The sequence below is a fragment of the Lentzea albida genome, assembly GCF_900111005.1.
GTDB lineage: Bacteria > Actinomycetota > Actinomycetes > Mycobacteriales > Pseudonocardiaceae > Lentzea > Lentzea albida.
Genome location: NZ_FOFV01000002.1, coordinates 285,402 through 396,922 on the forward strand (window position 1 = coordinate 285,402; position 111,521 = coordinate 396,922).

Sequence of the window (111,521 nt, forward strand, 5' to 3'; positions counted from 1 at the left end):
ACCCGGCCGCCCCGAGCCGTCCGCGGACGAGTTGCGCGACAGGGCCCGGCACTTCGTCGGCGAGGTCGAGTCGGTGGAGGTGCTGGACAGCAACGTCTACACCGTGCACCACCGGGTGGCGTCGTCGTGGCGCGACCGCCGTGTGTTCCTGCTGGGCGACGCGGCGCACCTGATCACACCCATGTGGGCACTGGGCCTGAACACCGGCGTGCTCGACGCGTCCAACCTGCCGTGGCGGCTGGCGTGGGTGCTGCGCGGGTGGGCCGCCGCCGGGTTGCTGGAAGGCTACGAGGCCGAGCAGAGGCCGGTGGCCGTGCACGGTTCGGGCGCGATGGCGGAGGCGGCCCGTGCGGTGATGTCGCGGCGTTCGGACTCCGTTGCGGGCTGGCGGGACGCGATGACGCGGACGTTGCTCGGCGTGCGGCTGGGCGCCGACTGGTCGATGACGCGCACCGGCCCGCCGCAGGTCGGCGACCGCGCCCCGGACCTGCGGGTCTTCGGTCCGCGCGGTCCCGTGCACCTGCACGAGTTGTGCCGCGACACGTTCCTGGCGCTGCACCTCACGGACGCGCGCCGCCGGCCGTTCCTGCCCGGCGACGACCCCGCCGGGCTGCGGCAGGTCGTCGTGAGCCGGTGGGACGCGCCGCGTGCCTACTTCGACCCCGGCGACGCGGTGCGCGAGCGCTTCGGCGAGGTCGTCGTGCTGCTGCGGCCGGACGCGCACATCGCCCACGTCGAACCGTGGACCGCCACGTCGTGGCAGTCCGTCCGAGCCCGCTACCTGCAGGAGGTGCGCCTTGAAGGGTGACGTCGTGCTCTCGCCGTCGGGTGAGGAGGTCGTGCTCGTCGACGTCGGGCAGCGCGTGCTGCACGACGACCCGGTGATCAGGGTGTGGGAGGTGGCGCTCGAACCGGGCGAGACGCACGCGTGGCACCTGCACCACAACCCGTACGTGGTGCTCAGCGTCGAGGGCTCGGAAGGCCGCATGGACTGGCTCGACGGCAGCGAGCCGAGGTTCGTCCACGAACACCGCGGCGGCCACGTCTACCGGCCCGTGTCGCCCGTGCACCGGCTCACGAACATCGGCACGACCTCCTACCGCAACCGGCTGGTCGAGCTGAAGGACCTCGGCGAGAACCTGCCCGAACCGCTCGACGTCCGGCACGACGACGTCGGCGTGCGCACCGTCGTCGACCGGTCCCTGGACCTGGAGGGGCCGCACGTCCTCGTCGCGCTGGACGCCGAGGACGTGCGGCTGCACCCCGGTGGACCGTGCCGGTTCGACGGCGAGTGGTTCGTCGTCGAGCTGGCCTACCTGTCGAGGTAGGGCTCGATGTCCTCGGCCTCGACGACCGGACGGACCTCGATCGAGATCTCCTCGACGCCCGCGAAGCAGGTGACGTACTCCTCGGCCACCGCCGTGGCCTCGGCGAGGTCCCTGGCGTTGATCAGCAGGAAGCCGCCGACGACCTCCTTGGCCTCGGCGAACGGCCCGTCGACCGACCTGATCGCCGTGCCGCGCCTGCGCACCACCGCACCGCGCTGGTGGACGCCCTCGGCGCCGAGCATGACGCCGTTCGCGGTCAGCTTCTCCACGAACGCGTTCATCCGCTCGATGAGCTCGGGGTTCGGCTCCCACGAGGCCGGGTCGTCCTCCGGGACGCGGTGCATGAGCATGAAACGCATGGTGTCTCCTCGTTGTCGACTGACGGCCGTCGGCCGCCACCCCTGCGTCGATCGACGTCACGGAGCTTTCGACATTCTGCGCGGAACTTCTTCAGCGGGCGCGTGACACCAGGTGGTCCGCGGTCCGCAACGCCAGTGCCGCCATCGTGAGCGACGGGTTCGACGTGCCGAGCGACGGCATGCTGCCGCACCCCACGGCGTACAGGTTGGGGTGGTCCCAGCAACGCTGCCACTGGTCCACCACGGAGTCGCGCGGCGAGGAGCCCATCACGTGCGTGCCGCCGCTGTGCCCGGCGCCCCAGTAGCGCAGCGGCTCGCCGTTGTGCTCGAAGTAGTGCCCGTCGTCCGGCTTGTAGGCGGTGTGGTCCTCGGCGCCGAGCATCTCGAAGAGGCGGTCCGAGACCCGTTTCGACGCCAGCAGGCCGTCCTTGGCGTACTCGGACAGCGCGTAGTGGACGGACGGCCGCGGGGTGCCGAGCGCGTCGCGTTCCGCGGCGAGCGTGACGCGGTTGGCCGGGTCGGCCTCCTGCTCGACCTCGATCTGCAGCGTGAACTGCCTGCCGACCCGCTCCGCCACGGCCTGCCTCAACGCGGTGCCGCGCAGGCCGGCCGCGACGAGTTCGGCGGTGTCCGAACCGGGGCTTCCTGCCGACCAGCCCCAGCCCCAGTTGCCGATCTCGATGCGGAACGGCGCCCGCTCCCGGCGCTCGGGTCCCGACCGGAAGGTCTCGATGCCGGTCGTCGAGCCGGGACCGCGGAACGGGCCGATCGGGTGCGGCATCAGACCCCACGTCAGCAGCACGGGGTGGCCCATGAGGTTGCGACCGACCTGGTCGCTGCTGTTCGCGAGCCCGGACAGGAGCAGCAGTTTGGCGTTCTCGATCGCGTGCGCGGCGAGGACGACGACGTCCGCCTCCACCGAGTGCCGGGTGTGCCGGCCGGACGTGTCGTCCTCGTAGCGCTGGTAGTCGACCTTCGTGATGCGGCCGAACTCGTCGGCGTGCAACCGGTTCACCGCACAACGCGTGCGCAGCTCCACAGTGGACGACCACCGCCTCTGCGTCCGGTGCGGCGTGTACTTGGCGCCCTCCGGGCAGACCGGCACACAGCTCGCGAAACCCGCACACAGCTGTCCGTCCGGGTGGTAGCCGTCGACCGGGACGCCGTTGCGCGCCTGGGGTGTGCCGACGACCAGGAGCTCGCGGCCGTCGATGCGCTGACCGTCCACAACGGACGCGATGGCGTCGTCGAGGAACGTGCGCGGCAGCGCGTGCATCGGGTAGCGGTAGCCCTCGGGGATGGGAACGTGCCGGCGTTGCTCGTCGGCGTCGGCCGCGATCCCGATCTCCCACTCCGCCGCGCGGTAGGAGGGCTCCAGGTCGTCGTAGGACAACGGCCAGTTGCGGCCGCGGCCGAGGTCGCCGGTGCGGAAGTCGTCGGGCCGCATGCGGGGTGTGATGCCGGTCCAGGCGGTGCCGGTACCGCCGTTCATGCGCAGGTAGGGGCTCGCGAGGGAGTGCGGCCCGGTGTCGACCACGTAGTCGCTCGACGGCGCCGCGGCGGTCCGGCGGAACGGCACGAGCGGCGACTTCACCAGGGCCGTGCGGTACCTGCTGACCGCGTCCTCGTTCGGCTCGGCACCCGCCTCCAGCACGAGCACGCGGAACCCGTTGTCCCCCAGCACCTTCGCGACGAGCGAGCCGGCGAACCCCGCGCCGACGACCACGGCCCTCACCGGGCGCTTCTTCGCGGTCTGCGCTCCCAGCTGCCGAACCCCGGCGCCGACGTGCCCGGCGCGGCGACCCCCACGGCCTTCCACGCCAGGCCCTCGGCGTAGGCGCGCTCGGTCGGGATGACACCGCGCCAGACCCCGGTGTACCAGAGCTCGATGATCTCGGCCTCGGACGCGCCGTCGGCCAGCGCGCGGTACTGCTCGACCAGTCCGGTCGACCTCAGCTCCTCCGCCGAGAACCCGGTCAGCTCGGCGGACAACTCCACGAAGGCGTCCATCGGGCCATCCTCTGGCGGAGGAACCACGTGCACCAAACGATCCGGGCGAGGCTCACCCGCGTGGCGCAACCTCCATCTCGCCGAGCCGCGACCAGTCGTCCTGGTCCACGTTCTGGCTGACGATCCGGGGCGTCTCCGCGAGGTACCGCGGCAGCTCCTTCTGGGCGTTCTTGAAGTGCTCCGAGTTCACGTGCACACCACCCGCGTCACCGTCGCGGAACGCCTCGACCAGCACGTACTCGTTCGGGTCGTCGAGGCTGCGCGACCAGTCGAACCACAGGCAGCCGGCCTCGGCGCGGGTGGCCTCGGTGAAGCTCCTGCTGATCTCGGGCCACGCCTCGGCGTGCTCGGGCAGGACGAGGAACTTGGCGGTGATGAAGATCAAGACGACCCCTCCTTCGGCTGAACGCACCCGACCCTAGTCTGTTTGCGCGGTCAACGACCGGCGGCCCGCCCGGCACCCCTCCGCGCCCCACCTCCCCCGCGCCCCCATCGGGTTCCTCCCCCTGCGAGGTCGTCCAACCTGCGCGATCATCCCCGAGTGCCCGAGATGATCGACACCCGCAGGCGGAACCTGGTCGTCGCGGCCGTCCTGCTCGCCATGCTGCTGGCCGCGCTCGACCAGACGATCGTGTCCACCGCGCTGCCCACGATGGTGGCCGACCTGGGTGGCGGCGCACACCTGTCGTGGGTGGTGACGTCGTACCTGCTCGCCGAGACGATCATGACGGTGCTGATCGGCAAGTTCGGCGACCTCTACGGGCGCAAGAAGACGTTCCTCGTCAGCGTCGCGCTGTTCCTGGTCGGGTCGTTCTTCGCGGGCTGGTCGGAGTCGATGGGCACGCTGATCGCGTTCCGCGCGGTGCAGGGGCTCGGCGCAGGCGGGTTGATGGTCACCTCGACGGCGATCATCGCGGACGTCGTGCCGTTGAAGGAACGCGGCAAGTTCCAGGGCCTGGCGGGCGCGGTGTTCGGTGTCGCGACGGTCGCCGGGCCGTTGCTCGGCGGGCTGTTCGTCGACCACCTGAGCTGGCGGTGGGCGTTCTACGTGAACATCCCGCTCGGCATCGCCGTCGTGCTGGTGGCGGTCGCGGCGCTGCCGGCGATCAGGGCCGAGGGCCGCCCGAGGATCGACTACGCGGGCATCGCGCTGATCGCCCTGGCGGCGACCGGACTGACGCTCGTCACGAGCTGGGGTGGCACGGAGTACGCCTGGACGTCGCCGACGATCCTGTGGATGGCGGCCGGGTCGGTGGTGCTGCTCGTCGCGTTCGTGTTCGTGGAGCAGCGCGCGGCCGAGCCGATGCTGCCCATGAGGTTGTTCCGCAGCAGGGTGTTCACGGTGTCGGGCATCCTGAGCTTCGTCGTCGGGTTCGCGATGCTCGGCGGCATCACGTACCTGCCGATCTACCTGCAGTACGTGCGCGGCGAGTCGGCCACGGCGTCCGGGCTGTGGATGCTGCCGCTGATCGCGGGCCTGATGTCCACGGCCCTGCTCACCGGCAACACGATCAGCCGCACCGGCCTCTACCGGCCGTTCCCGATCGTCGGCTCGGTCGTGCTCACCGTCGGCCTGTTCCTGCTGTCGCTGCTGGACGCCTCGACCAGCTACTGGGAGATGGGCGCGTTCATGGTGGTGCTGGGCGCGGGCATCGGCCTGGTGATGCAGGTGCCGGTGATCGTCGTGCAGAGCACCACGAACTACACCGACCTCGGCGTGGCGACGTCCGGCATCAGCTTCCTGCGCACGATGGGCAGCTCGTTCGGCGTCGCGATCTTCGGCACGATCTACGCGAACCAGCTACCGAAGCACCTCGTGGTGCCGCCGGGCGTCGACCCGCGCGCCATCGCGAGCCCCGCCGCCGTCCACGCGCTGCCGGAAGCGGTGCGGGCGCCGATCGTCGCCGGGTACGCGGAGACCGTGCAGATGATGTTCTTCATCGCCGCCCCGATCGGCCTGGTGGCGTTGCTGGTCGCGGTCTTCCTGCCGCAGGTGCAGCTGCGGGACACGTCCCGGGCGGCCGCGGCGGGCAACAGCGGTGTGGGCGAGAGCTTCGCCGCGCCGCCGTCGAACTCCTACGACGAGCTGCGCAAGCTGGTGTCCACGGTCGTCTCCAGGTCGTCGGAGGACCCCGGAATGGCGGTGCTGCGGCGTTCCGGCGTCGACCTGCCGCTGGAACAGGCCTGGATGCTCGGCCGCGTGTACCGGGCGTCGACCGACGACGGGGTGGCGACGCTGGACGAGATCGGCGAGATGACGAAGGTGCCCGGTGGCATCTTCGAACCGACCGCGCAGGCCCTCGTGCGGTCCGGGCACCTGGCGTTCGGCGACGACGGCTACCGGTTCACCGACCTCGGCGCGGACGTGTTCGCCCAGCTCGTCGTCGCCTGGCGGCGCTGGCTGCTCGACCAGCTGCAGGACTGGCACGAGCCGGACCAGCGCGACTTCGCCCACGCGCTCGACTCGTTCGCCGACGAGCTGATCGAGAGCGGCCGGCAGCTCAGCCGCGTCTAGATCCTCGCCTCCAGGGCCGCGGCCTCCGCGTCGCGGCCCTGCTCCCGGTACAGCTTCAGCGCCCTCCCCCACCTCTCGCGCGCCGGCTCGTCCTCCCCCGCCGCCGCGTGGACGTCCCCGAGGTGTTCGAGCACGGTGGCCTCCTCGGCGGAGTTGTCCAGCTCGCGGTAGAGCGCCAGCGCCTCGCCGTAGTGCGCGACGGCGTCGGCGTGGCGGCCGTCGTGGTGGGCGATGTGCGCGAGGCTGTCGAGCGTGGCCGCGGAACCCTCGGCGTGACCGAGCCTGGTGTTGAGCAGCATGGCTTCTTCGCAGAACGTGCGTGCTTCGGCGTAGCGGCCCAGGCACGCGTACCGCCAGCCGACCTCGTTCAGCGCCTCCGCCTCGCGGACCTCGTGCCCTGCCGCGCGGAACTGCTCCAGCCCGGCGAGCGAGTGCTCCAGCGCCTTCTCCAGGTCGCCCTCGAACTCCGCCGCCCACGCGATCGCCCGGTGCGCGCCGCCCTGCGCCTCGTGGTCGCCCTCGCACAGCTCCAGGCCGCGCTCCAGGTGCTCGTGCCCCAACGCCGACTGGCCCAGCTCGATGTAGTCGGCGCCGAGGCAGCGGTGCGCGGCGGACTGCTTGAGCCGGTCGTCCCACGCCTGCGCGGCGCGCAACGCCATCAGCCAGGCCTCGACGTCGTCGGTCGTGCGGCCTCGGCGGAGGTGGTAGTTGTTCAGCGCGCGGCCGATGAGCCAGACGACGTCGAACCCGTTGCATGCCAAGGCCTGGCGCTGTTCGGTCAGCAGGCAGGCGTGCTCCGCGTCGAACCACGCCATCGCCGCGGCGTTCGTGTCGAAGGTCAGCGCGTGGCTGCTTTGGTGCTCTGGCAACGGTTTGTGCGGTTCCAGCATGAGCGCGGCCGCCCGTGCCGTCGCCGCGTAGAAGTCGGCCAGCCGGGTGCCCGCGTCGGCGGCGAGGTCGGCCGCGTACAGCCCGACGAGGTCGTGCATGCGGTAGCGACCGGGCACGTGCTGCTGCACGAGGTGCGCGTTCTCCAGTTCCCGCAACACCATCCGGGTCCTCGCGGCCGGCCGGTCCACCACCGCGGCGGCCGCCGTCAAGCTGATGTCCGCCGTGCCGACGGTGCCGAGCAGGCCGAACGCGCGCGCCGCCTCGTCGGACAGCGCGGCCACGGACCACGAGAACACGGCGCGCAGGTTCGTGCCGATCTCGCCCGTGTCGAGGGCGTCGAGGGGTTGGTCGCGCAGTTCCGCGGCGAACGCGGCCAGCGGGAAGCCCGGTTCCATCGCGGCGCGCGCGGCGACGATCGACAACGCCAGCGGCAGGCCTCCGCACCAGCTCACCAGGTCCGCGACGACCTCGGGTTCGGCCGCCACGCGTGCGGGGCCCAGCCTCGCCACGAGGAACTCGCGCGCGTCGGCCGGATCCAGCACGTCGAGCGACACGGAGCGGGCGCCGTGCGCGGCCACCAGGCCCGCGAGCTTGAGCCTGCTCGTGACGAGCACCGTCGCGTCCGGGCCGGGCAGCAGCGGCACGACCTGTTCGGTGGAGCGGGCGTTGTCGAGCAGCACCAGCACCCGCCGGCCGGCGACGAGGCTCCGGTAGCGGGCGGCCCGTGCGTCGAGGCCGGCCGGGATCGTCTCCTCCCCCAACGCCTCCAGGAACTCGCGCAGCACCGCCTCGGGAGGCGTCGGCTCGGCGGACGGGTCGAAGCCGCGCAGGTTGACGTAGAGCTGGCCGTCCGGGAAGTCGGCCAGGTGCCGGTGGGCCCAGTGCAGCGCCAGCGCGGTCTTGCCGATGCCGCCCGTGCCGCCGAGCGCGGTGATCACGACGGTGCCGGGCCGGTCGAGCGCCGCGAGCTCGTCGGTGCGGCCGGTGAACCACGGGTGCGGCGCGGGCAACTGACGTGGTCCGGCGGGCCTCTCTTCCCCGCTTCCCACGAGGATCCGCTGGTGCACGTCCTGCAGCGGCCTGCTCGGGTCGACGCCGAGCTCGTCCGCGAGGCCGCGGCGCACGACCTCGTAGTGCCGCAACGCCTCCGCGTCGTTGCCCGAGCGGTGCAACGCCAGCATCAGTTGCGCGGCAAGGCGTTCGTCGTGCGGGTGTTCGCCGGCGAGCACGCGCAACGACGGCAGCAGCGCGGCGTGCCGGCCGTCCGCGAGCGCCGCGTCGTTGCGGTCCAGTTCGGCGGCGAGGCGTTCGGCGTGCAGGCTTTCGCGCAGCGCGTCGAACCACGGCGACTCGAGCCCGTCCACCGCCCGCCCGCGCCACAGCCCGAGCGCCGCGTCGAAGTCACGATCACGCACGAAAGCCCTGAAGCGGAACAGGTCCACCTGTGACGGGGCCACCGCGAGCCGGTACCCCGCGGGAGAACGCTCGATGTCCAGCCCGAGCAGCTTGCGCAGCCGCGACACGTAGCCGTAGAGCGTCTCGCGGGCCCGCAGCGGCGCCCGCTCACCCCAGACGCGGTCGAGCAGCCGGTCGACGGGCAGCGGCCTGCCCTCCTCCACCAGCAGCGCGGCCAGCACGGACCGTTGCCGGACGTGGCCGACGTCGACCAGCGCGCCCTCGTCGCGCACCTCCACGGCGCCGAGCAGCCCGAACTCCAAGATCACTCCTCAGCAGCGGGTTCAAGGTTCATCCTAGGTTCACCGGGCAGGGTCGTCACCGTGGGAAGGCCCCGCGTCCGACCGGACCCGGCAGCCCAGCCAGGGGTCTTCCCTCCACCACCGCCGCAGCGAAAGATCACCCGAGCGGACCAGGGCTGATCCGTTCCTCCACATGCGACCCTGAAACCGTGAGCACCACCCGGATCGGGTCGTTCAACGTGGAGAACATGTTCGAGCGCCCCAAAGTGATGGGCCGCAACGCCACCAAGCACGCGGCCCCGGTCCTGGCCGCCCACGCCCGTTTCAACGAACTCATCGCCTCCGAGACCTACCCGCCGGAAGTCAAGGAAGAGCTCAAAGAACACCTGGCGACGCTCGAGTTGCTCAGGAGCGACCGGAGCAGGTACGCGGTCCTGCGGCGCATCCGCGGCCGCTTCCTCGCCCGCCACCGCACCGGCGAGACCTCGGTCGTGGCGAGCGGTCGCGAGTCCTGGGTCGGCTGGGTCGAGCTCACCACCGAACCCATCAGCGAACTCGCCACCCGCCACACCGCCCAGGTGATGCGCGACGTGGGCGCGCACGTCCTCGGCGTCGTCGAGGCGGAATCACGCGAGCTGCTGCACATGTTCTCCGCGTCGATGCTCAAGCACGTCGGCTGGACCCCGTACGAGGAGGTCCACCTCGTCGACGGCAACGACGAGCGCGGCATCAACGTGGGCCTGCTGACCCGCGACGCCCACCAGGTCATCATGATGCGCACGCACGTCTACGCGCAGGACAGGTCGGGCTTCATCTTCTCCCGCGACTGCGCCGAGTACCACGTCCGCACCCCGGCGGGCCCCGAGGTCGTCGTGCTCGTGAACCACCTGAAGTCCAAGGGCTACAGCACCCCCGGCGACCCGCTGGGCGCCCGCCGCCGCTTCCGCCAGGCCGTCCGCATCGCCCGCATCGTCAACCGCCTGCGCGACGAGGGCCACGACCACATCGCCGTGGTCGGCGACCTCAACGACACGGCGGACAGCGAGTGCCTCCGCCCCCTGTTCCAGCGCACGGGCCTGCGAGACATCAGCGAGCACGAGAACTTCGACTGGAACCACCGCTTCGGCACGTACCGCGGTGTCAACGAGAAGGGCAAGATCGACTACGTCCTGCTCACCCCACCGCTGTTCGCCAAGGCCACCGGAGGCGGCGTCTTCCGCAAGGGCGTGTGGCGCGGCCCGCGCACCCGCAACCGTTGGGACGTCTACGAAACCATGACCGCTGAGGTGCACGCGGCCAGCGACCACGCCGCGATCTACGCCGACATCGACTGGACGCGTTAGATCAGTTCGACCGTTACCTCGATGACGTCGCCCGGGGCCACGTCGTTCTTCTTGCGCACGGCGGCTTTGACGGGCAGCACGTAGCAGCCGGACTGCTTGTCGGGGAACACCGACGTCGACCACGTGCTGGCGCCTACGCCGGCCCGCACCTTGACGGCGCCGAAGCCGGTGCCTGGGGCAGCTACGTCGCGGATCTGGTCCGAGACGTCCTCGGGGAGGGTGACGAAGGTCCACGTGTCCAGGCGGCGGGCGTCCCAGAGCCACAGTTCCGCGTCGAAGACGAACATCGCGTCATCCTTCCAGCAGTGAGCCAGTGGAGGTGGACGACGTGGTGGCGTCGGACCGGTCAAGGCCGGCGGACGGGCGACACCTCGCTCGTGCTTCCCAGGTCTTACGCCGTCACTCCGGGTATCCGAAGCCCACGAACCACCTCCACCACTCGCCCGATGGAGTGACGAAGGCCACCGACCATTTCGGTCGGTAAACCTACCGAATCGGTTGGTGAACGCCGTAAAGTCGACGACATGCCACGACAGCCCAGGACCGGGGTCGACGAGAAGATCCTCGACGCCGCCGCCGCGCTCTTCGCGCGGCACGGCTTCGAGCAGACCTCGTTGAAGTCCCTCGCGGACGCCGTCGGCCTGTCCAAGGCGGGCCTGCTGCACCACTTCCCGAGCAAGGACGCTCTCTTCGAAGCGGCGTGGGCGCAGAGCCGGATCATCACCCAGCACGTCCTCGACCTGGTCAAGGACCTCCCGGCCGGTCCCGAGAGGGACCGCCGGTCGCTCGAGTTGCTCACCGACTACGCGCTCGACCGGCCCGGCATGGTCGCGCTGCTGTTCCGGTCGATGACCGCACCCGGCGAGGACCCGCAGCAGGCGCAGGACGAGCTGTTGCTCAACGAGATGTTCGTGATCGACCCCGCCGCGGAACTGCCGCGCGCCATCCGGATCGTCGGCGCGCTGAGTGCCATGGCGGTGCTCACCCTTCTGGCCAACCAGGAGGGTGACAAGACGCTGTGGCGTCCCCTGATCCTCGCTACCTGTTACGACGCACTCGGGCACCAGGAGGCCTGACCATCATGGCGAAACTGCTCTACAAACTGGGAATGGGCGCTCACCGGCGCCGCCTCCCCGTCGTCCTGATCTGGCTGCTCGTGCTGATCGGCGCCGGTGCCGGCGCGTTCACGCTCGGCGGTGAGACGTCGAACTCGATGTCCATCCCCGGGCAGGAGTCGACGACGGCGCTGGAGCGCATCCAGGACACGTTCGGTTCCGGCGAGACCGCGCAGGCGCGGGTCGTCCTGCAGGCGCCGGACGGCCAGAAGCTGCCGCAGCACCTCAAGACCATCACCGACCTGGTGGCGGACGAGTCGGCGCTGCAGGGCGTGCGGTCGGCGACGAACCCGCTCGACCCGGCCGCGCCGAGCGTCAACCAGGACGTCAACGTCGGCTACAGCACCGTCACCTACGACGTGAAGCCCGGCGAGGTCACCGCCGAGCAGCGCGCCGACCTGCTCAAGGCCGTCGACAAGGCCCGCGCGGCCGGGTTGACCGTCGAGGTCAGCGGCACCGCGATGCAGGAGATCCCGCACATCGGCGGTGCCACCGAGGCCATCGGTGTCGTGCTGGCCCTGGTCGTGCTCGCGCTGACCTACGGCTCGCTCGTGACGGCCGGCATGAACCTGCTCAGCGCCGGCATCGGCGTGGGCATCGGCGCGCTCGGCATCACGATCGCCACCGGGTTCATGGACCTGCAGTCGACCACGCCGATCCTCGCCTCGATGCTGGGTCTCGCGGTCGGCATCGACTACGCGTTGTTCATCATCAACCGCTACCGCCAGGAGCTGCGCCGCGGCTCGGACGTCGGCCACGCCGTCGCGACCGCGGTCGGCACCGCCGGTTCCGCCGTCGTCACCGCCGGTCTGACCGTCGTGATCGCGCTGGTGGGCCTCGCGATCGCCGGCATCCCGTTCCTCACGCAGATGGGTGTCTCGGCCGCCGCCACGATCGTCGTCGCGGTCCTGATCGCCATCACGCTGGTGCCCGCGGTGCTGAGCATGCTCGGCCGCCGCGTGCTGACCCGCAAGGAACGCGCCGCCGAGGCCTCCGAGCCCAAGGACCGCGGTGTCGTCCGCGGCTGGGCGGGCGCCGTCACCCGCAACCGCGTCGCCGCGCTGCTGCTCTCGGTCGTGGCGCTCGGCATCGTGTCGATCCCGGTGGCGTCCATGGACACCACGCTCATCCAGAAGCCGCCGGCGAACTCCACCCAGGAGCGCGCCGACCAGATCCTCGCGAAGGGCTTCGGCGAGGGCTTCAACGGCCCGATCATCGTCCTGTTCGAGGGCGACGGCGCCGCGGCCACGGCCACCAGGGAGTCCGAGCCGCTCGCGAAGCTGTCCGACGTCGCCCTCGTCGCCCCGGCCCAGCCGAGCCAGGACGGCAAGTCCGCGCTCGTCACCGTGATCCCGAAGTCCGGCCCCGACACCGTCGAGACCGAGAAGCTCGTCGCCGATCTGCGAGCCGAACTGTCCGACGTGCAGGGCGGCAAGGCGTACGTCACCGGCGCCACCGCGGTGAGCGTCGACGTGGCCACGTCCCTCGACAGGGCCCTGCCGATCTACCTCGCGGTCGTCGTCGGCCTCGCTCTCGTGCTGCTGGTCCTGGTGTTCCGCTCGCTGCTCGTGCCGCTCGTCGGTGTCCTCGGCTTCCTGCTGACCATCGGCTCGTCGCTCGGCGCCACGGTCGCGGTGTTCCAATGGGGCTGGCTCGCCGACGCGGTCAACCTCGACGGCACCGGCCCGCTGATCAGCCTCACCCCGATCCTGGTGATCGGCATCCTGTTCGGCCTCGCCATGGACTACCAGATCTTCCTGGTGTCCCGGATGCACGAGGCGCACCACCGCGGCGCCAAGCCGATCGAGGCGATCACCACGGGCTTCCGCCAGGCGGCCCCGGTCGTCATCGCCGCGGCGCTGATCATGTTCTCGGTGTTCGCGGGCTTCGTCCCGGCCGGCGAGCCGACCGTGAAGTCGATCGCGTTCGCTCTGGCCGTCGGCATCTTCGTGGACGCGTTCGTGGTCCGCATGGTGCTCGTGCCCGCGGCGCTCGCCCTGCTCGGTGAGCGCGCCTGGTGGCTGCCGAAGTTCCTGCGCTGGCTGCCGGAGCTCGACGTCGAGGGCACCGCGCTCGACGAGATCGAGCAGAAGGACAAGAAGGAGCCGGTCGCGGTCGGCTGATCCCTCCGCTCAACGGTCCGTCATGCCCGTGATCTGATCACGGGCATGACGGACTTTTCTGTTCTGCACCACGCCTACGGCACCGCCGAGGACGTCCCCGCTCTCCTCGACCGGGCGGCCGCCAGCGACCAGGAGGCGTGGTCGGAGCTCTGGAGCCGCCTGTGCCACCAGGGCACCAGCTTCCCCGCCAGCTACGCGGCGCTCCCCCACCTCGCGGCGATGAACAACGCCGACGCGGTCCTGCTCGCGGCGGGCATCGTCGCCGACGGCGGTGACGACGAGGTCCGCGCCGAACACGCGGCCTCCATCACGGCGCTGACGGCCACCGCGAACGCGTTGCTGCCCGAAGCCGACGAAGGCGCCTACCCCTATCTGCTGGAGGGCCTTCTGGTGTTCGAAGGCGTCCTCGACGCGGCGGACGTCCTGTCGTGGGGCGTGGACAACGACGAGTACGAGGTCGAGTGCCCCGAGTGCGAGACCCCGATGTTCCTCGTCCTCGACGAAGGCGTCAGCCGGATCGACGAAGACGAGGAACGACCGCTGAAGCCCGCCGATCCCGCGAAGCTCGACGGCGTGGGCCGGCGAGTCTGCGACACGGCCGACGCGCACGGCCAGTCGAAGGCCGTGCGCGCCTTCCGGTTCTTCTTCGGCCAGGCGACCTGCCCGGCGTGCGACACCGAGTTCACGGTGTCGGAGGAACTGCTTTAGTTGTACTGACCCAAGAGGTTGGGAACGCGGGTGGCGGGTGGAGACCTGCGAGTGCGGCGTGGTCGCGGTGGTGATTGAGTGAGTCCCAACTCGTGCAACGACGCTGGTCAGCGTGCTCGCCCACCGCGGGCCGCGTCACTCCACCCCTCGATCCGCATTGATGATGTCCACAACATCGTCGACGTAGGCCAGAGCGAGCGCCGCGTGTTCTGCGAGAACGCGGGCCGTCTTGCGAGCCAGAGGCAACGCGGAGCGGCGTCCATCCGTCTCGAGCTCCGCTTCGATGGCCACGGACAGACTGACCGTGCCACCCGACGACAGGTGGCGGACGAGTTCATGGTGCAGCCGCTGACTCGTTTGCTGTGTCGGCCCGGGATTGCGGTAGTTGCCGACGCGGCGTCGGAGGTCATCGGTCTCACCGATGTAGATCCGAGGCCTTCCAGTCGAGGCCGCGAACGTCAAGCGGTAGATCGCGGCGACGCGGGGCAACCGCGGGAACACCGGCTTGTCGTCGGACAGTCCGACCTCGCCGGCGATCCGCCAGACACAACGCACGCGCACGTCCAGAGCGGGAGTGCCGTCATCGACGGGTAGCTCGATCGCCGCGGCGACCGGCTGGCTCTCACCTCCGACGTCCAGCGGAGCGTCAAGTCGAACGAACCGCACTCGACGACGCTCCAGGGAGACGAAGTCGACCCGCCAACCGGCGCGGTGCCACGCCGCCTGCTGGGACAGCAGGCCGTTGGCCCACCACGCCCGGTGCTCGTATGCCGACGCGGGCAGACCACCGACGAGGTCAGAGATCTCGGCAAACGACAGTTCAACACCCTGCCGACCGTCACGGGTCACGGCAGCGAGGCGTCCCGTCAGGGGTGCGTACTTGCCCGCCAATCGTGCTCCCATCACAGCGATCACGACTTGGATGCTTGGCAGTATCCCCGGAAAGACCGACAAATGTGTGCACTGAGCGCACCAACCCTGACGGCAGGCAAGGCGCGCCGGCAACCGCGGATGGAGGGCACCTGGACCTGCGTCATCAACAACGGCAGTGCGGCAGGGATGGAGGGAACCAGCCCTGCGCACAGCCGAATCGACCGGTGTCGACATTCCACACCAAATCCGGAGGCCTCAATTCCAAGATCATCCGACTACCTGTCGAACCGTTCGTAACCTCAGTGGTCAGTAGACGCTAGTCGCCGTTCTTCACGTACGTGCCGTGCAGCGCCACCGGCTGGGAGCGCTTCGCCCGCATCCGCAGGTTCAGGAACTCCACGAACACCGAGAACGCGATCGGCCCGTACACGTACCCCTTCGGAATGTGCTGGTCGAAGCCCTCGGCGATCAGGCTGGCGCCGATCAGCAGCAGGAACGACAGCGCGAGCATCTTCACCGTCGGATGGCGGTTCACGAACTCCGAGATCGCCTTGGCGGAGAACAGCATCACGACCATCGCGACCACCACGGCCGCGATCATGATGCCCAGTTCGTCGACCATGCCGACCGCGGTGATGACCGAGTCGAGCGAGAACACGACGTCGAGCACCAGGATCTGGGCGATCACGCTCGCGAACGAGACGGCCTTGCGCTCCTTGGCGTGGTCGGCGCCCTCCAGCTGCTCGTGGATCTCGAACGTCGCCTTGCCGAGCAGGAAGAGGCCGCCCAGCACCAGGATCAGGTCCCGGCCCGATATCTCCTGGCCCCACACCGTGAACAACGGCGCCGTCAGCCCGATCACCCACGCCAGCGAGGCGAGCAGCAGCAGGCGCGTGATCAGGGCCAGCGAGAGGCCCACGACCTGGGCCCGCCGCCTCTGCTCCTCCGGCAGGCGCCCGGCCAGGATCGAGATGAAGATGACGTTGTCGATGCCGAGCACGATCTCCAGCAGGAGCAAGGTGGCGAACGCGACCCACAGCTCAGGGCTCGTCATCCACTCCATCAACAGTTCCTTCCACCCGCACCAGATTGACCGATTTGACCGAATCATTGCAGAGGGTCCGATCGCGCCGAGGCAGACCCGACGATCACGGCCGGAATGATTCTCTTCGGTCAACACTGAAGCAATAGACCTGACTGGATGTCGCGTGGATCCCCATATGCTCGGGAGGACCGCTAGGAGGCGCGCAGTGGGGCTACGCAGCGAGCAGTGGTACGCCGGAGACGACCGGAACGCCTACATCCACCGTGCCTGGATGCGGCGCGGCACCCCGGACGACGCCTTCCGCCGGCCGCAGATCGCCATCGCCAACTCCGCCTCCGACCTCACGCCGTGCAACGCGCACCTCGACGACGTGGCGAAGTCCGTCTCCAACGGCGTGTACGAGGCCGGTGGCATCCCGCTCAACCTGCCCGTGGTGTCGCTCGGCGAGACGAACGTCCGCCCCACCGCCATGTTGTGGCGCAACATGGCCGCGATGGCCGCCGAGGAGATGCTGCGCGCCAACCCCGTGGACGGCGTGGTGCTGCTCGGCGGGTGCGACAAGACGATCCCGGCGCTGCTGATGGCCGCAGCCTCCGTCGACATCCCGGCGGTCGTGGTGCCGGGCGGGCCGATGCTGACCGGCACGTTCCGCGGGGTGCCGCTGGGGTGCGGGACGGACGTGTGGCGGCTGTCCGAGGAGGTGCGCGCGGGCACGTTGTCGCAGGAGCAGTTCCTGCGCAGCGAGTCGGCGATGATCCGCAGCCGCGGCCACTGCAACACCATGGGCACCGCCTCGACGATGGCGCTGGTCGCGGAGGCGCTCGGCACGGTCGTCCCGGGCGTCGCCGGCACCCCGGCGCCGGACAGCAGGCTCCTGGAAGCCTCGCACGGCACCGGACGGCTCATCGTCGAGCTGATCGAGAAGGACCGCCGGCCCAGCACGTTCCTCACCAAGGCCAGCTTCCACAACGCGATCGTGGCGCTGGCGGCGATCGGCGGTTCCACCAACGCCGTGGTGCACCTGCTCGCGATCGCCGGGCGGCTCGGCGTCGACCTGACGCTCGACGACTTCGACCGCGTCGGCTCCGGCGTGCCGCTGCTGGTCGACCTGCAGCCGGCGGGCCGGTTCCTGATGGAGGACTTCCACCGCGCGGGCGGACTCCTCGCCGTGCTGCGGGAGGTGCGGGACCTGCTCGACCCCGACGGGCTCACGGTCACGGGCAGGCCGCTCGTCGACCACCTCGACGACGCGCCGATCTGGGACCCCGAGGTCATCCGCGCGCGGACCGAGCCGATCATCGCCGAGGGCGGCATCGCGGTGCTGAGGGGCAACCTGGCGCCATCAGGAGCTTTGATCAAACCGGCGGCCGCGTCGGCGCACCTGTTGCAGCACCGCGGGAAGGCCGTCGTGTTCGACAGCATCGAGGACTTCCACGCCCGCGTGGACGATCCCGATCTGGACGTGGACGCGGACTCCGTGCTGGTGCTGCGCGGCTGCGGCCCGCGCGGCTATCCGGGCATGCCCGAGGTGTCGAACATGCCGCTGCCGAAGAAGCTGCTGGAACAGGGCGTCCGCGACATGGTGCGGATCTGCGACGGGCGCATGAGCGGCACCGCCTACGGCACGGTCGTCCTGCACGTGGCGCCGGAAGCGGCGGCGGGCGGGCCGCTCGGGCTGGTCCGCACGGGCGACGTCATCGTGCTCGACGTGGAGAACCGGCGGATCGACGTGGAGGCACCGGACTTCCTGCAGCGCACCCCGAGCGAAGCGATGTTCCGGGCGTTCGCGTCACCGAAACGCGGCTGGGAGCGGCTCTACGTCGACCACGTGCTCGGTGCCGACACCGGAGCCGACCTGGACTTCCTGGTCGGCTCCAGCGGCAGTGAGGTCACCCGCGAATCGCACTAGTGGGAGTGCGAGTGCTCTTCGACGTGGCCCGCGTCGTGCACGTGCGTGTGTGAGTGCGTCTCACCGTCGTGCGTGTGGGTGTGCTCGTGCTCGACGTGCTCGTGCGAATGCGCCCCGTGGGGGTGCGTATGAGTCGTGTCACCGTGGCTGTGCTCGTGAGTGTGCACTCCGTTGGTCATGCCCTGATGGTGGCATGAGTCCGGCTCGAGCGCGCTGATGCAAGGTCTTGCCTATTGCAAGATCTTTGCTGTTAGCTGCACCAGGCAACACGGACACCTGGGGAGGAACTGGATGCGGCGCGCGGCTCTGCTGGCCCTCGTTCTGCTGGCGGGGTGCACGTCCCCCGACGGCGAGACCACCGCACCGGCGACGTCGATCGTCATCGGCGCGGGCAGCGAACCCGAGAACCTCAACCCCGTGCTCGGCTACGCCCCCGACGGAGCCGCGAAGATCTTCGACGGGCTGGTCGCGCGGGACGCCTCACTGGCGCTCAAGCCCGCGCTGGCGACCGAGCTGCCCACGGCGTCCGCGGACGGCCTGACGTGGACGGCCAAGCTGCGCAAGGACATCACGTTCTCCGACGGCACCCCGCTCACCGCGGACGACGTCGTGTTCACCTACAGGTCCGTGCTGGACAAGAAGGTGAACTCCACGATCGCCTCCCGGTTCGACGCGCTGGCCGGGGTCACGGCGAAAGACCCGGCCACGGTGGAGTTCACGCTCTCCTACCCCTACGCGCCTTTCGCGCAGCAGCTCGCGCTCGGCATCGTGCCCGCCGCGAAGCTCAAGGACGCGGACATCAACAGCGCGCCGTTCAACACCGCGCCCGTCGGCACCGGCCCGTACACGGTCGAGACGTGGCGCAAGGGCGACCGGATGGTGTTGAAGGCCAACGAGAAGTACTGGGGCGGCGCTCCCGCGATCAAGTCCGTGACCGTGGTCTTCGTGCCGGACGACAACGCCCGCGCGATCCGCATGGCCGCCGGCGAGTTCGACGGCACGGTGCTGCCGCCCAAGCTCGCGCAGACGTACAAGGACAGGTCCGGCTACAAGATCGTGCAGAACCCGTCCGCCGACTACCGCGGTCTCGGCATCCCGTCCGAACTGCCGTTCACCTCGACGCCGGAGGTGCGCCGCGCGATCAACCTCGGCATCAACCGCCAGGCCATGATCGACGCCGTGCTGGCGGGCTCCGGCAAGCCCGCGTCCACGCCGATCTCGCCGTACCTGAAGGACTGGTACGACGAGGGTTCCGCGTTCCGCTACGACGTCGCCGAGGCCGAGCGGCTGCTCGACGCGGCCGGCTGGCGCAAGGGCGCGGACGGCAAGCGCGCCAAGGACGGCCAGCTCGCGAAGCTGCCCGTGCTCTACCCCGCTCCGGACGTGCTGCGCAAGGAACTGGCCCTCGCCACGGCGTCCGACATCGCGAAGCTCGGCGTCGACGCGCCCGTCGAGGCCACGACGTTCGACATCATGCTGCAGCGCCGCGAAGAGGCTGCGGCGGTGTGGGGCGGCGGCGACCCGTACGACCCGGACACGGCCGCCTACACGTTGCTGCACAGCAGGTACGCGGGCCAGGCGGGCTACGTGAACATGACGCTCTACAAGAACTCCACTGTGGACACGGCGCTCGACACCGCGCGCCGCAGCCTCGACCCGGCGGCCCGCAAGAAGGCCTACGACGAGTTCCAGAAGGCGTACTCGGCCGACCCCGGCTGGGCGTTCCTCGTCTTCCTCGACCACACCTACGTGCTGCGCGACAGGTGGAACGGCCAGGAGACGCAGGTCGAGCCGCACGACCACGGCCTCGTGCACGCCGTGTGGTGGAACCTCGAGCGCTGGACACCGAAGTCGTGACCAACGCCCACCCCGGACCCGCCACGCGCGGCACCGCACGCTCGATCGGCCGGATCGCCCTGCGGCGGCTGGCCTTCGCGGTCCCGGTGCTGCTCGTGGTCAGCTTCGCGCTGTTCGTGCTGGCGAAGGCCAGCCCGTTCGACCCCGTCGAGCGCTACTTCGGCGTCCGGATCATCGGCGCCTCGCCCGAACGCGTCGCCCAGCTGCGCGAGAACTGGGGTGTCGACGAACCGGTCGTCGCCCAGTACTGGGCCTGGCTGACGCACGCGGTCACCGGCGACCTCGGCGACTCGCTGTCGTTGCAGCAACCCGTGTCCGCGGTGATCGGCGACCGTCTCGGGTGGACGGTTCTGCTGGTGTCGGTCGGTTTCGCGCTGGCGCTGGTGCTCGGGCTGCTGCTGGGCACGCTGGCCGCGTGGCGGCAGGGTTCGTGGCTCGACCGGTCGATCACCGGCAGCTGCTACGCGCTGGAGGCCGCCCCCGTCTTCTGGCTCGGTCTCGCCGTGCTCTACGTCTTCGCGCTGCAACTGCGGTGGCTGCCCGGCGGTGGCGTGACGACCGGCTCCGAACCGCCGTCGGTCGGCGGGGTCGCGCTCCACATGGTGCTGCCGGTGACCGTGCTGGCCATATCGCAGGCGCCGTGGTTCGTGTTGTTCGTGCGGCAGAACCTGCTGGAGTCGTTCACGCAGGACCACGTGATCGGTGCGCGCTCCCGCGGATTGCCGGACCACCTCGTGGTGTCGGGGCACGCGCTGCGCACCTCGCTGCTGCCGTTCCTCACGTTGCTCGGCGCCCGGCTGCCGGAGCTGATCACCGGCGCGTTGCTGGTGGAGACGGTGTTCTCGTGGCCGGGCATCGCGCGGGCGACCGTGGAGGCCGCGCTGAACGTCGACTTCGCGCTGCTCGGCGCGCTGACCGTGATGGCGACGGGCGTGGTGCTGCTGGGCAACCTGCTGGCCGATGTCCTGTACGCGCTGGCCGACCCGAGGGTGGCGCTCGATGGCTGACCTGACCTGGCGTCCCGCTCCGCGCAGCCGCCTCACCGCGGCCAGTCCCCCGCGCTCGCCGAAGTGGCGTCTGCTGCCGTCCGCGGTCGTCCTCGGCGTCGTCGCGGTGACAGTCCTTGTCGTACCGCTGTTCGTGGAGCTGAACGAGCAGTACGTCGACCTCGCGATCGCCAACCGGCCGCCGTCCGCCGCGCACCTGTTCGGCACCGACGAACTGGGCCGCGACGTGCTGCTGCGCTGCGTCTACGCGCTGAGGGTGTCGCTCACGGTCGGTGTGGTCGCCGCGGTGATCTCGGCGGTCGCGGGCACGGCCGTCGGCGCGCTGGCCGGGTCGATCGGCGGCTGGTTCGACCGGATCGTGATGCGCGTGGTCGACGCGATCGCCTCGGTGCCGCACCTGCTGCTGGGCATCGTGATCGTCGCGATCCTGCGGCCGAGCCTGTCCGCCGTGATCATCTCGATCGCCCTGACGCACTGGCTCACCGCCGCCCGGATCGTGCGGTCGGAGGTGTTGTCGTTGCGCACCAGGCCGTTCATCGACGCGGCGATCATGGGCGGGGCGACGCGCCTGCAGGTCATGACCCGGCACCTGCTGCCGAACGTCGCCCCGCAGGTCCTGCTCGCCACCACGCTGATGGTCCCGCACGCGGTGTGGCACGAGACGGCGCTGTCGTTCCTGGGCCTCGGCCTTCCCCCGCACGCGGCCAGCATCGGCAACATGATCAACGACGCCCAGCGCTCGCTGCTGATCGGTGGCTGGTGGATGTCGCTGGCGCCCGGCCTGCTGCTGATCGTCACGACGCTCGCCGTGTCCGGCGTGAGCGGTGTGTGGCGGGACCGGCTGAACCCCAAGCGGCGCACGGAGTTGACGTGGTGAACCTGGAGATCGACCGGGTGTCGGTGCGGTTCGCGCTCAAGGGCGCGACCGTGCAGGCCGTGAACGACGTGTCGCTGCGCATCCGGCCCGGCGAGTGCGTGGCGCTGGTCGGCGAGAGCGGCTGCGGCAAGACCGTGCTGGCGAGCGCGCTGCTCGGGTTCCTGCCCGGCAACGCCGAGACCAGCGGCAGCGCGCGGCTCGGGGACGTCGACCTGCTCGCGGCAACCGACCACGAGCTCGCGACGACCGTGCGCGGCCGGAAGATCGGCCTCATCCCGCAGAGCCCGGCCAGCCACCTCACGCCCGTCCGCACCGCGCGGTCGCAGCTCGAAGAGACCGCGAAGGTCCTGGGCGGAGACGCGGGGAAAGCCGCCGAACGAGCGGGGCTCCTGCCCGAGCACCTCGACCGCTACCCGCACGAGCTGTCCGGCGGCATGGCGCAACGGGTCGCGAACGCCCTGGCGCTCGTCGGCAACCCGCCGTTGCTGATCGCCGACGAACCGACCACCGGCCTCGACCGCGATCTCGTTGACGGGCTGCTGGACGAGTTCCGCCGGCTCGTCGACGACGGGCACGCCGTCCTGCTGATCACGCACGACCTGGCGGCGGCGCACAGGGTCGCCGACCGGATCGCGGTGATGTACGCGGGCCGGATCGTCGAGGTCGGCCCGGCGCACGAGGTGCTCGACCGCGCGAAGCACCCCTACGCCCGAGGCCTCGCCAACGCCCTGCCGGAACGCGACTTCCTGCCGATCCCCGGCCAGCCGCCCCTGCTCACCGACCTGCCCGCGGGCTGCGCGTTCGCCCCGCGCTGCGAGCAGGCCACCGCGATCTGCGAGGACCGCCCCGTGCTGACCGACGACCCGCACGCCGTCGCGTGCCACCGCCCGTGCTGACCGCGAAGGACGTCACCGCCGGGTACAGCGCCCCGGTGATCACCGACGTCAGCCTCACCGTCGCACCGGGACAGACCGTCGGCCTCGCCGGGCCGAGCGGCTCCGGCAAGTCCACTTTGGCCCGCGTGCTCGCGTTGCTGCACAAGCCGTTCGCCGGAACGGTGGAGATCGACGGCGAGACGGTCACCGGGTTCCGGTTCCAGGCTCGGCAGCGCACGAAGATCGGCGTGCTGTTCCAGCAGCCGAGGCTGTCGGTCGACCCGCGCTTCACCCTGCGCCGGGCGATCGCCGAGCCGCTGAAGGACCAGGACCGCGTCGGCGAGCTGGCCGACCTGGTGATGCTGACCGACGACCTGCTGGGCCGCCGTCCGCACGAGGTGAGCGACGGCCAGTTGCAACGCGCCTGCCTCGCCCGCGCGCTCGCGCTGGACCCGCGCTACCTGATCTGCGACGAGATGACGACGATGCTCGACGCCTCCACGACGGCGGCGCTGGTCGGTGTGATCCGCGCCTACCAGGAGCGGACCGGCGCGGGCGTGCTCGCGATCTCGCACGACGCCACGCTGCTGAACCGGTGGGCGGACGAGACCGTCAGGCTTTGAGGACCGCGTCCACGATGATGTTGTCGCGGTAGCTGCCCGCGACCCGGTCGAACTCGCCGCCGCACGTCACGAGCCGCAGCTCCGACAACGGCGTCGGCCCGTACACGGCGGCGGTCGGGAACAGGGTCTTCTCGGTCGTGTGCGTGCCGCTCACGACGAACGTGAGCCTGCTGCCGTCCTCGCGCTCGACCAGCACCTCGGCGCCGGGCTGCAGCTCGGGCAGCCGGAAGAACACCCCGGGCCCGGTCTTCGAGTCGACGTGTCCCGCGATCACCGCCGGCCCCCGGTCCCCCGGCGCGACGCCCTTGGCGAACCACCCGGCCTTGTCGGCGCGGGTCGGCGGTTCCAACGCCCCCGAGGAGTCCACGTCCAGCGACTCCAGCTTCGTCTCGACGCCGATCGACGGGATCAGCACCGTCACCGGCTCCGGCGCCTCGTCACCACCGGGTCCCTTGACCACGTAGATCAGCGTGACCACGATCGCCGCTCCCATCAGGAGCTTGGCCTTGGCCATCAGCCGAACCGGAACAGCCGGCCGCGCACCGAGTACATGGCGACGCCCACGATGAGCGTGATCACCAGTGCGGTGAGCCAGTCCCAGCCGCCCGCCATGCCGCCGAACCCGGTCTCCTGACCGCCGCCGGGCACGACCTCGGCGCTCTTCGCGTCCGTGCGCAGCTCGATCCGCCGGGCGCTGACCAGCAACGAGTAGACGCCACCCGGTTCGATGGTCGCTTCGAGCCGCGTCGAGTCCTTACCGCGTTGCAGGATCTCCAGCGCGTCGGAGCCGGGCGCCAGTTCGAGGTAGCCGGTCGACGAGTTCGCCTGCACGGCGCGGTGCACGGACACACCGGCCCGCACCAGGTCCATCTCGGCGTCGCCGCCGTTGATCACGCGCAGCCGGGCCTGCCCGTTCGCGGGGAGGCTGACGTCGTCCTCCAGGACCTTCATCGTGGAGGCCAGGTCGACGACCGTGTACGCCTTGCCGGACCCCGCCTGCACCGTGAGCGAGCGCAGCAGCGGGCTGCCGGGCTCGGACATCCGGAACTCGACGACGTGCTCCCCCGGCTCGACCCGGCGGTAGGTGTCGAGGTCGGCGTAGTCGAGGGTGCCGAGCTTGACCCCGTCGAGCACCGCGTCGACCCGCGCCTGGTCCTTCGAGAAGTGCCCGAAGCGCAGGTACGTGCCGGTCGCGGCGTGCGCGGGCGTGGCGGATAGCAGCAGCAACAGCACGACGGCGATCACTCGCACGCGGACCCCTCCCCTCACCGGACGTGCACCAACGATAACTCGGCTGATCACCGTCCGGTGAGGTTCGGCCGGCCTCCCGGATGGCCCACGGTCGCCCCGGAGGCCTCCACCGCGAGCCTGGCCGCCGCCTCGGGGCCGTCTCCCCGCGTGAGGGCGAACGTCAGCGCCGCGACGAACGCGTCACCACCGCCGGTCGTGTCGACGACCTCGGCGTCTCCCAGGGGCAACACCAGCTCACCTGAGTCCCACACGAACACGTTGCCCACGTCGTTCACGGCGAACGCGACGAGTTCGAGGCCCTTCAGGTCGCGCGCCGCCTCCAGCGCGTCGTCCGCGCTCGTGATCTCCCGGCCGGTCAGCAGCTCGGCCTCCTGGTGGTCGGCGCGCACGACGTGGGCGCACGCCAGCAGTTCGTCTCGCAGCCGTTCGGGGGCGCCGTCGAGCACCACACGCCCGGAGGCCGCCCGCGCCGCCTTGAGAGCGACCTCGGGCCGTTGCTGGAGCTGCACCACCACGGACCCCGCACGCGCGATGAGGTCCATCGGCAGGTCGTCCTCGCGCAGCAGCACGCCCTCCGGCAGATCTTCGAGGTAACGCCAGCCGTCGGCGACGACGTCCACGATCAGCCCGGTCCGGCAGTCCGGCCGCACGACCACACCGCCGGTCGCGATGCCGTCCGCGCCGGCCCGCGCGAGCAGCCGCGCGCCCGTCTCGTCGTCGCCGACCACACCGACGAGCGCGACCGGCGCGCCCAGCTGGGCCAGGCCGACGGCGATGTTCGCGCCCTTGCCGCCGAGCACCTCCCGGCGCTCCCGCACGGCAGCCGTGCCACCGGGACCCGGCACCTCGTCCACGACGAGGACCAGGTCCCGCGCGATCTGTCCCACCACCACGACGTCGTCCACGGTCCTGGACTACCCGGCGGCGGCCCGATCAACTCGGCAGAAACCGATCGGTGACGTCGAGGCCGTCCGGCAGCACCCGGAAGAGGTCGACCGGTGTCCGCTGCGACACCATCTCGCCGCGGTGGGCGCGCTTGAGCTCGTCCCGCGCGACCACGACCCGCTCGCCCGGCGCGGACAGCACGAGGACCGGCACCGCGCCCTGGGCGACGTGGGCGCCCACCCTGCCCTCGGTGCCGCGCCCGAACGCGAGCACCTTGCCGTAGCGGACGAGGTAGAGCAGGGTCGCATCGCCGCGCACGCGCTTGAGCCGCTCCACTTCCCCCGTCTCGTCGTTGCGGCCCCACGTGCCGTGCGATTTCGTCAGCCACCGGTATCCGGTCCACGGCAACCCGTGCACGTCCGTCGCGAGCACGGTCCAGCCGGGCCGGAAGTACTTGGCCAGCCGGAGCTTCACGGTCGTCGCGGCGAGGAACTCCGAGTTCTCCCGCCACGTCCCGCCGAGCTCGAGCCGGTGCGCGTTCTCCTGCACCGCCGGGTCCGGCACGGACCGCTCGTCCAGGCACACCAGGCACCTCGTGCGCCAGCCGGTGCCGCACGAGCGCGCGGTACCGCACCAGCCGCACTGCCGGATCTGCACCTCCGCGGCACCGGGCCGGTCGTGGACGAGCTTCATCTGGTCCGCCACGAGCAGCAGACACGGCTCGCACAAAGCACACCACGCGACCTCGGTGACGTCCTTGCGCGACAACCGGGTCGTGCAGTTGATGCACTGCTTCACTGTTGCCCTCCCCTTGCGGGAAAGCCTATTCCAGCGCCCTTCTCAGGCGCGAGGAGACAAGAGCGTGACGGGGGTCGGTGACCGGGAGGAGCACCTGGAGGCGTTCGAGCACCTCGGCGTCGTCACCGCTGTCCGCGAACGACAGCAGCGCGTCGAGATCTCCCCGCTCCAGCACGCCCTTGCGGACGGCGGCGGCGAGGTCGACCCGCTCCTCGCGGACCACCGGCGCGTCCGACCGGGGCAGCAGGTCACCGCTGTAGTGCCGGGTGGCCCTGCCCGCGTCGCCGGACCGCAGAGCCGTCCGCACGTCCAGGAAGTCGCCGCGCACCACCGCGTCCAGCCGGTACGGCCTCGTCAGCAGGACACCACCGAGCTGCGCGCGCAGCCTGTGCAACTCCGCGCGGACCGTCGTCGGGTTCCCGCGCTCACCGTAGAGCAGCAACGCGAGCTGTTCGGCCGTCAGGCCCTTGGGGTGCAGGGCCAGCGCCGTCAGCACCTCCGCGTTGCGCAACGTCAGCGCCAGCGGCCGTCCGTCGAGGTCGGCGTGCGGCCCGCCGAGGAAGTTCAGCGTCAGCACGTGCTGCCGCGGCGCGAACCGCTGCAGGTGGTGCGTGGCGAGTTGGGCGGCGGCGGACACGAGCTGCGCGACGGCCGGGTGCATGGTCTTGAGCGGCCCGCTGACGTCGACGACTCCCAGCAGCACCCCGGTGTGGGGATCGTGGATCGGGCTCGCCGCGCACGTCCAGCCGTGGTAGGTGCGCACGAGGTGTTCGCGGGAGTGGACGGTGACGGACCTGCCGGTCGCGAGCGCGGTGCCCATCGCGTTCGTGCCGATCACGTCCTCGCTCCACCGCGAGCCCTCGGTGAGGTGGACGCGCTCCGCCTTGTGCCGGACCTGGTTGTCGCCCTCGCACCAGAGGATGTGGCCGCGGGTGTCGGTGACGATCATGATCGTGTCGTCCATCGACAGCGTGGTCTTCAGCAGCGGCACGGTGGCGGCCAGCGGGTGCGTGCCGCGCAGGTCGGCGACCTCGTCGCGCGCGTAGACGACCGGCGCCTCGTGCCGGTCCGGGTCGACGCGCGCGGCGAGGGAGCGCCGCCACGACTCGAAGATCACCGGACGCGCGGCACCCAGCTCCACTGGGTCCATCGGTCCAGGATGCAGTCCGTACCACCGCAGGAGCAAGCCTGCGAGTACTCCGATCGGATGCAACGTGGGTGAAACGTTGCCGGTTCTACGTTCGCCGCCTGTTCGCAACGATGCGGGAGGCCCAGAGATGGCGAAGTACGCGGCTCCAGGACAGCCGGACAGCGTGGTCACGTTCCGCGACCGGTACGACCACTTCATCGGAGGCGAGTACGTGCCGCCCGCCAAGGGCCAGTACTTCTCCAACCCCTCCCCGGTCACCGGTGAGGACTTCACCGAGATCGCCCGCGGCACCGCCGAGGACGTCGAACGCGCGCTGGACGCGGCCCACGGCGCCGCCCGCGCGTGGGGCAGGACCTCGGTGGCCGAACGGGCCAACGTCCTGAACAGGATCGCCGACCGCATGGAGGCGAACCTCGAGAAGCTCGCGGTCGCGGAGACGTGGGAGAACGGCAAGGCCGTGCGCGAGACGCTGGCCGCCGACCTGCCGCTCGCGATCGACCACTTCCGCTACTTCGCGGGCGCGATCCGCGCCCAGGAGGGCGGCATCTCGCAGATCGACGAGGACCTGGTCGCGTACCACTTCCACGAGCCGCTCGGCGTCGTCGCGCAGATCATCCCGTGGAACTTCCCGATCCTGATGGCGGTCTGGAAGCTCGCGCCCGCCCTCGCGGCCGGCAACGCCGTGGTGCTCAAGCCCGCCGAGCAGACGCCGGCGTCGATCCACGTGCTGATGGAGCTCATCGCCGACCTGCTGCCGCCGGGCGTCGTGAACATCGTCAACGGCTTCGGCGTCGAGGCGGGCAAGCCGCTCGCGTCGTCGCGCCGGGTCGCGAAGGTGGCATTCACCGGCGAGACGACCACCGGCCGGTTGATCATGCAGTACGCCAGCGAGAACATCATCCCCGTCACGCTGGAGCTCGGCGGCAAGTCGCCGAACGTCTTCTTCAACGACGTGGCCGCGCAGAAGGACGCCTTCTACGACAAGGCGCTCGAAGGCTTCACGATGTTCGCGCTGAACCAGGGCGAGGTCTGCACCTGCCCGTCGCGCGCGCTGGTGCAGAGCGATATCTACGACCAGTTCATGGCCGACGCCGTCGAGCGCACGAAGGCCGTCAAGCAGGGCCACCCGCTCGACACCGAGACGATGATCGGCGCGCAGGCGTCCAACGACCAGCTCGAGAAGATCCTGTCCTACATCGACATCGGCAAGCAGGAGGGCGCGCGAGTCCTCACCGGCGGCGAGCGCGCGGACCTCGGCGGCGAGCTGTCCGGCGGCTACTACGTGACGCCCACGGTGTTCGAGGGCGACAACAAGATGCGGATCTTCCAGGAGGAGATCTTCGGCCCGGTCGTCTCCGTGGCCCGCTTCGCCGACTACGACGACGCGATCAAGACCGCCAACGACACCCTTTACGGCCTCGGCGCTGGCGTGTGGTCCCGCGACGGCGGCACCGCCTACCGAGCCGGCCGCGACATCCAGGCCGGCCGCGTGTGGGTGAACAACTACCACGCCTACCCGGCGCACGCGGCGTTCGGCGGCTACAAGCAGTCCGGCATCGGCCGCGAGAACCACCGCATGATGCTCGACCACTACCAGCAGACCAAGAACCTGCTCATCAGCTACTCGCAGAACGCCCAGGGCTTCTTCTGATGCCCCGCGTCGCACTGACCCCTGAGGCCGCGGACGTGCTCCGCGGCCTCAGGGCCGACCACGGCGACCTGATGTTCCACCAGTCCGGCGGCTGCTGCGACGGCTCGGCCCCGATGTGCTATCCGCTCGGGGAGTTCCGCACGGGCGCGTCCGACGTGCACCTCGGTGATCTCGCCGTCGACTCGTTCGTGGTGCCGGTGTGGATGTCCGCGTCTCAGTTCGAGTACTGGAGCCACACCCACCTGACGATCGACGTCGTGCCCGGTCGTGGGAGCGGTTTCTCGCTGGAAGCACCACTGGGAGTGCGTTTTCTGGTGCGCTCTCGACTGCTCACCGACGAGGAGCTCTAATCTCTCCGCATGACCGTCCACTGCGGATGCTGCGGAGCCGAGATCACCTCTACGGACCGCATCGACTACAGGTTGAACCGTCCGGAGCAACTGCTCGGCGTGCCCGGTGAGCGGCTGGGCGCGCCGACGGGCGGGCTGCTCGTCGGACCGGACGGCGACTCCTACATCCGTTGTCTGCTCCCGGTTCGGCTGACCGGCGGAACCGAGATCGTGTTCGGCGCGTGGACGCAGATCTCCAAGGTCGACGCGATGTACGCGCACGCCGTGTGGGACAACGACGAGCAGTACGCGAACCTGCGGATCTCCGGCCGGTTCGCGAACGTCATCAAGCCGTGGGACCTGCTGGGCGTGCCGGTCGAGGCGGCCGTGCTCAACACCGACGAGCTGCCCTACTTCACCTCGCACCCGTTGCTGGACCGGGAGTGGGACCGCGACGAGGTGCTGTGCCGCATCCGGCACCCGTTGCCCGTGCCCGTCCGCGAGACGCTCGGCGAGGTCTGGACCGTCGAACGCACCGAGGGCATGCGGTGCGCCGTCGACGGCCGCACGGTCAGGTTCACGAGCCCCGACCGCAGGGTGGCGCTCGACGTCTACGCCGACCTCACCGGCGGCAGCGTGAGCGACTTCCTGGGCGCGGTCCTCGACGGCTTCCCCGCGAGCGCCGAGCACTCCGTCACGCACGACGGCCCCGAGCTGCGCCACGCGTTCTGGCTGAGCGAGGTGATCGACGGCCACGAGGAGCAGGTGTTCCACGGGCACGTCGTCCGGCCCGGCACGATGATCTCCGTGCGCTGCGTGCACCGCTACCCGGCGGACCGCTCGTGGGCGCAGCACGTGCTCAACAGCGTCCGGTTCATCGGGTGACGGCCTGCGACTGCTGCGGTGCCGAGGTCGACGACTCGGGCGCGATCGACCTCGACCTGGGCCTGCCTCCCGGCGTGCGGAACCCGTCGCTGAGGGCGGGCGGCAACGTCCTGCTGGCCGACGACGCCGCCTACGTCCGGTGCGTCCTGCCCGTCGAGCTGACCTGCGACCTGGAACTGTGGTTCGGCGCCTGGATGCGCGTGGACCCCGAGGCCGCCCGGCACGCGGCCGAGGTCTGGGACGGCCCCGGCTACGCCTCGCTGCGGTTCACCGGCACGTTCGCGCACGACCTCAAGCCGTGGGACGACCTGCGCGGCGTCCCGGTCGTGGCCGAGGTCCGCGAGCCCGATGACCTGCCCGAATACGTCCAGCACCCGGTGCTCGGCAGGGTGTGGGACCGCGACGAGGTGCTCAGCGGGTACCTGGTCGAGCTGCCGATCTCGATCCGGCAGAAGCTGCCCGGCACGTGGAGCATCGAACGCACCGCGGGCCTCACCCCGCACGTGCTGGAGGAGGGCCTGCGGTTCGCGGGCCCCGGCCGCGCGGTGTTCGTGGACGTCCGCCGCGCGATGGGCACGCCCGCGGACCAGTTCCTCGAGATGGCGCTGGAGGGCGCGCCGGACGTGCCGGCCGAGCAGCAGTTCCTCGTGCGCGACGGCGTCGAGCTGCGGCACGCGTTGTGGCTCACGACCACTTCGGACGGAGTGACGCGGCACGAGTTCCACGGCCACGTCGCGCGGTTCGGCGAGATGCTCGTCGTGACGTGCGTGCACGACGACCCGGCGGACCACGCGTGGGCGCGCCACGTGCTGAACAGCGTGCGGTTCCGGCGCGTGACGCGCTCGTAACGTCAGGGAAATCCCAAGTTTAGGTTGGTGACCTGGACCACTACTCCGGCTGGACTGACGATTCCCGCCATGAACGTCCTGCTGGCCTTCGCACTCACCGCGAGTCTCACGTCTCCGGTGCACCTGCCCCCGACCGCGCCGTGCCCGGAGAACGTCCCCGCCGGCACCACCTGTTACGAGGGACAGGACGCCAACGGCGCGTACTACACGATCGCCGTGCCGAAGAAGTGGAACAAGACTCTGGTCGTGCACTCGCACGGCGGACCTGACCTGGGCGCGCCGACGCCGGAGCGCACCCGTGACGACCTCAACCGGTGGTCCGTCATGGTGAAGGAGGGCTACGCGTGGGCGGGCACCTCGTACCGGCGGGGCGGGTACGGCACGCGGATGGCGGCCGAGGACACCGACAACCTGCGCAAGATGGTCAGCGCGATGCTCAAGCCGCACAAGGTGTTCATCCACGGGCAGTCGTGGGGCGGCAACGTCGCGGCGAAGACCATCGAGCTGTACAAGGGTTATGACGCGGCGCTGCTCACGAGCGGCGTGATGGCGGGCGGGTCGCGCGGCTACGACTACCGCGTCGACCTGCGCGCGGTCTACCAGTACTACTGCGGCAACCACCCGCGGCCGTCCGAGGTGCAGTACCCGCTGTGGCAGGGCCTGCGCGCCGACTCGACGATGACGACCGCCGGGCTGCGCGGCAGGATCGAGGAATGTCTCGGCGTGGCAGGAAGTCGCACGCCCGAGCAACAGCAGAAGCTCACCGACATCCTCACCGTCACGAAGATCCCCGAGGAAACCCTGAACTCGCATCTGAACTTCGCGACGTTCACGTTCCGCGACATCGTGCACAACCGGCTGGGCGGCAAGAACCCGTTCAGCAACACCGGTGTGGTGTACAAGGGTTCGCACGACGACGCCGCGCTGAACGCCGGTGTCGCCCGCTTCGCCGCGGACCCCGAGGCCCGCGCGCAGCTGGCCTACGACAGCGACCTGACCGGCAAGATCGACATCCCGGTGCTGTCGGTGCACGCGATCGGCGACCCCACGGCGTTCGTCGAGCACGAGTCGGCCTACCGCGACACCGTGCAGAAGGCGGGCCGCTGGTACAACCTCGTGCAGACCTTCACGACCGAGGCCACGCACAGCGCGTTCAGCGACTCCGAGTACGCCGCGGCCATGCAGTCGCTGGAGACCTGGGAGAAGTGGGGCATCCGCTCCAACACGTTCCTGATCGCGGCCTCCTGCCCCGGCCACGACCGCAAGTACGGCACCGGCTGCTACTTCAACCCCTGGTACAAGCCGGCGTCCTACGAGTCCCGGGTCGCGCCCCGCGAGTGAGGTGCTCGGGTGCTCGGCGGGGGGCTTCGCGGGTCTTGACCTCCAGCTCGGTCGAGGTATGACGATCTTCGACATGACCGATCTCGCAGACATCGAAGCGCTCGTCGCCACCGTCCAGCACTCCCAGCAGAACGAGCTCGCCGAGGAGTTCATCGCACTCTTCCGCGAGGACGCGATCTGGACCACCGCACACGGCAGGAGACTCACCGGACGCGACGAGATCGCCTCCTTCACCCGCCAGGTCCTGCCCGGCGCGGCGAAGGAGGCGACCGCCACGTACGAGGTGGCGCACGTGCTGTTCATCAGGCCCGACGTGGCGGCCGTGAAGATCCGCCAGCGCCCGGTCCGCCCGGACGGCACTCCCCTGCCCGACCAGAACGAGGGCTCACCGCTCTACATCCTGTCCAAAGAGGACGAAGGCTGGCGGATCGCCGCCGGGCAGAACACCATCGTGCTCTAACGCCCCTGCAACGACTTCACCTTGTCGCCGAACGTCCAGCCCTTCGAGCCGTCCCAGTTGATCGACCAGGTCATCAGGCCCTTGAGCTGGCCACCGAAGCTGTTCCACGCCTGCCCCACCAGCGTGGGGCTCATGTAACCGCCGCCGGCACCGGGCTGCGCGGGCAGCCCGGGAACCTGCTTGTTGTAGGGCACCCTGATCGTGGTGCCCTGCACGACGAGCCCCTTGTTCAGGCACTGCGTCTGCGCCACGAACCCCTGCACGGTCCCGGCGGAGTAGCTGTCGCCGGAGCAGCCGTACATGGACCCGTTGTAGTACTGCATGTTCAGCCACCACAGGCGCCCGTTGTCCGCGTACTTCTTGATGATCGGCAGGTAAGCACCCCAGATCGACCCGTACACGACACTGCCACCCGTCACGTACGCGGTCTCCGGCGCCATGGTCAGCCCGAACCCGGCCGGCATCGCCGCGAGCACGCCGTCGATGATCCGGATCAGGTTGGCCTGCGAGGCCGACAACTGGCCGATGTTGCCACTGCCGACGAGCCCGGTCTCGATGTCGATGTCGATGCCGTCGAAGTTGAACTTCTTGAGGATCGGCACCACGGTCGCGACGAACCGGTCGGCCACGGCGGCCGAACTCAGGTCGATACCCGCCGCGGCACCACCGATCGACAGCAGGATGGTCGCCCCGGCGGCCTTCGCCGCACACATCTCGGCGGGCGTCGCGACCTTCACGCCGGCGTCCATGCCGTCTTCCCACAGCACGGTGCCGTCGGAGCGGATCACGGGGAACGCCGCGTTGATCACGTTGTAGCCGTGCTGCTTGATGCGGCTGTCGGTGATCGGCGTCCAGCCGAACGGCGGGTGGACCCCGTTCGAGGCTCCGTCCCAGTTCTCCCAGTAGCCGTGCAGGACCTTGCCCGCTGGGCGGGGTTTGAGGGCGCACGTGTCGGCGGCTTGGGCGGTTTTTGCGGCTTGTGCGGTGGACGGGACCAGGAGGGCGCTCATGAGCAGAAGCAGGGCTGTCAGTGCCCTTGGCAGGATGCGGGCGGACATTCGCTCACCTTTCGCTTACAGGCGGCGACCCACAGTCATTGTGGCACGAAATGGTCCAGACCTCTAGGCGGGTGGGGGCGGGTGTGCCTGCGGCAGATGGGGGCGGGCGGCGGTGCGACGCGCGCGGTGAGCGGGTCGAGGGAGGCCGGTGTGCCGCGACAGGGGCGTAGCAGCGGTCGTGTGCGGCTGGCGGCTGGCGGCTGGCGGCTGGCGAAGCATGGGTCGGCAGGTGGGTGGCACGTTTGCTACGTGGTGTGACGGTGGGTAGCGCAGCCGCGAGTGGCGAAGGGCGTGCCGCGACAGGTGGGGGCGTAGCGGCGGTGTGGCGCCAGCAGTCAGAGGCGTGCGGTGGGTGGCGCAGCCGCAGGGGGCGTGACGTCGGTGTAGGCCGCCGCAGGCACGACGGCAGCGAGCGGATGCGGCGCGGCGAAACAAGCGAAGGCCGGCGCAGCCGTTAGAGGCGAAGCCGGTCGGCGGGTGCCGGTGCCGGTGGCGGGGGTGCCGTTGTCCGTCACCGTTCGCCCCTACCAGCCCATGGCCGGCTGGGGGCCGGGAGCCGCGGTCCGCGCTCCCGGTCCCCAGCCGGACCCGGTTGCCATCACCCCGACGGGGTGGCTACGCCGCCTTCAGGGACCAGAGGGTTTCCTCCGACACCTTCCAGAGTTGGGCCGCCGACTCCTCGGACTGGGCGTAGGCCGCCAGGCCGCGGAGATGGTTGCCGGGCTCCGCCGGCGTGGCCTCGTTGCAGTCTTCGAGGTACTTGCCGGACACGCCTTCCAGCAGGGGCGAGGTGGCTGCCACCAGGGTGGTGGCGGCGCCCTGCTCCGGGGTTTTAACGCGGCGGGTGGCGGTGGCGCCGCTTTGGCGGATGCGGTCCTGCAGTTCCTGCTGGGTCAGGTGGCGTTGGAGGTTGGTGGCGATGCTGCCCGGCATGAGGGCGTTCATGGTGATGCCCTCGCCTGCCCAGCGGTGGCCCGCCTCCACGCCGAAGAGGATGTTGGCGGTCTTGGACTGGCCGTAGGCCTCCCAGCGGTCGTACTCGCGGTGGGCGTAGTGGATGTCGTCGAAGACGACGTCGCTCATGAGGTGGGCGGACGAGCTGACGTTGACCACGCGGGCGCCTTCGGCTCGGAGTGAGTTGAAGAGGCCCAGGGTCAGGGCGAAGTGGCCCAGGTGGTTGGTGGCGAACTGGAGTTCCCAGCCCTCCGGGGTGCGGGTCAGCGGGGTGGCCATGACGCCCGCGTTGTTGACCAGGAGGTGGAGCGGGCCGTCCCAGTTGCGGGCGAAGGCCTTCACCGACGCCTGGGAGGAGAGGTCCAGGTGTGCCACCGAGATGTGCGCGCCGGTGGACTTGGCGAGGGCGGTGGCCACTCGCTCGCCCGCGTCGATGTCGCGGGCCGCGATGGTGACCTCGGCGCCCGCCGTGGCCAGGGCTCGGACCGTTTCCACGCCGATGCCCGAGGCGCCGCCGGTGACGACGGCGCGGCGGCCGGTGAGGTCCACGCCCTCGACGACCTGCAGGGCCGTCGTCTCGAAACCGAATCCTGTCGTGATCATGCCTGCACCTTCAGCGTTTCCTCGGAGACCTCCCAAAGCTGGGCGGCGGCTTCGGGGTCGGCCGCGTAGGCGGCCAGGCCGTTGCTCATGCCCGGAGCGTGTGGGAGCGCCTCGTCGCAGTCTTCGAAGTAGAGGCCCGAACGGCCCTCCACCAAGGGGGACACGGCGAGCACCAGGGTGGTGGCCGCGCCCTGTTCCGGGGTCTTGAGGCGCAACGGGTTCGAGCCGCCGCGCAGGCGGCGCCGCTCCTCCAGCTCCTCCGGGGTGATGTGGCGCTGCAGCGCCGTCAGGATGCCGCCCGGCATCAACGCGTTCATCGTGATGCCCTCGCCGGACCAGCGGCGGCCCGCCTCGACGCCGAACAGCACGTTCGCCGTCTTCGACTGGCCGTACGCCTGCCAGCGGTCGTACTCGCGGCGCTCGTAGTGGATGTCGTCGAACACCACCGGGCTGCTCAGGTGGCCGGCGGAGCTGACGTTGACGACGCGGGCGCCCTCGGCGCGCAGCGCGGCGAACAGGCCCAGCGTCAGCGCGAAGTGGCCGAAGTGGTTCGTGGCGAACTGGAGCTCCCAGCCCTCCGGCGTGCGGGTCAGCGGCGGGGCCATGACACCCGCGTTGTTGATCAGCAGGTGCAGCGGGCCGTCCCACGCCGAGGCGAAGGCCTTGACCGACTCCTGCGAGGTCAGCTCCAGCGGAGCGACCAGAACGGCGTTGTTGCCCGTCGACGCGGACACCTCGGCGGCGACCCGGCGGCCCGCCTCCACGTCGCGCGCCGCGATGGTGACCTCGGCTCCGGCGGCGGCCAGCGCCCGCACGGTCTCCACGCCGATGCCCGACGCCCCACCGGTGACCACGGCGCGACGGCCGGACAGGTCGACGCCCTCGACGACCTCGAGAGCCGCGCTCTCGAACCCGAACGGGGTGAGGATGCGCTCACTCATCAGATTTCCCCAACCTCTGTCGTACACTGAAACGGAGGTGCCTCCGGTTCGAGTTCCACAGTAAGCGGAGGATCCTCCGTTTAGCAAGTGGCGTACCCCATAGGAGTGATGAAGTGCGTGCAGACGCGGTCCGGAACCGGGGACTGCTGATCGAGGTGGCGCTCGACGCGTTCACCCACGAGAAGGACGTGACGCTCGGCGCGATCGCCAAGAAGGCGGGCGTGGGGATCGGCACGCTGTACCGGCACTTCCCCACCCGCGAGGCCCTGATCGAGGCCGTCTACCGCACGGAGCTCGAGAAGCTCTGCGACGCGGCGCCCGAACTGCTCGAGACCCACGAGCCCGAGGCGGCGCTGCGCGAGTGGATGAACCGCTTCATCGCCTACATCACGACGAAGCACGACCTCAAGGACGCGCTGCAGGCCGTCATCGCCCTGGGCGTCAACCCGTTCGAGCACAGCAGGGCCAAGCTGGTCGAGGCCATCTCCCTGCTGCTGGCCCCGCTGGACGCCACCACGGAGCCGCTGGACGTGATGACGATGCTGGTCGCCGTCGCCCAGAACGGTGACGAGACCCAGGCGAAGCGGCTGCTCGACCTGGTCATGGCCGGGATCCTCCACGGCGCCGGTCGAACCGCTCGATGAGCGCGGGCACCTCGCCGAGCAGGAACTCGTAGAAGTCGCGCATGTAGGCCAGCCGCTCCCGGGCGGGGCCCGGCCCGACCGCCTCCACCCCGCGCGCCACGGCGGCCAGGATGTCGTCGATCGGAGCGTGCTGCCTGCCGTACAACGTCGTCCACGCGCGGTCGCGCATCCGGTAGTGCTCGCGACGGCTGCCCGGCGCCGGCGCCCGCTCGACCAGGCCCATCTGCACGACCATCCTGATCGCACCCGACACCGACCCCGCGCTCGCCCCGAGCTGCGCGCTCAGGTCGCCCGCCGTCAGCGAGTCCTCGTCGGTGAACAGGAACGCCGCGAGCACCCGCGCGGCCATCCGCTGCATCCCGGCCCCGACCAGCGTCAGCGCCAGGTGCTCGGCGGCCTCCCCGCGGTCTGTCTCGCCCGTCACAGTCACCCTGTCTTCAGAAATTTCTGAACGTTCGCTAATCTCGATCCTAGGGGGAAGGGGCAGGTCATGGCCACAGCACTCGTCGTGGGAGCGGGCATCTCCGGCCTCGCCACCGCGCTCAGACTCACCCGCAGCACCTGGGACGTCGTCGTGCTCGACAGCGGCGCCCACCACGCCCCCGTGCTGATCACCGGCCCCGACCGCCACGCCGCCCGGCGCCTCGCCGCACTGCCCCACGACCTGCACTACGAGACCCGCCGCAGCAAGGTCACCGCACTGCACCCCGACCGGTTCGGCGTCACGGTCGCGTTCAACGACCACGAGGACGAGTGGTTCGACGTCGTCGTGTGCGCCCAGCCCTGCTGTGAGGCGGAGCGATTACCCGGTCTGCGCCTCGAAACCTGGTCACGCGACCACGTCGCCCTGCTCCACCGCGCCGTCCGCGACACCGGCCTGCCGCTCAGCGCCGCCGAACTGCTCGCCGACGCCTTCGACATCCACCCCGACGACCGCGCCGCTTTCGCCTGGTGGGAAACCACTTTGAAGCCACACGCAATTAGGCGGGCCTTTACCCGCGTCCGGTAACTGTGCGTCCCATGACCACGTTACGGAGACGTACCTTCATCGTGGGCGGCCTCGCGGGAGCGAGCGCCGGAGTTCTACTCCCCGCACTGGCCAACGCGATCGGGTACCCCTTCACCCTGGGTGTCGCGTCCGGCGAACCAGCCGCGGACGGGTTCGTGATCTGGACCCGCCTCGCCCCCAGCCCCCTGAACGCCGACGGCCTCGGCGGCATGCCGAACACCGCCACCGCCGTCGAGTGGCAGGTCGCCACCGACGAGCGCTTCACCAACGTCGCCCGCACCGGCACGTTCACCACCGCCCAGGCGAGCGCCCACTCCGTGCACGTCACCCTCACCGGTCTGGAGCCGGGACGCGAGTACTGGTACCGCTTCCGCACCGGCGGCCACATCTCCCCCGCCGGCCGCGCCCTCACCGCGCCGGCCGTCGGCACCCAGCCCGAGCTCACCATGCTCTTCGCCTCGTGCTCGCACTACGAGGAGGGCTACTTCACGGCCTACCGCCGGATGGCCGAGGAGCACCCCGACCTGATCCTGCACCTCGGCGACTACATCTACGAAGGCGGCGCCACCACCACGAAGGTCCGCCAGTTCGCGCCCTCCACCGAGATCAGCACGCTCGCGAACTACCGCGTGCGGCACGCCCAGTACAAGACCGACCCGGACCTGCAGGCCGCGCACGCCACCGCGCCCTGGCTCGTCGTCTGGGACGACCACGAGGTCGAGAACAACTACGCGAACCTCGTCCGCAACGACAGCAGCCCGGCCGGTGACTTCACGGCCCGCCGCGCCGCCGCCTACAAGGCCTACTACGAGCACATGCCGCTGCGGAGCGCCCAGGCGCCGACGGCGCAGAACATGCTGCTGCACCGCAGGGTCCGCTGGGGCAGCCTCGCCACGTTCCACATGCTCGACACCCGCCAGTACCGCGACGACCAGGCGTGCGGTGACGGCACGAAGGTCTGCCCCGAGGCCGACGCGTCGGCACGCACGCTCACCGGCACCTCGCAGGAGACGTGGCTGATCGACGGCCTGCGGCAGAAGCTCGGCACGTGGGACTTCCTGGGCCAGCAGGTGTTCTTCGCACAACGCCTCGCCGCGGCGGACGGGTCGAAGAGCATGGACTCGTGGGACGGCTACACCGCCAACCGCGCGCGCATCCAGAACGCCTGGGACACCAACGGCAACAAGGGCACGGTCGTGCTCACCGGCGACGTGCACCGCAGCTGGGGCGCGAACCTCATGCAGAACTACGGCACGCAGAACCGGATCATCGGCACCGAGCTCGTCACCACGTCGATCACGTCCGGCGGTGACGGCAACGCCGCCGACAACAGCCTCAACCCGACGCTGAACCCGCACGTGAAGTACTTCAAGAACCTGCGCGGCTACGTGAAGACCCGCACCACCTCGACGCAGATGAACGTCGACTTCCGCGCCGTCGACAAGGTCACCGTCCGCGACTACCCGGTCAAGACCGTCGGCAGCTACGTCGTCGAGGCCGCCAACCCCGGATTGCAGGCGCCGTGAAGACACTCCTGATCGCGAGCCTCCTGCTGGCACCCGCCCCGATGACGTGGTCCACGGTCAACAGCGACTCGACCGGTGACCAGGACAACGCGTCCGTCTCGGCCTCCCGCAACGGCTACACGGCCGTCGTCTGGGAGGACGACCGCGACACCACGGCCCCCGAGGACCCGGTCCACTCCGACGTCTGGATCCGTCTCTTCAAGGAGGGGACGCCGGTCTACGAGAAGAAGCTCTCCACCGGCGGCACGGGCACCTGGCGCCACTGGCAGCCCGACGTCTCGGTGCGGGAGGACGGCAGCGCCGTCGTCGTGTGGTCCGAGGACCCGGACGGCAACGGCTACTACAACATCGCGGTCCGCTCGGTCAGCGCGAGCGGCACCGTGTCGGGGTCCGGCACGGCCAACGCGAGCGCCGACGGCCAGCAGTACTTCCCGAGCGTCGCGGCCGATCCCGACAGCGGCGGCTTCGCCGTGGTGTGGGAGGACAAGCAGGGCACGAACCCGTCCACCACGCGGGTGAGCATGTTCGCGTCCATCGGCTCCAAGTCCTACGAGGCCCAGGTCAACAACGCGGGCGGCACCCACGCCAAGCCGCAGGTGGCGATGGGCGCCGCGGGCAACGCGGTGATCGTGTGGGAGGCCGACGCGAACGTCGCCCGCAAGATCGTCACCCCGTCGGGCGGCGTGAAGCTGGCGCAGACCACGACGGGACAGGGCACGCGTCCCGCCGTGGCGGCCAACTTCAACGGCGACTTCGCGGTGGCCTGGCAGCAGTCGGGGGTCCGCGTCCAGTCGTTCACCGCCGCCGGCGCCTCACGGGGCGCGGTGGCGGCGACGACCGGCGCCGACCCGCAGGTCGGCATCGACGACCAGCTCGGGGTCGCGGTGACCACGACCGAGGCGCAGGACGTCCACACGAGCGCCTACAACCCCGACGGCACCACCACGGGCCGTCCCGAACGGCAGCTCACGGTCTCGAACGCCACCGGCAGGCAGGACGAACCGGCCGTGGGCGTCGACCCGTGGGGCCGCGTCACCGTCGTCTACACCGACGACAACGACGGCAACGGGTTCGACCAGATCTACCTGGGCACCGGCCTGAGCACCCAGCAGTGGTGATCTAGCGGTGTGGCACTAACGCCGGTCGAGGGGCCTGCGTCGCTGGTGGACCTCCAGCAGCGACGCGGGCTTCCAGCCACCGGACACGTCGTAGGTGTCGGTGCCGGGCGGCACGATCTCGTCGATGCGGTCCAGCACGTCGTCGGTCAGCACCAGAGAAGCGCCTTCCAGCAACGACTCCAGCTGCTCCATCGTGCGCGGCCCGATGATCGCCGACGTCACCGCCGGGTGCGTCGTCGTGAACGCGATCGCGAGCGCCGGCAGCGACACCCCCATCTCGTCGGCCAGCTTCGCGAACTCCTCCACGGCGTCGAACTTCGCCGCGTTGCGCGCCAGCGACTCGTCGAACCGGTCGGGCGTCAGCGTCGCCCGGAACGCCTCGGCCGAGGCGCCCCTGCGGTGCCTGCCCGAGAGGAACCCGCTGGCCAGGGGGCTCCACACCAGCACACCCATGCCGAGCCGGTGCGCGGTCGGCAGCACGGAGCGCTCGATCCCGCGCGCCAGCAACGAGTACGGCGGCTGCTCGGACCGGAACCGCATCAGCCCGCGGTTCAGCGACACGTGGTAGGCCTCGACGATCTCCTCCGCCGGGAACGTCGAGCAGCCGAACGCCCTGATCTTGCCCTGCCGCACCAGGTCAGTGAGGACGGACAGCGTTTCCTCGACGTCCGTGGTGTAGTCCGGCCGGTGCACCTGGTAGAGGTCGATCCAGTCGGTGTCCAGGCGGCGCAGGCTGTCCTCGACGGCACGGGTGACGTAGCGGCGCGAGTTGCCGCTGCGGTTGCGCCCCTCCCCCAGCGGGAAGTGCACCTTCGTGGCCAGCACGACGTCGTCGCGCCGGCCCTTCAACGCCTTGCCGACGATCTGTTCGGAGTCGCCCGCCGAGTACATGTCGGCGGTGTCGACGAAGTTGATGCCCGCGTCGAGGGCGCGGTGGATGATCCGCACTCCCTCTTCGTGGTCGTTGTTGGCGACGGAGCCGAACATCATGGCGCCGAGGCAGTGGTGGCTGACCTCGATGCCGGTTCCCCCGAGAACGCGATAGCGCATGTTCATGCGGCCGAACCTACGAAGTAGAGCCGACTCTAGGTCAAGCCTATGCTCGACCACATGGGGCTGAGCATCGGACAGGTGGCCGAACGCACCGGACTGAGCGTGCACGCGCTGCGCTTCTACGAGAAGGAGGGCATCCTCGCGCACCAGGTCCACAGAGGACCGGGCGGCCGCCGCGTGTACACGGACCAGGACCTCGCCTGGCTGAAGATGTGCATCATGCTGCGCATGTCCGGGATGCCCGTGCCGGAGATCCGGCGCTACACCGACCTGGTCCGCCAGGGCGACGGCAACGAACTGCAGCGGCTGGACATCCTGAAGGAGCACCAGGAACGCGTCCGCGAGCAGATGGCGCAGCTGCAGGAGTGCATGGACCTGATCACGCACAAGGTCAGCGTCTACCAGGACTACGTCAATTCCATCGACGCCCGCGCGGTCGGCCAATAGTCTCGGTCGCATGCCTGTCGTGCTCTCGCTGAACGTCGCCCGCAAGACGGTCCCGGTCGGCTACGCCCGCGCGGGTGCCACCGGCATCGGCAAACGGCCGGTGGACGGACCGCTGAGGATCAGCCCGGTCGGCGCCAAGGGGTCGGCGGGCAGCGGCGTGGAGGGCGACTCGATCGCCGACTGGACCGTGCACGGCGGCGAGCACCAGGCCGTGTACGGCTACGCCCGCGAGGACCTCGACCGGTGGCAGTCCGAGCTCGGCGTGGCACTGGACAACGGCCAGTTCGGCGAGAACCTGACCACGCAGGGCGTCGACCACACGAACGCCCTCGTCGGCGAGCAGTGGCGGATCGGCACGGCGCTGCTGGAGGTCACCGGGCCGCGCATCCCGTGCCGCACGTTCGCCGAGTTCCTCGGGCAGCGCGGCTGGGTCAAGCGGTTCACCCGGGAAGCCCGGCCCGGCGCCTACTTCCGCGTGCTCGAAGCGGGTCTGGTCGGGCCGGGTGACGAGATCACCGTCGTGCACCGGCCCGGCCACGACGTCACCGTCGAGCTGGTCTTCCGCGCCATCACCACCGAGGCCGCGCTGCTGCCCCGGCTGCTCGCGGCCGGCGACGCGATGCCGCCGGACGTCATCGAGCTGGTGCACAAGCGCACCGTCGTCGAGCTCGACTCCTAGGCCGGGAAGTTCCGCACCCAGCGCTTCTGCCATGGTGTCTCGACGGCGCGGCGGTGGTAGTGCGCGCGCGTCCACGCCACGGCCTCGGCCGCCGGCACGCCCGCCAGCACGGCCAGGCACGAGATCACGGTGCCGGTCCTGCCGACACCGCCGCTGCACGCGACCTCGACCTTCTCGCCGGACAGCGCGCGGGCGTGCAGCGAGCGGATCAGGGCGATGGCGGCGCCGTGGTCGCGCGGCAGGCGGAAGTCCGGCCAGTCGATCCAGTCATGCGGCCACGGCACGTCGACCGGCCTGGGCTGCAGGTACACCCCGTAGTCGGGCCGCGGGTCCACGAGCCTGCCGTCGCGGAGGCCACGGCCCGTGATCACGGCTCCGTCGGGCAGTTCGATCGTCTTCAACGACTCCCCCAAAAAGCTCAAGCGAACACCAGTACGACGAGCGGCGGAAGTCCTTCCGCCACAACGCCTCCCCACGCCTGGTTGCGCGGGCGGCTCAGCGCCAGCTGGTCGGCGACGGCCAGCACCACGCTGCCCGCGAGCATGAACCAGCAGACGTAGAAGACGAGCGTACGGCCGACCAGTTCGTGCCCGCCGTGCAGTGCGACCAACCCGGCGACCAGGCCGCACGCCAGGAACAGGTTGTAGAACCCCACCCCGAACGCCCACAACCGGATCGCCGGGACGTGGTCGGCCGGCTGCCCGAACATCGACAGGTGCACCCGCCCGATCAGGAACGCCTCGCAGATCCACACCACCACGTGCACCAGCGCGGCGACGACGACGGCGACCTGCGCGATGGCACTCATTGCGTCACCCCGTGCCGGGCCAACGCCTCCAGGCCGTCGGCGGACAGGTCCCGGAAGAACGCCCCCATGGCCTCCCCGACGGCGAACGCCAGGAACTGCACCGACGGCGTGTGCACGGTGAACGTGTGCACAGCGCCGGGCGGGATCGTGATGGCGTCACCCGGTGACAGGTCGTACAGCTCGCCGTCGAGGAACACCGCCATGCGCCCGTGCACCACGTAGTAGGCCTTGGGCCACGGCGTGCGGTGCGGCGGCGCGGCCTCGCCCCGCGGCGCGTCCACCTCGAACAGCTCGTAGGCACCTCCCGTGGAGCTCCCCGGGATCCGGACGGTGATGGTCGCGTCGGGCACGGTCAGCACGGTGCCCTCGCCTGCGGTGGTCAGCACGCGAGAAAGCCTCGACGGCCCGGACGACCTGCTCCATCCCGGAAAACTGGGATCCCGGACCGTCCCGCGCGGGCGCATACTGCCAACCATGTGGGAGGGTCGGGCGCTCGGCGTGCGACGCGACGTCACGGCACTGGCGAGCGCGGGGCTCGACGTCGTCGAACTGCACCAGGCGGCCATCGCCCTGATCGACCAGCTGGTCCCGTGCGAGCTCACCTGCTGGGCCTCGATGGACCCCGTCTCCGGCGTGTTCGCCACCATGACCAGCGGCGTCAACCGCATCCCGCAGCAGTACGAACCGGTGCTCGCGAGCTGCGAGTACACCCCCGGCGAACCGCACACGTTCGCGTCGCTGGCCCGGCGTGGCGACACCGTGGCGCGGCTGGAGGACAAGCGGTGCGCGAGGCTCAACGAGGTCTGGCGGCCGCTCGGCCTGCGTCACGAACTGCGGTCGCTCTTCCGCGCCGGCGCCACCTGCTGGGGTGGCGCGGGAATGGTGCGCACCGGCGAGTTCAGCGAGCGCGAAGTGGAGTTCATGACCTCGGTGGCCCCGGCTCTCGGCGCCGCGACCCGCCTCGCGTCGCGCACCGCCGCCCGCGGGACGGGTGCGCCCGCCATCGTCGTGGTGGCCCGTGACGGCACGGTCCGCGCGTCGACGGCCTCCGCCGCCCGATGGCGCGACGAGTTGGAGGACGTCGCGCCAGGCCGGTTCACGGTGATGCTGCGCGCCGCCGCGGCGGGAGCACGCACCGGCTCGTTCCGGGCGAGGGTCCGCGACGCCCGCGGCGGCTGGATCCTGTTCGAGGCGAGCGAACTCCTCGGCGGCGACGGCGACGGCGAGGCGGCCGTGACGATCAGCCGGGCCTCCGCCGCTGATCTGCTGGGACTTCTGCTCGAGGCGCACGGCGCGAGCAGCCGCGAGCAGGACGTCTGCCACGAGGTGCTCGCCGGCCGGCCGACGTCCGGGATCGCGGCCCGGCTCGAGATCTCGCCCTACACCGTGCAGGACCACCTCAAGTCGCTCTTCGCCAAGTTCGGCGTGCGCAGCCGGGCGGAGCTGGTCGCGAAGCTGTCGTGGTGACCCCGGTGTTCAGCGGATGGCGACCTCCGGCCACAGGACCGTGACCGGAACCCCATTCGGTCGTAGACGGGGCGGAAGTCCTCGTGCAACGCCTCGCGGTACTCGGAGGCGGGCAGCACGGCCACGAGCACGCCGCCCGCGTCCAGCACGGCCTGGGCGAAGACGGCGTCGGCACCGTCGTCCAGGCACGACACACCGGTGAGGGAACCGTCCGCCACGGGAGGAGCCGCCCGCACGCCACCCGCCACCACCGCGCGGACCATCCGGTCGACCTCCGCCGACACCGCGGCGGACAGCCCTCGACGGCCGGCGATCGCGAGCCTCGTCATTCCGGCAGGACAGGGCGGTTCCGCTCCACGACGGCCAGGTAGTGGACGTTGGTCATGACGCCGAGGATGTTGCCGAACGGGTCCACCACCGACGCCGTCACGAACCCCTCGCCCCGCACCCGCGGCTCGTCGTGGGGCTTGGCCCCCAGCTCCAGCAGCCTCGCCAGCGTCGCGTCGAGGTCGTCCACGGCCCAGTAGAGGACCTGCCCGGCCGGCCCGTCGGACGGGGTCACCTCGAACCGGCGCTGGACGATGCCCAGTTCGGCCTGGTAGTCGCCGAGCCGGAACTCGACGTAGGCGAGCACGCCGTCCGGGGTGCTCCGCTCGAAGTACGCCTCGACGCCGAGGAACCGCGTGTACCAGGCGCGGGCCTCGGCCAGGTCGTCGGCGAAGTAGGACACGGTCGACATGCCTCGCAACATCACTGCCTCCAGAAAAGTTCGGGTCGGTGTGAGTTGAGCTTCGGCCGCAAAGTGCTCATCCAGTGAGCACTTTTGGCGGAGACTTCGGTACATGCGCGCTGACCGGCTCGTCGCCACCCTTCTCCTGCTGCAGGCCCGCGGGCGCATGACCGCGAAGGAACTGGCCGTGGAGCTCGAGGTCTCCACCGCGACCGCCCGCCGCGACCTCGAGGCGCTGTCCGCGGCGGGGGTTCCCGTGTACGCCCAGCCGGGCAGGGGCGGCGGGTGGGCACTCGTCGGCGGCGCCCGCACCGACCTCAGCGGGCTCACCTCGGCGGAGGCGCAGGCGTTGTTCCTGGTCGCGGGACCGGCGGCCGCGGTCGCCCCGGAGATCAAGTCGGCGCTGCGCAAGCTCGTGCGAGCGCTGCCGAGGACCTTCCGCGCGGACGCGCAGGCCGCTGCGGACGCGACGGTCGTCGACACCGCCGCGTGGGGTGAGGACACCAAGGACAGGCCCTCTCTGGTGGCTCAGCTGCAACGGGCCGTGGTCGAGCAGGTGCGGGTGCGGCTGACCTACCAGAAGCGGGGTGAGGCGCCGAAGGGGCGCGAGGTCGACCCGTGGGGGCTCGTCGACAAGGACGGCACGTGGTACTTCATCGCCGGGACCGCGGACGGGCAGCGCACGTTCCGGCTCGATCGCATCGCCGGCGTCTCCCTCACCGGCACACCCGCCTCCCGGCCCGCCGGCTTCGAGCTCGCCGGCGCCTGGGACGAGGTCGTCACGGCCGTCGAGGCGAAGCGCTCGGAGACGTCGGCGACCGTGCTCGTGCCCACCAGGTTCCTCGAGGTCTTCCGGCACCAGCACGGACGCCACTGCACGGTCCTCGGGGAGCAGGGCGAGCACACGAGGGTGGAGCTGACGGCACCGCGGCCGCTCGACATCGCCCGCAACGTCGCCGGCTGGGGCGGCTCGATCACCGTCGAGTCGCCGGAGGTGCAGGAGCACCTGGCCCGGATCGGCGCGGAGCTCGTCAGCCGATACCCGCGTGCCGCTCCAGGCGGGTCAGCCGAGCCATGATCGTCTCCAGCACCTTCGCCGCGTCGGGGGCGGCCTTCTGCTGCTTCTGGAGGTGGACGATGCCCGCGAGCGCCGTCTGGACCGCCCTGCGCGCGCCCTTGACCTCCACGCCCAGCTCCCGCAGCTCCGCGCCGCCGGGTCCGTCCGGTTCGGCGACGATGCCGAGCAGCAGGTGCTCGCAGCCGATGTAGTTGTGTCCCAACGCGATGGCTTCGACGACCGCGAGCTCCAGCGCGGCGGCTCCGTCGTCGGAGAACCCCTGGCCGGCGCCGTCCGGGACGGAGGTGGCCAGGCCGCGCGGGTCGACGTCCAGCGCGCGCAGGACGTCCAGCGCCAGGTTTCCCCCCTCCCCCACGATGCCGGCCAGGAGGTGCGCGGTGCCGAGCCCGGCGCCCCGCGAGAGTTCGGCGGCGATCTGCAGCGCGTTCCACGCTCGGGCGGTGAACTGCGGCAGGGTGTCGCGTTCGAGGTCTTCGACCGTGAGTGCCCGGATCGCGGCGATCCGCTTCACCGAGCCCTCGAGCGCCCGCTGGCAGATCGCCGAGACCGGAATGTTCATGTCCTTCACGGTCTCCGCGAGTTCATCGGGCAGATATACATTGATTTTTGGCATAACCCCATATGTACCCCCAGTAGGGGTTACAGTCAACGACGAACGCGGCAACCGTCACACTTGTGAGTGATCAGAGGGGACGGGAGCACCCGCGTGGAGGAGAGCAGCAGGCTCATCGGCAGCCGCTACCAGTTGAAGCAGAAGGTCGGCCAAGGGGCGATGGGAGTCGTCTGGCAGGCCTATGACGAGCAACTACACCGCGTGGTCGCCGCCAAGGAACTGCTCGCGCTCGACGGCCTCGACGACGCCAGGGTGGACCGCGCGAAGGCCAGGGCCATGCGCGAGGCCCGCCTCGCCGCCCGCCTGGAGCACCCCAACGCCATCCGCGTCTACGACGTGGTGGAGGAGGACGGCCGCCCCTGGCTGATCATGGAGTACCTGCCCTCCCGCAGCCTCGCCGCCGTCATCGCCGAGCAGGGCACGCTGCCGCCGCGCGAGGTCGCCCGCATCGGGTGCTACACCGCCGCCGCACTGGCCGCCGCGCACCGCCACGGCATCCAGCACCGCGACGTGAAGCCCGGCAACGTCCTGATCGGCGACCAGGAAGTCAAGATCACCGACTTCGGCATCTCCCGCGCCACCGACGACGGCACCGCCACCGCGACCGGCACGGTCGGCACCCCCGCCTTCTTCTCGCCCGAGGTCGCCCGCGGCGAGGACGCCGGTCTGCCCTCCGACGTCTTCTCGCTCGGCGCCACGCTCTACAACGCCGTCGAGGGCGGCCCGCCGTTCGGCACCGCGGACAACCACCTCGCGATGCTGCACCGCGTCGCCGGCGGTTCGATCATGCCCCCGGCCAACGCCGGCCCCCTGCTGTCCCCCGTGCTGTTCCGGCTGCTCGCGACCGAGCCCGAGCGCCGCCCGACCATGCAGGAGGCCGTGCACCTGCTGGCCGCCGTCGTCAACGAGACGCCACAGGCGTCCGAGGCGACGGTCGTCATCCCGGCGACCGTGCAGCTCCCGGTCGAGGCGCAGCCGCAGGAGAAGGCGAAGCAGGAGGCCGCGGCCGCCGCGGCAGGCCTGGTCGCGGGCGCGGCGGCGGCCGAGGCCGCCGGACTGACCGCGCCGCCCGCGAAGCCCGAGGCCACGCCCGAGGAGACCCCGGAGCCCGTCGCGGAACCGGTGGCGGAGCCCGTCGCGCAACCCGAGCCCGTGCCGGTCGCGGCGGAGGCGTCGACCGCGGAGCAGGAGCCGGTCGCACTGGTCGAGCAGGCACCGGTCGAGCAGGCACCGGTGGTGAACCCCACCCCGGTCCTCCCGCTCCCGGCCGACACGCCGCCCCCGCCTCCTGCGGAGCCCGGCGAGAACCGCCGCAAGTTCCCGCTGGTCCCCATCGCGATCGTGCTGCTCGTGATCGCCGTGGGCGTGGGCTCGTTCCTGTTGTGGCCCAAGGGCGACCAGAAGAACGCCCAGACGCCGCCCGGTGGTTCGTCCAGCCCGGGCACCTCGTCCAGCCAGCCGACGACGAGCCAGTCCCAGCCGCAGCAGCCGACGGACAGCCAGACGACACCCCCGTCGAACTCCGAGACGACGCCGCCCGCGAGCACACCCAGCCAGGCGCCGGAGCCTCCCGCGGGTCCGAAGAACGCCCAGGAGGCGATCACCGCCTACTACGCGCTCATTCCCGGCAACCTGGAGGCCGGTTACGCCTCGCTCACGGATCAGTTCAAGGCCGTGCGTGCACCGAGTTTCCAGGCCTACCAGACGTTCTGGCGCGACTACACCGCGGTACAGCTGTCGAACTTCGTCCCGCAGGGCGACAACGCCGTGACCGTGACGCTGCAGTACATGCAGGGTGCAGCGGTCGCCACGACCGAGACGCACACCTACACGTTCGTGCAGCAGAACGGGAAGTGGCTGATCAACAGTCAGGCATGATCGACCCCATGACTCGACGCGCACTCGTCACCGGAGCCTCCCGCGGCATCGGCGCCGCCATCGCCCACGCACTCGCGGAGAGCGGCCACCAGGTCGCCGTCCACTACCGCTCCGGCGCGGACGAGGCACGGCAGGTGGCCGAGGGCCTCCCCGGCGAGGGCCACGTGACCGTCCAGGGCGACCTGGGCGCGAACCAGGCCGAGCAGGTCGTGAGCGAGACCGTCGAGAAGCTCGGTGGTCTCGACGTGCTGGTGAACAACGCGGGCATCTACTTCCACCACAACATCTCCACGACCGGGTTCGAGGAGTGGCAGCAGGCGTGGCGCCGCACGATCGAGCTCAACCTGTACGGACCGGCCGATCTCACGTGGCACGCGGTCCGGCACATGGGCGAGGGCGGCCGCGTCATCAACGTCGGCTCGCGGGGCGCTTTCCGGGGTGAGCCGGACGCCCCCGCGTACGGCGCGGCCAAGGCGGGCCTGCACGCGATGACGCAGTCGCTCGCGCAGTCGCTGGCGCCGCAGGGCATCGCGGTCGCGGCCGTCGCGCCGGGGTTCGTGCGGACCGACATGGTCACCGAGCTGCTGGCGAGCCCGGCCGGTGAGGCGATCCGGGCGCAGAGCCCGTTCGGGCGCGTCGGCGAGCCGCGGGAGGTGGCCGCGGCGGTCGCCTGGCTCGCCTCGGAAAGCGCTCTCTGGGCCAGCGGCACGGTCATGGATGTGAACGGGGCCTCCTACCTGCGGTGACGTTTCCGCAGGTAGACCGGAACCAGTTCCGGTACCGGGCCGATCTGGCCGCAACCGGTCTAGACCACTAACGTCGCCATGGGCGCTCGACGAAGTGGAAGGCCTCCCCTGCAATGCGTTCATTCCGCTCACGCCTCGGTGCCGCCGGCCTCGCGCTGGCCGCCGCCGCGGCGACACTGACAGTCATGGCGCCTGCCGCGCAGGCCGCCTACCCCGCCGGGTTCAAGAGCGTCGGCTACATGCCGTCGTGGTCCGGCGACGTGAACTCCCTCCCCTACAACAAGCTCACGCACATCAACTACTCGTTCGTGCTGCCGAACGGCAACGGCACGCTCCAGGGCGTGCCGGACCCGGGCAAGCTGCAGACGCTGGTGAGCCGCGGTCACGCGGCGGGCGTCAAGGTCTCGATCGCGGTCGGCGGCTGGAACGACGGCAACGACTCCGCGTTCGAACAGCTGGCGGGCAACGCGAGCTCGCGCACCACGTTCGTCAACAGCCTGGTCAACCTCGTCAACCAGTACAACCTCGACGGCGTCGACATGGACTGGGAGTACCCGGATCCGGGCACCTCGGCGAACAACTACACCGCGATGATGCAGCAGCTCGGCAACGAGCTGCACAGCCGCGGCAAGCTGCTCACGGCCGCGGTCGTGAGTGAGGGCGGCACGGCGAACGGCGTGCAGCCCGCGGTGTTCGGCATCGTCGACTGGCTGAACATCATGGCCTACGACGGCGGCAGCCCGCACGCGAACTACGACTGGTCGATCGCGTCGGTCAACTTCTGGAAGGGCCGCGGTCTCCCGGCGAGCAAGGCCGTGCTGGGCGTGCCGTTCTACAGCCGCCCGACCTACGTCTCCTACCGCGACCTCGTCGCGCAGGACCCGGCCAACGCCAACCGCGACAGTTACAACGGCAACCAGTACAACGGTCTGCCGACGATCCGCCGCAAGACGCAGTGGGCGCTGGCCAACGCGGGCGGCATCATGAACTGGGAGCTCTCCCAGGACACGACCGGCAGCACCAGCCTACTCAACGCCATCTGGGAGACCGCGTCCGGCGGCAACCCCCAGCCTCCCACCGGCGGCACGATCACCGGTTTCGGCGGCAAGTGCGTGGACGTGGCCGCGGCGAACTCCGCCAACGGCAGCGCGGTGCAGCTCTACACCTGCAACGGCACCAACGCGCAGCAGTGGACCCGCAACGGCAGCACGTTGCGCGCCTTGGGCAAGTGCCTCGACGCGTCCGGCACCGCCAATGGCGCCGTGACGCAGCTGTGGGACTGCACGGGTGCGGGCAACCAGCAGTGGACGCTCGAGTCCAACGGTCAGCTGCGCAACGCGGCGTCAGGAAGGTGTCTCGACGCCACCGGCAACAGCTCCGCCGACGGGACCAGGCTCCAGCTCTGGGACTGCGCCGGAACCGCCAACCAGCGGTGGACCATCAACGCCTGATTTCAGGAACTTCAGGCCGATGACGCAGGCGATGATCCCGGTGAGGAACACGATCTTCCACGCGGAGACCGGTTCCTCGCCGGTGATCATCGCCCACGTCACCGTCAGGGCCGCGCCGATGCCGACCCACACGGCGTACGCGGTCCCGACCGGAATCCTCTTCATGCCGAAGGAGAGCCCGGCCATGCTCAGCGCGGCGGCGACCACGAAGAGCACGTAGGCCCCTTGGGACAGTGCCGTCGCCCAGACCGCCTCGAGCACGGCGCTCGCCAGCAACACGGCCCAGTACATCAGCTCACCACCTTCAGGCCCGCGACGCAGCCGATCAACGCGACCAGCAGCAACGCGCGCGCCACCCCGAGCTTCTCCTCACCGCGCAGCACCGCGACGAGCACCGTGAGCACGGCGCCCACGCCGACCCACACCGCGTACGCCGTGCCGACCGGGATCTCCCGCATCGCCCACGCGAGCCCGACGACGCTCAGCGTCATCGACACCGCGAACACCACCACCGGCCACGGCCGGCGGAACCCCTTCGAGGCCGCGAGCGCCGTGGCCCACACCGCCTCCAGCACCCCGGAGGCCACCAGCACGAACCAGTACATTGGTACGACCGTACCAGAACCGGCGGCTACGATCACCGACGTGGCCCCCAGCCTGGAGAACCTGCTGGTCGTAGGCGTCGCGTCGAGCGCCCTGTTCGACCTGAGCGCGTCCGACGCCGTCTTCTCCACCGAGGGCGAGGCCGCCTACCGCGCCTACCAGGAAGCACACCTGGCCGAGCCGTTCGCACCGGGCGTCGCGTTCCCGTTCCTCCGCCGGCTGTTGCGGCTCAACGCGCTGGACCCACTGGTCGAGGTCATCGTCCTCTCGCGCAACTCCCCCGACACGGGCCTGCGCATCCTGCGGTCGGCGGCCCACCACGGCCTGACGATCACGCGCGCGATCTTCACCGAGGGCCGCGCCCCGCACGAGTTCATGCCGGCCCTGAACATGTCGCTCTTCCTGTCCGCCAACGAGGAGGACGTCCGCAAGGCCACGCTGGCCGGCATGCCCGCGGGCCAGGTGCTCCAGTCGTCGTTCCAGGACGACGACGACCCGGCGCTGCGCATCGCGTTCGACTTCGACGGCGTGCTGGCCGACGACGCGTCCGAGCGGATCTACCAGACCGGCGGCCTCGACCGGTTCCAGCAACACGAGGCCACGAACGTCGTCACACCCCTGGACCCCGGTCCGCTGCGGAACTTCCTCGCGGGCGTCAACCGGATCCAGCGGGTCGCCGAGGACCGGGTGCGGGTGTCGGTGGTGACGGCCCGCTCGGCGCCCGCGCACGAGCGGGCGATCAACAGCCTGAAGGCGTGGGGGCTGACGGTGAACGACGCGTTCTTCCTGGGAGGGTTGAGGAAGGCGCCGATCCTGGACGTGCTGCGGCCGCACATCTTCTTCGACGACCAGCGGGGACACCTGGTCCCGACGGTGCCGTGCGTGCACGTGCCGTTCGGCGTGTCGAACGAGTGATCCGCGTGCCCTACCTCGTGAGTCCCGCCCTGCCAGCAGGTTCGTTGCGCGCAACCGACCAACCGCACCTCGTCGTCGACGACCACCTGGCGTTGCGGCCGTGGCGGGAGGAAGACGCCGAGACCGTGCGAGCCGCCTTCGCCTGCCCCGCCGTCCAGCGGTGGCACGTGCGGCGCATGGACACGCTCGACGAGGCACGCGAGTGGATCGCGACCTGGGCCACGTGCTGGCACGACGAGAAGGACGCCAGCTGGGTGATCGTCGACGGCGACAGGCCGATCGGTCAGGTGGGACTGCGCGGCGTCTCGCTGTTCGAGGCGACGGCGGGCGTGTCGTACTGGGTGCTGCCCGACGCGCGGGGCGCAGGTGTCGCCGTGCGCGCGACGCAGGCGTTGACGCGGTGGGCCTTCGACTTCGGCCTGCATCGACTGGTGTTGCAACATTCGACGGCGAACATCGCGTCGTGCCGGGTCGCCACCAAGCTCGGGTTCGCCGTCGAGGGGACGCTGCGCGGCAGCGCGCGGCACGCGGACGGGTGGCACGACATGCACGTGCACGCCCGGATGCGCACCGACGGCTGAGAGCCCCAATCGCGATCGTCGCGAAGCGACGATGAAACAACCCGGCTCGACACGGCCCGAAGGAAAGGCCCGGCCACCCCAACGGGATGACCGGGCCAGACCCCACCAACCTACTTCTTCAGACCCGCCTCGATCGCCCGGATGATCGCCGGCCGCAGCTCCGCCGCCGAGATGATCGCGTCGACCGCCCCGACCTCAACGGCCCGCTGCACGCTGTGCACCCGGTCGAACTCGGCCGCCATCTCGTTCAGCTTCTCCGTCCGCACCGACTGACGCGTGGAGGCCAGCTCAGCGGTCAACGCCGCCCGCTCGGCCCCGGAAGCCTCCGCCACCGCGGACTCCAGCTTCTTCACGCGCGGGTCGTTGGCCGTACGCCCGTCAACCTCACGAGCGAACACCACGGCCGCGGCAGGCGCGCCACCGATGACCGAGGCGAAGGAGCCCTCGACGGCCAGCACCGTCATCGACGGGTTCAGCGCCTTCGAGAAGACCACGAACGCGCCGCCGTGGTAGCGGGAGATCACCGTGAAGACGATCGGCCCGCGGAAGTTGACGATCGCCCGCCCGATCTCCGCGCCGTACTCGAGCTGCAGCTCCCGCATCGACTCCGGCGAGCCGTCGAAGCCGGACAGGTTCGCCAGCACCACGAGCGGCCTGTTGCCCGAGGCCGCGTTGATGGCGCGGGCCGCCTTCTTCGACGACTTCGGGAACAGCGTGCCGGCGGTGTAGGTGTCCGGGCCGTCGGTGGGCGGGAAGCCGGTGCGGGCGACGCCGCGCGACTCGATGCCCAGCAGGGTCACCGGGATGCCGCCGAGGTGGACGTCCTGGACGACGGCCGTGTCGGCGTCGGCCATGCCCGCCCAGCGCTCCAGCACCTCGTGGTCCTGGTCGCTCAACGCCCGCATGACCGTGCGGATGTCGAACGGCTTCTTGCGGTCCGGGTTCGCCTCGACGGAGAAGATCTCGCCGACCGTGGTGAACGGGCTGTCGCCGACCACGTGCGGGAAGACCGACACGTCACGGGAAACCGGGTCGCTCGAAGCAACTCGACGCGGGCCGGACTCGCCCGGTGCGATGTAGCTGTGCTCGTAGTGCGCCAGCAGGACGTCGAACGCCGAGCGCAGGTCCGGCGCCCAGTACTGCGCCTGGCCGTTCGGGCCCATGACGCGGTCGTAGCCGCCGATGCCGTAGTTGTCCTCGGCCGACACGCCGCCGGAGAAGTCCAGGGCCTGCTTGCCGGTCAGCACCATCGCCGAGTCCGGCGTCATGACCAGGATGCCCTTGGTGTGCATGAGCATCGTGGCCTCGGCGTTCCAGTACGGCTGGGCGCCGACGTTGATGCCGTTGACGACGACGTTGATCTCGCCACCGTCCTGGGTGAACTCGACGATCCGCTTCAGAGCGGCCGCGACCCAGTCCATGTTCTCGACACCGGAGCTCATCGAGATCTTCGCGCCGGACGAGAGCGAGAACCACTCCAGCGGCACGGACAACGACTCGGCCAGGTCGATCGCGTGGATCACCCGCGAGCACTCGGGCTCGGCCAGGGCGCCCAGCGACTTGGTCGGGTCGCCCAGCAGCACCACGCGCTTCATGCCCTCGGGGTACGCCGGGGTCGGGGTGGTCACCACACCGACGACGATGCCCGCCTTGTTGCCGCCGCGCGGGCGGTCGACCGGCACCAGGGCGCCGTCGACGAGGTCGTGCTCCACGAACGAACCGCCGTCGCCGACGAGCATGTCGACCAGCTCGTACGGGTAGATCGTGCCGCGCGACTGGGCGCGCAGGACGTTCTGGCGGTAGTCGTCGAGCGGCTGGATCGGCTCGGTCGGCGGCTGCACGAACGAGAACCGCACGCCCGAGCCCGCGTCGTTCGCGATCCGCACGCCGATGTCGGACAGCTCGCCGGTGACCGGGTCGCGGCGGCGCGCCAGGAACAGGACCTCCTCCAAGTCCAGCCCGGCCGTCGTGGGCAGCACGCGCTGGGCGATCGCGTCCAGGTCCTTCGAGCCGAGCTCGGTCGGCGGCCACGCGTAGAGCACCACGCGGTTGGTCGCGAGTCGGGTGCGGCCACCGGACTGCGCGCGGGCCCGGCGGATGCCGTCGAGGCAGGTCGCGAGGACGTCCTCGGCGGCGGGCAGGGCCACGATCCTGCCCTCGTCGTCGCGCAACGGCGTCAGGTCGCGGACCTGGCCCAGGGCGACGAGCCGCTCGTCGGACTTGTTCGCCTTGGCCACGGCGCGGAACAGGTACACGTCCTCGTCCACAGAGGACAGACGCGTGAGGTCGAACTCGCGCAGCCGCTCGAGCTGCATGCGTTCGGCGATGCGCGGGTGGAGCCCGCGCACCAGCCTCTCCTCCGCGAACCCGCCGGACGACGGGCGGAACGTGAAGTGGTGGTGCATCGACTCGCCGCGACGGCCCGCCACCGTGGTGGTGATGCGGGTGATCGTCGGCGGCAGCTGGTGCGCGGCGAGGGCGGCGCCGAGACCGGCGGCCATCTCGTCCTGGTCGGTCGGGCCGTCGGCCCAGTTGACGTAGAGGTCCGCGACGACGGCGCTGCCCTCGGCGTGCTTGACGACGTCCCCGATCGCGTCGGTCAGAGACGGGAACTCCACCGCGGTCGAGACGAGACGCGTCTGCTCCGGCTCGTTCTCCGCGAGGAAGAACGCGCCGCTCACGCGCGGGTTCTCCAGCGCCTTCTTGGTGTAGTAGCGGCGGGCCAGCACCTCCAGCAACGGGGTGTTGTCCGCGCCGGGCTTGCCGATGCGCTGCCCGAGCAGGCGCACCAGCGGTTCCGCCGACGCCACCATCGCGACGATCCGCTCCTCGCGGTCCGCCGCGCGCGGGTTCGCGTCGAGGTGGATCAGGTGCCTGCGGACCTCGGTGTGCACGCGGGCGCGGGTGCGGCGCAGCAGCGGCTGCGCGAACCAGGTGAACACGACGCTGCGGGCGAGGTCGGCCACCTGCGGGTAGCGGACCTGCGTCGCGGCGATGATGTGCTCCAGCACCAGGCCGACGCGCACGCGCTCGGACTCGACCGGTGGCGCCTCCTGCACCCACTGGCGCAGCAGGGCCGTCGCCACGGCCGCGTCGAACACGCCGCGGCGCAGCGCCACGAAGATCCGGAAGACGGCCTGCTCCAGCTCCGGCGTGCGGTCGAGCTCGGTGATGCCGTAGTGGCCGATCACGTTCGCGAGCCGGGCGCGGAAGCTCTCCGGCAGCGCCGCGCGGTCCGCGTCGAGCGTCTTCAGGTACGTGTGGAAGTGCTCGCGCGGGGAGTGGATGTGGTTCTCCGGCTTGGTCTCCTCACCGGCCGGGCGGTTGCGCGAGAGGTCGCTCAGGTCGGCGAAGATGCCGAGCAGCTCGGCCTCCGCGACCAGCGGCCGCTCCTGCAGCTCGAGCCGCGCGCTCATGTAGTTCGACAGCACGCGCGCGGTCTCCAGCGCGGTGGTGTCGAAGCCCAGCAGCAACGCGCGCAGGTCCTCGAGACCGCGGGCGGCGAGCTCCTCCGGCCGGACGTCCGCGGGCGGTTCGGGCAGCTCCAGCTCGACCGACGACTCGGACTTCGCCACCTCGGCGGCACCGGTCTCGTCCTCGACCTCCTCCAGCTTGAGCAGCGCGCCACCGGCGGGCACCTGGGTGCCGACGACGACGTTGAGCTCCTTGAGCCGGGCGCGGAACGGCGCGCGCAGCACCGTCTCCATCTTCATCGCTTCCAGCACGAGCACCGGTGCGCCGGCCTCGACCTCGGCACCGACCGCGAGCGGCGTCGCGACGACCAGCGCGGGCATCGGCGAGCGCAGCACACCGCCCTCGTCCCGGGTGACGCGGTGCGTGACGCCGTCGACCTCGACCTGGTGGACCGGGCCGTGCGTGCCGGTGACGACGCGGAACCGCGTGCCGTTGACGGTGATCTGGCCGACGTGGTGGTCGAACCGCTCGACGTCGACGTCCCCGGTCAGCACGGTCTCGGAGTCCGCGGCGGCCACGCCGACGCGGTACTTCGCGGCACCGACGCGCGCGACGTTGACGACGTACGGCTGGCCGCGCAGCACGAACTCCAGCTTGGCCGCGCCCTCGTGGTTCGTGCGCGGCTGACCGCCCCGCGACGACGCCAGCAGCTCGGCGCGGTTGATCTGCTCCTCGTCCTCGTAGACCTCGATGGCCGCCGCGGCGAGCGCGATCGCGGAGTGGCGGTGCGAGATCAGGCCGCCGTCGGCGCGGACGCGGTCGATCCACGAGGTGTCGGCCGAGCCGTCGATCACGGCGGGCTCGTCGAGCAGGTCGAGCACGAAGCTCTTGTTGGTCGTGCCGCCCTCGATGATGACGGTCGTCTCGGCCATCGCGCGGCGCAGCTTGCCGAGCGCCTCGTCGCGGTTGCGGCCGTAGGCGATGATCTTCGCGATCATCGAGTCGAAGTCCGCGGGGATCTGCGAGCCCTCGGCCACACCGGTGTCGACGCGGATGCCGGGGCCTGCCGGGAGTTCCAGACGAACGATCGTGCCGGGGCACGGCGCGAAGTCGCGGTCCGGGTCCTCGGCGTTCAGGCGCGCCTCGACGGCGTGGCCCTGCTCGACCGGCTTCTCGCCCTCGAGCCTGCCGCCGCCCGCCACGTGCAGCTGCGCCTTGACCAGGTCGAAGCCCGTGGTGATCTCGGTGATCGGGTGCTCGACCTGCAGGCGGGTGTTGACCTCGAGGAACGCGAAGAGCTTCTCACCGGGGTGGTAGAGGAACTCGACGGTGCACGCGCCGCGGTAGCCCACCGCGTTCGCGAGGCGCTCGGCCGAGGCCTTCAGCTCGTCGACCTGGTGCTGCTCCAGCACGCAGGAGGCCGACTCCTCGATGATCTTCTGGTTGCGCCGCTGCACCGAGCAGTCGCGGACGCCGAGCGCCCACGCCGTGCCCTGGCCGTCGGCGATGACCTGCACCTCGACGTGCCGGGCGCCGGTGACGAGGCGCTCCAGGAACATCACGCCGGAGCCGAAAGCGCGCGCGGCCTCCAGGCTGGTGCGCTCGAAGTTCTCCTCCATCTCGGCAGGAGAGGTGATCTTGCGGATGCCCCGGCCGCCACCACCGGCGGTCGCCTTGAGCATCAACGGGTAGGTGACCTCCTCGGCCACCTTCAGGGCGTGCTCGAGGTTCTCGACGGCACCGCGCGACCACGGCGCGACGGGGACGCCGACCTCCTCGGCGATCAGCTTCGAGCCGATCTTGTCCCCGAGCTTGCGCATGGCCTCGGCGGACGGGCCGACGAACGTGACGCCGACCTTCTCGCACAGCTCGGCGAACTCGGGGATCTCGGCGACGAAGCCCCAGCCGACCCACGCGGCGTCGGCCTTCGTCTCGACGAGGGCGGTCTCCAGCACCTGCAGGTTCAGGTACGGACGGTCCGCCGCCAGGCCGAGGTTGTAGGCGAGGTCGGCCTCCCTGACGAAGGGCGCCGACTTGTCGACATCGGTGTACAGGGCAACGGTCTCGATCCGTTCCCCTGACTCGGCGGCGAGCTCACGGACGGCGTGGATCAGCCGCATTGCGGCTTCCCCGCGGTTGACGATCGCTACACGACTGAACAACGACTTGGCTCCTCGCGGACATTACGACCTCAGCGGCACACGCCGCTCAATCGATGTACACACTCTCGTCTACTACCCGGTAGCAAAACCGCTAGATCGGAACGAGTTGAGCAGCGTGCTTTGTATGAAACCAACAAGGCACCAGGTCCTCGGCACAGCCTCACTTGAGCCCGTGTCCCAACTCACCACCGCTCTCGCTGCCCACCTGTGACCATCCGATCACAGCGGCGACAGCGAGCGGTAATGCCGCGGTCACCAGAGCGGAACGGACCGACAGCGCGTCGGCCAGCACGCCCCCTGCCAGCGCGCCGGCCGGTTGCCCCACCCCGAACGTCATCATGCGCCCGACCAGGCCGACCCTCCCCTGAAGATGATCAGGGGTGATCAACTGACGCACCGTGATGCCGTTGACGACGACGACCGTCGAGGTCAGGCCCCACAGGGCGACGCCGAGCACGGCGAGCCACCACGCCTGCGCCCCCACCAGCAGGCCCAGCACGCCCACGCCGGCGGTGAGCCCGGTCGCGGTGACGCGGCGGGGCTCGCAGGCGTCGCTGATCGCGGGCATGAGGGCGGTGGCGGCGAACGACCCGGCGGCCAGCGCGCTGAACAGCACGCCGACGCGCGGATCGTCCTGCGGGACGTCGAACCCGCGGAAGGCGTAGACGACGAGGAGCCCGGACACGGCGCCGCCCGCGACGGCCTGACCGAGACCCAGGCCGAGGAAGAGCCGGACTGTGGATTCTCTCCACAGGAACTCGAGTCCTTCGCGGATGTCGGCCCCGAGGACCGTGCGCGGCGGCCGCGAGGTGGTCATCGGCCGCAGGATCGTCCGCACGAGCGCCGCGGACACGGCGAAGCTCACCGCGTCGAGCGCCATCGTCCCGGCGGGCCCGTGGATCGCGAACAACACCCCCGCGACCGACGGGGCCGCGATGTGCACAGCGGTGGCCGTGCTCCAGACCGCGCTGTTGGCGCGCACGAGGTTCTCGCTCCCGACGAGCGCGGGCAGGGCCCCGAACGCGGCCGCGTCGAACCAGACACCGACGCTCGCCACCCCGCCCGCCACCAGCATCAGGTGCACCGGCGTCAGCGCGCCGAAGGCGGAGGCGACGGGCACGCTGGCCAGCAGCCCGGCGCTGACCAGGTCCGTGACCACCATGACCGCGCGCCGGTGCACCCGGTCGGCGAGCGCGCCCGCGACCAGCCCGAACACCAGGTAGGGGGCCGCGGTCAGCGCCGCGAGCGCCGCCGTGTGCGCGGCGCTGCCGGTGAGCGAGTACATCAGGACGGGCAGCGCGACGCCCGACAGCGCGGACCCGGCGTTCGAGATCGCCCTGGCGAGCCAGAACCTCCTGAACTCCCGGTCCTGCCAGAGGGTCACATCAGGACTGCGGAACCCTGATCACGGTCCCCGGGCTGATCACGTTGGGGTCCGTGATGACGTGCGGGTTGGCCCGCACCAGCCGCGTGTAGAGGTTGCCGGAGCCGTAGAAGTGCGTGGCGATCGACCACAGCGTGTCGCCGGCCTTGACCACGTACTCCTGGTAGACCCGGTACCCAGGCACGATCCGCGGCCCGTACACCACCGGCACGATCACCTTGTCGAGCTCGGCGCCGTCCTCCGGTGACTCCCAGAAGACCTCGACGAAGAGCCGGTCGAGCGCGAACGACGCCCCCGACACGTCGACCCGCACCTGGAACTGGCCGTGGCCGCCGACCCCGTCCCCGGCGCTGAACCCGCCGGTCACCTCATCGTGCCCCTCGTGCACGCGGTACCGGAACCGCGCCTCGAACGCGCCGCCCGCGGTGCCGGCGATGTGCACCTGGCCGCCGACGAGGCCGAGCGGGCGGGGCTGTTGTACGTCGATGGACATGTCTCCCCCTTCCTCCACCCGTAAGTCGTGAGGGGCGGGGGGTGCGTTGCCGGGGTTCACCCCGGTGGCGCAACGGTGGTGGAGGTCGGAGTCGAACCGACTCTGCACAAAAGCTCCCGTTTTACAGACGGGCGGGGCTCCACAGCCCCCTCTCCACCCTTGTTCGAACACATTTCTTCACACGCGAACGAGCACTCTGACCTGGCCTTACAGCGGCATGCACCACTTTCCCCGATCTTCGTCCAGCGCGCCAACCATTTGTTTGCGGCATCCCCGGGAAACGTCTTTTCACGCCGGAGCGACATGCAGGACGTGAGGGTCGTGGGGCGCGGCCGTGAGCTCGCCGCGGTGCGGTCGTGGCTCGCGGCGGGGACCGGACGGCTGGTGCTCTGCGGCGGTGAGCCGGGCATCGGCAAGACGCGGCTGGCCCAGGAGCTGGCCGGGCACGCCCTCGCGCTCGGCCGGGAGGTGGTGTGGGGGCACTGCGTCGAGACCGCCGGGGCGCCCGCGTTCTGGCCGTGGCGGCAGGTGCTGAAGGCGGCCGGCGCGGATCCCGACGCCGTGCTCGCGCACGACGCCGAGGTGCCGCAGGACCGGTTCCGGGTGTTCGACGCGGTCACGACGGCGCTGGACCGCGACGGGCTGGTGGTCGTCTTGGAGGACGTCCACTGGGCGGACGAGGCGTCGTTGCTCGTGCTCGCCCACCTGGCCACGCACCTGCGGACCGTGCTGCTGTTCGCGACGTTCCGCGATCCGTGCCCGGCGGTCGCGGACCTCATGCGCTCGGCCGACCGGATCGACCTGCACGGGCTGTCCGCCGACGAGGTCGCGGAGCTCGCCGGAGCGGAGCACGCGGCCACGATCACCGAGCTGACCGGCGGCAACCCGTTGTTCGTCACGGAGATCGCCCGCGCTCTCGAGGACGGCACCTGGCGTGCGGACCGGCCACCGCGCAGCGTGCGCGACATCGTCGCCGCCCGTCTCGCCAAGCTCTCCCCCGACGCCCGCGAGCTGGTCAAGACCGCCGCGCTGATCGGCCGCGACTTCGACCTCGACCTCGCCGCGAGGGCGTCGGACCTGCCGATCAGCGCCCTGGACGAGGCGGCGACGCTGATCGACGCGACCGGGCACCGGTTCACGCACGCGCTGACCAGGGACGCCGTCGAGGCCTCGCTCTCCCCCGCCGAACGCCGGGTGCTGCACCGCCGGATCGCGGAGGCCATGGCGGGCAGCACGCGCTACGCGGACGTCGCCCGGCATTGGCACGCTTGCGGCGCGGCGGAAGAGGCGCGCGGGTGGACCATCCGCGCGGCGCGGGACGCGGTGACCCGGCTCGCCTACGAGGAAGGCGTGCGCCTGTACCGCGCGGCCGCGGAACTGGGCGACAGCAACGAGGTCCAGGTCGCGCTCGGCCGGGCGGCCTACTTCGCCGGGGACCTGGCCACGTGCGTCCAGGCCGCCCAGCGCGCCGCCGAACTCGCCACGGATCCCGAACAGGTCGCCGAGGCGGCCCTGGTGCTCGAGGCCGCACCCGGTGCGGGCGTCAACGCGGTCGCGACCCCGTTGTGCGACAACGCCCTCCGCCACGACGTCCGCCCGGCGACGCGCGCCCGCCTGCTGGCCCAGCGCAGCCACCTGGCGTTCTACCGCGGCGAGCAGCACCGGCTCGACCGGCTGAGCCGCGAGGCGCTCGCGCTGGCCAGGGGTGACGACAGGGCGCTCGCCGAGGCGTTGCACGCCAGGCAGGAGGCGTGTCCCGGTCCGGCCGGCCGGGCCGAACGCCTCGGGCTCGCCACCGAGATGATCGCGCTCGCCCACCGCACGCACAGCCCGCGCGGAGCGATGTGGGGCTCGCTGTGGCGCGTCCACGCGTTGGTCGAGAGCGGCGAGCTCGCCGCGGCGCAGGAGGAACTGCCCGCACTCGAACGGGCCTGCGAGCGCGTGGGCGGCCAGGTCCCGCTGTGGCACCTCGACGTCGTGACGGCCTGCATCGCCCAGGCGCAGGGCCGGTTCGCGGAGGCGAGGGAGACGGGCCGCCGCGCTTACGACCGGATGCGCGTCATCGAGCGCGAACCCGCGTCGGGCGCCTACTTCGCCCTGCAGTGCGGGCTTTCGTGCCACCTCGACGTCTCGGAGGACGGCCTCGCGCTGGCCCGCCACTTCCACGACCCGCCGCCGCGGTTCCGGTTGATGTCGAAGCTCACGCGGGCGTTCCTGTTGCTGCGCGCGGGTTTCCGCGACGAGGCGCTGGAGTTCTACCGCCGCTGCGGCCCGGTCGCCGAGTGGGACCTGCCCGCGTTCTTCGTGCTGCCCGGTCTGGTCGACGCCGTGCTCGTGACGTCCGGACTGGGTCTGACCGACGACCTGCGGCAGGTCCTGCCCCGGCTCGCGGGGTTCCGCGGTGAGCACGCGGCCGGAAACGGCGTCGCGTACATGGGCCCGGTGACGCTGGCGCTGGGCCGCGGCCACCTGGCGCTCGGTGAGCACGAGCAGGCCGTCGCCGACCTGACCGCCGCGGCCGACGAGGCGTCACGGGCGGGCGCGCCGGCCTTCGCCGCCGAGGCCCGCTGGCACCTCGCGGCCGCCCTGCGCGCACTGGGACGCGACGCCGACGCCGTGCAGCGCGCCGCCGACCGCACGATCCGCGCGCTGGGCATGACGGCGTTCGCCACGACCGAGCTGAGCAGCCGCGAGCACGAGGTCGCGGAGCTGGTGACCGCGGGCCTGACCAACCGCCAGATCGCGCGAAGGCTGGTGATCTCCGAGCGGACCGCCCAGAACCACGTCCAGCACATCCTCACCAAGCTCGGCTTCCGCACGCGCAGCCAGATCGCGGCGTGGATGAGTACCGCACCGAGTAGTCCGGCGGATGGCTGACCAGCGCGAACTTCCTAGGTTGGGGTCACATCGACCGAGGAGGACACCATGTGGCTCACCATCGCGACCCCGCCCATCCGCTCTCTCGACAAGCTCGACCAGGTGATGGGCGCGGCCGTTCCGGACGGCCTGCGCGCCCGCTACGCCTGCCAGGACGGCGACGAGTTCCGGGTCATCGCCGTCTGGGAGTCGAAGGACCACGCCGACCGGTTCTTCCGCGACGTCCTGGGGCCGGTTCTCGCCCGCGTGCTCGGCCCGGAGCCGGCCGGCGCGCCCGCGATGACCGGAATGGAGGTGCTGCGGGAGTTCATTCCGGCCGTCGCCGGGTAGCCAGCCGCATGCGACCAGTTCAAACGGCGTCCTCGGTGATCGGCGCGGCCTTCCTGCTCGTCGGTGTGCTCGGGTTCGTGCCCGGCATCACCACGCACTACGACGAGCTGCGCTTCGCCGGTCACTCGGGAGCCCTCCTGTTCGGCCTCTTCGCCGTGTCCGTCCTGCACAACCTCGTGCACCTGCTGTTCGGCGTGCTCGGCCTGCTCGCCGCGAAGACGCCCCAGTTCGCCCGCATGTTCCTGGTGGCGGGCGGCGGCCTCTACGTGCTGCTGTGGGTCTACGGCTCGGCGATCGGCGAACACGGCGACTCGAACGTCCTGCCGGTCAACACCGCCGACAACTGGCTGCACCTGGGCCTCGGCGCCGGGATGATCCTGCTCGGCGTGATCACGACGGCGGTGGAACGCGCCCGCAGCGACTCACCGGTCAATTGAGCAGCGCGATGGACAGGTTCAGCGCGCCCGCGAAGCTCACCCACGCCAGGTAGGGCACGAGCAGCACCCCGGCGACGGTGCTGCGCCGCCAGAACGCCACGAGCACGGCGGCGACCGCGAGCCACAGCACCACGATCTCGGCGAACGCCACCCAGAACCAGCCGAGCCCGAAGAACAACGGCGTCCACAGCGCGTTCAGGACGAGCTGCCCGCCGAACAACGCCAGCTCACGACGCGTGGCCCCGGCCCGCCACGCCAGCCAGCCGGAGACGGCGATCATCACGTACAGCGTCGTCCACACCGGGCCGAACAGCCACGCGGGCGGCGCCCAGGAGGGCTGCTCCAGGGCCATGTACGTCGATCCGGCCGACACGGAGAACAGCGAGCCCACCACGGCGGTGACCAGCACCGCCCCCGCGAACAGCCCGAGAGCGCGGACGGGGTGCCGTTCCGATACCAGCGTCATGCCCCGGGTGGTACCCGTTCAGGACCGGGGCAAAGCACGCACGATCCCCAGCACCGCGGCCCGGCTCGGCTTCTCCCGGCCGGGACCCAGCAGCGTCAGTTCGTCGACCAGGACGGCCTCGCGGATCTGGGCGTCGTGACCGGGCAGCTCGGCGCGCAGCGCCTCCACCAGGCGTGACCGCAGCGCCCGGCCCAGCGGGTCGTCGGACGGCAGCAGCCGCCAGTGCGCTCTCAGGACCCTGGACGCGACGTCCTCACCGCCGACCGCCCAGAGCAGGCGGATCATCCGGTCCGCGAGGCCCATGCGTGCAACAGTGCTGTCCGGCGGTCGCGCTCGCAACCGCCGGACAAGTCAACCGCGCTTACTTCTTCTTGCCGGTGAGCAGCGCCTTGACCTGGTTGCCGCGGCGCCGCAGGCCCCACTTCGTCACGCGGATGAGGGCCTCGCGCACGATGTTGCCGCTCATCTTCGACTCGCCGAACTCGCGCTCGAGGAACGTGATCGGCACCTCGCGGACCCGGAAGCCCAGCTCGATCGTCCGCCACAGCAGGTCGATCTGGAAGCAGTAGCCGGCCGACGCGACCGAGGCGAGGTTCAGCTTGCGCAGGGTGTCCGCGCGGAACGCCCGGAAGCCGCCCGTCATGTCGCGCACGTTCGCGCCCAGCGCGAGCCGCGAGTACAGCGAGCCGCCCAGCGACAGGAACTTGCGCTGCGCGGGCCAGTTCACGACCTCGCCGCCCGGCACCCAGCGCGAGCCGAGGACCAGGTCGGCCTTCGGCAGCGCGTCGAGCAGGCGGTGCAGCTGCTCCGGCGCGTGCGAGCCGTCGGCGTCCATCTCGCAGATGACGCCGTAGTTGCGGTCGAGCGCCCACTGGAAGCCCGCGACGTACGCGGCGCCCAGACCGGCCTTCTCGGTGCGGTGCATCACGTGGACCCGGTCGTCCGCGGCCGCCATCTCGTCGGCGAGCTGGCCGGTGCCATCGGGGCTGCCGTCGTCGACCACGAGGACGTGCACGTCCGGCAGCGCCGTGTGCAACCTCTTGACGATCTTCCCGATGTTGTCCCGCTCGTTGTAGGTCGGGATCACCACCAGCACCTGCCCGAGTTCCTGGTCAGGCTGCCGCGCCATTCGAGTCCTTCCGTCGTCGTATGAAGCCCGGCACCAACGCCACAAGACCCGCAGCGGCAATCACCCACTCGGGCCAGGCTCCTAGCCAAGTCGCCAGCGTAGTCTGTGACCGCAGCGGCAGTGTCGCGACCAGGGCACCCGGCTCGAAAAGCCCAGTCTTCCGTGTGACGGAACCGTCAGGTTCGACGATCGCGCTCACCCCGGAGGTGGCGGCCACGACCACGGCGCGCCCGTGCTCCACCGCCCTCACCCGGGACATGGAAAGCTGCTGGTAGGTCATCTCCGTGTAGCCGAACGTGGCGTTGTTCGTCGGGATCGCGATGATCGTCGCGCCGGCCGTCACGGAGTCGCGGACCACTGAGTCGAACGCCACTTCGTAACATGTGTCAATCGCGACCTTCGCGGGCCCCATGACGAAACCCTCCGGGTCCGATCCGGGCTGGAAAACCCCCGCCCGGTCGACCTCGGAGGCGAACAGCCGGAAGAACGACCGCATCGGCATCGTCTCGCCGAACGGCTGCAGCTTGCGCTTCGTGTAGGTGTCCGTCGGCCCCTTCTCCGGGTCCCAGAGCACCACCTGGTTGCGCGGCAGCCCGTCGCCCTTGTCGACGACGACGGCGCCCACCGCGATCGGCGCCTTGATGGACTTCGCGGCCACGTCGATGCGCGCGGCGGCGTCGGGGTTGCGGAACGGGTCGATGTCGGAGGAGTTCTCCGGCCAGATCACCACGTCGGGCTGCTCGGCCCTGCCCGCCGCCACGTCCGCCGCGAGTTCGATCGTCTTCTTCACGTGGTTGTCGAGCACCGCGCGGCGCTGAGAGTTGAAGTCGAGACCGGCGCGCGGCACGTTGCCCTGGATGGCGGCGACGGTGACGGTCCCGGCGGACGCGTCCACTCCGACGGGCAGCACCAGGCCCACCGCCAGCGGCACGACGACCAGCGGCGCGGCGAGCTTCCAGTTCTTGACCAGCCAGAACAGCCCGAACCCGGTCAGCACGACCGCGAACGTCACCAGCGGCGCCCCGCCCAGCGACGCGAGCGGCAGGAACCACCCCTCCGGCTGGCCGAACGCGATCTTGCCCCAGGTGAACCCGCCGAACGGGAACACCCCGCGCAGTGCCTCGTCCGCGACCCACAGGCACGCGGCCCACAGCGGCCACCCCGGCACGCGTGACGCGAACGCCATCGCGGCCGTGCCGATCGAGATCATCAGCGCGCACGCGAGCGCCAGCGGCAGCCACGCGATCAGTCCGACGAACTCCCCGGTCCACCGCAGCAGCGGCACCATGAACCCGAGGCCGAACAACAGCCCGTACCCGAATCCGGCGCGTGCACGCCTGTCGTAGATCACATAAGCCAGCAACGCGAACCCGACCGGGGCCAGGAACCACAGCGGCCGCGGCGGAAAGCTGAGGTAGACCAGTACGCCGCCGACGACGGCGAGTGCCGTGCGCAACAGCACCGGACGGCTCACTTTTCGCCTGCGCGCGGGCAATTCCGGCGATTCCGGCGCGATGGGGGGTGCGACCACCCGATCAGCGTACGAGGCCCAGGAGTACACAGGACGTATGACTTACGTCGATCTTGTGCTGGAACGGCTGTCCACAGACGACGAGCGCGAAGCCCTGATCGGCGGCGACACCAGACTCACCCGCGCACAAGCCCGTGACCTGCTGTTCCGGCTCGCCGACGGCCTCGCCCGGCGCGGCATCGGCCCCGGCGACGGCGTGGCGGCGTACGTCGGCAACACCCCCGAGGCGGTCCTGCTGGTCGTCGCCGTCCACCTGCTCGGCGCGCGCCTGGTCTACGTGCCGCCGGAGCCGGGTCCCAGCGAGCTGAAGGCGCTCATCGAACGCGCGGAGGTCTCCGGCGTCGTCGTCGACCCCGAGTTCAGCACCCGGCTCGACGGCTGGCACCTCGCCGACCTCCCCGGCGACCCGGTCGAACGCACCCCGGCACCGTCGTTCACCACGGTCATGTACACCGGCGGCACCACCGGCCTGCCGAAGCTCGCGGTGCACCGCGACGACAGCCGCTGGTCGGCGTTCTCGCAGACGCCGCCCATGAACATGCTCTGCAACACCCTCATCACCCACGGCAGCGGCGCGGGCGCATGCCAGCTCGCCCTGGTCACAGGCTCGAAGCTGGTGCTGGGCCCGTCGACGTTCGACGCGGACACCTTCGTGCGCCTCGCCCGCGACGAGCAGATCAACGCGACGATGTTCGTACCGCCGATGATGTACGAGGTCCTGGACCACCCGGAGTGCCCGGGCCCGCAGTTCGGCGTCGTCATCGTGGGCGGCTCCCCGCTCGCCCCGAAGCGCCTGCGGCAGGCGATCGAGAAGTGGGGTCCCGTCGTCAACCAGGGCTACGGCATGACCGAGGCCAAGGCGATCACGATGATGCCCGCGACGTCCGTCGACCTCTCCCGCCCGGACACGCTGCGCACGGTCGGCAAGCCCAACCCGCTCACGGAGGTCGAGATCCGTGACGGGAACGTGTGGGTGCGCGGCCCGTTCGTGATGGAGGGCTATTGGGGCGAACCGCCGTTGAGCGAAACGGCCGATGGCTGGTTCAACACCGGCGACATGGGCCATTTGGATTCCGACGGATTCCTCTATTTGAACGACCGCAGCAAGGACGTCATCGTCACCGGAAGGACTTCTGACAACGTTTACTCGCGTCTGCTCGACGACTTCGTCGTGACGCTTCCCGGAATCCGCGAGGCCGCGGCCGTCGGCAGGCCCGACGAGGCGTTGGGCGAGGTGGTGCACTTGTTCCTGGTCGCGGAAGGACCGGATGTCGATGTCGACAGGATTCGCGATTCGGTCGTGGCCGAACTGGGTGAGCTCTACCAGCCCAGAGGGGTCACGGTTCTGCCGCGACTGCCCCTGACGAAGGTCGGAAAGGTCGACAAGCGCAAGCTCCGTTCCCTCTTTCGGTAAGGTTCGGCACAAACCAGGAGGTGACGGATGCCCCGTCCAAGCGTCGAAGCCGAACGCAAGGCGCAGATCCTCGCGTCGACCTGCAAGGTGATCGCGGCCGAGGGCTTCCGCCACCTCCGGGTGTCCGACGTTGCCAAGGACGCCGGCGTCTCGGGTGGCACGGTCCACTACTACTTCGAGACCAAGCGCGAACTCACCGACGCGGCCTTCGAGCACTGCTTCGAGGTCTCGGTGACCCGCCGCCGCTGGATCCTCGAGTCCGACGAGCCCCCGCTGACCCGCCTGCGCATGGTCGTCGAGTCGTACCTGCCCGAGGGCGCCGAGACCGTCGAGGCGTGGAAGGTCTGGGTGGAGCTCTGGGTCGAGGCCATCCGCAACCCGGAACTGCAGGAGCTCAACGAGCGCTTCTACGGCGAGTGGCGCGACATAGTGGCGAGCATCTTCCGCGCGGGCCAGGCCTCCGGCGACATCACCGCGTCCGGCGACCCGGTCGAGCTCGCGAACATGTTGGTCAGCATGCTCGACGGGCTGGCTCTGCAGGTGCTGGCCGGCTCACAGGCCATGACGGTCGACACCATGCGCACCATCTGCCTGCGGTTCGTCGACCAGCTCTCCACGGCGTCCGTCGCCTGACGCTTCCCGGGGCCGTTCTGTTGCGGTTCGCGCCCCTGGAATCGCGTGACCTCGCTCATCCGGGTCAATTCAGGGTTGGTCCCGATGCAACAGATCGCGCGGAATGGGCATCCTGGGTACATGACCACGACAGTTGCTTTGAGCAGGCCCAGGACCAACCGGATGATCGCGGGTGTCTGCGCGGGGCTCGCCCAGCGCTGGGGGATGAAGGCGAGCACCGTGCGCCTTCTGTTCCTGCTGTCCTGCCTTCTGCCCGGACCGCAGTTCGTCGTCTACCTCGTGCTTTGGGTGATCATGCCCGACCGCGGCTACTGACCAGCCGCAGGAACGCCTCCCACGCTGCCGGCTCGACCGGCACGTGGGCGGCGGGCGCCTTGGAGTCCCGGATGCCGACACCACGACCGATCTCGACGCAGTCGGTATCGGTTGGGCTGTAGCTGCTCTTGCGCCACTCGACCATCCGAGCCGCCTCCTCAGGACACGATGCTGGTGATCAACTCCCGCGATTCTTCCTTACTCAACGCGAAGCTGTCCATCGCCCTGAGCGCCTCCAGGTAGATGGCCGTCGATGCTTTGTCGTCGAGAAACAGCGCGGAGTTCAGGCTCCCCTGGTAGACGATCGGCTCGAACTTCTCGAACTTCAACAAGGTGAAGTCGCCCGTGAGCGGTCGCCCGGCAGGAACGACTCGCAGGCTGATGTACGGCCGGATCAACATGCGCAGCAACTCGTGAAGCTGTTCCCGCATCACGTCGACATCCCCGACCTCCGAGTGCAGCACCGGTTCGTAGACGTAGAAGACGAACTTCCTGTGCCCCGCCACGATGTTTCGCCGCTCGATCCGGGCCGCGACCCACTTCTCCAGGTTCTCGTCCTTGACGAAGGGCGAGTCCGTCGCTGCGGCACGCGCGTACGACTCGACCTGCAGCAACCCAGGTATGAACAACGAACTCCAATGCACGATCTCCTTGGCGAGCCGCTCCTGCTGCATCAGCGTCCGAACGTGAGGTGACAACACCGAGTCGGACAGCTGCAGCCAACCCCTCTCCCGCGACTCCAGGAAAAGGCGCTTCAGGTACTGGAACTCGTCCGGCTTGACGCCGCACACGCCGAGCAGGAAAGCGAGTTCCTCGAGGGAGCTGCCGCCCTTGCCGTTCACCAGGTCCGACAGCTTGGCGTGTTCCCAGCCGAGCTTCCTGGCGAGCTCGGCCTCCTTGAGACCGGTTCTGGCGATCATGGCTCGAAGGGCTTCGCCGAACTCGCGACCCAGCACAGTGGACACTCTTTTTGGCATGCGGGCGAAATTAGCGCCGTCGCTCCACCCGCCTCCATCGTTTCGGCCCCGAATTGACTCGAAAGAAGCAGGCGTAGAAGGGTTCTACGACCTCACCGGTTCTCCTCCACCGGTATCCCGGCCAACTCCTCCGTCAAGCTGGTGAACGACTCCGGCTCCACCCGGAACCACCCGTCGAACGGCTGCGTCATCCCCACGCACAACACGCACACGAACGACAGAAGAGCCGCGGTCAGGCTCATCTGCAGGATGTGCCGCTTCCGCGAGGTGAACCCGATCAGCAACGGGAACACGATCATCGCCACGGCCCCCGCGATCGTCCCGAACAGCATGATCTTGCCGGTGTTGTCGAGCCCGCCGGCCGAGTCGAGGCGGTCGCGGCGCAGATCCGTCACTTCGCGCAACGCCTGCAAGGACCGTTCGCGCGCGCTCTTCACCTCGTCCGGGGTGGCGGGCAGCGACACGATCTCGGCGTGCAGGGCGTTCAGGGCCACGCCGGTCGAGGCGTCGGACTCGCCGATGGCGAGCAGTGGCCATTCCTTGTCCGCCACCAGTTTCGGGTACTCCGTGAGCAGGGAGCGGATGTGGTCGCGCTGGGGCTGGGGCATGGCGGCGGTCTGCCAGTAGACGTCGGCGACGGCGGCGGCCTCGCGGGAGGCGTTGTCCTCGGCGGCGCCGCCCTCCTCCCAGACGATCACCATGTAGAAGGCCAGGGCGACGATGAACAGGCCGCTGATCACCGCGCCGAGGAAGCCGCGGGAGTCCGCGTCCTTGTCGTCGGCCTGGTCGTGGGCGCGGGAGGCCCCGAACAGGAGGCAGGCGACGGCGGTGACGACCACCGAGGCGAGGACGATGACCAGCGCGCTCCACATGGCCTCCATCTCCCCACAGCCGGCACGGTTTCACCACCAACACCACGCTTCCCGGCACTGTTCTGCGCTCGACAAGAGCAACGGGGCCCTGATCGGGCACACAGCACGTCCACATCGGTCCCGCGCGAGGAAGCCGTTGACACGAACAGGGAAACCGATCCCGGAGATCCTGAACGGAGAGTGAGCGCGGCGTGATCAACGGGCGGTGACAAGCGCGCGGAAGCGTGCCAACCTGTGCGCCGACCCGACCGGAAGGCGTGGCATGCGTGTACCGATCCTCATCGCCGTCGTGGTGCTGCTCCCGTTGTTCACGCCGGGGCCGGTCGCCGCGGCCGAGGTGTGGCGCACGCAGTTCGACGAGGCGGTGTACGGGGACGTCGTGGTCGTCGGCAACTCCGTCCTCACCTGCCCGACGCCGGAACAGGCCGGGAACCACCCGAAGTACCCACCGAAGTCCTGTGTGGACGCTTTGGGCCGCAAGGGAAGCGGGCCGTCCGCGCTCAACAACGGCCACCGCATGATGTGGAACGACGTCGACGGCGACGCGGCCACGTTCAACTCCTCCAGCGCCGAGCTCACGATCCCGGCCGGCGCGACGATCGCGTACGCCAAGCTCGGCTGGGCGGGCAGCGCCACCTGCCACGACGCCGTCGACCCACCGGGCACGCCCCGGGATCCGGTCGTGTTCAACGGCACCCGCGTCACGCCCGGCGAGTTCGTCCTCGACAGCCCGGACGACCTCTCCCACACCGACAACGCCTTCTACAGCGCCGAGGCCGACGTCACCCGCGCGCTCACGAGCGGCACCGTCACGGTCGGGAACGTCTGGGCGCCGCAAGGGTTCGACTGCTTCGGCGGCTGGTCGCTGACGGTCGTGTGGAAGTTCGCCGACGCCACCGCCGCCGCCCCCGCGAAGCGCCACGTCGCGGTCCACGGCGGTCATGTCCGCCTCCCCACGCGGAAACCCGTGCTGACGACACCGGTCGCGCCGACCCACCCCGCCGGCGGGGTCGTCCGGGTGGGCTTCACCGCCTACGAGGGCGACTGGGCGACGGACGGCGACCAGATGCTGGTCAACGGCACGTCGATCGGCGGGCGCAACGCGTTCGTGTCGTCCGCACAGGGTGCCGCGCACCTCAACAACATGAGCGTCGACGCGCGCACGGTGACCCTCGACGAGAACGTGCTGAAGCCCGGCACCAAGAGCGCCGAACTGGGATTCAAGAGAGCGGACGACGCGTTTCTCGTCCAAAGCGTCACGTGGTCGTTCCCGCTGCCCGAACTCACCCTCGCCGTCGCCCCGGAGAAACCCGCCGCCCACGCGAAGGACGTCGTCACCCAGACGGCAACGGTCACCAACGCAGGCGACGCACCGGCCGCGGACGTGACGGTGTGCGGCAATCTGATCGGCACGATCGCGCCACACGCCACCGCAACACACACATGCGAGTCCACGGCGGCCGACGACGACTACCTGACGACCGTCGCGGCCACCGGCACGAGCCTCGCGGGCGATCCGCTGGCCGTGCGCAAGGAGTCGGCCGTCGACGTGCTGCGCCCGGCGTTGAGCGCGGCCGCCTCGGCCGAACCGAAGACCGCGCTCCCCGGCCAGGCCGTCGAGTTCACGACGACCGTCACGAACACCGGCGACACCCCGCTCTTCGGTCTGGTCGCGCGGGCGAACGGCGAGTGCGACACCATGCAGGGCCAGCTCGACCCCGGCGCCACGGCCGCGGTCGACTGCACGGTCCCCGCCGGCGACGAGAGCGGCGCGCTCACCTCCACCGTCACCGCGGCCGACAGGCTCGGCGGCAGGGTCGAGGCGTCGGCGTCCGTGCAGGTCCAGGTCGTCTACCCACGACTGTCGATCAGCGCGGCCTGGTCGAAGGACCGCGCGGCCGAAGGCGAACCGGTGGTCATCACGGTCACGGTCGGCAACCTGTCGGAGGTGCCGATCGCCGACGTCCGCGTCGAGGGCGAGCCCGCGGCGTGCCGTCGGACGTTCCCGGTGCTGGAGCCCCGGCAGCGCGTCACCTACACCTGCCAGGTCCTCGCCCCGGTGAACTCCCGCCTGACGGTCTCCGGCGCGGGTGCGGGCGGGGCGGTCAGCGTGAGCGCGGTCGTCCGGATCGAGTCGGTGAGCGCCTCGGTGCCGCCCGCACCCGAGCCGCCGGTGACGAACCCCGGCGTGCCGGAACCCCCGCGCAAGGTCGCGCACGTCGAGCAGGTGTCGAAACCGGCGGTCGGCGGGGTGGCGGCGGTGATCGGGATGCTCGGCATGGCGGTCGTCGCGAGCGCCCTGTCCGGAGGTGGGCGCCGCTGAACGTGAAGATCCACTCACTGGATGGAAACGGACGTGTTGCTTCGCAGCCGAATGAGGTAAAAGGGCCTCATGGAAATCACCGCCTTCCTGGAACGCAAGCTGGCCCGCCGGTTCCGCACGTACGACACCGACGGCGACGGGTTCATCGAGCGGGAGGACTTCACCCAGGCGGGCGAGCGCACGACGAAGGCTTTCGGCCTGGCGGCCGACGACCCGAAAGCCGTCCGCTTCCACGACCAGCTCTTAGGTCTGTGGGAGCACCTGGTGTCGGTGACCGACCAGGACAGCGACGGCCGGATCAGCGTCGACGAGTACCGGACGGCGTTCGCGAACGGGATGCTGGAGACGCCCGAGTCGTTCGACAAGGGCTACCTGCCGTTCCTCGACGCCGTGATGGCGGTCGCGGACGGTGACGGGGACGGGAAGCTCACGGTCGAGGAGCACGTCAAGTGGACCGGCGCGCTGATGGGGCTGTCGGAACGCGACGCGCGCGGCATCCACGACCTGCTGTCCGACGAGGACGGACTGCTGTCCACACAGGCCCTGCTGGCGGCGATCCGGGAGTTCTACTTCTCCGAGGACCCCGCCGAGGCCGGCAACTGGCTGCTGGGGTCGTTGGACTGACGTGCTGCTCAAGACGCTGCAGGAGCACGCGGCACGGGCTCAGCCGGCCGCGCACGTCGAAGAGGCGGGCGGCTGGTGGTTGCGGCACTCCCCCGGCGACGCCTGGTGGGTGAGCGCGGTGCTGCCGCACGACCGCGAGGACCGGGTGGCCGTCGCCGAGGAGTTCTGCGCCGAACGCGGGTCCGGGGTGCGGTTCCAGATCACGCCGGGCGTGTGCGCCGACGACCTCGACCGGACGCTCGGCGACAGGGGGTACGCGCGCGGTCACGACATGTCGCTGCAGATCGCCTCGACCGCCGACGTGCTGCGCCAGTCGCACGCCGACGCGGGTGAGGTGGCGCCCCGGCCCACGGACGAGTGGCTGGCGGCGTGGCAGGCCGTGACCACGCGGGACGTGAGCGCCGAACGCGACCTGCTCAGCCGCGTGGAGCACCCCAGCGCGTACGCGTACGCGGAGGTGGACGGCCAGGTGGTGGCCGTTGGACGCGTGGTGGCCGAGGACGGGTGGGCCGGGGTGTTCGGCATGGCGACGCTGCCCCACGCACGCGGTCAAGGCGCCGCACGGTCCGTACTCGCCGCCTTGGCCTCGTGGGCGGCCGCGCGCGAGGCGAACCACATGTACCTGCAGATGGAGAAAGCGAACACCACGGCGTTCCGGCTCTACGAACGCACGGGGTTCCGCGAGGTCTGCACCTACCACTACCGGATTCGCGCGTAACCGATCAGGAATCAAGAAGGCAGGAGCCGCGCCTCCGAGTTAGTTTTGCGCCATGACCAGGACAGCGGCGGCGCACGATGCCGACACCCACGACCTGATCCGCGTGCAGGGCGCGCGGGTCAACAACCTGCGCGACGTCGACGTCGAGATCCCGAAGCGCCGCCTGACGGTCTTCACCGGCGTCTCCGGGTCCGGCAAGAGCTCGCTCGTGTTCGGCACGATCGCCGCGGAGTCGCAGCGGCTGATCAACGAGACCTACAGCGCGTTCATCCAGGGCTTCATGCCCACGCTGCCGCGTCCCGAGGTGTACCTGCTGGAGGGCATCACCACGGCGATCCTGGTCGACCAGCAGCGCATGGGCGCCGACCCGCGCTCGACCGTCGGCACCGCGACCGACGTGAACGCCATGCTGCGCATCCTGTTCAGCCGCCTCGGCACGCCGCACATCGGCGGCCCGCAGGCGTTCTCGTTCAACGTCGCCTCGATCTCCGGCGCGGGCGCCGTGACGATCGAGAAGGGCGGCCAGAAGGTCAAGGAGCGCCGCGAGTTCTCCATCACGGGCGGCATGTGCCCGAGGTGCGAGGGGCGCGGCAAGGTCTCCGACCTCGACATGACCGAGATCTACGACGAGTCGAAGTCGATCCTCGAGGGTGCCATCAAGGTGCCCGGCTACAACGTCGACAACCAGTGGACCGTGCAGACGTTCGCGCAGTCCGGGTTCCTCGACCCGGCCAAGCCGATCCGCAGATACACCAAGAAGGAACTGCACGACTTCCTCTACAAGGACCCGGTCAAGATCAAGGTCAACGGCATCAACCTGACCTACGAGGGCCTGATCCCGAAGCTGCAGAAGTCGATGCTGTCGAAGGACCGCGAGGCGCTGCAGCCGCACATCCGCGCGTTCGTGGACCGCGCGGCGACGTTCGGCACGTGCCCCGACTGCGACGGCACCCGCCTGACCGAGGCGGCGCGGTCGTCCAAGATCAAGGGCGTCTCGATCGCGGACCTGTGCGACATGCAGATCACCGACCTCGCGGACTGGATCCGCGGGGTGAAGGACAAGTCCGTCGCGCCGCTGATCGAGAAGCTGGCGCACACGCTGGACTCGTTCGTCGAGATCGGCCTCGGGTACCTGTCGCTGAACCGGCCGGCGGGCACGCTGTCCGGCGGTGAGGCGCAGCGCGTCAAGATGATCCGGCACCTCGGCTCGGCCCTGACCGACGTGACGTACGTGTTCGACGAGCCGACGATCGGCCTGCACCCGCACGACATCCAGCGCATGAACAACCTGCTGCTCCGGTTGCGGGACAAGGGGAACACGGTCCTCGTCGTCGAGCACAAGCCCGAGACGATCGCGATCGCCGACCACGTCGTCGACCTCGGTCCGGGCGCCGGGCGGAGCGGCGGCACGATCTGCTTCGAGGGCTCGCTCGAAGGACTGCGCAAGTCGGACACGGTGACCGGCCGCCACCTCGACGACCGCGCGTCGCTGAAGCCGTCGGTGCGGGACAGGACCGGCGTTCTGGAGATCCGCGGGGCGTCCGCGAACAACCTGCGCGACGTCGACGTGGACATCCCGCTCGGCGTGCTGACCGTCGTCACGGGCGTGGCGGGGTCGGGCAAGTCGTCGCTGATCCACCAGTCGCTCCCGAAGGACTCGGGGGCGATCGTGGTCGACCAGACGCCGATCAAGGGCTCGCGCCGCTCCAACCCCGCGACCTACACCGGGCTGCTGGAGCCGATCCGCAAGGCGTTCGCCAAGGCCAACGGCGTGAAGCCCGCGTTGTTCAGCGCGAACTCCGAGGGCGCCTGCCCGAACTGCAACGGCGCCGGCGTGGTGTTCACCGACCTCGGCATCATGGCGACGATCGAGTCGCCGTGCGACGTCTGCGAGGGCAAGCGGTTCGACCAGGCGGTGCTCGAGTTCAAGTTCGGCGGCCGCGACATCTCCGAGGTCCTCGCGATGCCCGTCGCCGAGGCGGTCGAGTTCTTCGGCTCGGGTGAGGCCCGCACCCCCGCGGCGCACGCGATCCTGGAGCGCCTGAAGGACGTCGGTCTCGGCTACCTGTCGCTGGGCCAGCCCCTGACCACGCTGTCCGGCGGTGAGCGGCAGCGCCTCAAGCTCGCCACGCACATGGCGGACAAGGGCGGGATCTACGTCCTCGACGAGCCCACGACCGGCCTGCACCTCGCGGACGTCGAACAGCTCCTGGGGCTGCTCGACCGCCTGGTCGAGTCGGGCAAGTCGGTGATCGTGATCGAGCACCACCAGGCCGTGATGGCGCATGCCGACTGGATCATCGACCTGGGCCCCGGTGCCGGCCACGACGGCGGCAAGGTCGTGTTCGAGGGCACCCCCGCCGACCTGGTGGCGGACCGCTCCACGCTGACCGGCGAGCACCTCGCGGACTACGTGGGTGCCCCGGCGCGACGCAGGAAGCGGTGAGCGGGTAACAAGGGGGCATGAAAATCACGCCGTTCCTGGATCGCAGGCTCAGTCGCAGGTTCGCCACCTACGACAGCGACCAGGACGGGTTCGTCGAGCGCTCCGACTTCGACCTGGCGAGCGCCCGGCTGACCGAGGCCTTCGGCCTCACCCCCGACGACGTGCCCGCCAAGCGGTTCCACGAGCAGTTGCTCAGCGTCTGGGGTCACCTCGCCGCCATGACGGACACGAACGACGACGAGCGGATCAGCCTGGCCGAGTACAAGTCGGCGTTCGTGCGGGGCCTGCTGGGACGGCCCGAGGCGTTCGACGACGTCTACGTGCCGTACCTGGACGCGCTGCTGGCCGTCGCCGACCACGACGGCGACGGCTACCTGGGCGTCGAGGAGCACGTCCGGTGGTCGCTCGCGTTGATGAACGTGCCGGAGGCCGACGCACGGGCGGCGCACGCCCGGCTCGACCACGACGGCGACGGGCTGATCGGGACCGAGGACCTGCTGGCCGCGTTGCGCGCCTACTACTTCTCGGAGGACGCGGACGGGCCGGGGGCGTGGCTGCTGGGGCCGCTCTAGCCCTCGGCGACCTGCTTGATGGACGCGGCCTCGGTCTCGACGTACCGCTGCGTCATCTTCTTCGTGAGCAGCCAGCCGAGGCCCGCCAGCGGCCCCTCGACGGTCAGCGAGAGGGTGAGCTTCGTGCCCTCCGGGTGCGGTTCGACCAGGTGCGCGGCGACGACGGTGAGGCCGGGCGACTTCGACTCCCAGGTGTAGGACACGCCCTCGGTCAGCTCGGTGACCGTCCAGATCGCCTCGGACAGCCTGGGCTGCTTGAGCTTCGTCCTCGCTCCGACGGCCAGCGGTCCGGCGTCGAGGCGTTCCACCGAGTCGACGGTCGGGATCCGCTCGGGCCAGCGTTCGACGTCGGCGACCACCGCCCAGACCCGCCCCGGAGGGGCCGCGATCGTGCTGGTGTTCTGAAATCCCGGCATGGAGCCGATCCTAGAACCGCGCGTCGATCTCCTTCAGGGCCGCGACGGCGAGTTCTCGGGCAGCCTCGCGAGGTGACGGCTGGTCGACGACCTGCGCGACGAGCCGGCGCATGGTCGCGCCGATCTTCGCGAACGCCGACTCGGCCGTGGGGTCGACGTCGCCGAAGAGGGTCCACCACCACCAGGAGTTCGTGGCGGAGTTGGCGATGACGTCCGGGATGACCAGCGCGTCGACGTGGGCGTCCGCGGTGATGGGCATGTTGGCGGCCTCGACGACCAGCTTCGCGGTGACCCTGCCCGCGTTCGCGGCGTTGATGGCGTAGCTCGTGGCGGCGGGGACGAGGACGTCCGCCTCGACGTCGAGCCACGTGTCGCGGTCGAGCCGCTGGTCCTGCGGGCGCAGCTGCGCGCGGTCGATGCCGCCGTGCGGATCCCGGGACAGCAGAAGGGTTTCGACGTCCAGGCCGGTGGGGTTGGCGACGACGCCGTGGACGTCCGCGAGCCCGACGACCCTGACCCCGGCCTTGGCGAGGTAGCGCGCGGTGGCGCCGCCCATGGAGCCGAAGCCCTGCACGAACGCGGTGGGGTCGCTCAGGCAGAGGTGTTCGATGCCGGCCAGCGCGGCCTGCGCGACGCCGTAGCCGCCGACCAGTTCGTCGAGGCCGATGCCGTCGACGGTGGTCCTGAACGCCTCCGCGAGGCGTTCGCGGGCCTTCCGCTCGTCGTCCAGAAGCGGGTAGACGGCCTGGATAGATGACTGGAGGCCGATCTCCGCGATGGCCTCGTCGATGGTGGACTGCCGCAGCCCCAGGTCCTCCCCCATGGTCCAGAACCGTTCGACGTAGGGCGACATGGCGTACAGGTAGGCGGTGAGAACCTGTTTCGCGCGCGGGTCGTAGGGGTCGAAGTCGATACCGCCCTTGGCGCCGCCCAGCGGGACGTACCGCGCCCCGGGGTCGTAGTTGAGGGCCTCCTTGGCGGTCATGCCCTCGGCCAGCCCGCGCACCTCGTCGAGCGTGCAGCCCGCGCGCATGCGCAGTCCCCCGCTGCTCACCCCGCGCACCAGCCGGTCGATGACGAGGAACCCGCGCGCTCCCGTGGCCGGATCGGTCCACGTGACCTCGAGAAAGCTCATCCGTCAGTCAATCACCTCGACATCTGGAGGAGGAACTCGGCGTTGCTCCGCGTCTTGCGCAGCCCGTCGACGACGACGTCGATCTCGCGGTCGGCCATCGCCCGCCTGAGGGCGTCCGTGATGGCCAGTTCCTGTTGGGAGACCAGCAGTTCCGCCTTGCGCGTGCTGGACTGCTGCAGGTCGATCGCGGGGTAGACCCGCCGCTGCGCCGCCCTGCGGTCGAGCTTGAGCTCGGCGTTGCCCGTGCTCTTGAGCTCCTCGAAGATCGCCGTGTCGGCCAGCGACCCGGTCTCCACGAGAGCCGTGGCGAAGATCGTGAGGCTGCCGCCGTCCTCGATGTTGCGCGCGGCACCGAGGAACTGCTTCGGCGGCGTCAGCGCCCTGGCGTCGATACCGCCGCTGAGGATGCGCCCGCCGTTCGGCTGGGCGAGGTTGTAGGCCCGCCCGAGCCTCGTCAGCGAGTCGAGCAGGATCACCACGTCCTGCCCCTCCTCGACGAGCCTCTTGGCCCGCTCCACGGCGAGCTCGGCGACCCGGATGTGCTCGTTCGGGTGCTCGTCGAACGTCGAGGTGAACATCTCGCCGGGAATGGTGGTGCGCATGTCGGTCACCTCCTCGGGCCGTTCACCGACGAGCGCGACGATGAGGTGGACCTCGGGGCTGTTCTTGGCGATCGCCTGCGCGATCTGTTGCAGCACAATGGTCTTGCCGGCCTTGGGCGGCGCCACGACGAGCGCCCGCTGCCCCTTGCCGACCGGCATGACGAGGTCGATCGCCCGGCTCGTCAGCTCGTCCGGGTCGTGCTCCAGCCGCAGCCTCTCGTTGGGGTAGAGCGGGGTGAGGTCCTCGAACCTAGCCCGCCTGTGCGGCTTGCGCCCGTTGACCGTGTCGACGCTCGTGAGCCTGTCGTTCTCGGCCTCACCGCTGATCTGGTCGCCGCGGCGCAGGTCGTGCTGCCGGACGAGACTCTGCGGAACCTGAGGCCCGTCAACGAGAAATGCCTTGTTGTTGCGTATGTCGAGTACACCGATGTGCATCGGTCTGTCCTTTCGGGAGGGTTGCTTCAGGTGCGCCTCGTCGACTCCGCGCGCAGGCCGTGGCCGTGCCGGAGGAGAGCGCTGGATCTACGTCCGCCAGCTTTCAGAAACTGGTGGGGTGTGCGCTGCGGATCTCGGATGGTCCAGCAGCGGGATCGGAACTCACGTGCGCCGTGCGCACCGCCGGTTCTGAACGGACTGTAGCAGACAACGCCGGACCCGCGCTCGTTATTCCGGACACGACGAGCGCGTCGACCGCCAGCACCCCGTCCGGACCCACCCGCACGGGGTTCAGCTCGATCTCGGCGAGGTCCGGCCTGGCCGCCAGCGTCTGTGAGACCTGCGCGATCACCTCGGCGAGCGCCGCGACGTCGGGTGCGGGAGCGCCGCGCCAGCCCTCCAGGAGCGGGGCCGAGACGAGGCGCCCCAGCATGTCCCGCGCGGTGGCGGGCGTGACGGGCGCGAGTTCGACGACGGTGTCCCTGAACAGCTCCGCGTGGACGCCTCCCGCGCCCACCAGCACCACCGGGCCGAACGAGTCGTCGTGCCGGGCGCCGATGATCAGCTCTACGGTGTGCTCGCGCGTGTCCATCTCTTCGAGGACGTACGTGCCGGGGCCCAGGCGCGCCCGCATCTCCTCGAAGGCGGCCGCTGGGTTCGTGACGTTCGTCCTGACGGCGTCGTGCTCGCTCTTGTGGGCCAGCCAGTCGGCCTTGAGCGCGAACGGGCCCTTCAGGGTGGTCGCCTCGACGTCGGCGGTCGTGGTGACGGCGTGGGCCTGCGGGAAGTCCACGAAGCTCAGGAGTTCGCGGGCGGCCAGGTAGCCGGGGTGGAAGGGGCCGGTCGTCGCGGCCCGCGTCGCCACCTCGGGGGAACTCCCGGACAGGCGGCTCGCGTGGCCCACCGACGCCACCGCGCGTTCGATCGTGTGCTGCACCGGTACGCCGCCCGCACGTAACGCGCGCACCGCGGCGGAGTCGTCGCGCATGCTGTGCACCACGACGGTGACGCCGGATCTTCGTGCCAGCGCGCAGATCTGGCCGGCGACGGCCACCTCCAGCGCCTCCAGGGACGGCGTGTCCTCCCCGTAGCTGCCGAAGTAGCCGGACAGGACGACCGCGTCGACCTCGCCCCCGCGCACGAGGACCTCGACCGCGCGGGCGTAGTTCGCCATGTCCTGCTCCCCCGCCCCGGCGAGGTCGATCGGGTTCCGCTTCGACGCACCGGCGGGCAGACCGTCCACAACGGACAGGGAGGGCACCTGCAATCCGTTCGCCACGGCCAGATCCGCCGCGATGGCGCCTTGACCGCCCGAGTCGGAGACGACGCCGACCCTGCGCCCGCGCGGCACCCCGGAGGTCAGCACGGCCGCGAGGTCGACCAGCGACGCGGGCGTCGGCACGCGGAGGGCTCCCGCCTTCCGGCAGGCCGCGTCCACGACGTCCAAAGAGGACGTCAGCGCGCCCGTGTGCGTGCGGGCGGCCTCCTGGGCGGCGACGGACGAGCCGACGGTGAGGAGCACCACGGGTTTGCCGGCCTCGCGCAGTTCCGACATGGCCGCCACTATCCCGGGCCCGAAGCTCTCCAGGTACACGCCCACGACGGTGGTCAGGTCGTGGGAGACGAGTTCCAGCAACGCTTCCGCCGCCGTCACGTCCGCCTGGTTGCCCACCGAGACGAACCGCGAGACGCCGATGCCCGACGACGCCGCGAGCCCGGCGATCTCCAGGCCGACCTGGCCGCTCTGCGACACGACGCCGAGCGATCCCGCCTGGAACCGGCCCCACGCGAGGTGCAGCGACGTCGCCGCGTCGAACACGCCCAGGCAGTTCGGTCCGAGCAGCCGTGCGCCCGCCTCGCGGATCCGGCGGATGACCCGGTCGTCGATCCCGGCGGTGATGCCGACGAACCCGCGCACGCCGACGGCCAGCGCCTCGTCCACCACGGCCGGCACGTGCGCGGCGGGCACGGCGAGGACCACCAGCTCGGGAGCTTCGTCCAGTTCGGACAGTGAACGCACGGTGGGTCGTCCCAGCACGGCACCCCCGCCGCGGTTCACGAGGTGCACGGCACGGCGTTCGTGGCCGGTGAGGGCGCCGCGGGCGAGCCAGTGGCCCCACTTGGCCGGGTCGTCACTGGCACCCACCACGGCGACGGAGGCGGGATCGGAGAAGATCATCGCGCACCCAGGCCTCTGGCGATGACGAGGCGCTGGATGTCCGAGGTGCCTTCCTCGATCTCCTCGAGCTTCGCGTCGCGCATCCACCGCTCGACGGGGTAGTCGCGCGAATACCCGTAGCCGCCCAACGTCTGCACGGCCGCGTGCGTGCACCACATGGCGTTCTCCGACCCGACGAGCTTGGCCATCGCCGACTCCTGCGCCACGGCGTGTCCCTCGTCGTACAACGTGGCCGCGCGCACGGTCAGCAGGTGCGAGGTGTCGACGCGGGTGGCCATGTCCGCGAGCCGGAACGCCACCGCCTGGTGCCGGTGGATCGGCACCCCGAACTGCTCGCGCTGCGCCGCGTAGGCGGAGGCGAAGTCCAGTGCGGCGCGGGCGAGTCCGGTCGTGGCCGCACCGATGAGGATCCGCGAGGCGTCGAACGTCCGCATCAGCCCGGCGAACCCCTGCCCCTCCTCGCCGAGCCGGTTGTCCACGGGCACGCGCACGTCGTCGAGGAACACCTCGGCGTTGACGATCGCCCGCTGCCCCATCTTGCGGAACGGCGGCCCGACGCGGAGCCCCGGCGTGTCCCGCGGCACGACGAAAGCCGTGACACCGCGCGACCTCGACGCCGGGTCCACCGTCGCGAAGATCACGAAGACCTCGGCGTACGGGGCGTTGGAGATCCAGGTCTTCTGTCCGTTGAGGACGTACTCGTCGCCGTCGCGTCGTGCGGACGTCCGGATGCTCGCCGCGTCCGACCCGCTGCCGGGCTCCGTCACGGCGACGGCGGTGAGCGGCGGCCGGTCCTTCGTGAGCGGCCGGAGGAACCGGTCCCGCTGCTCGGGCGTGCCGAGGTGCTTGACCGGGGAGCTGAAGAAGCCGTTGGACGTGATCAGGTTGCCGATGCCGATGTCGCCGTGGCACAGCTCCTGCTGGATCAGCACCTGCGTCAGCAGGTCGGCGCCGCCGCCACCGACCTCCGCGGGGAGCATGAACGAGGTCAGCCCGAGCGCGGACGCCTTGTCCCACAGGTCGAGCGGCGACTCGACGTCCGCCTCGTCCACGGCACGTGCCCGCGGGCGGATCTCCTCGGCGGCGAACCTCCCGGCCAGCTCGACGAGCTGGTGCTGTTCCGCCGTGAGCCGCAGGCCGTCGCGGACGGTCCGCCCCATCGTGCACCCCTAGATTGACTGACGAGTCAGTTATTCACGGTCCAGGAGGCAGCCTAGCTCCGCCAGGAGACGAAGAAAGAGCGCGAACGGGTGACAAATGCGCTGGTGACCGGGGGTGCGTGCGATGGGTGGCGGCAGGCCCACGCGGAGTTGTCCAGCGATCGCCGAACGGTGGGTTGACACGTCCATTCGGCCCCCGGCGGAGGTGGCGGGGTGCACGCTGCGACATGATCGCGGCATGGCGGATCGGCTCTCCCGGTACCGCGACGGGCAACGAGACCTGGTGTGGCACGAACTGGCTCAGCTCGGCGACGTCCGGGAGTCGGGACGCACCCGAGGTGGCAGGCCTAGGCCTCCGCCGATCCGCTCGTGGTCGAGGTGGAGGGATCTCGCTTTCCCGGCTCTCGCCGCGCACCCGCTTCGAGCAGGAGCGGCGGATGTGGCAGGAGGACGGCACCGGGCCCTTCGTGCTCCCGTTCGTCTCTCCTGCCTCAACTGGGCCTTCCAGAACGGCGGCTTCCCGATGGCGGGCGACGAGGACGGCGCACAGGACGTCACGGGCCGCCTCGCCCAGGACCTGCTCCCTCTCTAGGACCAGCTCATCGCACACACGCTGGACTCGACGGAGTCGCTGAACACCGCGCCGGGGAACACCTGCCCGTAGGAGCGGCGGAACTCCTGACGGCTCAACACGTGCGCGTCCGCCGCCAGGCTCTGCCACCGCGAGTGCCGCTTCAACCGCACGGCCGCCAGCGCGTCACCGACGGACCCGCGGGACACACCGGCCCGGACCGCGCCGCGAACGGTGCGCCCGAACCGGTAGACGCGGTAGGCCACCGGGTTGGCGGCCCACGACGGCGTGTGGCGGACGACGTCGATGATCACGGCCTGCCCGCCGGGACGGACAAGCCGGCGCACGTGCGCCAGGTACGCCGCCGGGTCGGAACCGAGGTGGTGCAGGGTGTTGACGCTCAGCACGAGGTCGAAGACGCCGATCCGTTCCGGCGTCGCGTCCCACAGGTCGCCGACGTCGAACTTCACCGACGGGAACCGCGGCCGGGCCAGCTCGACCATGCGCGCGGAGGCGTCGACGCCGGCCACCTCGGAGTACCGGTCGGTCAGCAGGTCCAGGAAACGGCCCGAGCCGCAGCCCAGGTCCACCGCCCGGCCTCCGGACGCGGGCAGCACGCTCGAGATCCAGCGGCGGAAGGGGTCCTGGGTGAGGGACGCGAACCTGTCGTACAGGTCGGCGATCGGGTCGAACGTCGCGTCGGGCATGCGGCGCACCTTCGTGATCACGGGAGCGGGAACGTGATCATGGTGGTGACCGTTCCGGAACCTCGCTGTTCCAGAAAACGCGATCCACCCGGGAGGGTGACCGCTACCGCAGTGCCGCGCGCACGATCTCCATGGCCTCCTGCGACGAGAGGCCCAGTTCCGCGGACATCGCCGCGTACTGGGCCGCCGCCGCCCGCACCCGCTCGCGGTTGCTGTCGCCGTTCGCGCTGACCACGGTGCCGGCCCGGCCCCTGGTCTCGACCAGGCCGGCCTCCTCGAGCTCGCGGTAGGCGCGTGCCACGGTGTTCACGGCCAGGCCCAGGTCCTTCGCCAGGGCGCGCACCGTGGGCAGCTTCGCTCCCACCGGCAGTTCCCGGTTCGAGATGGCGTGCGCGTAGTGCACGCGCACCTGCTCGTACGGAGGAGTCTCCCCCTGGTGGTCGATCTTCACTGCGCCCGTCCTCCCCGACTTGTAGCTACTTCTGTATTGACCAACGGGAGAACGGGGCGGAGGTTGCGGTCGATTCAGCGCAGATTGTTCTTCTCGGCACCCATCTGCACGTAGAGCCTGCGCCAGCCCTGGTCGGCCTCGGTGGCGGCTTTGCCGTCGCAGTAGGGCTTCGCGCCGTTCGAGGTGTAGTAGCGCAGGATCGACAACGAGACGACGGTGTCCCAGTTGCCCTCGTCGAAGTACGCCTCCCCCGGTGTCTGCTCCTGGTGCTTCATGCAGGAGATGTCGCCCTGGCGTTCGTCGTCGAACTGGGCGGTGGGCGTGCCTTCGGTGGTGCTGCACGCGGCCAGCGCGAGGGCGGTGGCGGCCAGCACGATGAGCTTCTTCATGATCCTTCTCCTTGGTCAACCGGCCAGCGCGCGCGTGGCCAGCCCGATTCCGACTGCCATCACCAGTGCCGCGGTGCCGAGCGGCGTGAGGTCCGTGAGCCTGCGGAAACGGGCCAGGCGCGGCCCGAACCGGTCCCGCAGCGAGACGAGCAGCAGGCCCGCGGCGGTCAGCGTCGCCGCCATGCCGAGGCCGTAGGCGAGCACCAGCACCACGCCGAACCAGGTGCGGCCGAGCGCGATGGCGCCCAGCAGCACGACGAGAGCGGAGGGGGACGGCACCAGGCCGCCCGCCACCCCCATTCCGACGAGCCCCGCCCGGCGGTGCCCATGACCATGTCCGTGGCCGTGTCCATGACCGTGCCCATGACCATGTCCGTGGTCGTGCCGCTTGCGACCACGTGCCGGCACCGCCGAGCGGAGCAGCACTCCTCCGATCACCGCGACCAGCAGGCCGCTCGCGATGCCGAGCCAGCGCAACACCGACTCGCCCGCGATCGCGCTGGACGCGCTGAGCAGCAGCCCCAGCACCAGTACCCCCGCCGTGTGGGTGATGGTGACCGTGGCTCCCACGAGGAATGCGTCGCGGCGGGTTCCTCGCGAACCCGCCAGGTAGGCGGCCATCACGGTCTTGCCGTGGCCGGGCAGCGCCGCGTGCGACGCCCCCAGCACCAGAGACAGCAGGACCGCACCGATTCCGACCACCGGGGTGAGATCACCCACCAGTCCGACGGCCGCCTTCGTGGCTTCACCTACAACTCCGGGCGCGGTCACGGCGGACCCCTCACCCGGTTGTGCCAGGAACCGCACCGCCCGGACGTCCAGCGGGGACGACAGCAGGTCGTCCGGGTAGGTGCGCAGTTCGTTGCTCACCGAGTCCGACGGCGCTCCCGACACCGCCATGTCGACACCGATGACGGTGATCTCGCGCCAGCCGGGCTTGTTCTCGAGGTACGAGTCGCTGAACGTCACCTCGACCTCGCCACGTGCCGGCAGCGGAGCCGTGTACTCGCACGTCAGGCGCATCGTGGGCAGGCCTGCCTCCCCCGGCGGGCGCACGACGTCCGCGTCGAGCACCTCGAACCGGAGCCGTTGCTCGTCGGCCATCGCGTCCAGCGACTTCGCGCGTTCCGCACAGCGCTTGCGGGCGTCGACGAACTCCCTGTCCTGCAGTGTGGGGATCTCCGCACTGTCCACGACGGACCGCAGCTCGATCCGGTCGGGGAACACCTTCAGCCCGTCGTAGTGGTTCACGCTCAGGTTGCTCAGCGGGTGGGCCTGCGCCACCCCGCCCGTCAACAGCATCCCGAACAGCACCAGCAGGAACACCCTCATCGCAGACTCCCCAGGATCGCCTCGCGGTGCCGCAGGACCTCGGGATCGCGCCAGCCCAGGGCGACGGCCCTGTCCGAGTACGGCAGCGCCTCCGCCGAACGCTTGTTGACGTGCAGGGCCCAGGCGAGGGCGTCCGCCGTGAAGACGCTCTGCCGCTTCGCCCACTCCTTCTCCGCGAACCGCAACGCCTCGGCGGGATCACCGTGGTCCGCCGCGATCAACGCCGCGGTGAGGTCGTCGCCTCCCAGCGCGCGCAGCTGCTGCAACGCCAGGTCGTACTGCGCCCGCGCCTCGACGGACCTGCCCGCCTTGTCGAGCGCTTTGCCGTACTTGACGAGGTGTTCCGGCGACGGCGCTTTCGACACCAGCTCGCGGTAGGTCTCCGGTGGACGGTCGCGCCCGGCCAGCTCGTCCAGGTGCAGCCGGCAGAACTCGGCCTGGTCGGGTGTCGTCGCGGACTCCAGTGCCCGCTCCATCGCCCCGCGCGCCTCGTCCAGACGGCCGTGCAGCTCGAAGTGGTAGGCGGCCCGGGTGAACGAGGCCACGCCCGGCCGCAGGTCCAGCATGCGTTGCAGTGCAACGGATGCACCAGCGTCGTCACCGAGCTGCGTCAGCGCGTCGACGAGCACGCCCTGGGCCGCGGCGGAGTCCGGCAGGACCGCCACCGCGCGCTGTCCCCAGTCGCGGGCGGCGGCGAACTCGTGCCGGGCGTTCGCCAGTGCTCCGCGGCCGACGAACGCCTCACCGTTGCCTTCCGGCTTGAGCCGCAACGACTCGGTGAGCGCCTTCTCGGCGCGGGGGTGGTGCTGGGGGTCGAACGTGACGCGGGCGAGCTCGACGTGCGTGGCCCCGAGCTGGGCCCACGCGGCGGCGTCCTGAGGGGTTCGGCGGAGCTTGGCCTGCAACGCCTCGGCGTTGCGCTGCAGGGAGGAGGTCTGCGTGGCGGCGGGTGTCGCCGCCTGCGGGGGAGCGCAGGCGGCGACGGCCAGAAGGGCAGCCAGCAGCGGAAGTGGTTTCCACATGTGAGGGCACCCTCGTCTAGCGGGAGTTGACCGCCTGGTTGCTCGGCAGTCCGACGTACGGGAAGCGGTCACCGAAGCGAACGTCGTTGCCGTTCACGCGGTCACCCTTGGCGAGCGCCGGCACGAGCTTGCCGGTCAACGCCGCTCCGACCACGGCCTGGATCTCGATGTCCACGACGTCGTCGGTGAGCCTGCGCCCGTTCGGGAACCCCTGGAGGTCGCCGCCGAGCACGCCGAGCCGGTTCGGGTTGCGGGTCACCGGCGTGGACATGTTGAGCCGCAACATCTCCGACGGCTGGAACCGCTTCGGGTCCACGTCGGCGTTGTTCAGCTGCGAGTTGAGATCGGTCTTGATCGGGCCGCCGGCCTTCGTGGTGATGCCGGTCAGGAAGATCTCGACCAGGTCGGCGCGGGGCGTCTTCGGCGCGGGGATGCCGTAGATCGTCTGGATCAGCCGTGCCAGTTCCGGGTCGTTGACCCGGTCCAGCAGCGCCTGGACCTTCGCGTCGTTCACGGGTTCGAGGCCGTTGAACGCGTCCTTGAGCGGCGCGGACGACACCACCTCGTTGACCAGCGGGTTGCCGAGCCTCGACACCTGCACGAAATTGCCCTGCGGGGTCGCCTTGCCGGGGTCGAGCTTCAGCGTGCGGCGCTCGGTGTCGCTCCAGACGCCGATCACCGGGTTGCGCTTCGGGTCGCCCTTCAGCGCGAGCATCGTCTTGGGCACCTGGATGGCGATGGTGTTGACGTTGTAGCCCATCAGGGTGTCCTGGTTGACCTCCTTCAGGTTCCCGCCGTAGAGGAGGTCGAACACCCGCAGGTCCAGGAAGAACGAGTCCTCGGACGGTCCCACGTAGACCTGGCCGCCACCGGGGATCTTCGCCGTCGCCTGGTCCCTGATCGCGCCGAAGTTCGGGAACGACGCGGGGCCGGTGTTCGACGGAGCCGCGCGGCCGCCCTTGACGAGCTGGGTGGTCTTGCCCGGTTCGACGAGTTCGAGCGTGTAGTTCTGGCGGAACAACAGGTTGTCGTCGTTGATCGACGTGACCGGCCCGTTGTTGTAGAGGAAGGTGTTCGCCTTGCCCCGCCGGTCGTCCGTGGTGAACGTGAAGCGGAACGTCTTGTCCGGCACGGCGTCGCCGTCGGAGTCGACGTTGAGGTCGTACCGCGCGTCCGTCGCCCACGGGTAGTAATTGGGGCCACCGTTGGGTTCCTGCACCCCGAACCAGTTCGCGACGAGCGTCACTGTGTCCGGCTTGTCAGGGCTCGTGAAGGCGTACACGTCGGTGTTGTCGACCGACGGGTCCGCGGCGATCAGCGGTGCCTCGCGGTGGCTGGAGGCCTGTGCCGCCGGTATCGCCGCCGCCACCGCGACCACGGCCGCGGCGATCGCACCCCGGCGTAATCGCTGTTTGTTGCTACTTGGCATCGTCCTGCTCCCTTCCCACGGCGGGGATTCGAAGCAGGACGCCAGGCGGTTCGAACTGAATTTTCTTGTTATTCCGCGGCTTTCGGCGCGACGACCGTGCCACGGGCGCGCGTTACGACAATCGGCTCAGGCAGTACGCCCGCCGCCGAAGGACCGCGTTCGGGCGCCGAACGGCACACCACCCGCGCCTCGAACTCGATCTCCCGCGACCGCTTTCCGATGCGCACCAGCGTCGCCGTCGCCTCGACGACGTCACCGGCCTGGATCGGCGCCGCGAACTCGACCGAGCTGTAGCCCGCGAACAACCCCTCGTCGGCGTCCGTGTGGATCAGCAGCTCGGTCGCCACGTCCCCGAACATGCCGAGCCCGTAGGCCCCGTCCACCAGGTTGCCGCCGTAATGCGCGTGCGAATGCGGCACGTAACGGCGGTGAGTCACCGAGAAACCTTCGACCAAAGCCCCGCTCACGCGGCGACCCCTCTCTTTGCCTGCATCGCGTGCACCAGGTAGCTCGCGACCTCGCCCGGCGTGGTACCCCGGGAGAACACCCGGTCAACCCCCAGCTCACCCGCCATCAGCGGGTCGAACCGCGGGCCGCCGGCGACCAGCAGCGGACGCCTGTCCCCCATCGCCTCGCGGAACGCCGCGGACATCTCCTGCGTGTTCAGGATGTGCGCGTCCCGCTGGGTGACGACCTGGGAGATCAGCACGGCGTCGGCCTTCTCGGTGCGGGCGCTGCGGACGAGCTCGGGAACGCTCACCTGCGCGCCGAGGTTCACGACCTTCAGCTCGCGGTAGTACTCGAGGCCCTTCTCGCCCGCGAAGCCCTTGATGTTGAGAATCGCGTCGATGCCGACGGTGTGCGCGTCCGTGCCGATGCATCCGCCGACGACAACGAGCTTGCGCCGCAAAACCTTTTTCACCGCACTGTTCACTTCGGACGGTGACAGCAGCGGGTACTCGCGTTCGACGACCTTGACCTCGTCGAGGTCCACGAGGTGCTTCACCGAGCCGTAGACGACGAAGAACGTGAAGTCGTCGCCGATCGGGTTCGAGTGGACCACCATCGCGGGGTCCATGCCCATCTTGTTCGCGAGCTGCAGCGCCGCGCCGTCCGCCTTGGGGCCGAAGGGGATCGGCAGCGTGAAGGACGTCTGGATCATGCCGTCGCCCGTGGTGTCGCCGTACGGCCGCACGTACTTCTTCGTGTCGCTCACCGCGCGGCCTCCAGCATCTCGCTCGCGGGGTTGAAGTACGTCTCGGCCTTCTCGACGACGCCGTCCGCGCCCTTGCCCTTGTCCGCCGGGCGCTTCATCAGGCCGAACGTGCCGTCGGCGATGGCATTGAGCAGGCCGTCGTCGACGATGCGCTCCAACAGGTCGACGGCCTCGCCGAGCACCTGGTGCGCGCGCTTGACGATGAGGCCGTCCGGCGCGGGGCGGAAGTCCTCGGCCAGGCTGCCCGCCGCGTTGAGCACATACCGGACGTTCTTCAGGGCCAGGTCCCGGTCCGAGAGGAACGGCGTCACGACCGCCTCGGTCATCATGCCGACGAGCAGGATGGACTGTCCTGTCAGGACACCCGCGAGGTTGAAGAACCCGTCCAGCAGGTAGCCGTCGAAGACGTCGCCGGTCATGTGCTTGGTCGGCGGCATCCACTTGAGCGGCGCGTCCGGGAAGAGTTCCCGCGCCAGCAGGGCGTGCGCCAGTTCGAGGCGGAAGGAGTCGGGCACCTTCGGGTTGATCTCGAAGGCGTGACCGAGGCCCAGCAGGTGGTCGGGCAGTCCCGCCTCGTGGGCGAAGTGCTCGTTCAGGAGCTGGGAGACGGTGACGGTGTGCGCGGCGTCGACGGCGTCCGCGGTGGTGAGGTAGTTGTCCTCGCCGGTGTTGATGATGATGCCCGCGCGGGCGTGGACCTGGCGGGAGAAGCGCTGGTCGACGAACGTGCGGATCGGGTTGATGTCGCGGAACAGGATCCCGTACATCGAGTCGTTCAGCATCATGTCGAGGCGCTGGAGCCCGGCCAGGACGGCGATCTCGGGCATGCACAGGCCGGACGCGTAGTTGGTCAGCCGCACGTACCGGCCGACCTCCTTCGACACGTCGTCGAGGGCCGCGCGCATGATCCGGAAGTTCTCCTGCGTGGCATAGGTGCCCGCGAACCCGTGGTGCGTGGCACCTTCCGGCACGTAGTCGAGCAGCGACTGCCCGGTCGAGCGGATGACCGCGATGATGTCGGCACCGGCACGGGCCGCGTTCTGGGCCTGGACGACGTCCTCGTCGATGTCACCGGTCGCGACGATCAGGTAGATCCACGGGCGCTGCGCCGGGTCGCCCCACTTGGCGACGAGCTTGTCGCGCTGGGCCCGGTTGCGGTCGACCGTCTTCAGTCCCTTCGCGACAGCGGACGTGGAGGCTTTCCGGGCCGCCGTCAGGTCCTTGCCGGTCGGGATCGTGAACTGGACCTGTCCCGCGGCCGTGGCCTCGGCGAGTTCGGTGAGCGTGCCGAGGTCGTGCTGCTTCAACGCGTGGAACGCGGGCAGCACCACGCCGTGCTCGAGTCCGCACTGCTCGCGGACCGTGTCGATCACGCGGTTGACCCACGGGACGTCACCGGCGCGGTGCGTCGAGTCCGCGCCGGTGATGCCCGCGAGGCGGAGGGTGGCGCGCTCGACGGCGACGGTGGTGTGCGCCTTCGCGAGGGACACCACCGGTTCGGCCGCCCGCGCCGCGAGCCTGCGCGCGGTGGCGACCACCTTCGGATCGAGGTCGAGCAACGCCACGTGTCACTTCCTTTCGTAGATAGTCCGGCCGTTCAGCACGGTCCGCACGCAGACGGGCGCGGGACCGGTGAGGTCGGGCAGTCCGGGCACGCCCGAACGCGGGTCGGTCGACCAGCGCTGCACGCGGGCGTCACTTCCGGCGACGACCAGGTCACCGGTCTCCCACACCGCGTACGTCGCGGGCGCGCCGGGCTGCAACGTGCCGGTCAGGCCGTCGTCCACGCCCGCCGCGCGCCAGCCGCCACGCGTGTGGGCGGTGAAGGCGGCACGGGGCGAAACGCCGTGGCCGTCGGTCTTGTGGTGCACGGCGGCCTTGACGGCGGCCCACGGGTCGATGGCGGTCACCGGGGTGTCCGACCCGAACGCGAGCACCACGCCGGCGGCGGCGAGACGGGAAAAGGGGTTCAGCCCCACTCCGCGCTCGGCCCCGAGCCGCTGCGCGTACATGCCGTCCGGACCGCCCCACTCGGCGTCGAACAGCGGCTGCACGGAGGCGATGACGCCCCACCCGGCCAGTTTCTCGGCCTGCTCCTTCGTCACCATCTCGACGTGTTCGAGGCGGTGGCGGGCCGAGGCCAGTTCGGGCGTGCCGAGCGCCTTCTCCGCGATCGCGAAGCCCTCGACGACGGCGGCCATGCCCGCGTCGCCGATGACGTGGAACCCGGCCTGCACGCCGAGTTCGGTGCACTTGACCAGGTGGTCGGCGATCTGGCGGGCGTCCAGGTAGAGCGCTCCGGACGTGTCGGCGTCGGCGTAGGGCTCGGTCAGGGCCGCGGTGCGGGAGCCGATCGCGCCGTCGACGAAGTGGTCGCCCGCGAGGCCGCGCACCGGGACGTCCGGCAGTTCGTGGGCGCCCCAGTAGGCCATGACCTCGGGGCCCTCGGTGTGCGCGAGCAGCTCACGCAGGTCGTCCTCGCCGGAGATGTCCGGGCCCGCGCACTCGTGCACGGACGCGATGCCCTGTGACGCCGCGTGGCGCAGGAACGCCAGTTGGGCCGCTTGACGCTGTTCGGAGGTGATGGCGGCTTTCGCCGTGCCGCGCACGTGGTGGTGTGCGGCACGCGAGAGAGGGCCGTCCTCCGAGTAGCCGTCGGCGGTACGGGCCTCGTCGGTGACCAGGTCGGAGGAGACCAGGGCCGAGTGCACGTCGATGCGCGAGAGGTAGACCGTCTTGCCCCCGGCGGCCTCGTCGATCTCGGCGCGCGTCGGCGGGCGGTTCTCCTGCCAGCGCGTCTCGTCCCACCCGTGACCCCACACGAGGGGCCCCTCGGCGTCGCGGACCTGCTGCAGCAGCTCGTCCGCGGAGGACGTGCGGGTCAGGTCGAGGCCGGTCAGGAGCAGACCGGCGGACGTGGCGTGCACGTGCGCGTCGACGAACGCGGGCGCGACGAAGGCGCCGTCCAGCTCGATGACCTCGGCGTCGGGGTGCAGCGCGCGTCCGACCGAGTCCTGCCCGATCCACACGACGACACCGTCCGTGACGGCCATCGCCGTCGCATCCGGTGCGTAGATGCGGCCGCCGACCAAAAGTTGCGTACTCACGTCACGCAGTCTGCCGTTGCTCGAACAGCGCCCGCACACCCGGCTGACTGCGGACCAGGTCCAACGCGAACCGGGCGTGACCGGGCACATAGCCGTTGCCGACGATCATCTCCACGTCGGCCGCGAGACCCTCCGCTCCCAGAGCGGCGGCGCTGAACGAGGTGGCCATCGAGAAGAAGATCACCGTGCCACCGTCCGCGGTCGCGAGGATGGCGCCGTGCTCGCATCCGGGCACGTCCACGCACACGACCGTGACGTCGACCTGCTTGCCCACGGCCTCCGCCACAGCGACCGGATTGCGTGCGTCCGCGATCACGACCTCGTCGGCGAGGCCGGATTCACGGACCTGCGCGGCCTCACGTTCCGTCGGCACCAACGCGACGAGGCGCGACGCTCCGGCCTGACGCGCGGCCGCGAGAGAAAGCGACCCGGACTTGCCTCCACCGCCGAGCACCAGCACCGACCCACCAGGGTGCTTGCGCACCACACGGTCGGTCAGCGCCGGTGCACCGCACACGTCGAGCACGGACAGCGCCAGCTCGTTCGGCATGTCGTCCGGCAGCACGGCCGCGATGGACCGCCCGAACAGCACGGCGGTCCCGCGGCACGGCACCTGCTCGTCCTCGCCGTCCCAGTCCTGCAGGCCGTCGTTGATCTTCAGCGGCGTCAGCGTGAGGCTGACCAGCGTCGCGATCCGGTCGCCCGCCTTCAGCCCGAGCGGCGACTCCGGCCCGACCTCGAGGACGGTGCCGAGCAGCATGCCGCCCGATCCGGTGACGGGGTTCTGCATCTTGCCGCGCTCGGCGACGATGTCGAGCACGGCCTGCCGGACCGCGGCGCCGCTGCCGTGCTGCTCCCTGAGCTGCCGGAACGACGCCGCGTCGAGGTTGAGCCGCTCGACCGCGACGACCACCTCGTCCGCGGCGGGCACGGGTTCCGCGTCGAGCCGCCACGCCTGCTGCGGCAGGACGCCGGCGGGGTCGAGGACACGGTGCAGTCCGTACGCGCTCACGCGAAAATCCTTCGGTCGACGACGCTGTCTCGAAGATATCTTCACGTGAAGCGTAAAGACTGCGCAAGTATCACTCGACGTTCAGGCGGAACCAGTGGCAGTCGTAGGGCGCCAGGTCGACCTTGGCCCCGGTCTTCGCCGGCTTCACGTCCTCGCCGGTGAGCACGTTCGTGAGCACCCCCTCGGCCGGAACGCGCACGGTCACGTCCTGGTCGGCGAAGTTGTGCACGACGATCACGGCGCCGCCGTCGCAGTCGGCGCGGTGGGCGAAGACGGACGGATCGCCGACGTCGAGCACCTGCACCTCGCCCCACGCCAGCTCGGGACACTCGCGGTAGCACTCGACCAGCTGCCGCATCCACGTCAACAGCGAGTCCGGGTCGTGGCGCTGCTCCCCCGCCGCCTCCCAGTCCATCGGCACCCGGACCGCGAGCCTGCCTTCCAGCGACAGGTCCTCCTCCAGGCCGATCTCCTCGCCGTAGAAGAGCACCGGCGTGCCCGGCAGGGTGAACAGGAGGCTGTAGACCATGCGGATGCGGCGCTGGTCGCCGTCGAGCATGCCGGGCAGGCGCCGGCGCAGGCCGCGTCCGTAGAGCTGCATGTCCGGGTCGGGGCCGAACGCGTCGAAGACCTCCTGGCGTTCGTCGGGCGGCAGCTTGTCCAGGGTCAGCTCGTCGTGGTTGCGGACGAACGTGGCCCAGTGGCCGTCTCGCGGCGGTTTCGGACGTTCCTGCAGGGCCTTGACCAGCGGACCGGTCGACTTCCGCGCCAGGGCCAGGTACATCGCCTGCATGCCGACGAAGTCGAAGCACATCGTGAGCTCGTCGCCGACGCCCTGGCCGTAGAAGGGCATCGTGTCCTTGTACGGCAGGTTCACCTCGCCGAGCAGCACGCCCTCGCCGTTGCGGCGGTTGAGGAACGCCCTCAGGTCCGTGAGGTAGTCGTGCGGGTCGGGCAGCTTGATGGCGTCCTTGGGGTCGTTGTGCTCCAGCAGGAACGGGACGGCGTCGACGCGGAACCCGCTCAGCCCCAGTTCCATCCAGAAGCCCATGATCCGGGCGATCTCGTCGCGCACCTCGGGGTTGCTGACGTTGAGGTCGGGCTGGTGCTTGTAGAAGCGGTGCAGGTAGTAGCGGCCGACCTCCTCCGAGTACTCCCAGAGGCTGTCCTCCTTGTCGGGGAAGGTGATCCCCTGCGGCCCGTCCTCCTGCGGCTCGTCGGCCCAGACGTACCAGTCGCGCTTGGCCGGGTCGTGGAACCACGGGTGCTGGTCGGAGGTGTGGTTGACGACGAGGTCGGCGATCACGCGCATGCCTCTGTCCCGTGCGGCGCGCACGAACTCCACGAAGTCACCGAGCGATCCAAGGCGTGGGTCGACGTTGTAGAAGTCGGTGATGTCGTAGCCGTCGTCGCGTTCCGCCGTCGGGTAGAAGGGCATCAACCACACACACGTGACGCCCAAGGCGTGAAGGTGGTCGATGCGTTCCGTGGCACCGCGGAAGCCCTCGTCGCTGAACGTTTCGATGTCGAGGCAGTAGAGGACGGCGTTCTTCCACCAGACGTCGGACGTGCGGATCACGCGCTCACCTCCGGTAACACGTGCTCGCCGAACGCGTCGACGAACGGGGTCAGGTCCTGGCCCACGTGGTGCAGGTAGATCTCCTCGAAGCCGAGCTCCTCGTAGGAGTTGAGCTGCTCGGCGTGCCACTTCAGGTCGGAGGAGACGTTCACGACCTCGGCGACCTGCTCCGGCGTGACGCGTTCGGAGACGACGTCGAAGTGGTCGGTCATCTCCAGGTCCCAGCAGACGGGCGGCTGGAAGACGTTGCTGCGCCACTGCTCGTGCGCCGTGGCGAGGGCTGTGTCCTCGTCGGGGTCCCAGCTCAGGTGCACCTGGAGGTGGAGCTTGCCCCGGCCGCCGGCGTCCCGGTAGGCGCTCGCGACCTCCTTCAGCCGCTCGGGCGACGCGTTGACGGTGATCAACCCGTCCGCCCACTCGGCGCACCACCGGGCCGTCGCGGGGCTCACCGCGGCGCCGATCAGCAGCGGCACCTCGTCCGGCAGCGTCCACAGCTTCGCGCGGTCGACCGTGACCAGGCCGTCGTGGCTGACCTCCTCACCGCGCAGGAGCGCGCGGATGACGTCGACGCACTCGCGCAGCCGTCGCGTGCGGACGTCCTTGCGGGGCCAGCCGTCGCCGGTGATGTGCTCGTTGCTCGCCTCACCGGTGCCGAGCGCCGCCCAGAACCGGCCGGGGTACATCGCGGCGAGCGTGCCGATCGCCTGGGCCGTGATCGCCGGGTGGTAGCGCTGGCCGGGGGCCGTGACCACGCCGAACGGCAGGTTCGTTGCCTGCAGCGCCGCGCCGAGCCAGGACCAGGCGAACCCGGACTGGCCCTGGCGCGCGCTCCACGGCGAGAAGTGGTCGGAGCTCATGGCGGCGCCGAACCCGGCCTCCTCGGCGCGGCGCACGGCGGCCAACAGACCGGATGGGTGGATCTGCTCATGTGACGCGTGGATGCCGTAAACGGTCATGCGCTTCGAAGTACCCAAAAGCTTCTTCGAGGAAGCGTTGAACCGATCCGAACCGGGAGCCGTGTGGAGTGCAGGCACCCTCACCGCGGAGGAGGAACGGCGATGTTCAACGAGACCAGGCTCGGCACCGCCACCGTCGTCGAGTTCATCAGGCCCGACGGTTCGGCCGAGCCGATGGACGTCGACCTCCAGTACCGATCAGACGATCCGCATGCCGTGACCCTGCGTTTTCACACGCGCGACCAGGAGTCGACCTGGCTCGTCGGGCGCGCGTTGCTCTCGGAGGGCCTGCTCTCCCCCACCGGGCTCGGCGACGTGCGGCTGCGTCCGGCGGACGGCGACGTCCTGGTGCTGGAACTGCTGACCGAGGACTCGCACGCGGTGTTCCACCTGTCGGCGGAGGAGCTGCGCCGGTTCCTGAAGTCGACCTATGCCGCCGTGCCCGCGGGCCAGGAGGTCCTCGACTTCGACCTGCTGCTGAAGGACCTGCTCGGTTAGAGCGTGTGTCCCCTACAGGCGCAGGCCGAGCACCAGCTTGTCCGCGGAGTCGATCACGCGGAACCCGAGGTGCTCCCAGAAGCCGATCGCGTGTGTGTTGTGGTGCCGCACGTGCACATGGACGCCCTTCTCGAGGCGTTCGAGCACGGTGCGCACCAGCGTGCCGCCGAACCCCTGCCCCTTCGCGCGCGGCAGCAGGTTCGCGTGCAGGTGGGCCGGGTAGTCCTTGATCAGCATCGAGTCGACGCGGGCCGGTGCGTGGATCTGCCGCACGATCCGGTTCGGCTCCGGCGTCAACGGGTAGCGGACGCGCAGGTCAGGCCACCAGTCGCGGTCGCAGCGGTCCTCGAAGGCCTCCGTGTCGGCCGTCGCGAGCGCATAACCGCAGACGCCCTCGTCGTCCTCCGCCACGAACACCAGATCGGGCTCGAACGCCACGTACGGGCCGACGTAGGCGTGACCCATCAGGCGCGGGTCCTCGAACAGGTGACGCGCGCCCCGGCCACCGTCGCCGGTGTCGAGGCAGATGTCGTAGAGCGCGTCCAGGTCGCCGGGCTGGTACGCGCGGATCACCGGATCTCGCGCCGCTCCGTGATGACGACCGGGTCGGTCTCGACGTCGACGATCTCGCCCTCGACGACCTGACCGGCGCCGAAGCGGCGTTCGTGCTCGAACTTGAGCGCCGCCGCCTCCGCCTTGCGGGCGATCCGCCTGCTGACCAACCTCCGCGTGGGCGGGAAGAGCAGGAACAACGCGACGACGTCGCTGATGAAGCCCGGCACCATGATCAGCGCACCGGCCGTCGCGATCAGCACGCCGTCGGCCATCTCCTGGTGCGGTTCCTGGCGCCGGAACACCGACTCGCGGAACGCCGCCATCGTCTGCGCGCCCTGGCGGCGCACCAGCGACAACCCGACGAGGGTGCTGAGCAGGAGCAGGGCGATCACCCAGAGCCCGCCGATGGCGTTGCCGACGGCGACGAGGACCGCGATCTCGGCGAAGAAGCCGATCAGCAGCAGCGCGAAGAGGGGCATACCTGCTCAACGCACCACGCCGCCAGTTTGCTCCCCACCGCCCCGCGACCAGGCGTTGAGCTGAAATATTTACGGCAGCCTAGCGGTATGACAGGATATCTTCACGCGACCTCGACGCTGAGGAGTACGGATGACCGCGCTGCACGACGCCCCCACGGCGCTGGAGCGGCTGGACCGCCAGCCGTACACGTACGTCCGCCGTGAGCTGGTCGAACCCGACTGGCGACGCTTCCCCGGCTGGTCGCACGTGACCGAAGCGCAGTGGCGCGACGCCCAGTGGCAACGCGTGAACTGCGTCAAGAACGTGAAGCAGCTCCGCAAGGTCGCGGGCGACCTGCTCACCGACAGGTTCTACGACGACCTCGCCGCGGACATGGACGCCTTCGCGACGATGTCGATGCTGATCCCGCCGCAGATGTTCAACACGATGGCGGTCGACGCACCCCTGACCCCCGACGCCTTCACCGAGGCGTTCCTGAACGACCCGGTCCGCCGCTACATGCTCCCGGTCGCCTCGGACCGCGACGCCCGGTGGCCGTCCCACCCGCACTCGCAGCGCGACTCGTTGCACGAGGCGGAGATGTGGGTGGTGGAGGGCCTCACCCACCGCTACCCCACCAAGGTCCTCGCCGAGATGGTGTCGACCTGCCCGCAGTACTGCGGCCACTGCACCCGCATGGACCTGGTCGGCAACTCCACGCCGCTGATCGACAAGCACAAGCTCTCGCTCAAGCCGGTCGACCGCCAGGACCAGATGATCGAGTACCTGAAGAAGACCCCGGGCGTCCGCGACGTGGTGGTCTCCGGCGGCGACGTGGCGAACGTGCCGTGGCCGCAACTCGAGTCGTTCCTCATGCGCGTCCTGGACATCGACACGGTCCGAGACGTCCGCCTGGCGACGAAGGCCCTGGCCGGCCTGCCCCAGCACTGGCTCCAGCCCCGAGTCGTCGAGGGCCTGGAGCGAGTGGCCCGCACGGCCTCACGCCGCGGCGTGAACCTCGCCATCCACACGCACGTGAACCACGCCCAGTCCGTGACGCCCCTAGTCGCCGAGGCCGCCCGCACCGCGCTCGAGGTGGGTGTGCGGGACGTCCGCAACCAGGGCGTGCTGATGAAGGGCGTCAACGCGACGCCGGACGACCTGCTGGACCTTTGCTTTGCACTGCAAGGGGAAGCGAACATCCTGCCGTACTACTTCTACATGTGCGACATGATCCCCAACGCCGAGCACTGGCGGGTGTCGGTGTGGGAGGCGCAGGAGTTGCAGCACGCGATCATGGGCTACCTGCCGGGGTATGCGACGCCTCGGATCGTGTGCGACGTGCCGTACGTCGGGAAGCGGTGGGTGCACCAGCTCGAGGACTACGACCGCGAGCTCGGGATTTCGTACTGGACCAAGAACTACCGGACCGGGATCGAGCTGGAGGACCCGGAGGCGTTGAACCGGCGCTACCCGTACTACGACCCGATCTCCACCCTCGGCGAGACCGGCCAGAAGTGGTGGGCCGACCAGGCCTGACAGGTGACGACGGGGCCGTTTTCGGACATCTTCCGAAGACGGCCCTTCGGCTTTTTGCCTGGTCGCTCATGTCGGTCCACACCTTCGCGGTCGTTTGCGTCGACCGGTCGCGGGTAGATAGCCGCCATGAGCACAGAGGTCCGAGTCAGGCCCATGGCCGATCACGAGTACGCCGCGGAAGTCCACGAAGGCACGGAGACGACCACACACCACGTCGTGTTGTCCCGCAACTTCCTCGACGACCTCGCACTGCTGGAGGTGGACGGAACCGCTCTGGTCGAGGAGATCCTGCGGTACCTGCTCGACCGGGAGCCGAACACGGCGATCCCGCACGAACTCGATCCCGCCGCACTGACGGACCAGGACGCGGAGTTCCTGCCGGAGCTGCGGCGTCGTCTGGGCGCGGAATGAGCGAAGGATCCTGGCGACGTGGTGGAGCGCTGGTATCGCAACGGGGTCATCTACTCGCTGGACGTGTGCCTGTTCCAGGACTCCGACGGCGACGGAGTCGGTGACCTGCGGGGACTCATGAGCCGCCTGGACTACCTGTGCCGGCTCGGTGTGGACACGGTGTGGCTCAGTCCGTTCCACCCGTCGCCGCGCCGCGACGGCGGCTACGACGTCACCGACCACTACTCCGTCGACGCGAGACTGGGCTCTCTCGGCGACTTCGCCGAGTTGCTCGACCACGCCGACGAACGGGGCGTGCGGGTCATGATGGATCTGGTGGTGAACCACACCAGTGACGAGCACCCGTGGTTCCAGGCCGCGCGTTCCAGACGCGACTCGCCGTTCCGCGACTGGTACGTCTGGTCGGACACCGAGCCCGCGGACCGGCGGGAGGGATCCGTCTTCCCCGGTGTGGAAACGGAAACGTGGACCTACGACGACCAGGCGGAGGCCTGGTACCGGCACCGGTTCTACCGCTTCCAGCCAGACCTGCGCGCGGAGCACCCCGCGGTGCGTGCGGAGATCCGCAAGATCGTCAGCTTCTGGGCCCGGCTCGGGGTGTCCGGGTTCCGGGTGGACGCGGCACCGTTCCTGATCTCGTCGAGTCGCGGTCAGGACTTCGGTCTGCTGCGCGACATCCAGGAAACGGCGTCGTGGCAACGGAGGGACGCGGTCGTGCTCGCCGAGGCCAACGTCGAGGACCACGAGGTGCTGGAGTACTTCGGGCACAGCGACAACCGGGCGAGCCGGGCGCTCATGCTGTTCAGTTTCCGGCTCAACCAGGCGGTGATGCTGGCACTGGCACGCGGCGACGCCAACCCGATCGCGACCGTGCTGCACGAGCTGCCGGACCTGCCGCAGAACGCGCAATGGGCCACGTTCCTGCGCAACCACGACGAGGTCGATCTCGGCAGGCTGGGACAGGACGAGCGCGACGACGTGTTCGCCGCGTTCGGTCCTGACCCGGACATGCAGTTGTACGGGCGGGGCATCCGCAGGCGGTTGGTGTCGATGCTCGACGGTGACCGCCGCCGGATGGAGCTCGCGTACAGCCTTCAGCTCACCCTGCCCGGCACCCCGGTGCTGCGCTACGGCGACGAGATCGGCATGGGCGAGGACCTGACGCTGCCGGAACGGGAGGCGATCCGCACGCCGATGCAGTGGTCGGACGCGAAGAACGCCGGATTCTCCCGAGCGGACGCACTGATCAGGCCGGTGATCAGCACCGGACCACGCGGCTGTGCCGAGATCAACGTGGCCCGTCAGCGCAGCGACCCGCACAGCCTGCTCACCTGGTTCGAACGCATCCTGCACACCCGCCGCGAGTGCGAGGAGATCGCCACCGGCGAGCATGAGGTGCTCGATATCGGCCCACCCCACGTCCTCGTGCACGTGGCACGCGGACCGCGCGGAGTCGTGCTCTTCGCACACAACCTGAGCCCGGAACCGTGCCAGGTGTCCGTGCCACCGCAGACCGCCGAGGAAGAACCACCGCAGAACGTCGTGGCCGACGGTGTCTACGACAGCGACGTCGACCTGTTGTCCTTGCGGCTCAACGGCTACGGCTTCCGCTGGATCCGCCTGGCGGACATCCCGTGGTCCTGACTACGGGCGGTGGCGCAGGATCGCGCCGACGCCCTGCAGCACCTCGATGTCGTCACCGACGACGACGCTCGCACCTGTCGCAGCCGCCGCCCGCGCCAACGCGTCATCCGCGCGGTTGCGCTCCACAGCGGCCGGATCGCCCACGACCTGCCGAACGCTGACCTCATCGGCACCGACCTGGTCAGGCTGACCACTCGTCCACACCAGCTGATCCGCGAGCACGTCGGTGTTCACCACCAGAGCGTCCACGTTGGCCAGCCGCAGCGCATCCGTCACGTGCGCGAGACCCTCGACCGCCAGCCCGTCCCGGCCGAGCTCAGCCCGGAACCGTTCGACGACCTCGGCATCGTGCTGCTGCTGGCGCTGCGCGACGAGCGCGCGCACGGCGTTGTCGAACTCCTCGTCGTCAGTGCCACCGGCCAGCCCCGCACCTTCGACCTCCACGACCAGATCGTCATCGAGGTCGAGTTCGTGGCGCACCGCACTGCGCGCCTGCACCTCGCCGCCGAGCACGACGAGCTCGGCGCGCACCTCGCGCACGAGCCGCTCGACCTCCTCCGCGACCTGCTTCACGTTGTGCTTGACCGTGTCCTCCACGCGCTGCTGCAGCCGCCTGTGCGCCCACCCACCGCCACCGGTCTTGTGCAGCGGGTGCTGCCTGCCGCGGACGGTGCTCACCAGCTCCGCCCGTCCGTCGAACGAGTGCAGATCGGCACCGGACGAGTCAGCCACCACGACGACGTGCGACACCGGCGGCGGCAGGAAGGACGCGAGCGGCAACAGATCCGGCAACGACGAGAACCTCGTGACGTCGGCGGGAGGCGGTACCGGAAACGTCTGGTCCACCAGCACACGGGTACCCGACGCGATCAGCACGCGCCCGGCCTTGCCGGCCGGTGGATCGGCCGAGGACACGGCCTCGTCAAGCGCGGCGAGCGTCTCCTCCGGCGCACCCTGACCCGCCAGCTGATCGCGAAGTCCCCGCCACCGCAGTTCAGCGACCTTGGCCGCGTCCTCCGTGTCGTGCGACGCGTCGAGGTAGACCGACGCGAACGGGCCGGGCGCCGTGGCTATGTCCTTCAGTTTCGACATGTCCATGCACCGGGTGTTCCCGGTACGTGGACGTCTACACGGTCAGCCGATGACGGCGAGCAGGTCTCGGCAGGAGGCCTCACACGCCCGGCTGGTGTTGGCGTCATGACCGGTGTGCCGCGACAGCGCTCGCGCCGTCGCGGCACAAATGTCCGCGCAGTTCAGATCCGTGCGAATGCACTTGGTCAGTCGGGGCGGCCGACCTGCGTGTTGGACAGGTCGAGGCCGATCGCGAAGTCCGCGCTGTAGCCCGCCCCGGTGCTGGTCGGGTTCAGCACCATCTGGGCACCACCCCTCAGGTAGATGGAGTCCCTGTTGTTGGTGGTGTCCGCGGGGCCTTTGCGCGCGTACGGCTGGGTCCGGAGATATGCCGCGCCGAACGCGGGCGTGAAGTACAGCTGGGACGTGAACTCGTACGGAAGGCCGTTGGTGCCGGTCGTCCGGATCTTGATGTGGATGTGGAGGGTCCTGCCGGTGTACCAGCCGGGCAGGATGGTGATGAACTGGGCCTTCCCGTCCGAATTGGTGTTCTGGTAACCGCGCAGGAAACGGCGGCCGGAACTTCCCTGTGACGGGATGTCCGAATAAAGCCCGAACGCGTCGCACTGCCAGATGTCCACCACGGCGTTGGGCAGGGGGCTGCACTGTCCCGGGCGGACCGACTGGACGGTGAAGTTGAGCGTCAGCGCCGTTCCGGGCGACGGCTGACCGGTGGCCGGGTCGGTCCGGATGTCGGACCGGTTGAGCATCCTGTCGACGAAGTAGGGACCTTCCATCTGTTCCGGCTTGACCACGCAGTTCAGCGCCGGTCCGCAGACCTCGGCTCCGCCGGCGGTCTGGGTGGCGCCGGCCACGGGAGATCCCGCGACCGTGAGCGTCGCACCTGCGGCGCCGAGCAGGATCAGCGCCTGCCGCCGGCCGAGTACACGGCCTACCGGCTCATCGTCGTCGTGCATGGGGTGTTCCTTTCGGGCATGCCGTTCGCTGTGCGTGGTGGGAACGGAATGCATGTGGTGAGTGGCTGCAGGGAACCGCGCACCATGGAACTGTCCAAGAACACAAGAATCGCTGTCGAGAAGATTCACCCGTCTGCGGCCATCACGAATCACCGTTCGTGGAACTGATAGGCCGATTACCGGAACCCTTTGTCATTGCGCATGGGGCAATTCACGTGGTCCGGGCCGTTCCCATTTTTTGTCTTCATCACGCTGTTGCTCCCGACGGCGGCACTCAGCCGGGTCGTTCGCCAGGAGGAACGCCCGCAACCCCGCGAGGTCGTCGGTGTTGATGTGGTCAACGCCGGCCGCGAGCAACTCGCGCCACACCGCGGTCCGCGCCTCACCCGCCACGTCCGGGGTGGCCCAGAACCGCACCCGGTAGCCGGCGGCGTGTGCCTGCGACACGATGCGGTGGAGCTTCTCCCGCTCGGCGACCGGCATGGCGCCGACTCCCTGCCACGTGAAGTTGTTCGTCCAGTTGTCGCTGACGAGCGGCATGAACGTGGCGGGGACACCGCTGCCGAGATCGCTCAGCCGCCCGTCGTACCCGGCCCGCCGGATCCGCTGGGCGAGCATGTCCTCACGCGGCCGGTTCCCGCTGATGACCACCTCGACCGCGCCACGTCGTTCACGGCCGTCGACCCACTGGGTGAGCATGGGACGGAACTCGCGCAGCGCCTCGTCCACCGCCTTGTAGGTCGCCGGACCGTCGCTCTTGATGTCGACGAGCAGTTGGAAGGAACCGCGCCAGTGCGGGTAGACGCGACCCTGGTTCGCCCGCACGATCTGAGCGAGCGGCTGGAGGTACAGGCTGCGCAGCGTGCGGCCCGGCCGCGCGTCCGCCAGGTCGTGCGCCACGCGGAGTTCGCCGTCCACCAGCCACACGTCGGCCTCCACCGACGTGAACCCGCGGTCGCGGGCGTCGGCCAGCGGGCGGTCGTGCTCGTAGTCGTTGTGCGCGTGGGCGCGTTCGAGCGGCTGCACCCGGCCCGGCGCGGCAGCGGCACCCGGCTGCGGGCTCGCCACGACGGTCACGAGCAGTGCCAGCAGAACGGACAACGTCGATCGCTTCATCGGATCCCCTTCTTCGTGCCCCCACGCCGGCGCGAGCGGTGGGCACGCCAGTGTCTAGCCGCCGGGGGTGGAAGGAGTGCTGCTTCCGGGCGAACACCACTCGACGAGGCGGTGACCGACTCGCTTGCCGGACGTGCCGGTGATCAGGCGAACGGCTCGTCTGCGACGGCCAGGACCACTTTGCCCGCGGCCCGGCCGCTCTCCAGGTGGGAGTGCGCCCCGGCGGGGTCGGCGAGCGGGAACACCCGGTCGACGGGAACGCGCAGACGACCCGTCTCGACGAGTCGCACGAGCCTCGCCAGATCGGCCGAACGTGCGGAGGTGGCCACGACGGTGTAGCCGGGACCGCCCAGCGCCGAGGCGAGCAGACCGCGAGCGGACTGCACGCTCGCGGGGTGCGTGGACACGAGGACACCTCCCGGCGCGAGCAGCCGGCGGGCTGCGGCTGCCGGCAGCGCGCCGGGGCTGTCGAGGACGACGTCGTAGGTACCGCGGATCGCGTCGTGGCCGACGACGTCCTCGGCGCCGAGCGCGGCGACGAAGTCCCGCTTGCCCGCCGAGGCGGTTCCGGTCACCCGCGCGCCCGCCAGGACGGCCAGTTGCACGGCGAACGCTCCGATGCCCCCGCTCGCACCGACCACGAGCACACGTGCGCCAGGTCGCCGGTGCAGCTGCGCGCGGCGGTGCAGGGCTTGCAGTGCCGTGAGTCCGGCCAACGGCAACCCCGCTGTCTCCGACGCCGGCACACCGCGCGGAGCCGACGCCGCGCGACCTTGCCGCAGCAGCGCGTGCTCGGCCTGTCCCCCACCGCCGTGGCCCAGCAGGGCGACCACCTCGTCACCAGGAGCGAAGGCGGTCACCTTCGGGCCGCAGGCCACCACCACACCGGACAGGTCGAAGCCGAGCACGAAGGGCCTGCGCCGGACCAGTGGAGCCGGTAGCCCGCCGCGACGCAGGCCGAGGTCGGTGCCGTTGACGCTGCTCGCCCGCACCCGCACGAGGATCTCGTCACCGCGGGGCGGGCCGAGGTCCGGCACGTCGGTGCTCGCGACGACCTCGGGTCCGCCGCGGCCCTGCAGCACGACGGCCTTCATCGCGCCGCCACCAGCGGGGCCTGGCCGACGTAGAGGCCGTCCTCGACCACGTCGGCGAGGAACAGCGCCAGGTCGCCGCGGCTGAGCGCGGTGCGCCGCGGCGAGGAGTGGGCGTGGTGCTCCACGCGGCCCTCGGCGGGCTCGTCGTTCAGGCGGGGTGGGCGCACCAGCGTCCACCGGATGCCGCTGCCCGCCCACACCCGGTGCTCGGCGGCCTTGTCCCGCACCACCTCCAACCGCGACATCAGCATGGAGATGATCCGGTCCCGGACGCTCTTGCGGTCACCGGCGATCGTCAGCCCGGCGCCGCTGACGCCGACGTACCGGCCCACGTTCCGCTCCGCCATCACCGACCGCAGAACCGGTGCCACTTCGCCGTGCAGCCGTGGCGCCTCCGGCCCCGGCCCGAGCGCCGACACCACGGCGTCCGCTCCGGTCACCGCCCGCGCCAGCACCTCCGCGCGCCGGACGTCGCCCACGACGAGCGCCACCTCGCCGGGAAGCCCGGCTCGCTCGGCATCCCTCACCACGGCGACGAGTTCGTGCCCCCGGCGCAGCAACTCCGCCACGACCAGACGGCCGGTACGACCCGTCGCACCCAGTACCGCGATCCTCATCCGACACCTCCGCCACCGACCCCTCGATTACATGTACCATACATACATGTCGAGCGAGGAACACCTGGATGACCTGGACCAGGCCCTGGTGAGGTTGCGCAGGCTGTGGAGCGCGCCGCGATCGTCCATCAAGGACGGCGGCATGCCCGTGGACATGTCGAGCATCCTGGTGATCGAGGCGTGCGCGCGCGGAGAGGAAGCCGGCGAGGACACCACGATCCGCGACATCGCCGCGTTCACCGACACCGAGCACTCGACCGCCAGCCGCCTCGTCGACCGCGCCGCGAAGGCAGGCCTGGTGCGCCGCGAACCCTCACCGGCCGACGCCCGGCGCACCAGGGTCGTGCTCACCGACGGCGGACGCCGCACCAGGGAACACGCCACCGGCTTCCGGCTCGCGTGGCTGACCGAGGTCCTGCGGCAGTGGCCGGAGGGCGACGTCGGACACTTGGCCGCTCTGCTCACCCGCTTCGCCGACGAGGTCGACCGCCACGGCCCTCCCGGCAGGCCCGCCGACACCTCGTGAGGCCACGCCCGATTCCGCGCGCGGAAAGCAGATCCTGTTCCTCGATGATCATTTGACCATGCGGTCAACAACGTACCCTGAGGCGCATGGCACGCCCCCGCAAGTTCGTAGAACGTGACGTCATCAGCAGCGCCAGCGAGGTGTTCGTCGTGAACGGCCTCGCCGCCACGACCCTGGACGACCTGGTGCGGGCGACCGGACTGGGGAAGCAGAGCCTCTACAACGCGTTCGGCGGGAAGCGGGAGCTGTTCCTGCGGGCGCTCTCGGAGGACCGCGACGAGGCGGCGCGGGCCGTCTCGGAAGCGCTCCAGCACGGTGACGCCTCCCCGCTGGAGCGGATCCGGGGCCACGTGCTGCGCAGGGCGATCGAGTTCAGCCGCAGCGACAGCCGGGTCTCCCTCGCCACGCGCGCTCTCGTCGAGTCGACCGGTGAGCAGGACCAGCTCTCGACGGTCACCAAGGCCGGCATCGAGGAGCTCGCCGGGATCTACACGCACTGCCTCGAGGACGCCCGGCGCAACGGCGATCTCCCGCCGGACGCGAACCTGCCGTCGCTGGCGATGTACTTCGTCGCCGTCATCCGGGGGATGGAGCTGCTCGGCCGGGCGGGGGTCGGTCGTGCCGCACTCACCGCGGTCGCACTCGACTCACTTCGCGTGCTCGGTGCCGAGGCGGACGCGGATCCCGTGCAGGCGTAGAGCCACCTCGGCGCCCATGTCGTCGGTCACACCCCTGCCCCAGTTATTGCCCATCTGGTCAAAAACTGTTTTATTGACCAGGTAGACAATAACTAGGGAAGAGCAACCATGAACGTTCTGAAGGACAAGGTCGCGGTCGTCACCGGCGGAAACGCGGGCATCGGCCGGGCGACCGCACGGGCGTACCACGCCGAGGGCGCGCGGGTGTTCGTCACCGGTCGCCGCCAGGCACAGCTCGACGAGGTGGAGGCCGAACTCGGTCCCCGGGTCACCGGGATCCGCTGCGACGTGGACCGGATCGACGATCTCGACAGCCTCTACGCGACGGTCGCCGACCAGGCGGGTCACATCGACGTCCTGGTCGCCAACGCCGGGATCGGGATCGCCGCCGCGCTCGGGGAGATCACCGAGGAGCAGGTCGACGCCATGCTCGCCACCAACGTCAAGGGCCCGCTGTTCACCCTGCAGAAGGCGCTGCCGCTGCTGTCCCCGGGAGCGTCGGTCATCTTCACCGGATCCTCGGCCGCCACCCGGCCTCAGGCGTCCCTGCCCGTCTACGGGGCGACCAAGGCCGCGCTCCGCAACCTGGTCCGCGGCTTCGCCCACGGCGCCGGTACGGGCGGGTACCGCATCAACATGCTCTCGCCCGGCGGCACCCGCACCCAGGGCCTGATCGACCTGCTCGACCTGATCCCGGCCGACGAGCGCGCGGCCTCCCTGGCCACGATCCCCCTCGGCCGCCTGGCCGAGCCCGAGGAGATCGCCGCGGCGGCCGTCTTCCTCGCCTCGGACGCCTCCAGCTACCTCAACGGCTCCGAACTCGCCGTCGACGGCGGAGCCGCTCAGATCTGAAGCCGACGAGAGGGTGCTGGTCCCCGTCCGACCGAGCCGCGGTCAGGCGGGTCGCAGACTCCGCTGGCCGCGGGCGAGGATGTCGGCGAGGCGGTCGACGTCGTCACCGGTGTTGTACAGGCCGAAGGACACCCGCAGTCCCGTCCGCACCTTCGACAGCCTCACCCCGGAGCCGGCGAGGAACTCCGCCCAGCCGGTGTCCGGCAGCTCCAGGACGTAGATGTGGCTGCGTCGCTCGCGTTCCCGCGGTCCGGCCAGGGTGATGCCCAGGTGGTCGAGGTGGTCGATGAGCCGGTCGCCGAGGCTGAGCAGGTGTTCGGAGATCGCCGGGAGGCCGATGGCGGAGATGAGGTCGAGTGCGCCGCCGAGGGCGTGGATCGCGGGCAGGTTGAAGTTGCCGATCTCGAAACGCTGGGCGTCCGGGCGCAGGCGGAGTGCCTCGGGGCCCGCGACCAGGTCGGCGCGGGTGTTCGCCACCCCTGCCGTGGCGACGTAGGTCGGGGGCAGGACGTCGGCGGGTGCGGCGGTGTGGAGGAAGCCGAGGCCCTGCGGTACGAGCAGGCCCTTGTGGCTGCCCGCGGCGAGCGCGGCCACGCCGAGTTCTCCCGCGTCGACGGGGAGGGTGCCGACGGACTGCATCGCGTCGAGCACGACCTGTGCCCCGGTCGCGGCGGCGAGCCGGGCGATGTCGGCGACGTCGTTGCGCTGTCCGCTGTGGAACATCACGTGCGAGAGAGCGATCGCGCGGGTGCGTTCGTCCACATAGGGCGCGAAGGTCGCGGCGTCGGCCCACTTCTTGTCGTCGGGGACCTGGCGGACCTCCAGCCCGGCCGGGCGCTGCGCGAGCCACGCGTAGGCGTTGTTGGGGTGTTCGGACGCCAGCAGCACCACGTTGTCGCCGGGCTGCCACCGCAGGCCGCGCGCGGCGATGTTCAGCCCCTCCGAAGTGTTCTTGGTGAACGCGACGGTTTCCGGGGCGACGCCGAGCAACCCG

At 70.4% G+C, this 111,521-nt stretch carries 115 protein-coding genes and 1 tRNA gene (2 of these 116 cut by a window edge); 51 read left to right on the forward strand and 65 right to left on the reverse strand.

Going from position 1 to position 111,521, the window contains the following annotated elements; all coding sequences use genetic code 11:
* Positions 1-808 carry the 3' portion of an FAD-dependent monooxygenase gene (locus BMY74_RS06710; protein WP_089911231.1) on the forward strand. Its footprint begins 704 nt before the window's first position, so only the last 808 of its 1,512 coding nucleotides appear in the window; the start codon falls outside the window, past its left edge; it ends in the stop codon at positions 806-808.
* Complete coding sequence (locus BMY74_RS44840) at positions 798-1,328, forward strand: cupin domain-containing protein (RefSeq protein ID WP_177229607.1); 531 nt, start codon at positions 798-800, stop codon at positions 1,326-1,328. The genes BMY74_RS06710 and BMY74_RS44840 overlap by 11 nt, the downstream gene beginning before the upstream one ends.
* Here the strand turns inward: BMY74_RS44840 and BMY74_RS06720 are convergent.
* From BMY74_RS06720 to BMY74_RS06735, 4 genes are all read right to left on the reverse strand, one after another.
* Positions 1,313-1,687 (reverse strand): YciI family protein, encoded by a 375-nt coding sequence (locus BMY74_RS06720; protein WP_089911234.1) that lies wholly within the window; start codon positions 1,685-1,687, stop codon positions 1,313-1,315. The genes BMY74_RS44840 and BMY74_RS06720 overlap by 16 nt on opposite strands.
* Positions 1,688-1,778: 91 nt before the next feature.
* Positions 1,779-3,422: a GMC family oxidoreductase gene (locus tag BMY74_RS06725; RefSeq protein WP_089911236.1), complete on the reverse strand. Its 1,644-nt coding sequence runs from the start codon at positions 3,420-3,422 to the stop codon at positions 1,779-1,781.
* Entirely contained in the window at positions 3,419-3,697 is a 279-nt protein-coding gene (locus BMY74_RS06730; RefSeq protein ID WP_089911239.1) for a hypothetical protein, read from the reverse strand. Before BMY74_RS06730 ends, BMY74_RS06725 begins: the two co-directional genes overlap by 4 nt.
* A 52-nt stretch (positions 3,698-3,749) precedes the next feature.
* Complete coding sequence (locus tag BMY74_RS06735) at positions 3,750-4,082, reverse strand: putative quinol monooxygenase (protein WP_089911242.1); 333 nt, start codon at positions 4,080-4,082, stop codon at positions 3,750-3,752.
* Between the two features lie 165 nt (positions 4,083-4,247).
* Here BMY74_RS06735 and BMY74_RS06740 point away from each other — a divergent pair, with 165 nt between their 5' ends.
* Positions 4,248-6,212, forward strand: a complete 1,965-nt coding sequence (locus tag BMY74_RS06740; protein ID WP_089912554.1) for an MDR family MFS transporter — start codon at positions 4,248-4,250, stop codon at positions 6,210-6,212.
* Here BMY74_RS06740 and BMY74_RS06745 read toward each other — a convergent pair.
* On the reverse strand, positions 6,209-8,821 hold the full coding sequence (locus BMY74_RS06745) for an AfsR/SARP family transcriptional regulator (protein ID WP_425434819.1): 2,613 nt from the start codon (positions 8,819-8,821) through the stop codon (positions 6,209-6,211). The two genes, BMY74_RS06740 and BMY74_RS06745, sit on opposite strands and share 4 nt — an antisense overlap.
* Positions 8,822-9,009: 188 nt before the next feature.
* On the opposite strand from BMY74_RS06745, the gene BMY74_RS06750 reads away from it, so the two are divergent.
* Entirely contained in the window at positions 9,010-10,143 is a 1,134-nt protein-coding gene (locus tag BMY74_RS06750; protein ID WP_218159539.1) for an endonuclease/exonuclease/phosphatase family protein, read from the forward strand.
* On the opposite strand, the gene BMY74_RS06755 is transcribed toward BMY74_RS06750, so the two are convergent.
* Positions 10,140-10,430, reverse strand: coding sequence for a DUF1905 domain-containing protein (locus BMY74_RS06755; RefSeq protein ID WP_089911249.1), 291 nt, complete (start codon positions 10,428-10,430; stop codon positions 10,140-10,142). The two genes, BMY74_RS06750 and BMY74_RS06755, sit on opposite strands and share 4 nt — an antisense overlap.
* A 237-nt stretch (positions 10,431-10,667) precedes the next feature.
* On the opposite strand from BMY74_RS06755, the gene BMY74_RS06760 reads away from it, so the two are divergent.
* Genes BMY74_RS06760 through BMY74_RS06770 form a run of 3 tightly spaced genes read left to right on the forward strand, consistent with a single transcriptional unit; the run spans position 10,668 to position 14,089 of the window.
* A complete protein-coding gene (locus tag BMY74_RS06760; protein WP_089911253.1) occupies positions 10,668-11,219 on the forward strand; it encodes a TetR/AcrR family transcriptional regulator in 552 nt (183 codons plus the stop codon).
* A 5-nt stretch (positions 11,220-11,224) separates the two neighbouring features.
* A complete protein-coding gene (locus BMY74_RS06765) occupies positions 11,225-13,381 on the forward strand; it encodes an MMPL family transporter (RefSeq protein WP_089911256.1) in 2,157 nt (718 codons plus the stop codon).
* A gap of 45 nt (positions 13,382-13,426) precedes the next feature.
* The gene (locus BMY74_RS06770) at positions 13,427-14,089 is read left to right on the forward strand and encodes a hypothetical protein (RefSeq protein ID WP_089911259.1); all 663 of its coding nucleotides are present in this window, start codon (positions 13,427-13,429) and stop codon (positions 14,087-14,089) included.
* A gap of 135 nt (positions 14,090-14,224) precedes the next feature.
* On the opposite strand, the gene BMY74_RS06775 is transcribed toward BMY74_RS06770, so the two are convergent.
* Both BMY74_RS06775 and BMY74_RS06780 read right to left on the reverse strand, forming a co-directional pair.
* Positions 14,225-15,004: a DUF7662 domain-containing protein gene (locus tag BMY74_RS06775; RefSeq protein WP_143091468.1), complete on the reverse strand. Its 780-nt coding sequence runs from the start codon at positions 15,002-15,004 to the stop codon at positions 14,225-14,227.
* A 274-nt stretch (positions 15,005-15,278) separates the two neighbouring features.
* Complete coding sequence (locus tag BMY74_RS06780; protein ID WP_089911265.1) at positions 15,279-16,025, reverse strand: TerC family protein; 747 nt, start codon at positions 16,023-16,025, stop codon at positions 15,279-15,281.
* 157 nt (positions 16,026-16,182) lie between these two features.
* Between BMY74_RS06780 and BMY74_RS06785 the strand changes: the two genes are divergently transcribed.
* Positions 16,183-17,916 (forward strand): dihydroxy-acid dehydratase, encoded by a 1,734-nt coding sequence (locus tag BMY74_RS06785; protein ID WP_218159540.1) that lies wholly within the window; start codon positions 16,183-16,185, stop codon positions 17,914-17,916.
* Here BMY74_RS06785 and BMY74_RS06790 read toward each other — a convergent pair.
* Positions 17,913-18,095 (reverse strand): zinc transporter Slc39a7, encoded by a 183-nt coding sequence (locus tag BMY74_RS06790; protein ID WP_089911271.1) that lies wholly within the window; start codon positions 18,093-18,095, stop codon positions 17,913-17,915. The genes BMY74_RS06785 and BMY74_RS06790 overlap by 4 nt on opposite strands.
* Positions 18,096-18,207: 112 nt before the next feature.
* Here BMY74_RS06790 and BMY74_RS06795 point away from each other — a divergent pair, with 112 nt between their 5' ends.
* Genes BMY74_RS06795 through BMY74_RS06815 form a run of 5 tightly spaced genes read left to right on the forward strand, consistent with a single transcriptional unit; the run spans position 18,208 to position 23,155 of the window.
* Complete coding sequence (locus BMY74_RS06795) at positions 18,208-19,773, forward strand: ABC transporter substrate-binding protein (protein ID WP_089911273.1); 1,566 nt, start codon at positions 18,208-18,210, stop codon at positions 19,771-19,773.
* Complete coding sequence (locus BMY74_RS06800; protein WP_218159541.1) at positions 19,770-20,780, forward strand: ABC transporter permease; 1,011 nt, start codon at positions 19,770-19,772, stop codon at positions 20,778-20,780. The genes BMY74_RS06795 and BMY74_RS06800 overlap by 4 nt, the downstream gene beginning before the upstream one ends.
* Positions 20,773-21,657: an ABC transporter permease gene (locus BMY74_RS06805; protein ID WP_089911276.1), complete on the forward strand. Its 885-nt coding sequence runs from the start codon at positions 20,773-20,775 to the stop codon at positions 21,655-21,657. The genes BMY74_RS06800 and BMY74_RS06805 overlap by 8 nt, the downstream gene beginning before the upstream one ends.
* The gene (locus BMY74_RS06810) at positions 21,651-22,553 is read left to right on the forward strand and encodes an ABC transporter ATP-binding protein (protein ID WP_218159542.1); all 903 of its coding nucleotides are present in this window, start codon (positions 21,651-21,653) and stop codon (positions 22,551-22,553) included. Before BMY74_RS06805 ends, BMY74_RS06810 begins: the two co-directional genes overlap by 7 nt.
* Positions 22,547-23,155 (forward strand): ABC transporter ATP-binding protein, encoded by a 609-nt coding sequence (locus BMY74_RS06815; RefSeq protein WP_089912560.1) that lies wholly within the window; start codon positions 22,547-22,549, stop codon positions 23,153-23,155. The genes BMY74_RS06810 and BMY74_RS06815 overlap by 7 nt, the downstream gene beginning before the upstream one ends.
* On the opposite strand, the gene BMY74_RS06820 is transcribed toward BMY74_RS06815, so the two are convergent.
* The 5 genes from BMY74_RS06820 to BMY74_RS06840 are packed head-to-tail and all read right to left on the reverse strand — an operon-like array spanning position 23,145 to position 27,239.
* Entirely contained in the window at positions 23,145-23,669 is a 525-nt protein-coding gene (locus BMY74_RS06820; RefSeq protein ID WP_245785946.1) for a class F sortase, read from the reverse strand. The two genes, BMY74_RS06815 and BMY74_RS06820, sit on opposite strands and share 11 nt — an antisense overlap.
* Positions 23,669-24,406, reverse strand: a complete 738-nt coding sequence (locus tag BMY74_RS06825; RefSeq protein WP_177229608.1) for a DUF4397 domain-containing protein — start codon at positions 24,404-24,406, stop codon at positions 23,669-23,671. The genes BMY74_RS06820 and BMY74_RS06825 overlap by 1 nt, the downstream gene beginning before the upstream one ends.
* A gap of 47 nt (positions 24,407-24,453) precedes the next feature.
* Complete coding sequence (locus BMY74_RS06830; RefSeq protein WP_089911284.1) at positions 24,454-25,311, reverse strand: PfkB family carbohydrate kinase; 858 nt, start codon at positions 25,309-25,311, stop codon at positions 24,454-24,456.
* Positions 25,312-25,339: 28 nt separating this feature from the next.
* Positions 25,340-26,089, reverse strand: coding sequence for a hypothetical protein (locus BMY74_RS06835; protein WP_089911287.1), 750 nt, complete (start codon positions 26,087-26,089; stop codon positions 25,340-25,342).
* A gap of 25 nt (positions 26,090-26,114) precedes the next feature.
* The gene (locus tag BMY74_RS06840; RefSeq protein WP_089911289.1) at positions 26,115-27,239 is read right to left on the reverse strand and encodes a GAF domain-containing protein; all 1,125 of its coding nucleotides are present in this window, start codon (positions 27,237-27,239) and stop codon (positions 26,115-26,117) included.
* 127 nt (positions 27,240-27,366) lie between these two features.
* Here BMY74_RS06840 and exaC point away from each other — a divergent pair, with 127 nt between their 5' ends.
* The 6 genes from exaC (at position 27,367) to BMY74_RS06870 (ending at position 32,753) form a co-directional block, all read left to right on the forward strand.
* Positions 27,367-28,890 (forward strand): acetaldehyde dehydrogenase ExaC, encoded by a 1,524-nt coding sequence (gene exaC, locus BMY74_RS06845; RefSeq protein WP_089911292.1) that lies wholly within the window; start codon positions 27,367-27,369, stop codon positions 28,888-28,890.
* A complete protein-coding gene (locus BMY74_RS06850; protein ID WP_177229609.1) occupies positions 28,890-29,240 on the forward strand; it encodes a DUF779 domain-containing protein in 351 nt (116 codons plus the stop codon). Before exaC ends, BMY74_RS06850 begins: the two co-directional genes overlap by 1 nt.
* A 9-nt stretch (positions 29,241-29,249) precedes the next feature.
* Complete coding sequence (locus BMY74_RS06855) at positions 29,250-30,104, forward strand: hypothetical protein (protein WP_089911296.1); 855 nt, start codon at positions 29,250-29,252, stop codon at positions 30,102-30,104.
* A complete protein-coding gene (locus BMY74_RS06860; RefSeq protein ID WP_089911300.1) occupies positions 30,101-30,952 on the forward strand; it encodes a hypothetical protein in 852 nt (283 codons plus the stop codon). Before BMY74_RS06855 ends, BMY74_RS06860 begins: the two co-directional genes overlap by 4 nt.
* Positions 30,953-31,021: 69 nt before the next feature.
* A complete protein-coding gene (locus tag BMY74_RS06865; protein WP_089911303.1) occupies positions 31,022-32,293 on the forward strand; it encodes an alpha/beta hydrolase family protein in 1,272 nt (423 codons plus the stop codon).
* A gap of 73 nt (positions 32,294-32,366) precedes the next feature.
* Positions 32,367-32,753 carry an SgcJ/EcaC family oxidoreductase gene (locus BMY74_RS06870; RefSeq protein WP_245785947.1) on the forward strand — a complete coding sequence of 129 codons (387 nt, stop codon included), beginning with the start codon at positions 32,367-32,369 and terminating at the stop codon, positions 32,751-32,753.
* Here BMY74_RS06870 and BMY74_RS06875 read toward each other — a convergent pair.
* The 3 genes from BMY74_RS06875 to BMY74_RS06885 all read right to left on the reverse strand — a co-directional run bounded on the left by BMY74_RS06875 (position 32,750) and on the right by BMY74_RS06885 (position 36,309).
* Complete coding sequence (locus BMY74_RS06875; RefSeq protein ID WP_089911307.1) at positions 32,750-33,811, reverse strand: chitinase; 1,062 nt, start codon at positions 33,809-33,811, stop codon at positions 32,750-32,752. The two genes, BMY74_RS06870 and BMY74_RS06875, sit on opposite strands and share 4 nt — an antisense overlap.
* Before the next feature lie 615 nt (positions 33,812-34,426).
* On the reverse strand, positions 34,427-35,368 hold the full coding sequence (locus BMY74_RS06880) for an SDR family NAD(P)-dependent oxidoreductase (RefSeq protein ID WP_089911310.1): 942 nt from the start codon (positions 35,366-35,368) through the stop codon (positions 34,427-34,429).
* A complete protein-coding gene (locus BMY74_RS06885; protein WP_089911315.1) occupies positions 35,365-36,309 on the reverse strand; it encodes an SDR family NAD(P)-dependent oxidoreductase in 945 nt (314 codons plus the stop codon). Before BMY74_RS06885 ends, BMY74_RS06880 begins: the two co-directional genes overlap by 4 nt.
* Positions 36,310-36,422: 113 nt before the next feature.
* Between BMY74_RS06885 and BMY74_RS06890 the strand changes: the two genes are divergently transcribed.
* The gene (locus BMY74_RS06890; RefSeq protein ID WP_218159543.1) at positions 36,423-36,953 is read left to right on the forward strand and encodes a TetR/AcrR family transcriptional regulator; all 531 of its coding nucleotides are present in this window, start codon (positions 36,423-36,425) and stop codon (positions 36,951-36,953) included.
* Here the strand turns inward: BMY74_RS06890 and BMY74_RS06895 are convergent.
* Complete coding sequence (locus BMY74_RS06895; RefSeq protein WP_245785948.1) at positions 36,910-37,377, reverse strand: GbsR/MarR family transcriptional regulator; 468 nt, start codon at positions 37,375-37,377, stop codon at positions 36,910-36,912. The genes BMY74_RS06890 and BMY74_RS06895 overlap by 44 nt on opposite strands.
* A gap of 66 nt (positions 37,378-37,443) precedes the next feature.
* Here BMY74_RS06895 and BMY74_RS06900 point away from each other — a divergent pair, with 66 nt between their 5' ends.
* The 3 genes from BMY74_RS06900 to BMY74_RS06910 are packed head-to-tail and all read left to right on the forward strand — an operon-like array spanning position 37,444 to position 40,606.
* Positions 37,444-37,962 carry an FAD-dependent oxidoreductase gene (locus tag BMY74_RS06900; RefSeq protein WP_089911322.1) on the forward strand — a complete coding sequence of 173 codons (519 nt, stop codon included), beginning with the start codon at positions 37,444-37,446 and terminating at the stop codon, positions 37,960-37,962.
* Positions 37,963-37,973: 11 nt separating this feature from the next.
* Complete coding sequence (locus BMY74_RS06905) at positions 37,974-39,488, forward strand: alkaline phosphatase D family protein (RefSeq protein ID WP_089911325.1); 1,515 nt, start codon at positions 37,974-37,976, stop codon at positions 39,486-39,488.
* Positions 39,485-40,606: a hypothetical protein gene (locus BMY74_RS06910; protein WP_245785949.1), complete on the forward strand. Its 1,122-nt coding sequence runs from the start codon at positions 39,485-39,487 to the stop codon at positions 40,604-40,606. Before BMY74_RS06905 ends, BMY74_RS06910 begins: the two co-directional genes overlap by 4 nt.
* 15 nt (positions 40,607-40,621) lie before the next feature.
* Here BMY74_RS06910 and BMY74_RS06915 read toward each other — a convergent pair whose 3' ends face one another.
* On the reverse strand, positions 40,622-41,656 hold the full coding sequence (locus BMY74_RS06915; protein WP_089912575.1) for an aldo/keto reductase: 1,035 nt from the start codon (positions 41,654-41,656) through the stop codon (positions 40,622-40,624).
* Between the two features lie 60 nt (positions 41,657-41,716).
* Between BMY74_RS06915 and BMY74_RS06920 the strand changes: the two genes are divergently transcribed.
* Both BMY74_RS06920 and BMY74_RS06925 read left to right on the forward strand, forming a co-directional pair.
* On the forward strand, positions 41,717-42,106 hold the full coding sequence (locus BMY74_RS06920; RefSeq protein ID WP_218159544.1) for a MerR family transcriptional regulator: 390 nt from the start codon (positions 41,717-41,719) through the stop codon (positions 42,104-42,106).
* Positions 42,107-42,116: 10 nt separating this feature from the next.
* On the forward strand, positions 42,117-42,785 hold the full coding sequence (locus BMY74_RS06925) for an MOSC domain-containing protein (RefSeq protein WP_089911335.1): 669 nt from the start codon (positions 42,117-42,119) through the stop codon (positions 42,783-42,785).
* Here the strand turns inward: BMY74_RS06925 and BMY74_RS06930 are convergent.
* From BMY74_RS06930 to BMY74_RS06940, 3 genes are read right to left on the reverse strand one after another with little or no spacing between them, the layout of a single operon-like run.
* On the reverse strand, positions 42,782-43,198 hold the full coding sequence (locus BMY74_RS06930) for a protein-tyrosine phosphatase family protein (RefSeq protein ID WP_089911337.1): 417 nt from the start codon (positions 43,196-43,198) through the stop codon (positions 42,782-42,784). The two genes, BMY74_RS06925 and BMY74_RS06930, sit on opposite strands and share 4 nt — an antisense overlap.
* A 5-nt stretch (positions 43,199-43,203) precedes the next feature.
* Positions 43,204-43,593, reverse strand: a complete 390-nt coding sequence (locus BMY74_RS06935) for a DUF1304 family protein (RefSeq protein WP_089911341.1) — start codon at positions 43,591-43,593, stop codon at positions 43,204-43,206.
* Positions 43,590-43,979, reverse strand: coding sequence for a cupin domain-containing protein (locus BMY74_RS06940; protein ID WP_245785950.1), 390 nt, complete (start codon positions 43,977-43,979; stop codon positions 43,590-43,592). The genes BMY74_RS06935 and BMY74_RS06940 overlap by 4 nt, the downstream gene beginning before the upstream one ends.
* Positions 43,980-44,067: 88 nt before the next feature.
* Here BMY74_RS06940 and BMY74_RS06945 point away from each other — a divergent pair, with 88 nt between their 5' ends.
* Entirely contained in the window at positions 44,068-45,060 is a 993-nt protein-coding gene (locus tag BMY74_RS06945) for a helix-turn-helix transcriptional regulator (protein WP_089911347.1), read from the forward strand.
* Here BMY74_RS06945 and BMY74_RS44845 read toward each other — a convergent pair.
* Both BMY74_RS44845 and BMY74_RS06955 read right to left on the reverse strand, forming a co-directional pair.
* Positions 44,973-45,389, reverse strand: coding sequence for a hypothetical protein (locus BMY74_RS44845; RefSeq protein WP_089911351.1), 417 nt, complete (start codon positions 45,387-45,389; stop codon positions 44,973-44,975). The genes BMY74_RS06945 and BMY74_RS44845 overlap by 88 nt on opposite strands.
* Positions 45,386-45,799: a VOC family protein gene (locus BMY74_RS06955; RefSeq protein WP_245785951.1), complete on the reverse strand. Its 414-nt coding sequence runs from the start codon at positions 45,797-45,799 to the stop codon at positions 45,386-45,388. Before BMY74_RS06955 ends, BMY74_RS44845 begins: the two co-directional genes overlap by 4 nt.
* Before the next feature lie 103 nt (positions 45,800-45,902).
* Between BMY74_RS06955 and BMY74_RS06960 the strand changes: the two genes are divergently transcribed.
* The gene (locus BMY74_RS06960; protein ID WP_089911357.1) at positions 45,903-46,868 is read left to right on the forward strand and encodes a helix-turn-helix transcriptional regulator; all 966 of its coding nucleotides are present in this window, start codon (positions 45,903-45,905) and stop codon (positions 46,866-46,868) included.
* On the opposite strand, the gene BMY74_RS06965 is transcribed toward BMY74_RS06960, so the two are convergent.
* Positions 46,822-47,427: a Clp protease N-terminal domain-containing protein gene (locus BMY74_RS06965; protein WP_218159545.1), complete on the reverse strand. Its 606-nt coding sequence runs from the start codon at positions 47,425-47,427 to the stop codon at positions 46,822-46,824. The two genes, BMY74_RS06960 and BMY74_RS06965, sit on opposite strands and share 47 nt — an antisense overlap.
* Before the next feature lie 147 nt (positions 47,428-47,574).
* On the opposite strand from BMY74_RS06965, the gene BMY74_RS44850 reads away from it, so the two are divergent.
* The 3 genes from BMY74_RS44850 (at position 47,575) to BMY74_RS06980 (ending at position 51,556) form a co-directional block, all read left to right on the forward strand.
* Complete coding sequence (locus BMY74_RS44850; RefSeq protein WP_177229610.1) at positions 47,575-49,359, forward strand: serine/threonine protein kinase; 1,785 nt, start codon at positions 47,575-47,577, stop codon at positions 49,357-49,359.
* 8 nt (positions 49,360-49,367) lie between these two features.
* Positions 49,368-50,105 (forward strand): SDR family NAD(P)-dependent oxidoreductase, encoded by a 738-nt coding sequence (locus BMY74_RS06975; protein ID WP_089912578.1) that lies wholly within the window; start codon positions 49,368-49,370, stop codon positions 50,103-50,105.
* A gap of 185 nt (positions 50,106-50,290) precedes the next feature.
* The gene (locus tag BMY74_RS06980; RefSeq protein ID WP_218159546.1) at positions 50,291-51,556 is read left to right on the forward strand and encodes a glycosyl hydrolase family 18 protein; all 1,266 of its coding nucleotides are present in this window, start codon (positions 50,291-50,293) and stop codon (positions 51,554-51,556) included.
* Here BMY74_RS06980 and BMY74_RS06985 read toward each other — a convergent pair.
* Together BMY74_RS06985 and BMY74_RS06990 are read right to left on the reverse strand one after the other, a co-directional pair.
* Positions 51,449-51,847 (reverse strand): DMT family transporter, encoded by a 399-nt coding sequence (locus tag BMY74_RS06985; protein WP_089911366.1) that lies wholly within the window; start codon positions 51,845-51,847, stop codon positions 51,449-51,451. The genes BMY74_RS06980 and BMY74_RS06985 overlap by 108 nt on opposite strands.
* The gene (locus tag BMY74_RS06990) at positions 51,847-52,161 is read right to left on the reverse strand and encodes a DMT family transporter (protein WP_089911369.1); all 315 of its coding nucleotides are present in this window, start codon (positions 52,159-52,161) and stop codon (positions 51,847-51,849) included. Before BMY74_RS06990 ends, BMY74_RS06985 begins: the two co-directional genes overlap by 1 nt.
* A 40-nt stretch (positions 52,162-52,201) precedes the next feature.
* Here BMY74_RS06990 and BMY74_RS06995 point away from each other — a divergent pair, with 40 nt between their 5' ends.
* Together BMY74_RS06995 and BMY74_RS07000 are read left to right on the forward strand one after the other, a co-directional pair.
* Positions 52,202-53,074: a 5'-nucleotidase gene (locus tag BMY74_RS06995; protein ID WP_089911373.1), complete on the forward strand. Its 873-nt coding sequence runs from the start codon at positions 52,202-52,204 to the stop codon at positions 53,072-53,074.
* Positions 53,075-53,118: 44 nt separating this feature from the next.
* Entirely contained in the window at positions 53,119-53,655 is a 537-nt protein-coding gene (locus tag BMY74_RS07000) for a GNAT family N-acetyltransferase (RefSeq protein ID WP_245785952.1), read from the forward strand.
* Between the two features lie 110 nt (positions 53,656-53,765).
* Here BMY74_RS07000 and BMY74_RS07005 read toward each other — a convergent pair whose 3' ends face one another.
* From BMY74_RS07005 to BMY74_RS44855, 4 genes are all read right to left on the reverse strand, one after another.
* On the reverse strand, positions 53,766-59,231 hold the full coding sequence (locus BMY74_RS07005; protein ID WP_089911377.1) for an ATP-binding protein: 5,466 nt from the start codon (positions 59,229-59,231) through the stop codon (positions 53,766-53,768).
* Between the two features lie 160 nt (positions 59,232-59,391).
* Positions 59,392-60,615, reverse strand: a complete 1,224-nt coding sequence (locus tag BMY74_RS07010) for an MFS transporter (protein WP_089911381.1) — start codon at positions 60,613-60,615, stop codon at positions 59,392-59,394.
* A gap of 1 nt (position 60,616) precedes the next feature.
* A complete protein-coding gene (locus BMY74_RS07015) occupies positions 60,617-61,108 on the reverse strand; it encodes a Gmad2 immunoglobulin-like domain-containing protein (protein WP_089911384.1) in 492 nt (163 codons plus the stop codon).
* A gap of 76 nt (positions 61,109-61,184) precedes the next feature.
* Positions 61,185-61,266: transfer RNA gene (locus tag BMY74_RS44855), tRNA-Tyr, on the reverse strand.
* A 145-nt stretch (positions 61,267-61,411) separates the two neighbouring features.
* On the opposite strand from BMY74_RS44855, the gene BMY74_RS07020 reads away from it, so the two are divergent.
* From BMY74_RS07020 to BMY74_RS07030, 3 genes are read left to right on the forward strand one after another with little or no spacing between them, the layout of a single operon-like run.
* A complete protein-coding gene (locus BMY74_RS07020; protein ID WP_089911387.1) occupies positions 61,412-63,985 on the forward strand; it encodes an ATP-binding protein in 2,574 nt (857 codons plus the stop codon).
* A gap of 48 nt (positions 63,986-64,033) precedes the next feature.
* Positions 64,034-64,315, forward strand: a complete 282-nt coding sequence (locus tag BMY74_RS07025; protein WP_089911391.1) for a hypothetical protein — start codon at positions 64,034-64,036, stop codon at positions 64,313-64,315.
* Between the two features lie 8 nt (positions 64,316-64,323).
* A complete protein-coding gene (locus tag BMY74_RS07030; RefSeq protein ID WP_089911394.1) occupies positions 64,324-64,752 on the forward strand; it encodes a DUF4383 domain-containing protein in 429 nt (142 codons plus the stop codon).
* Here BMY74_RS07030 and BMY74_RS07035 read toward each other — a convergent pair.
* Genes BMY74_RS07035 through lnt form a run of 4 tightly spaced genes read right to left on the reverse strand, consistent with a single transcriptional unit; the run spans position 64,745 to position 67,878 of the window.
* Positions 64,745-65,218 carry a TspO/MBR family protein gene (locus BMY74_RS07035; RefSeq protein WP_089911397.1) on the reverse strand — a complete coding sequence of 158 codons (474 nt, stop codon included), beginning with the start codon at positions 65,216-65,218 and terminating at the stop codon, positions 64,745-64,747. The two genes, BMY74_RS07030 and BMY74_RS07035, sit on opposite strands and share 8 nt — an antisense overlap.
* Before the next feature lie 18 nt (positions 65,219-65,236).
* Complete coding sequence (locus BMY74_RS07040) at positions 65,237-65,521, reverse strand: hypothetical protein (RefSeq protein ID WP_089911401.1); 285 nt, start codon at positions 65,519-65,521, stop codon at positions 65,237-65,239.
* Between the two features lie 58 nt (positions 65,522-65,579).
* A complete protein-coding gene (locus BMY74_RS07045; RefSeq protein ID WP_089911405.1) occupies positions 65,580-66,347 on the reverse strand; it encodes a polyprenol monophosphomannose synthase in 768 nt (255 codons plus the stop codon).
* Positions 66,331-67,878: an apolipoprotein N-acyltransferase gene (lnt, locus tag BMY74_RS07050; protein ID WP_089911408.1), complete on the reverse strand. Its 1,548-nt coding sequence runs from the start codon at positions 67,876-67,878 to the stop codon at positions 66,331-66,333. Before lnt ends, BMY74_RS07045 begins: the two co-directional genes overlap by 17 nt.
* A gap of 37 nt (positions 67,879-67,915) precedes the next feature.
* On the opposite strand from lnt, the gene BMY74_RS07055 reads away from it, so the two are divergent.
* From BMY74_RS07055 to BMY74_RS07065, 3 genes are all read left to right on the forward strand, one after another.
* The gene (locus tag BMY74_RS07055; RefSeq protein WP_218159547.1) at positions 67,916-69,292 is read left to right on the forward strand and encodes a class I adenylate-forming enzyme family protein; all 1,377 of its coding nucleotides are present in this window, start codon (positions 67,916-67,918) and stop codon (positions 69,290-69,292) included.
* Between the two features lie 27 nt (positions 69,293-69,319).
* The gene (locus BMY74_RS07060; protein ID WP_089911415.1) at positions 69,320-69,925 is read left to right on the forward strand and encodes a TetR/AcrR family transcriptional regulator; all 606 of its coding nucleotides are present in this window, start codon (positions 69,320-69,322) and stop codon (positions 69,923-69,925) included.
* 120 nt (positions 69,926-70,045) lie between these two features.
* Complete coding sequence (locus BMY74_RS07065; protein WP_086668228.1) at positions 70,046-70,240, forward strand: PspC domain-containing protein; 195 nt, start codon at positions 70,046-70,048, stop codon at positions 70,238-70,240.
* Here BMY74_RS07065 and BMY74_RS07070 read toward each other — a convergent pair.
* The 3 genes from BMY74_RS07070 to BMY74_RS07080 all read right to left on the reverse strand — a co-directional run bounded on the left by BMY74_RS07070 (position 70,218) and on the right by BMY74_RS07080 (position 72,089).
* Entirely contained in the window at positions 70,218-70,385 is a 168-nt protein-coding gene (locus BMY74_RS07070) for a DUF397 domain-containing protein (protein WP_089911419.1), read from the reverse strand. The two genes, BMY74_RS07065 and BMY74_RS07070, sit on opposite strands and share 23 nt — an antisense overlap.
* A gap of 13 nt (positions 70,386-70,398) precedes the next feature.
* A complete protein-coding gene (locus BMY74_RS07075; RefSeq protein ID WP_089911423.1) occupies positions 70,399-71,217 on the reverse strand; it encodes a helix-turn-helix domain-containing protein in 819 nt (272 codons plus the stop codon).
* 92 nt (positions 71,218-71,309) lie between these two features.
* Positions 71,310-72,089 (reverse strand): bestrophin-like domain, encoded by a 780-nt coding sequence (locus BMY74_RS07080; protein ID WP_177229611.1) that lies wholly within the window; start codon positions 72,087-72,089, stop codon positions 71,310-71,312.
* Between the two features lie 262 nt (positions 72,090-72,351).
* Here BMY74_RS07080 and BMY74_RS07085 point away from each other — a divergent pair, with 262 nt between their 5' ends.
* From BMY74_RS07085 to BMY74_RS07105, 5 genes are all read left to right on the forward strand, one after another.
* The gene (locus BMY74_RS07085; RefSeq protein WP_089911430.1) at positions 72,352-74,412 is read left to right on the forward strand and encodes a hypothetical protein; all 2,061 of its coding nucleotides are present in this window, start codon (positions 72,352-72,354) and stop codon (positions 74,410-74,412) included.
* A 69-nt stretch (positions 74,413-74,481) separates the two neighbouring features.
* Positions 74,482-75,036: an EF-hand domain-containing protein gene (locus BMY74_RS07090; RefSeq protein ID WP_089911433.1), complete on the forward strand. Its 555-nt coding sequence runs from the start codon at positions 74,482-74,484 to the stop codon at positions 75,034-75,036.
* 1 nt (position 75,037) lies between these two features.
* Complete coding sequence (locus BMY74_RS07095) at positions 75,038-75,754, forward strand: GNAT family N-acetyltransferase (protein ID WP_089911436.1); 717 nt, start codon at positions 75,038-75,040, stop codon at positions 75,752-75,754.
* Between the two features lie 52 nt (positions 75,755-75,806).
* Positions 75,807-78,200: an ATP-binding cassette domain-containing protein gene (locus BMY74_RS07100; RefSeq protein ID WP_089911440.1), complete on the forward strand. Its 2,394-nt coding sequence runs from the start codon at positions 75,807-75,809 to the stop codon at positions 78,198-78,200.
* Positions 78,201-78,217: 17 nt separating this feature from the next.
* Positions 78,218-78,772, forward strand: coding sequence for an EF-hand domain-containing protein (locus BMY74_RS07105; RefSeq protein WP_089911443.1), 555 nt, complete (start codon positions 78,218-78,220; stop codon positions 78,770-78,772).
* Here BMY74_RS07105 and BMY74_RS07110 read toward each other — a convergent pair.
* The 5 genes from BMY74_RS07110 to BMY74_RS07130 all read right to left on the reverse strand — a co-directional run bounded on the left by BMY74_RS07110 (position 78,769) and on the right by BMY74_RS07130 (position 84,699).
* On the reverse strand, positions 78,769-79,188 hold the full coding sequence (locus BMY74_RS07110) for an SRPBCC family protein (protein WP_089911447.1): 420 nt from the start codon (positions 79,186-79,188) through the stop codon (positions 78,769-78,771). The genes BMY74_RS07105 and BMY74_RS07110 overlap by 4 nt on opposite strands.
* 10 nt (positions 79,189-79,198) lie before the next feature.
* Positions 79,199-80,323 carry a Glu/Leu/Phe/Val dehydrogenase dimerization domain-containing protein gene (locus BMY74_RS07115; protein ID WP_089911450.1) on the reverse strand — a complete coding sequence of 375 codons (1,125 nt, stop codon included), beginning with the start codon at positions 80,321-80,323 and terminating at the stop codon, positions 79,199-79,201.
* An 11-nt stretch (positions 80,324-80,334) separates the two neighbouring features.
* Entirely contained in the window at positions 80,335-81,360 is a 1,026-nt protein-coding gene (rho, locus tag BMY74_RS07120) for a transcription termination factor Rho (protein ID WP_089911453.1), read from the reverse strand.
* A gap of 103 nt (positions 81,361-81,463) precedes the next feature.
* Positions 81,464-83,539, reverse strand: a complete 2,076-nt coding sequence (locus tag BMY74_RS07125) for an acetate--CoA ligase family protein (protein ID WP_089911457.1) — start codon at positions 83,537-83,539, stop codon at positions 81,464-81,466.
* Positions 83,536-84,699, reverse strand: a complete 1,164-nt coding sequence (locus BMY74_RS07130) for an acyl-CoA dehydrogenase family protein (RefSeq protein ID WP_089911459.1) — start codon at positions 84,697-84,699, stop codon at positions 83,536-83,538. The genes BMY74_RS07125 and BMY74_RS07130 overlap by 4 nt, the downstream gene beginning before the upstream one ends.
* A gap of 238 nt (positions 84,700-84,937) precedes the next feature.
* On the opposite strand from BMY74_RS07130, the gene BMY74_RS44070 reads away from it, so the two are divergent.
* Positions 84,938-85,291, forward strand: coding sequence for a hypothetical protein (locus BMY74_RS44070; RefSeq protein WP_143091469.1), 354 nt, complete (start codon positions 84,938-84,940; stop codon positions 85,289-85,291).
* Here the strand turns inward: BMY74_RS44070 and BMY74_RS07135 are convergent.
* From BMY74_RS07135 to BMY74_RS07195, 13 genes are all read right to left on the reverse strand, one after another.
* Positions 85,288-85,977 carry a class I SAM-dependent methyltransferase gene (locus tag BMY74_RS07135; protein WP_143091470.1) on the reverse strand — a complete coding sequence of 230 codons (690 nt, stop codon included), beginning with the start codon at positions 85,975-85,977 and terminating at the stop codon, positions 85,288-85,290. The genes BMY74_RS44070 and BMY74_RS07135 overlap by 4 nt on opposite strands.
* Positions 85,978-86,080: 103 nt before the next feature.
* Positions 86,081-86,428 carry a GntR family transcriptional regulator gene (locus tag BMY74_RS07140; protein ID WP_089911465.1) on the reverse strand — a complete coding sequence of 116 codons (348 nt, stop codon included), beginning with the start codon at positions 86,426-86,428 and terminating at the stop codon, positions 86,081-86,083.
* Between the two features lie 74 nt (positions 86,429-86,502).
* Complete coding sequence (locus BMY74_RS07145; protein WP_089911468.1) at positions 86,503-86,817, reverse strand: hypothetical protein; 315 nt, start codon at positions 86,815-86,817, stop codon at positions 86,503-86,505.
* A gap of 15 nt (positions 86,818-86,832) precedes the next feature.
* Positions 86,833-88,149, reverse strand: a complete 1,317-nt coding sequence (locus BMY74_RS07150) for a nickel/cobalt transporter (protein WP_245785953.1) — start codon at positions 88,147-88,149, stop codon at positions 86,833-86,835.
* Positions 88,146-89,171, reverse strand: coding sequence for a tetratricopeptide repeat protein (locus BMY74_RS07155; protein ID WP_089911473.1), 1,026 nt, complete (start codon positions 89,169-89,171; stop codon positions 88,146-88,148). The genes BMY74_RS07150 and BMY74_RS07155 overlap by 4 nt, the downstream gene beginning before the upstream one ends.
* A gap of 16 nt (positions 89,172-89,187) precedes the next feature.
* The gene (locus BMY74_RS07160) at positions 89,188-90,600 is read right to left on the reverse strand and encodes a DUF4331 domain-containing protein (protein WP_089911478.1); all 1,413 of its coding nucleotides are present in this window, start codon (positions 90,598-90,600) and stop codon (positions 89,188-89,190) included.
* Positions 90,601-90,668: 68 nt separating this feature from the next.
* The gene (gene kal / locus BMY74_RS07165) at positions 90,669-91,037 is read right to left on the reverse strand and encodes a 3-aminobutyryl-CoA ammonia lyase (RefSeq protein WP_245785954.1); all 369 of its coding nucleotides are present in this window, start codon (positions 91,035-91,037) and stop codon (positions 90,669-90,671) included.
* A gap of 26 nt (positions 91,038-91,063) precedes the next feature.
* Complete coding sequence (kamE, locus tag BMY74_RS07170) at positions 91,064-91,816, reverse strand: lysine 5,6-aminomutase subunit beta (protein WP_089911485.1); 753 nt, start codon at positions 91,814-91,816, stop codon at positions 91,064-91,066.
* A complete protein-coding gene (kamD, locus tag BMY74_RS07175) occupies positions 91,813-93,381 on the reverse strand; it encodes a lysine 5,6-aminomutase subunit alpha (protein WP_089911489.1) in 1,569 nt (522 codons plus the stop codon). The genes kamE and kamD overlap by 4 nt, the downstream gene beginning before the upstream one ends.
* Before the next feature lie 3 nt (positions 93,382-93,384).
* On the reverse strand, positions 93,385-94,932 hold the full coding sequence (locus BMY74_RS07180; protein WP_218159567.1) for an amidohydrolase: 1,548 nt from the start codon (positions 94,930-94,932) through the stop codon (positions 93,385-93,387).
* Complete coding sequence (gene kdd, locus BMY74_RS07185) at positions 94,925-95,935, reverse strand: L-erythro-3,5-diaminohexanoate dehydrogenase (protein ID WP_089911495.1); 1,011 nt, start codon at positions 95,933-95,935, stop codon at positions 94,925-94,927. Before kdd ends, BMY74_RS07180 begins: the two co-directional genes overlap by 8 nt.
* 70 nt (positions 95,936-96,005) lie before the next feature.
* The gene (locus tag BMY74_RS07190) at positions 96,006-97,514 is read right to left on the reverse strand and encodes an alpha-amylase family protein (RefSeq protein WP_089911498.1); all 1,509 of its coding nucleotides are present in this window, start codon (positions 97,512-97,514) and stop codon (positions 96,006-96,008) included.
* Positions 97,511-98,470, reverse strand: a complete 960-nt coding sequence (locus tag BMY74_RS07195; protein ID WP_089911501.1) for a TIGR03885 family FMN-dependent LLM class oxidoreductase — start codon at positions 98,468-98,470, stop codon at positions 97,511-97,513. The genes BMY74_RS07190 and BMY74_RS07195 overlap by 4 nt, the downstream gene beginning before the upstream one ends.
* A 102-nt stretch (positions 98,471-98,572) precedes the next feature.
* Between BMY74_RS07195 and BMY74_RS07200 the strand changes: the two genes are divergently transcribed.
* A complete protein-coding gene (locus tag BMY74_RS07200) occupies positions 98,573-98,968 on the forward strand; it encodes an SsgA family sporulation/cell division regulator (protein WP_089911504.1) in 396 nt (131 codons plus the stop codon).
* A gap of 12 nt (positions 98,969-98,980) precedes the next feature.
* Here the strand turns inward: BMY74_RS07200 and BMY74_RS07205 are convergent, their stop codons facing one another.
* Positions 98,981-99,541 (reverse strand): GNAT family N-acetyltransferase, encoded by a 561-nt coding sequence (locus BMY74_RS07205; RefSeq protein WP_089911507.1) that lies wholly within the window; start codon positions 99,539-99,541, stop codon positions 98,981-98,983.
* On the reverse strand, positions 99,538-100,002 hold the full coding sequence (locus BMY74_RS07210; RefSeq protein ID WP_089911510.1) for an FxsA family protein: 465 nt from the start codon (positions 100,000-100,002) through the stop codon (positions 99,538-99,540). Before BMY74_RS07210 ends, BMY74_RS07205 begins: the two co-directional genes overlap by 4 nt.
* A 130-nt stretch (positions 100,003-100,132) precedes the next feature.
* On the opposite strand from BMY74_RS07210, the gene BMY74_RS07215 reads away from it, so the two are divergent.
* The 3 genes from BMY74_RS07215 (at position 100,133) to BMY74_RS07225 (ending at position 103,576) form a co-directional block, all read left to right on the forward strand.
* A complete protein-coding gene (locus tag BMY74_RS07215; protein ID WP_089911513.1) occupies positions 100,133-101,521 on the forward strand; it encodes a KamA family radical SAM protein in 1,389 nt (462 codons plus the stop codon).
* Positions 101,522-101,647: 126 nt separating this feature from the next.
* Positions 101,648-101,932: a hypothetical protein gene (locus BMY74_RS07220; protein ID WP_089911515.1), complete on the forward strand. Its 285-nt coding sequence runs from the start codon at positions 101,648-101,650 to the stop codon at positions 101,930-101,932.
* An 18-nt stretch (positions 101,933-101,950) separates the two neighbouring features.
* A complete protein-coding gene (locus BMY74_RS07225) occupies positions 101,951-103,576 on the forward strand; it encodes an alpha-amylase family protein (protein WP_089911519.1) in 1,626 nt (541 codons plus the stop codon).
* Here the strand turns inward: BMY74_RS07225 and BMY74_RS07230 are convergent, their stop codons facing one another.
* From BMY74_RS07230 to BMY74_RS07255, 6 genes are all read right to left on the reverse strand, one after another.
* The gene (locus BMY74_RS07230; protein ID WP_143091471.1) at positions 103,577-104,668 is read right to left on the reverse strand and encodes an Rv2629 family ribosome hibernation factor; all 1,092 of its coding nucleotides are present in this window, start codon (positions 104,666-104,668) and stop codon (positions 103,577-103,579) included.
* A 42-nt stretch (positions 104,669-104,710) separates the two neighbouring features.
* Positions 104,711-104,857 (reverse strand): four-helix bundle copper-binding protein, encoded by a 147-nt coding sequence (locus BMY74_RS47120; RefSeq protein WP_483868008.1) that lies wholly within the window; start codon positions 104,855-104,857, stop codon positions 104,711-104,713.
* Positions 104,854-105,624 carry a dioxygenase family protein gene (locus BMY74_RS07240; RefSeq protein ID WP_089911527.1) on the reverse strand — a complete coding sequence of 257 codons (771 nt, stop codon included), beginning with the start codon at positions 105,622-105,624 and terminating at the stop codon, positions 104,854-104,856. The genes BMY74_RS47120 and BMY74_RS07240 overlap by 4 nt, the downstream gene beginning before the upstream one ends.
* A 192-nt stretch (positions 105,625-105,816) precedes the next feature.
* A complete protein-coding gene (locus BMY74_RS07245) occupies positions 105,817-106,740 on the reverse strand; it encodes a phosphatidylinositol-specific phospholipase C/glycerophosphodiester phosphodiesterase family protein (RefSeq protein WP_089911530.1) in 924 nt (307 codons plus the stop codon).
* A 143-nt stretch (positions 106,741-106,883) separates the two neighbouring features.
* Entirely contained in the window at positions 106,884-107,834 is a 951-nt protein-coding gene (locus BMY74_RS07250) for an NADP-dependent oxidoreductase (RefSeq protein ID WP_089911533.1), read from the reverse strand.
* A complete protein-coding gene (locus BMY74_RS07255) occupies positions 107,831-108,451 on the reverse strand; it encodes an NAD(P)-dependent oxidoreductase (RefSeq protein ID WP_089911536.1) in 621 nt (206 codons plus the stop codon). The genes BMY74_RS07250 and BMY74_RS07255 overlap by 4 nt, the downstream gene beginning before the upstream one ends.
* Before the next feature lie 46 nt (positions 108,452-108,497).
* On the opposite strand from BMY74_RS07255, the gene BMY74_RS07260 reads away from it, so the two are divergent.
* The 3 genes from BMY74_RS07260 (at position 108,498) to BMY74_RS07270 (ending at position 110,527) form a co-directional block, all read left to right on the forward strand.
* Positions 108,498-108,977, forward strand: a complete 480-nt coding sequence (locus tag BMY74_RS07260) for a MarR family winged helix-turn-helix transcriptional regulator (RefSeq protein ID WP_177229612.1) — start codon at positions 108,498-108,500, stop codon at positions 108,975-108,977.
* Between the two features lie 86 nt (positions 108,978-109,063).
* Positions 109,064-109,675, forward strand: a complete 612-nt coding sequence (locus tag BMY74_RS07265; RefSeq protein ID WP_089911543.1) for a TetR/AcrR family transcriptional regulator — start codon at positions 109,064-109,066, stop codon at positions 109,673-109,675.
* A 108-nt stretch (positions 109,676-109,783) separates the two neighbouring features.
* Positions 109,784-110,527: an SDR family NAD(P)-dependent oxidoreductase gene (locus BMY74_RS07270; RefSeq protein WP_089911547.1), complete on the forward strand. Its 744-nt coding sequence runs from the start codon at positions 109,784-109,786 to the stop codon at positions 110,525-110,527.
* Between the two features lie 42 nt (positions 110,528-110,569).
* Here the strand turns inward: BMY74_RS07270 and BMY74_RS07275 are convergent, their stop codons facing one another.
* Positions 110,570-111,521: the 3' portion of an aminotransferase class V-fold PLP-dependent enzyme gene (locus BMY74_RS07275; RefSeq protein ID WP_089911549.1), read on the reverse strand. Its footprint extends 146 nt past the window's final position; only the last 952 of its 1,098 coding nucleotides appear in the window; its start codon lies off the right edge, out of view; its stop codon occupies positions 110,570-110,572.

Coding starts and splice junctions, on each gene's coding strand:
- BMY74_RS07110 (WP_089911447.1), bottom strand. CDS start 79,188: ATGCCGGGATTTCAGAACACCAGCACGATCGCGGCCCCTCCGGGGCGG.
- BMY74_RS06755 (WP_089911249.1), bottom strand. CDS start 10,430: ATGTTCGTCTTCGACGCGGAACTGTGGCTCTGGGACGCCCGCCGCCTG.
- BMY74_RS06945 (WP_089911347.1), top strand. CDS start 44,068: ATGTGGGAGGGTCGGGCGCTCGGCGTGCGACGCGACGTCACGGCACTG.
- BMY74_RS06875 (WP_089911307.1), bottom strand. CDS start 33,811: ATGTCCGCCCGCATCCTGCCAAGGGCACTGACAGCCCTGCTTCTGCTC.
- BMY74_RS06855 (WP_089911296.1), top strand. CDS start 29,250: ATGACCGTCCACTGCGGATGCTGCGGAGCCGAGATCACCTCTACGGAC.
- BMY74_RS07035 (WP_089911397.1), bottom strand. CDS start 65,218: ATGACGCTGGTATCGGAACGGCACCCCGTCCGCGCTCTCGGGCTGTTC.
- BMY74_RS06840 (WP_089911289.1), bottom strand. CDS start 27,239: ATGGACCCAGTGGAGCTGGGTGCCGCGCGTCCGGTGATCTTCGAGTCG.
- BMY74_RS07090 (WP_089911433.1), top strand. CDS start 74,482: ATGGAAATCACCGCCTTCCTGGAACGCAAGCTGGCCCGCCGGTTCCGC.
- BMY74_RS06960 (WP_089911357.1), top strand. CDS start 45,903: ATGCGCGCTGACCGGCTCGTCGCCACCCTTCTCCTGCTGCAGGCCCGC.
- BMY74_RS06780 (WP_089911265.1), bottom strand. CDS start 16,025: ATGGAGTGGATGACGAGCCCTGAGCTGTGGGTCGCGTTCGCCACCTTG.
- exaC (WP_089911292.1), top strand. CDS start 27,367: ATGGCGAAGTACGCGGCTCCAGGACAGCCGGACAGCGTGGTCACGTTC.
- BMY74_RS06765 (WP_089911256.1), top strand. CDS start 11,225: ATGGCGAAACTGCTCTACAAACTGGGAATGGGCGCTCACCGGCGCCGC.
- BMY74_RS07135 (WP_143091470.1), bottom strand. CDS start 85,977: ATGCCCGACGCGACGTTCGACCCGATCGCCGACCTGTACGACAGGTTC.
- BMY74_RS07195 (WP_089911501.1), bottom strand. CDS start 98,470: ATGACCGTTTACGGCATCCACGCGTCACATGAGCAGATCCACCCATCC.
- BMY74_RS07240 (WP_089911527.1), bottom strand. CDS start 105,624: ATGCACGACGACGATGAGCCGGTAGGCCGTGTACTCGGCCGGCGGCAG.
- BMY74_RS06740 (WP_089912554.1), top strand. CDS start 4,248: ATGATCGACACCCGCAGGCGGAACCTGGTCGTCGCGGCCGTCCTGCTC.
- BMY74_RS06925 (WP_089911335.1), top strand. CDS start 42,117: ATGCCTGTCGTGCTCTCGCTGAACGTCGCCCGCAAGACGGTCCCGGTC.
- BMY74_RS07265 (WP_089911543.1), top strand. CDS start 109,064: ATGGCACGCCCCCGCAAGTTCGTAGAACGTGACGTCATCAGCAGCGCC.
- BMY74_RS07160 (WP_089911478.1), bottom strand. CDS start 90,600: ATGCCAAGTAGCAACAAACAGCGATTACGCCGGGGTGCGATCGCCGCG.
- BMY74_RS07220 (WP_089911515.1), top strand. CDS start 101,648: ATGAGCACAGAGGTCCGAGTCAGGCCCATGGCCGATCACGAGTACGCC.
- BMY74_RS06790 (WP_089911271.1), bottom strand. CDS start 18,095: ATGACCAACGGAGTGCACACTCACGAGCACAGCCACGGTGACACGACT.
- BMY74_RS06770 (WP_089911259.1), top strand. CDS start 13,427: ATGACGGACTTTTCTGTTCTGCACCACGCCTACGGCACCGCCGAGGAC.
- BMY74_RS07245 (WP_089911530.1), bottom strand. CDS start 106,740: ATGAAGCGATCGACGTTGTCCGTTCTGCTGGCACTGCTCGTGACCGTC.
- BMY74_RS07270 (WP_089911547.1), top strand. CDS start 109,784: ATGAACGTTCTGAAGGACAAGGTCGCGGTCGTCACCGGCGGAAACGCG.
- BMY74_RS07255 (WP_089911536.1), bottom strand. CDS start 108,451: ATGAGGATCGCGGTACTGGGTGCGACGGGTCGTACCGGCCGTCTGGTC.
- BMY74_RS06985 (WP_089911366.1), bottom strand. CDS start 51,847: ATGTACTGGGCCGTGTTGCTGGCGAGCGCCGTGCTCGAGGCGGTCTGG.
- BMY74_RS07030 (WP_089911394.1), top strand. CDS start 64,324: ATGCGACCAGTTCAAACGGCGTCCTCGGTGATCGGCGCGGCCTTCCTG.
- BMY74_RS06900 (WP_089911322.1), top strand. CDS start 37,444: ATGGCCACAGCACTCGTCGTGGGAGCGGGCATCTCCGGCCTCGCCACC.
- BMY74_RS07105 (WP_089911443.1), top strand. CDS start 78,218: ATGAAAATCACGCCGTTCCTGGATCGCAGGCTCAGTCGCAGGTTCGCC.
- BMY74_RS06920 (WP_218159544.1), top strand. CDS start 41,717: ATGGGGCTGAGCATCGGACAGGTGGCCGAACGCACCGGACTGAGCGTG.
- rho (WP_089911453.1), bottom strand. CDS start 81,360: ATGCACATCGGTGTACTCGACATACGCAACAACAAGGCATTTCTCGTT.
- BMY74_RS06820 (WP_245785946.1), bottom strand. CDS start 23,669: ATGGCCAAGGCCAAGCTCCTGATGGGAGCGGCGATCGTGGTCACGCTG.
- BMY74_RS07055 (WP_218159547.1), top strand. CDS start 67,916: ATGACTTACGTCGATCTTGTGCTGGAACGGCTGTCCACAGACGACGAG.
- BMY74_RS06760 (WP_089911253.1), top strand. CDS start 10,668: ATGCCACGACAGCCCAGGACCGGGGTCGACGAGAAGATCCTCGACGCC.
- BMY74_RS07210 (WP_089911510.1), bottom strand. CDS start 100,002: ATGCCCCTCTTCGCGCTGCTGCTGATCGGCTTCTTCGCCGAGATCGCG.
- BMY74_RS07025 (WP_089911391.1), top strand. CDS start 64,034: ATGTGGCTCACCATCGCGACCCCGCCCATCCGCTCTCTCGACAAGCTC.
- BMY74_RS06870 (WP_245785947.1), top strand. CDS start 32,367: ATGACCGATCTCGCAGACATCGAAGCGCTCGTCGCCACCGTCCAGCAC.
- BMY74_RS06915 (WP_089912575.1), bottom strand. CDS start 41,656: ATGCGCTATCGCGTTCTCGGGGGAACCGGCATCGAGGTCAGCCACCAC.
- BMY74_RS07070 (WP_089911419.1), bottom strand. CDS start 70,385: ATGGTCGAGTGGCGCAAGAGCAGCTACAGCCCAACCGATACCGACTGC.
- BMY74_RS07040 (WP_089911401.1), bottom strand. CDS start 65,521: ATGGGCCTCGCGGACCGGATGATCCGCCTGCTCTGGGCGGTCGGCGGT.
- BMY74_RS06720 (WP_089911234.1), bottom strand. CDS start 1,687: ATGCGTTTCATGCTCATGCACCGCGTCCCGGAGGACGACCCGGCCTCG.
- BMY74_RS06905 (WP_089911325.1), top strand. CDS start 37,974: ATGACCACGTTACGGAGACGTACCTTCATCGTGGGCGGCCTCGCGGGA.
- BMY74_RS07020 (WP_089911387.1), top strand. CDS start 61,412: ATGCAGGACGTGAGGGTCGTGGGGCGCGGCCGTGAGCTCGCCGCGGTG.
- BMY74_RS07150 (WP_245785953.1), bottom strand. CDS start 88,149: ATGAGGGTGTTCCTGCTGGTGCTGTTCGGGATGCTGTTGACGGGCGGG.
- BMY74_RS06935 (WP_089911341.1), bottom strand. CDS start 43,593: ATGAGTGCCATCGCGCAGGTCGCCGTCGTCGTCGCCGCGCTGGTGCAC.
- BMY74_RS07075 (WP_089911423.1), bottom strand. CDS start 71,217: ATGCCAAAAAGAGTGTCCACTGTGCTGGGTCGCGAGTTCGGCGAAGCC.
- BMY74_RS07260 (WP_177229612.1), top strand. CDS start 108,498: ATGTCGAGCGAGGAACACCTGGATGACCTGGACCAGGCCCTGGTGAGG.
- BMY74_RS07250 (WP_089911533.1), bottom strand. CDS start 107,834: ATGAAGGCCGTCGTGCTGCAGGGCCGCGGCGGACCCGAGGTCGTCGCG.
- BMY74_RS44070 (WP_143091469.1), top strand. CDS start 84,938: ATGGCGGATCGGCTCTCCCGGTACCGCGACGGGCAACGAGACCTGGTG.
- BMY74_RS06980 (WP_218159546.1), top strand. CDS start 50,291: ATGGCGCCTGCCGCGCAGGCCGCCTACCCCGCCGGGTTCAAGAGCGTC.
- BMY74_RS06805 (WP_089911276.1), top strand. CDS start 20,773: ATGGCTGACCTGACCTGGCGTCCCGCTCCGCGCAGCCGCCTCACCGCG.
- BMY74_RS07200 (WP_089911504.1), top strand. CDS start 98,573: ATGTTCAACGAGACCAGGCTCGGCACCGCCACCGTCGTCGAGTTCATC.
- BMY74_RS06975 (WP_089912578.1), top strand. CDS start 49,368: ATGACTCGACGCGCACTCGTCACCGGAGCCTCCCGCGGCATCGGCGCC.
- BMY74_RS07145 (WP_089911468.1), bottom strand. CDS start 86,817: ATGAAGAAGCTCATCGTGCTGGCCGCCACCGCCCTCGCGCTGGCCGCG.
- BMY74_RS07215 (WP_089911513.1), top strand. CDS start 100,133: ATGACCGCGCTGCACGACGCCCCCACGGCGCTGGAGCGGCTGGACCGC.
- BMY74_RS07085 (WP_089911430.1), top strand. CDS start 72,352: ATGCGTGTACCGATCCTCATCGCCGTCGTGGTGCTGCTCCCGTTGTTC.
- BMY74_RS07230 (WP_143091471.1), bottom strand. CDS start 104,668: ATGTCGAAACTGAAGGACATAGCCACGGCGCCCGGCCCGTTCGCGTCG.
- BMY74_RS06990 (WP_089911369.1), bottom strand. CDS start 52,161: ATGTACTGGTTCGTGCTGGTGGCCTCCGGGGTGCTGGAGGCGGTGTGG.
- BMY74_RS06965 (WP_218159545.1), bottom strand. CDS start 47,427: ATGAACATTCCGGTCTCGGCGATCTGCCAGCGGGCGCTCGAGGGCTCG.
- BMY74_RS07060 (WP_089911415.1), top strand. CDS start 69,320: ATGCCCCGTCCAAGCGTCGAAGCCGAACGCAAGGCGCAGATCCTCGCG.
- BMY74_RS44845 (WP_089911351.1), bottom strand. CDS start 45,389: ATGACGAGGCTCGCGATCGCCGGCCGTCGAGGGCTGTCCGCCGCGGTG.
- BMY74_RS07065 (WP_086668228.1), top strand. CDS start 70,046: ATGACCACGACAGTTGCTTTGAGCAGGCCCAGGACCAACCGGATGATC.
- BMY74_RS06955 (WP_245785951.1), bottom strand. CDS start 45,799: ATGTCGACCGTGTCCTACTTCGCCGACGACCTGGCCGAGGCCCGCGCC.
- BMY74_RS07125 (WP_089911457.1), bottom strand. CDS start 83,539: ATGATCTTCTCCGATCCCGCCTCCGTCGCCGTGGTGGGTGCCAGTGAC.
- BMY74_RS07015 (WP_089911384.1), bottom strand. CDS start 61,108: ATGTCCATCGACGTACAACAGCCCCGCCCGCTCGGCCTCGTCGGCGGC.
- BMY74_RS07080 (WP_177229611.1), bottom strand. CDS start 72,089: ATGTGGAGCGCGCTGGTCATCGTCCTCGCCTCGGTGGTCGTCACCGCC.
- BMY74_RS07100 (WP_089911440.1), top strand. CDS start 75,807: ATGACCAGGACAGCGGCGGCGCACGATGCCGACACCCACGACCTGATC.
- BMY74_RS06795 (WP_089911273.1), top strand. CDS start 18,208: ATGCGGCGCGCGGCTCTGCTGGCCCTCGTTCTGCTGGCGGGGTGCACG.
- BMY74_RS06730 (WP_089911239.1), bottom strand. CDS start 3,697: ATGGACGCCTTCGTGGAGTTGTCCGCCGAGCTGACCGGGTTCTCGGCG.
- BMY74_RS07130 (WP_089911459.1), bottom strand. CDS start 84,699: ATGGGGCGGACCGTCCGCGACGGCCTGCGGCTCACGGCGGAACAGCAC.
- BMY74_RS06865 (WP_089911303.1), top strand. CDS start 31,022: ATGAACGTCCTGCTGGCCTTCGCACTCACCGCGAGTCTCACGTCTCCG.
- BMY74_RS07115 (WP_089911450.1), bottom strand. CDS start 80,323: ATGAGCTTTCTCGAGGTCACGTGGACCGATCCGGCCACGGGAGCGCGC.
- BMY74_RS06885 (WP_089911315.1), bottom strand. CDS start 36,309: ATGAGTGAGCGCATCCTCACCCCGTTCGGGTTCGAGAGCGCGGCTCTC.
- BMY74_RS07155 (WP_089911473.1), bottom strand. CDS start 89,171: ATGTGGAAACCACTTCCGCTGCTGGCTGCCCTTCTGGCCGTCGCCGCC.
- BMY74_RS06785 (WP_218159540.1), top strand. CDS start 16,183: ATGCTCGGGAGGACCGCTAGGAGGCGCGCAGTGGGGCTACGCAGCGAG.
- BMY74_RS07045 (WP_089911405.1), bottom strand. CDS start 66,347: ATGGCGCGGCAGCCTGACCAGGAACTCGGGCAGGTGCTGGTGGTGATC.
- BMY74_RS06850 (WP_177229609.1), top strand. CDS start 28,890: ATGCCCCGCGTCGCACTGACCCCTGAGGCCGCGGACGTGCTCCGCGGC.
- BMY74_RS06880 (WP_089911310.1), bottom strand. CDS start 35,368: ATGATCACGACAGGATTCGGTTTCGAGACGACGGCCCTGCAGGTCGTC.